Annotated in this window: 69 protein-coding genes, 1 tRNA gene and 11 pseudogenes (1 of these 81 running past the window's edge); 41 read left to right on the top strand and 40 right to left on the bottom strand. The window is 68.8% G+C overall.

Features of this window, described 5'->3' with window-relative positions:
- On the bottom strand, positions 1-186 hold a 186-nt coding region (locus tag ACFVT2_RS21140), incomplete at its 3' end, for a transposase (protein ID WP_390019954.1).
- A gap of 784 nt (positions 187-970) precedes the next feature.
- A complete protein-coding gene (locus ACFVT2_RS21135; RefSeq protein WP_390019952.1) occupies positions 971-1,249 on the bottom strand; it encodes a hypothetical protein in 279 nt (92 codons plus the stop codon).
- A 540-nt stretch (positions 1,250-1,789) separates the two neighbouring features.
- Here ACFVT2_RS21135 and ACFVT2_RS21130 point away from each other — a divergent pair.
- The 5 genes and pseudogenes from ACFVT2_RS21130 to ACFVT2_RS21110 all read left to right on the top strand — a co-directional run bounded on the left by ACFVT2_RS21130 (position 1,790) and on the right by ACFVT2_RS21110 (position 7,701).
- Entirely contained in the window at positions 1,790-3,472 is a 1,683-nt protein-coding gene (locus ACFVT2_RS21130) for a hypothetical protein (RefSeq protein ID WP_390019950.1), read from the top strand.
- Between the two features lie 116 nt (positions 3,473-3,588).
- Positions 3,589-3,999 (top strand): annotated as a pseudogene (locus ACFVT2_RS21125) (transposase); the annotation flags it as partial.
- Between the two features lie 219 nt (positions 4,000-4,218).
- Positions 4,219-5,067, top strand: a complete 849-nt coding sequence (locus ACFVT2_RS21120; RefSeq protein ID WP_390019968.1) for a hypothetical protein — start codon at positions 4,219-4,221, stop codon at positions 5,065-5,067.
- A 203-nt stretch (positions 5,068-5,270) separates the two neighbouring features.
- Positions 5,271-5,600, top strand: a complete 330-nt coding sequence (locus tag ACFVT2_RS21115) for a hypothetical protein (protein ID WP_390019948.1) — start codon at positions 5,271-5,273, stop codon at positions 5,598-5,600.
- Positions 5,601-6,231: 631 nt separating this feature from the next.
- Positions 6,232-7,701 carry a UDP-N-acetylmuramoyl-L-alanyl-D-glutamate--2,6-diaminopimelate ligase gene (locus ACFVT2_RS21110; protein WP_390019946.1) on the top strand — a complete coding sequence of 490 codons (1,470 nt, stop codon included), beginning with the start codon at positions 6,232-6,234 and terminating at the stop codon, positions 7,699-7,701.
- A 26-nt stretch (positions 7,702-7,727) separates the two neighbouring features.
- On the opposite strand, the pseudogene ACFVT2_RS21105 reads toward ACFVT2_RS21110, so the two are convergent.
- Positions 7,728-7,985, bottom strand: a pseudogene (locus ACFVT2_RS21105) (hypothetical protein); the annotation flags it as partial.
- An 863-nt stretch (positions 7,986-8,848) separates the two neighbouring features.
- Between ACFVT2_RS21105 and ACFVT2_RS21100 the strand changes: the two are divergent.
- Complete coding sequence (locus ACFVT2_RS21100; protein WP_390019944.1) at positions 8,849-9,343, top strand: DUF1269 domain-containing protein; 495 nt, start codon at positions 8,849-8,851, stop codon at positions 9,341-9,343.
- 164 nt (positions 9,344-9,507) lie between these two features.
- Entirely contained in the window at positions 9,508-10,086 is a 579-nt protein-coding gene (locus ACFVT2_RS21095; protein WP_390019941.1) for a Uma2 family endonuclease, read from the top strand.
- Between the two features lie 263 nt (positions 10,087-10,349).
- Here ACFVT2_RS21095 and ACFVT2_RS21090 read toward each other — a convergent pair whose 3' ends face one another.
- The 3 genes from ACFVT2_RS21090 to ACFVT2_RS21080 are packed head-to-tail and all read right to left on the bottom strand — an operon-like array spanning position 10,350 to position 13,191.
- On the bottom strand, positions 10,350-11,570 hold the full coding sequence (locus tag ACFVT2_RS21090) for a cytochrome P450 (RefSeq protein WP_390019939.1): 1,221 nt from the start codon (positions 11,568-11,570) through the stop codon (positions 10,350-10,352).
- A gap of 11 nt (positions 11,571-11,581) precedes the next feature.
- Positions 11,582-12,958: an NAD(P)/FAD-dependent oxidoreductase gene (locus ACFVT2_RS21085; protein WP_390019936.1), complete on the bottom strand. Its 1,377-nt coding sequence runs from the start codon at positions 12,956-12,958 to the stop codon at positions 11,582-11,584.
- A gap of 5 nt (positions 12,959-12,963) precedes the next feature.
- Positions 12,964-13,191, bottom strand: a complete 228-nt coding sequence (locus tag ACFVT2_RS21080) for a ferredoxin (RefSeq protein WP_159510169.1) — start codon at positions 13,189-13,191, stop codon at positions 12,964-12,966.
- A 192-nt stretch (positions 13,192-13,383) separates the two neighbouring features.
- Between ACFVT2_RS21080 and ACFVT2_RS21075 the strand changes: the two genes are divergently transcribed.
- Positions 13,384-14,046, top strand: a complete 663-nt coding sequence (locus ACFVT2_RS21075; RefSeq protein WP_390019933.1) for a TetR/AcrR family transcriptional regulator — start codon at positions 13,384-13,386, stop codon at positions 14,044-14,046.
- A gap of 77 nt (positions 14,047-14,123) precedes the next feature.
- A complete protein-coding gene (locus ACFVT2_RS21070; RefSeq protein WP_390019931.1) occupies positions 14,124-14,795 on the top strand; it encodes a hypothetical protein in 672 nt (223 codons plus the stop codon).
- Between the two features lie 475 nt (positions 14,796-15,270).
- Here the strand turns inward: ACFVT2_RS21070 and ACFVT2_RS21065 are convergent, their stop codons facing one another.
- Entirely contained in the window at positions 15,271-15,687 is a 417-nt protein-coding gene (locus tag ACFVT2_RS21065; protein ID WP_390019929.1) for an NUDIX domain-containing protein, read from the bottom strand.
- A gap of 48 nt (positions 15,688-15,735) precedes the next feature.
- Here ACFVT2_RS21065 and ACFVT2_RS21060 point away from each other — a divergent pair.
- Both ACFVT2_RS21060 and ACFVT2_RS21055 read left to right on the top strand, forming a co-directional pair.
- Positions 15,736-15,845: pseudogene (locus ACFVT2_RS21060) on the top strand (transcriptional regulator); the annotation flags it as partial.
- A gap of 91 nt (positions 15,846-15,936) precedes the next feature.
- On the top strand, positions 15,937-16,455 hold the full coding sequence (locus ACFVT2_RS21055; RefSeq protein ID WP_390019927.1) for a hypothetical protein: 519 nt from the start codon (positions 15,937-15,939) through the stop codon (positions 16,453-16,455).
- A 40-nt stretch (positions 16,456-16,495) separates the two neighbouring features.
- Here the strand turns inward: ACFVT2_RS21055 and ACFVT2_RS21050 are convergent.
- Positions 16,496-16,696 (bottom strand): annotated as a pseudogene (locus ACFVT2_RS21050) (2'-5' RNA ligase family protein); the annotation flags it as partial.
- 351 nt (positions 16,697-17,047) lie between these two features.
- Here ACFVT2_RS21050 and ACFVT2_RS21045 point away from each other — a divergent pair.
- The 4 genes from ACFVT2_RS21045 (at position 17,048) to ACFVT2_RS21030 (ending at position 19,856) form a co-directional block, all read left to right on the top strand.
- Entirely contained in the window at positions 17,048-17,290 is a 243-nt protein-coding gene (locus ACFVT2_RS21045) for a hypothetical protein (RefSeq protein ID WP_390019925.1), read from the top strand.
- Between the two features lie 414 nt (positions 17,291-17,704).
- Positions 17,705-18,298 (top strand): hypothetical protein, encoded by a 594-nt coding sequence (locus ACFVT2_RS21040; protein WP_390019922.1) that lies wholly within the window; start codon positions 17,705-17,707, stop codon positions 18,296-18,298.
- Positions 18,299-18,334: 36 nt separating this feature from the next.
- Positions 18,335-19,459: a pre-toxin TG domain-containing protein gene (locus ACFVT2_RS21035; protein ID WP_390019919.1), complete on the top strand. Its 1,125-nt coding sequence runs from the start codon at positions 18,335-18,337 to the stop codon at positions 19,457-19,459.
- 22 nt (positions 19,460-19,481) lie between these two features.
- Positions 19,482-19,856, top strand: coding sequence for a hypothetical protein (locus ACFVT2_RS21030; protein ID WP_390019917.1), 375 nt, complete (start codon positions 19,482-19,484; stop codon positions 19,854-19,856).
- Between the two features lie 173 nt (positions 19,857-20,029).
- On the opposite strand, the pseudogene ACFVT2_RS21025 reads toward ACFVT2_RS21030, so the two are convergent.
- The 5 genes and pseudogenes from ACFVT2_RS21025 to ACFVT2_RS21005 form a co-directional block, all read right to left on the bottom strand.
- A pseudogene (locus ACFVT2_RS21025) lies at positions 20,030-20,476 on the bottom strand (IS30 family transposase); the annotation flags it as partial.
- Positions 20,477-20,549: 73 nt separating this feature from the next.
- Positions 20,550-21,980 (bottom strand): reverse transcriptase domain-containing protein, encoded by a 1,431-nt coding sequence (locus ACFVT2_RS21020; protein ID WP_390019914.1) that lies wholly within the window; start codon positions 21,978-21,980, stop codon positions 20,550-20,552.
- Positions 21,926-22,351 carry a reverse transcriptase N-terminal domain-containing protein gene (locus tag ACFVT2_RS21015; protein WP_390019911.1) on the bottom strand — a complete coding sequence of 142 codons (426 nt, stop codon included), beginning with the start codon at positions 22,349-22,351 and terminating at the stop codon, positions 21,926-21,928. The genes ACFVT2_RS21020 and ACFVT2_RS21015 overlap by 55 nt, the downstream gene beginning before the upstream one ends.
- Before the next feature lie 287 nt (positions 22,352-22,638).
- Positions 22,639-22,833, bottom strand: coding sequence for a hypothetical protein (locus ACFVT2_RS21010; RefSeq protein ID WP_390019909.1), 195 nt, complete (start codon positions 22,831-22,833; stop codon positions 22,639-22,641).
- A gap of 318 nt (positions 22,834-23,151) precedes the next feature.
- Positions 23,152-23,682 (bottom strand): universal stress protein, encoded by a 531-nt coding sequence (locus tag ACFVT2_RS21005; RefSeq protein WP_390019907.1) that lies wholly within the window; start codon positions 23,680-23,682, stop codon positions 23,152-23,154.
- 547 nt (positions 23,683-24,229) lie between these two features.
- On the opposite strand from ACFVT2_RS21005, the gene ACFVT2_RS21000 reads away from it, so the two are divergent.
- Positions 24,230-24,667, top strand: coding sequence for a GNAT family N-acetyltransferase (locus tag ACFVT2_RS21000; protein WP_390019966.1), 438 nt, complete (start codon positions 24,230-24,232; stop codon positions 24,665-24,667).
- A 55-nt stretch (positions 24,668-24,722) separates the two neighbouring features.
- Here ACFVT2_RS21000 and ACFVT2_RS20995 read toward each other — a convergent pair whose 3' ends face one another.
- The 3 genes from ACFVT2_RS20995 to ACFVT2_RS20985 all read right to left on the bottom strand — a co-directional run bounded on the left by ACFVT2_RS20995 (position 24,723) and on the right by ACFVT2_RS20985 (position 28,412).
- Positions 24,723-25,139: an acyl-CoA thioesterase gene (locus ACFVT2_RS20995; protein ID WP_390019904.1), complete on the bottom strand. Its 417-nt coding sequence runs from the start codon at positions 25,137-25,139 to the stop codon at positions 24,723-24,725.
- Positions 25,140-25,272: 133 nt separating this feature from the next.
- Positions 25,273-26,841, bottom strand: coding sequence for a Na+/H+ antiporter (locus ACFVT2_RS20990; protein WP_390019901.1), 1,569 nt, complete (start codon positions 26,839-26,841; stop codon positions 25,273-25,275).
- Positions 26,842-27,827: 986 nt separating this feature from the next.
- On the bottom strand, positions 27,828-28,412 hold the full coding sequence (locus ACFVT2_RS20985; protein ID WP_390019898.1) for a helix-turn-helix domain-containing protein: 585 nt from the start codon (positions 28,410-28,412) through the stop codon (positions 27,828-27,830).
- A gap of 150 nt (positions 28,413-28,562) precedes the next feature.
- Here ACFVT2_RS20985 and ACFVT2_RS20980 point away from each other — a divergent pair, with 150 nt between their 5' ends.
- From ACFVT2_RS20980 to ACFVT2_RS20965, 4 genes are all read left to right on the top strand, one after another.
- On the top strand, positions 28,563-29,399 hold the full coding sequence (locus ACFVT2_RS20980) for an EamA family transporter (protein ID WP_390019895.1): 837 nt from the start codon (positions 28,563-28,565) through the stop codon (positions 29,397-29,399).
- 366 nt (positions 29,400-29,765) lie between these two features.
- Positions 29,766-30,473, top strand: a complete 708-nt coding sequence (locus ACFVT2_RS20975) for a B3/4 domain-containing protein (protein ID WP_390019892.1) — start codon at positions 29,766-29,768, stop codon at positions 30,471-30,473.
- 138 nt (positions 30,474-30,611) lie between these two features.
- Positions 30,612-31,325 carry an NADPH-dependent F420 reductase gene (locus tag ACFVT2_RS20970; RefSeq protein ID WP_390019890.1) on the top strand — a complete coding sequence of 238 codons (714 nt, stop codon included), beginning with the start codon at positions 30,612-30,614 and terminating at the stop codon, positions 31,323-31,325.
- 2 nt (positions 31,326-31,327) lie between these two features.
- A complete protein-coding gene (locus ACFVT2_RS20965) occupies positions 31,328-31,723 on the top strand; it encodes a VOC family protein (RefSeq protein ID WP_390019887.1) in 396 nt (131 codons plus the stop codon).
- A 7-nt stretch (positions 31,724-31,730) separates the two neighbouring features.
- Here the strand turns inward: ACFVT2_RS20965 and ACFVT2_RS20960 are convergent, their stop codons facing one another.
- The 4 genes from ACFVT2_RS20960 to ACFVT2_RS20945 all read right to left on the bottom strand — a co-directional run bounded on the left by ACFVT2_RS20960 (position 31,731) and on the right by ACFVT2_RS20945 (position 37,528).
- Entirely contained in the window at positions 31,731-33,692 is a 1,962-nt protein-coding gene (locus ACFVT2_RS20960) for a potassium transporter TrkA (RefSeq protein WP_390019884.1), read from the bottom strand.
- 220 nt (positions 33,693-33,912) lie between these two features.
- Positions 33,913-34,818 carry a polysaccharide deacetylase gene (locus ACFVT2_RS20955; protein WP_390019882.1) on the bottom strand — a complete coding sequence of 302 codons (906 nt, stop codon included), beginning with the start codon at positions 34,816-34,818 and terminating at the stop codon, positions 33,913-33,915.
- Between the two features lie 76 nt (positions 34,819-34,894).
- Positions 34,895-36,043: a GAF domain-containing protein gene (locus ACFVT2_RS20950; protein ID WP_390019879.1), complete on the bottom strand. Its 1,149-nt coding sequence runs from the start codon at positions 36,041-36,043 to the stop codon at positions 34,895-34,897.
- A 165-nt stretch (positions 36,044-36,208) separates the two neighbouring features.
- On the bottom strand, positions 36,209-37,528 hold the full coding sequence (locus tag ACFVT2_RS20945) for an MFS transporter (RefSeq protein ID WP_390019876.1): 1,320 nt from the start codon (positions 37,526-37,528) through the stop codon (positions 36,209-36,211).
- 165 nt (positions 37,529-37,693) lie between these two features.
- Between ACFVT2_RS20945 and ACFVT2_RS20940 the strand changes: the two genes are divergently transcribed.
- The 3 genes from ACFVT2_RS20940 (at position 37,694) to ACFVT2_RS20930 (ending at position 41,534) form a co-directional block, all read left to right on the top strand.
- Positions 37,694-38,401 (top strand): GntR family transcriptional regulator, encoded by a 708-nt coding sequence (locus ACFVT2_RS20940; RefSeq protein WP_390019873.1) that lies wholly within the window; start codon positions 37,694-37,696, stop codon positions 38,399-38,401.
- A gap of 191 nt (positions 38,402-38,592) precedes the next feature.
- Positions 38,593-39,150, top strand: coding sequence for a hypothetical protein (locus ACFVT2_RS20935; RefSeq protein ID WP_390019871.1), 558 nt, complete (start codon positions 38,593-38,595; stop codon positions 39,148-39,150).
- A gap of 56 nt (positions 39,151-39,206) precedes the next feature.
- Positions 39,207-41,534 (top strand): M48 family metalloprotease, encoded by a 2,328-nt coding sequence (locus tag ACFVT2_RS20930; protein ID WP_390019868.1) that lies wholly within the window; start codon positions 39,207-39,209, stop codon positions 41,532-41,534.
- A gap of 70 nt (positions 41,535-41,604) precedes the next feature.
- Here ACFVT2_RS20930 and ACFVT2_RS20925 read toward each other — a convergent pair whose 3' ends face one another.
- Positions 41,605-42,207, bottom strand: coding sequence for a nitroreductase family protein (locus ACFVT2_RS20925; protein WP_390019865.1), 603 nt, complete (start codon positions 42,205-42,207; stop codon positions 41,605-41,607).
- A 200-nt stretch (positions 42,208-42,407) separates the two neighbouring features.
- On the opposite strand from ACFVT2_RS20925, the gene ACFVT2_RS20920 reads away from it, so the two are divergent.
- On the top strand, positions 42,408-44,789 hold the full coding sequence (locus ACFVT2_RS20920; RefSeq protein WP_390019862.1) for a molybdopterin cofactor-binding domain-containing protein: 2,382 nt from the start codon (positions 42,408-42,410) through the stop codon (positions 44,787-44,789).
- A 45-nt stretch (positions 44,790-44,834) separates the two neighbouring features.
- A complete protein-coding gene (locus ACFVT2_RS20915; RefSeq protein ID WP_100601953.1) occupies positions 44,835-45,311 on the top strand; it encodes a (2Fe-2S)-binding protein in 477 nt (158 codons plus the stop codon).
- A 77-nt stretch (positions 45,312-45,388) separates the two neighbouring features.
- Here the strand turns inward: ACFVT2_RS20915 and ACFVT2_RS20910 are convergent.
- Positions 45,389-45,462: transfer RNA gene (locus tag ACFVT2_RS20910), tRNA-Met, on the bottom strand.
- A gap of 247 nt (positions 45,463-45,709) precedes the next feature.
- Between ACFVT2_RS20910 and ACFVT2_RS20905 the strand changes: the two genes are divergently transcribed.
- The gene (locus ACFVT2_RS20905) at positions 45,710-47,047 is read left to right on the top strand and encodes an FAD-dependent oxidoreductase (protein ID WP_390019859.1); all 1,338 of its coding nucleotides are present in this window, start codon (positions 45,710-45,712) and stop codon (positions 47,045-47,047) included.
- Between the two features lie 123 nt (positions 47,048-47,170).
- Here ACFVT2_RS20905 and ACFVT2_RS20900 read toward each other — a convergent pair whose 3' ends face one another.
- Positions 47,171-48,361, bottom strand: a complete 1,191-nt coding sequence (locus ACFVT2_RS20900) for a PucR family transcriptional regulator (RefSeq protein ID WP_390019856.1) — start codon at positions 48,359-48,361, stop codon at positions 47,171-47,173.
- 233 nt (positions 48,362-48,594) lie between these two features.
- Here ACFVT2_RS20900 and ACFVT2_RS20895 point away from each other — a divergent pair, with 233 nt between their 5' ends.
- A complete protein-coding gene (locus ACFVT2_RS20895) occupies positions 48,595-49,488 on the top strand; it encodes an SGNH/GDSL hydrolase family protein (protein WP_390019854.1) in 894 nt (297 codons plus the stop codon).
- A gap of 357 nt (positions 49,489-49,845) precedes the next feature.
- Here the strand turns inward: ACFVT2_RS20895 and ACFVT2_RS20890 are convergent, their stop codons facing one another.
- Positions 49,846-50,448, bottom strand: coding sequence for a hypothetical protein (locus ACFVT2_RS20890; RefSeq protein ID WP_390019851.1), 603 nt, complete (start codon positions 50,446-50,448; stop codon positions 49,846-49,848).
- A 253-nt stretch (positions 50,449-50,701) separates the two neighbouring features.
- On the opposite strand from ACFVT2_RS20890, the gene ACFVT2_RS20885 reads away from it, so the two are divergent.
- Entirely contained in the window at positions 50,702-52,159 is a 1,458-nt protein-coding gene (locus ACFVT2_RS20885; RefSeq protein WP_390019849.1) for a hypothetical protein, read from the top strand.
- A 257-nt stretch (positions 52,160-52,416) separates the two neighbouring features.
- Here the strand turns inward: ACFVT2_RS20885 and ACFVT2_RS20880 are convergent, their stop codons facing one another.
- Positions 52,417-52,956: an adenine phosphoribosyltransferase gene (locus ACFVT2_RS20880; RefSeq protein WP_390019846.1), complete on the bottom strand. Its 540-nt coding sequence runs from the start codon at positions 52,954-52,956 to the stop codon at positions 52,417-52,419.
- Between the two features lie 139 nt (positions 52,957-53,095).
- On the opposite strand from ACFVT2_RS20880, the gene ACFVT2_RS20875 reads away from it, so the two are divergent.
- Positions 53,096-53,302, top strand: coding sequence for a hypothetical protein (locus ACFVT2_RS20875; protein WP_390019843.1), 207 nt, complete (start codon positions 53,096-53,098; stop codon positions 53,300-53,302).
- 223 nt (positions 53,303-53,525) lie between these two features.
- Here ACFVT2_RS20875 and ACFVT2_RS20870 read toward each other — a convergent pair whose 3' ends face one another.
- The gene (locus tag ACFVT2_RS20870) at positions 53,526-54,200 is read right to left on the bottom strand and encodes an HdeD family acid-resistance protein (protein ID WP_390019841.1); all 675 of its coding nucleotides are present in this window, start codon (positions 54,198-54,200) and stop codon (positions 53,526-53,528) included.
- 1,023 nt (positions 54,201-55,223) lie between these two features.
- Here ACFVT2_RS20870 and ACFVT2_RS20865 point away from each other — a divergent pair.
- Positions 55,224-56,426 (top strand): hypothetical protein, encoded by a 1,203-nt coding sequence (locus ACFVT2_RS20865; RefSeq protein ID WP_390019839.1) that lies wholly within the window; start codon positions 55,224-55,226, stop codon positions 56,424-56,426.
- 108 nt (positions 56,427-56,534) lie between these two features.
- Here ACFVT2_RS20865 and ACFVT2_RS20860 read toward each other — a convergent pair whose 3' ends face one another.
- Positions 56,535-56,948 carry a DUF1330 domain-containing protein gene (locus ACFVT2_RS20860; protein ID WP_390019836.1) on the bottom strand — a complete coding sequence of 138 codons (414 nt, stop codon included), beginning with the start codon at positions 56,946-56,948 and terminating at the stop codon, positions 56,535-56,537.
- A gap of 92 nt (positions 56,949-57,040) precedes the next feature.
- A pseudogene (locus tag ACFVT2_RS20855) lies at positions 57,041-57,280 on the bottom strand (alcohol dehydrogenase catalytic domain-containing protein); the annotation flags it as partial.
- A 783-nt stretch (positions 57,281-58,063) separates the two neighbouring features.
- Between ACFVT2_RS20855 and ACFVT2_RS20850 the strand changes: the two are divergent.
- Complete coding sequence (locus ACFVT2_RS20850; protein WP_390019834.1) at positions 58,064-58,306, top strand: hypothetical protein; 243 nt, start codon at positions 58,064-58,066, stop codon at positions 58,304-58,306.
- Complete coding sequence (locus ACFVT2_RS20845; protein ID WP_390019832.1) at positions 58,299-59,396, top strand: response regulator; 1,098 nt, start codon at positions 58,299-58,301, stop codon at positions 59,394-59,396. The genes ACFVT2_RS20850 and ACFVT2_RS20845 overlap by 8 nt, the downstream gene beginning before the upstream one ends.
- A 327-nt stretch (positions 59,397-59,723) precedes the next feature.
- On the opposite strand, the gene ACFVT2_RS20840 is transcribed toward ACFVT2_RS20845, so the two are convergent.
- Positions 59,724-60,875: an ABC transporter substrate-binding protein gene (locus ACFVT2_RS20840; protein ID WP_390019829.1), complete on the bottom strand. Its 1,152-nt coding sequence runs from the start codon at positions 60,873-60,875 to the stop codon at positions 59,724-59,726.
- Between the two features lie 398 nt (positions 60,876-61,273).
- On the opposite strand from ACFVT2_RS20840, the gene ACFVT2_RS20835 reads away from it, so the two are divergent.
- Entirely contained in the window at positions 61,274-61,504 is a 231-nt protein-coding gene (locus ACFVT2_RS20835) for a hypothetical protein (RefSeq protein WP_390019827.1), read from the top strand.
- Here the strand turns inward: ACFVT2_RS20835 and ACFVT2_RS20830 are convergent.
- From ACFVT2_RS20830 to ACFVT2_RS20810, 5 genes and pseudogenes are all read right to left on the bottom strand, one after another.
- Positions 61,481-61,648, bottom strand: a pseudogene (locus tag ACFVT2_RS20830) (transcriptional regulator); the annotation flags it as partial. The gene ACFVT2_RS20835 and the pseudogene ACFVT2_RS20830 sit on opposite strands and share 24 nt — an antisense overlap.
- 16 nt (positions 61,649-61,664) lie before the next feature.
- Positions 61,665-62,471 carry an alpha/beta hydrolase family protein gene (locus tag ACFVT2_RS20825; protein WP_390019825.1) on the bottom strand — a complete coding sequence of 269 codons (807 nt, stop codon included), beginning with the start codon at positions 62,469-62,471 and terminating at the stop codon, positions 61,665-61,667.
- 124 nt (positions 62,472-62,595) lie between these two features.
- Positions 62,596-64,140, bottom strand: coding sequence for an FMN-binding glutamate synthase family protein (locus tag ACFVT2_RS20820; protein ID WP_390019822.1), 1,545 nt, complete (start codon positions 64,138-64,140; stop codon positions 62,596-62,598).
- Positions 64,141-64,295: 155 nt separating this feature from the next.
- Positions 64,296-64,430 (bottom strand): annotated as a pseudogene (locus ACFVT2_RS20815) (IS5/IS1182 family transposase); the annotation flags it as partial.
- Positions 64,431-64,573: 143 nt separating this feature from the next.
- A pseudogene (locus ACFVT2_RS20810) lies at positions 64,574-64,831 on the bottom strand (NUDIX hydrolase); the annotation flags it as partial.
- Positions 64,832-65,477: 646 nt separating this feature from the next.
- Between ACFVT2_RS20810 and ACFVT2_RS20805 the strand changes: the two are divergent.
- Together ACFVT2_RS20805 and ACFVT2_RS20800 are read left to right on the top strand one after the other, a co-directional pair.
- Entirely contained in the window at positions 65,478-65,780 is a 303-nt protein-coding gene (locus tag ACFVT2_RS20805) for a hypothetical protein (protein ID WP_390019820.1), read from the top strand.
- Positions 65,781-65,782: 2 nt separating this feature from the next.
- A complete protein-coding gene (locus ACFVT2_RS20800; protein ID WP_390019818.1) occupies positions 65,783-66,454 on the top strand; it encodes an SDR family NAD(P)-dependent oxidoreductase in 672 nt (223 codons plus the stop codon).
- A 160-nt stretch (positions 66,455-66,614) separates the two neighbouring features.
- On the opposite strand, the pseudogene ACFVT2_RS20795 reads toward ACFVT2_RS20800, so the two are convergent.
- From ACFVT2_RS20795 to ACFVT2_RS20775, 5 genes and pseudogenes are all read right to left on the bottom strand, one after another.
- Positions 66,615-67,357: pseudogene (locus ACFVT2_RS20795) on the bottom strand (IS5 family transposase); the annotation flags it as partial.
- 107 nt (positions 67,358-67,464) lie between these two features.
- Positions 67,465-68,085, bottom strand: a pseudogene (locus ACFVT2_RS20790) (ATP-binding protein); the annotation flags it as partial.
- Positions 68,086-68,741: 656 nt separating this feature from the next.
- Positions 68,742-69,551, bottom strand: a complete 810-nt coding sequence (gene xdhC / locus ACFVT2_RS20785; RefSeq protein ID WP_390019816.1) for a xanthine dehydrogenase accessory protein XdhC — start codon at positions 69,549-69,551, stop codon at positions 68,742-68,744.
- A 1-nt stretch (position 69,552) separates the two neighbouring features.
- A complete protein-coding gene (xdhB, locus tag ACFVT2_RS20780) occupies positions 69,553-71,994 on the bottom strand; it encodes a xanthine dehydrogenase molybdopterin binding subunit (RefSeq protein ID WP_390019813.1) in 2,442 nt (813 codons plus the stop codon).
- On the bottom strand, positions 71,991-73,484 hold the full coding sequence (locus ACFVT2_RS20775) for a xanthine dehydrogenase small subunit (RefSeq protein ID WP_390019811.1): 1,494 nt from the start codon (positions 73,482-73,484) through the stop codon (positions 71,991-71,993). The genes xdhB and ACFVT2_RS20775 overlap by 4 nt, the downstream gene beginning before the upstream one ends.
- A 1,171-nt stretch (positions 73,485-74,655) precedes the next feature.
- On the opposite strand from ACFVT2_RS20775, the gene ACFVT2_RS20770 reads away from it, so the two are divergent.
- The 5 genes from ACFVT2_RS20770 (at position 74,656) to ACFVT2_RS20750 (ending at position 78,433) form a co-directional block, all read left to right on the top strand.
- Complete coding sequence (locus ACFVT2_RS20770) at positions 74,656-75,243, top strand: carbonic anhydrase (RefSeq protein ID WP_390019809.1); 588 nt, start codon at positions 74,656-74,658, stop codon at positions 75,241-75,243.
- Positions 75,244-75,368: 125 nt separating this feature from the next.
- Entirely contained in the window at positions 75,369-75,839 is a 471-nt protein-coding gene (gene cynS / locus ACFVT2_RS20765; protein ID WP_390019806.1) for a cyanase, read from the top strand.
- Positions 75,840-75,977: 138 nt separating this feature from the next.
- Positions 75,978-76,475: a nucleoside deaminase gene (locus ACFVT2_RS20760; RefSeq protein ID WP_390019803.1), complete on the top strand. Its 498-nt coding sequence runs from the start codon at positions 75,978-75,980 to the stop codon at positions 76,473-76,475.
- A 6-nt stretch (positions 76,476-76,481) separates the two neighbouring features.
- The gene (locus ACFVT2_RS20755) at positions 76,482-76,889 is read left to right on the top strand and encodes an NUDIX domain-containing protein (protein ID WP_390019801.1); all 408 of its coding nucleotides are present in this window, start codon (positions 76,482-76,484) and stop codon (positions 76,887-76,889) included.
- Between the two features lie 107 nt (positions 76,890-76,996).
- Positions 76,997-78,433 (top strand): MFS transporter, encoded by a 1,437-nt coding sequence (locus tag ACFVT2_RS20750; RefSeq protein WP_390019799.1) that lies wholly within the window; start codon positions 76,997-76,999, stop codon positions 78,431-78,433.
- Between the two features lie 510 nt (positions 78,434-78,943).
- Here the strand turns inward: ACFVT2_RS20750 and ACFVT2_RS20745 are convergent.
- Complete coding sequence (locus tag ACFVT2_RS20745) at positions 78,944-79,924, bottom strand: AraC family transcriptional regulator (RefSeq protein ID WP_390019796.1); 981 nt, start codon at positions 79,922-79,924, stop codon at positions 78,944-78,946.
- 548 nt (positions 79,925-80,472) lie between these two features.
- Here ACFVT2_RS20745 and ACFVT2_RS20740 point away from each other — a divergent pair.
- Positions 80,473-80,935 carry the 5' end (the start) of a styrene monooxygenase/indole monooxygenase family protein gene (locus ACFVT2_RS20740; protein WP_390019794.1) on the top strand. 758 nt of this gene lie beyond the right edge of the window, so the window shows 463 of its 1,221 coding nt (coding positions 1-463); the start codon lies at positions 80,473-80,475; its stop codon lies off the right edge, out of view.

The raw sequence follows: 80,935 nt of genomic DNA, 5'->3' as shown, positions 1-80,935 counted from the left end.
GACGGTCTGCCAAGGGCCGTACCGTTCGGGCAAGTCCGGCCAAGGCACCCCGGTACGGGCCCGAAATAGCACCCCATTGATCACCTTGCGGTGATCGGCCCACTGCCCGCCGGGCCTGCCGTTGGCGGGCAGTAAAGGCTCGATCTTCTGCCACTGCGCGTCCGTGAGTTCATGTCGCCGCACCATACGACGCACCTGCCCAGCCCAAGCACTGATCCACCAACCCCAGCAAGAGCCATCAGAAACGGCCTAGGCGGATCTCCCCGCACTCACCGCCCTCGCCGGGACGTCCCACGCCGGCTACTGGCTGACGGCGTGGGAGCGGAAGGTGCCCCACGAACTCGCCGACACCTCCGTGGCGTCGCGCCGGGTTATGGGCGCCGTCGACTACGGCACGGTGGTCTGGGACCTCGATCGGGTACGGGCGGCGGCGACTGCCATTTCCGCACGCGGCGACATCCTCCACACCGAGGCGGTCATCGACCGGTCCGACGGCGCCATCGCCGGCTTCACCGAACTGGTCGTCCCCGGTAGTGGGACGGGCGAAGCCCAGCACCACGGTGCCATAGTGCTGCCCCAGCACCGTGGCCGCGGCCTCACCCGCTGGATGAAGGCCATCTCGATCCTCCATGCCCGCGAACGCCATCCCCACCTCGGCGGCCTGCCGACCGACACCGCCGACAACAACCCGCACGGCGCGTCAACGACGAGCTCGGCTACCTACCGACGCACACAGCCCACGAGTACCAGCTCTCCTTGTAGTCCAACCCTCCCGGCGGTGCTCGGCCCTCCGGCGGGAGGGAGAGTGACGAAAGCCCGGACTGTTGAACGGTCCGGGCCTTCTGCCGGCGGAGGATACGAGATTCGAACTCGTGCGGGGTTGCCCCCAACACGCCTTCCAAATGTTCGTCCCGGGGTTCGGGTCAGACAACAGTCTTGGCTGCTGTCAGTGCTATCCGGTGGGCTTGGCTCAGGTTTCGTCTTCCATCGCGCTGTCGCAGTTACCGCAGACCCGGTCGGCGTACGCCTGCGGGTACCACGGTGAACTCGGGTGTTCCGAGGGCCGCCAGGAGGATGTCTCCATGGCGAAGGTGTCCTTGCCGCAGAAGGTCCGTGGGCCGGGGGAGGAAGGCGCTCCTGGAGCGCCGGGCGCTGCGTGCACTCGTCGGACCCGGGCCCCGGCCTCGCCGGGTCTGGTGTCGGTCGTGCTCGCCGGTTGGTCGAGCTCGTACACGACGATGATCTCCATGCGCCGACCGTAGTCCGCCGGTAGCCGCGCAGGCGGTAGCCAATCGCCGTGATCCGGTATCTGATGAGGATCCGGGCTTCAGCGTGGTGGGACGCCGGTGGCAGCGTCAAGGCTCGATGGTCTCGCAACCGGTGCCGGCACTGCCTTCGGGAGGGGCCGTCGCCAGACGGGCGGGAAGGGCTACCGGGGGCGTGCGTTCCCAGGGAATGAATGATGCGGGCGGTTCCGGGGAATGGCGCCCGCGCTGGCCCAACGGTGCCTCGTCGATCTTCCAGGGCAAGGGGGCCGTCGGATTGGTAGTGATCGTCCGGCGGTGGGGTGGGGTGTTTCTGAGGGGCGGCCGGTGGCGGGCATGAGAGGCCGTCTGGCCCTTGCAGGCCGGGCGGTCGAGTGGGGAGCGCGCCTATCAAGGGCGCGTGGGCCCCGAGATGGCTTGTGGTCTACCGGCACCTGAGGAGTCTGCTGAAGCGTTCGATGCTGACGGTGAACCCCTATTGCGCCGCGGTGCCGACGAGCTGATGGAGCTCCTTGAAATCAAGAATGCTCATCACCGTCCCCTTCCTCGCACACGCCGCGCGGCATGTTCCGGGCAAGCGCGCCGAGTTGCTGATGTTGCTCGCCGTCCTCGCCGACCACGAGCCGGCAGACATCGACTCCCCGCACTGGCCGAGCAGTTCGGTCGCCGCAGTCTGCGTCGAGCTCTGCCAGGTGCTCCCTGAGCTGTTGTCCTGCCTCGTGGACACAGAGCGAGGGGTGCGCCGGGCGGCGCTGCGGGTGGTCGCGGCCGTGGCTGAGCTGCTCCCGTCGGAGCTGCGAGTCTCGGTGGTGGCCCAGCTCGAAGGGCTCTACGCGAGCGATCCCGTCCCGGCGGTGCAGGCGGACGCGTTGGTCGTCCTGGGCCGGTTCGGCTACGAGACGGAGGTACTCGAAAGCTCACCTGCCGAGGTTCGATTGGCGGCGGCCATGCTTGGTATGGAGCGGTCCGGCCCGCCGTACCCAGCAGACCTGGTGGACGCCGTTGCTGAATACGGTGCCGAACCCGACCCTGGGGACGACGGCTTTCCTTGGTCGGGCACCACCTCCCAGGACGAGCAGCTCAACCAGCTGCTCACCCAGGATCCGGACGCGTGCCTCACCGTAGCCGCCCGCTGGATCGAGGCCGGAGACCTGGGATCGCGCGGTTCCTGGCTGGCCCAGAAGATCGCTGAGACCTGGCGCGACCGGGAACCTGCCGTGCTGAACCTACTGGTGGCGGCCCTGCCTCACCAGAGGAACACCCGGGCCCTCGCCAGCCGACTTCGCACCATCGCGCACTGGATCGAGCACCTACCCGAACCAGGAGCCGACCTCCACAACACGCTGCACCAGTACGCCGATACCGACGACGAGACCGCAGAGCCAGCGCTCCTCGCCCTAGTACACGCCCGCGACATCCGCGCCCTGACACAGGTACTGCGCCGCCCCAGCGCCGGGCTGCTCGCCGCGGCAGCGCGGCACTTCCCCACGGCAGCCGACCAACTGATAACCGCGATCCGCTATCAGCTGGCAGCGGGCGCCACCGGGAACGAAGGCATCGCCCTCGTCGGGGCACTGGCGCGGTTCGGTGCCGCCGCCCGCCAGGCGCAGCCGGAGCTGGTCGACTGCCTTCGTACAGGTCGCGCGACCATCGTCGCCGCCCGCCAGCTCGGGCTCAACGGCATCGCGACGCGAGAGATCACCGACCTGCTGTTCAAGGCCATGCAGAGCACCGATCTCTCGCTGCGGGCTGCGGCGGCTGTGGCCCACTACCAGCTGACCAGCGACGCCACCCCGGCACTTCGCACGTTCGAGAGCCTGCTCACCAGCAAGGGCCAGACCCACTGGTACCTGAGCACCCTGCAACCGCTGGGCAGCACCGCTGCACCGCTGCTGCCGTTCATCGAGTCTCTGCTGGAGGCCGGGCAGTGGACCCGGATGGCCGCCGCCGAGGCCCACCACTGGATCACCGGTTACCCGGACCGCGCCGTTCCCATCCTCGTCGAGCTGGTGGAGCCCACCCCGGTCGGCCTCCGCGCCCTGAAGGCCCTCACTTGCACAGGCCAGCTCCCGGATGAACTCCGCCCGACCCTTCGCAGCTTCGTGTTCTCCCCGCTCCGCCTACTCGCTGACTCCCCCCTCTCAGGGCAGGGCCACCCAGATGAAGAACTCCGAACCCTGGCACGAGCGTTGCTCGCCGCTGGCTAGCTACTTGCCCCTGAAGAAGTCTGGATCGGCGCTGGGTTGACCTCTGGGGAGAGCTGGTGAGGGGTGCCGCTTGGCCGCGACAGCGGAGGGGGGTCGTTGTGGCCGGGGGTGGGACGATGTTGCGTGTCGCGGGAGTGCAGGATCCCTGGTGGGAGGTGCTGCCGGAACAAGCTCGGCAGCTGCCCGCCGAGCTGGCCAGGATCGATGCGCATCTGGACGACGAGCGATTCATCGCCCCGTGGCGCGCGGTGTTCGCCGAAGGGCTGGGGCGGCCGTCGATCCCGGTCGAGACGCTGCTGCGGCTGCTGTATCTCAAGCACCGCTACCAGCTCGGGTACGAGATCCTGTGCCGTGAGGTGGCGGACTCGTTGAGCTGGCGGCGGTTCTGCCGGATCCCGCTGACGTCCCGGGTGCCGCACCCGACCACGTTGATCAAGCTGGTGCGCCGGAGCGGAGTACAGACCGTGGAGCAGCTCAACGCCGCGCTGCTGGGCAAGTTGGCGGGGGACGATGCAGTGAGGCGGCGAGCCAGTCAGCGATGTGCCGGTGGCGTTCGTGCTGGCGCCGGGCGAGCGTGCTCAGCAGTGCGACCAGGGCCTCCGCGGCGGTGTCCACCGGAGTGTTTGGGCCGTCGTCGCGGGTGGGTGAGGCATCCGGTCGCCCCGGTCGCCTCCCGTAGGCTCCTGGCATGCCTTACGGGGTGGACGCGCGGGAACTGTACGAGGCTCTGGCGTGGTACGAGGGGGGTGGAGCCGTACGAGACGATCGTCGTGCCGTGGCTCGATCGGGCCCAGCGCGGCTACCGCGCCTGGCTGGCCACGGCGGCCGAAGACGGCTCATGGCGGGCCGAGAAGGGAAGGGAGCCCGACGGGCAGGAACTCGTGTGGGAGCTCTACGCCCTGCACCGGGTCAGCGACCAGCTGCTGCTCACCTTCCAGCCTCCCTCCGACGATCCCAACTCCCCGGACCCGCAGCCCCTGCTCTCGGAACGCGAGTACACCGGCGTATTCACCTCGCTCGGCATGACGCCGTTCGAGGACGGCGACGCATTCGACCCGTTCCTCCACGAGATCGTCGAGGTCGAACAGGCCGAGGACCCGCACGCGCCGATCGAGATCACCGAGGTCCTCTGGCCCGGCCTGATGCTGGGCCAGCTGCTGTTCAACCGGGCCGGCGTGCGGATCCGCGCCGGCGTCGAGCACGCGCAGCGCGGCGTCGCGGACCGTTCGCCGCTGTACTGGACCTTCCGGCGTCGCCACCGGCCGACGGTCGATCTGTCCCAGGGCTGGGGCAGCAATTCCCAGTGGCGCACCGACTTCCGCCTCGACTACCGGACTCCGGCCGGCGATCTGCTCAACGTGGCGGGGAACCGCCCGATCGACGGCAGCACCGACTTGCACCCCGACCACCCGGAGAATCTCAGCCGCGAGGAGAGGCTCCTGACGCCCGGCGACCGGCGCGAGCTGTTGCGCCACCGCTGTCTCCTGCGCACGCCCGAGGCCGCCGACGCACTGGCCGGATCGCCCGGCTGGGAGAGAAACCTGATGCCCTTCGACTGGCGGTTCCAGGACTGGAGGTCGTCCCCACGTGAGTGAGGTGTTCCGCCCGCGAGCATTCGCCGGTGCCGGAGAAACTCCTCTTCCCCACGTACGCGGGGGGGGGTGCCTCTATGTTTTTCGTCAAGCGAGGCGCGGGGTTCTGGCTTCGTAGAAGGTGCCGTCGCGGAGCATCGCGAACAGCACGCTGATGCGGTGACGGGCCAGGTGGAGAAGAGCCTGCGTGTCCCCAGGACGGGGCGGTGCTGGACGAGTCGGCACTGGCCGGCCAGGCTGCGCGAGAGCTCGCCGAGGAGTTGGGGATCGGCGCAGCCGCCGAGGATCTGAAGCTGTGGGTTGTCACCCGCGGCGAGAACGGCAGTGTCGGCCTCACCTACCTCGCCCCAGTCCTTCCCGAGGCAACGCTGCGCACAGGCCTCACCGTTGCTGCGGCAGCCGAGCGCGTCCAGGGCCGCGAACCAGAACTCGACGACATCGCCCTGGTGCGCTCACCGGACGAACTGACAGGTCTGGCCGGTCCGCACGCGGACTACCTCAAGCCGATCGTCTGCCGCTTCTTCGGGTGTCGCTGAGTCAGGCGCTGACGAGGAAGCGCCGACCGAGCGCGTTCACCAGGCCCTCCAGCGCACCCGGGCCGACGGGGAGGCCGACTGGGCAAGGTGGCGTCGGGAGAACCCGGGTCTCGCCGCAGACTCGGCTCAAGTTCGCGACATCGAGCCACCGATGACCGGGACTTCCCTCACATGACCAACGTGCCTGACGAACCATCGGAGGACATACACTGCAGCGGTGTCGGGCAGGTCCCTGCTCCGTCCGATCACCTGTATTCAACCCTCCGCGGCCGGGCCAGAAGGCTCTGCCCCCGGATTCCGGCCGGCCCGTGACACGGTTCGGAGCCGGACCCGGTCGCATGCCGCAGCCGGTTGCGCAGTGACAGGTAGCGGTCCTCGGCCGATCCGGCCCTCCGGCTCGCACGCAGATCTCCCCCTGTGGGGCCCACTCATATTCCCGCGTTACACCGCCGGTGCTCCGGCTCCCGCGCCGCATGTGCACCGCACAGCGCCGAAGCGGTCGGCACCGGCCGGTCAGCACGACCCCGGCGCCGCCGGGTCATGGTCACCAACGCGGTCTCCGGTTCGCCGTCACCCTGCCTTCAGGCCGGGCACGCGCAGTGCGCCACTGGCCGCCTTCGAGGGGATAGTTGTGAAGCTGAGTGCACTGCTCGACGGGCACGACCACCACGTTCTCCAGGGTGACCTGGGAACGCCGATCAGCGCGGGGATGACCTTTGACGTCCGCCAGGTGACGTCCGGCTCGCTGTACATCGCGGTCCCGGGCCACGAGCAGGGCGGTCCCGGGCGCATCGCAGAGGCACTGGAGCGCGGAGCAGTGGCCGTGCTGGCAGAAGACGGCGCCGCGCCGCCCGAGCCCCTGTCCGGGCGCGTGTGCGTGGTGGGGGTGGCCGATATCCGGGCAGTCGCCGCGGTCACCGCCTCCCGCTATTACGGGCACCCCGGCCGTGCGATGGACGTGGTGGCGATCACGGGTACGAACGGCAAGACCTCCGTCTCGTACATGGTCGAGTCAGCCCTGCGGATCGCCGAAGGCGCGAAGGTGGGCGTCATCGGCACTTCGGGCAGCCGGATCGGCAGCCGGAAGATTCCGATGCCGAGGTCGGTCCTGACGACACCGGAATCGCCGGACCTCCAATACCTGCTGGGTCACATGCGCGACCGGCATACGGGCAGCGTGGTGCTGGAGGCCACTTCCATGGGCCTGCTGCAGCGCCGACTGGACCATGTGTTCATCAACGTCGGCGTCTTCACCAACCTGACCCAGGATCACCTCGACGACCACGGAACCATGGAGAACTACAAGAACGCCAAACTGCGCCTCTTCGAGGGGCTGTGCGACCGCGCGGTGGTCAACGCCGACGACCCCGTCAGTGCACAGATCCTGGCCTTGATGCCCGGCGCGGTGACCACGTACGCCGTGGACGCGTCGGCCGACTACCGGGCGACCGACCTCGTCGTGGATGCCACGGGCAGCCGATTCATGCTCCACCACGACGGACACAAGTACCCCGCAGCGATCCCCGTACCGGGCCGCTTCTCGGTCGCGAACGCGCTGGCCACCCTGGCGGCATGCCACGTGCTCGGCCACGACCTCCAGGCGCTCGTCAGCGCCCTGGACCGGATGCCGCCCACCCCCGGCCGGTTCGAGCGCTACCCCACTCCGCAGGGCGCCTGCGTCATCGTGGACTACGCGCACTCCCCGGATTCGCTGGAGAAGGTCCTCGCCACGATCCGCAGTTTCGCGACCGGCCGGGTGATCACCGTCTTCGGCTGCGGCGGCGACCGGGACATCACCAAACGTGCCGCCATGGGAAAGATCGCCGGGGAGCATTCCGACCTGTGCGTCCTCACCTCGGACAACCCGCGCAACGAGGACCCGGAAACCATCCTGGACCAGATCACCCCCGGTCTCGCCGCCACCGGGACCCCCTTCCACCGGGAGGCCGACCGCCGTACGGCGATCCGCTACGCGCTGTCCGCCGCTAAACCGGACGACATCGTGCTGGTCGCCGGAAAGGGCAGCGAGCCGTACCAGATCATCGGTGAACAGCTGCTCCCCTTCAGCGACATGGCTGTGGTCCGCGAGCTCTGCGGGTAACACAGGAGAGGCCCGCCGGTCCCCCTCATGACGCGGCAGGCCACACAGTCGGTGCTGATCACGGTGACGTGCCAGCCTCGCTGGGACAGGCCCTGCTGGAGGGGGCGCCGGGCGATGTCAGCCATGGGTGCGGGGTTCTCGGTGGCGACGTCGAGGTCCTGGCTGAGGCGGTTGACCAGTCCGTGGACCTGGACGGCGTAGCCACCGGTGATGACCAGGGGGTAGGGGCTGCCGATGGCGAGGACGTCGGCTAGAAGCCGGCGGTGGAGTGCGCCGCGGTGCACTGGGTCGACAGCGGTTCGGCGACGCTGTTCCACGCGTCTGTGCTGCCTCCGTACTGGCTTGGCGGTGCGGACGGTCCAGGGGAGGCTGGAGAGGGGGCTCAGGAGGCCGATATGCGCGTCCAGGACATCCGGATCGGCGAGACCTACCAGGTGAAGGTCCCCCAACGACTGCCGCCGGCCCTGCGGGACCGGCGGCAGCGTACCCGTGCCGATGTCGCTGCTCCTGGAGCTCCCCGCCGGCCCCGAGTACGAGATCGACGGCTTCGTCACCGACACCGACGGCAACGAGGTCACCCTCCCCGCCACCGTCACCTACACCGGCCTGCCCGCAGTCTGGCTGCGCCCCCTCGAAGAGCCCGTCCGCATCGCCCCCAGCACCGCCCGGTTCTACCGCGCCCGGGTCCAGGCGCAAGCCACGGGGATGGCCGCCCAGGACGTCGCGCGCGCCGCCGAGGGCGCGAAGGAACACCGGCGCGACATCGCCGGACAGGCACTGGACAGCTACCGAGCCGAGCTATGGCTATGCATCGCCGAAGTGCAACACGAGGAATGGCGCCGGATCTCCACACTCATGACAGACACGGCGATGAAGACGTACGTGCCGCAGAGCGACCCGGAGGGCGTTGCACCAGACTTCGTGACCACAACATCGCCACCGGCGCCGCGCCCTGTACGGCACGCTGCTCCGACCTACCGTCGCGCGCTTGTGGCAAAAGCCCTGGTCGAGGCCATCCAGGGGTCACACATGAGGTCAGGGTCCGCGAGACCCGTATGCGTCACACCTGCGGGACGTGACATTCACCGAATGCTCGGTGGCGGCACGTGCCGTGCGGCGGGGGCGCGGAGCCCCAACAGTGGAAGTCATGGACGACAACATCCTCTTCCTGAACGTCACGGGCCCGCCGGCCGGCCACCACGCGCTCGACGCGCTGCGCCAGGCGCACGCCGACGGCAAGGTGAAGCTGCGCGAGGGAGCGGTCGTCGCGCGCGACGCCGACGGGGCCCTCGACTTCCCCGACGCCGTCGACAACACCGGCACCGCCCGGGCCTTCGCCGCCGGCGGCCTGATCGGCGGGCTGCTCGGCATCCTCGGAGGCCCACTCGGCGTCATGATCGGCTTCGGCGCGGGTGGGCTCCTCGGCGGTGCGCATGACGCGCGCGAGGCAACCGAGGTCAATGCGGCACTGGACATGCTGGCGGCGGAAGTGCCGCCTGGGAGCACGGTGCTGGTCGCCGAGATCGTCGAGGGCGATCCGGCGTATGCCGACGGTCTGCTCGCCTCCTACGGGACAGTCGCACGGTATCCCGCGCAGAAGGTCCGCAAGGAGGTAGAGGCGGCGATCGCCGAGAGGCGCTGACCAGGCCGGGTCGTGCGTCGCTTCCCGCGGAGATTGTTCGGGTGGGTGCTGGCCGTCGATCAAGCGCGCGGATGAGGTGGCATCGCAGGAATGGCGGAGATGGGCAGGGGAGACACTGGCCGTCGGGGCAGGCCAGACTGTCAGTACGTGATGGAGGTGAAGGGATGAGCGTTGCCAGCTTTACGCACCACGGGCCCTGGAGCGTCGACGACGTCCTGGGCCTGCCCGAAGACCGGACCGTCCGCTACGAGCTGCTGGGGGAGTCGCTCGTGATGTCCCCCGCCCCCGGCCTGCGTCACCAGCGTGCAAGCTTCCGGCTCCACGTCGCCCTGGACGCGGCGGCCCAGGCTGCCGGCGCCTCGGTCGAAGTGCTGGAGGCCATCAACGTGATCCTGCCGTCCGGGCTGGTCGTGCCGGACATCGTCGTCGCCGACGCGGGCGCGACCGCAGAGGACGGCGTCAGCCTCGACGCCGAGGCGGTGCAGCTGGTCGTCGAGCTCGTCTCGCCCGGCAACAAGACCATGGACCGCAAGCTCAAGCCGCTGCTGTACGCGGAAGCCGCGGTCCCGCACTACTGGCGTCTGGAGTTCGACCCAGCCCCGCGCCTGATCACCAGCGAGCTGGACGCCGGCCGGTACGTCGAAACGGCGACCGCCCTGCCGGGCACCGTGACCCGCATCGAGAAGCCGTTCCCCTTCGACATCGACCCGGCCGGACTGGCCCAGCCGCAGCATAGAAAGTGAGTCCTCCCTCAGGAGATCGGCAGACCACCTGCGAGGCTCACCGCGACGTCGAAGACGCCGTCCTTGCGATACGGCCCCGCAGCTGACCTGTTCGAGGCCGCCGCAAGTGCCGGGCGGCGGCGCGGCACCCCGGAGTGCCAGGTGCCGCGCCAGCCGTTCACGCGGCGGCGGGGTCGGCCAGTGCGGGTGCCGGCCGGCGTGGCCGGTGATGAACTCCCAGATGTCGCGGTGGGTGCCTTGGGGGAACCGTTCGCTGAGGGAGCTCAGGCGGCCCGCTCGTCGGGGCCCAGTCGCTCGAAGGAGACCGGGAGTTGGTCCGGTCCGCGCAGGATGGCGTTCTCCCGGTACGGCGGCGGATCGGCGATCAGGCGCGGTGACTCCAGCCGGCGGGCCAGCGCGGTGAGCGCGATCTGCGCCTCCGCGCGGGCGAGGGTGGCGCCGATGCAGTAGTGCAGGCCGCCGCCGAAACCGAGGTGGGTGTTGTCCCGGCGGTCCGGGACGAACCGGTCGGGGTCCGGGAAGCGTCGCGCGTCGCGGTTGCCCGCGGCGAGCATCAGCCGGACCCTGGCGCCCCGCCGGATGGTGGTTCCCGCGAGGTCGATGTCGGCCAGCGTGCTGCGCCCGGACATCTGTACCGGCGGGTCGTAGCGGAGCACCTCCTCCACGAGCGGGGTGGCGAGGTCGGGGTCGGTGCGCAGCCGGGCCAGGGCGTCGGGGTGGCGCAGCAGGGCGAGGGTGCCGTTGGCGATCAGGTTGACGGTGGTCTCGTGGCCGGCGATCAGCAGCAGGCCGAGCGTGACCCGCAGGTCCACCGGCCCCATCCCGCCCGCCGGATCGGTATCGGACATCAGCCCGGACAGCAGATCGTCACCCGGGGTGGCCCGGCGCCGCGCGATGAGTCCCTCGAGATACTGCGCCAACTCCTCACGGGCCTGTTGGAGTTCGCGGAGTTCCTCCTCGGTCTGGGTGTCGATGGGGTCCAGTCCGCGGGTGAGCCGGCGGGCGAGACCGCCGAAGACGGCCTCGTCCTCGCGGGGTACGCCGAGCAGTTCGCAGATCACCGTGACCGGCAGGGGGTAGGCGAGGTCGGCCACCACGTCGAGCTGGCCCGGCTGGTCGCCGCGGTGCGCGTCGAGCAGCCGGGCGACGAGGGTTTCGAGGTGGTCGCGCATGCCCATGATGCGCGGGATGAACTGCTGGGTGACCAGGCGGCGCAGCTGGTCGTGCCGGGGTGGGTCCAGGACGAGCAGGCTCCTGAACGCGGGCTCGGGCGCGTCGGGGTTGAGGCGGTCGGCGCTGATCCGCGGATCGTGCAGCAGCTGCGAGATCTCCTGGTGGCCGCTGACGAGCCAGGTCCCGTCGTCCATGCGGGTCACCGGCTGCCGCAGCATCCGCGTGTAGTGCGGGTAGGGGTCGGCGCGGTTCTCGTACCGCAGGACGTGGGCGAACAGGCCGGTGGCCGTGTCGGGCGAGGCGGTGGTCATGGGCATGCTCCCTACGGGTGGGCGATCGGCGCCGGGGCGTCGGCTGCCGGGGCGGGGGTGTCGTGGCCGCGGAGGTCGCCGGGCTCGTCCCCGGCGGGATGCGCGAACTCCGCGTCGACGGGGTTGAGTTGAGACGGACCGTCGGGCGCGTTGAGCACCGGCGGGAACGGCGCCCCGGCCTCGATGAGCGCGGCATAGCCGTCCAGGACGCGGGGCGAGTCCACCGCGACGGCCGCGACCAGCCGGCCGCGCAGCCCGTAGGCGGCCACGAACCGGCGCTGGTCGAGGGCTCCTTGGGTGACGGCCACCTGGTCGGCGAGGTGCGGCAGCCCCACGGACTTGAGGTTGACCCCGAACTGGTTCGACCAGAAGGCGGGCAGCGGCCGGTGAACCCGGTGGTCCGGCCGGGCGTGCGTCATGTTGTAGGCGGCGGTCCGCGCCTGCGCCATGGCGTTGTCCCAGTGGTCCAGGCGCAGCAACTGCCCCGGGAAGAGCGGGTGCGGCCAGCGGGCGATGTCACCGGCGACGAACACGTCCTCGACGGCCGCCCCGTCGGTGCCCAGCGCCCGGCAGCCGCCGTCGCACACCACCCCGCGGTGGTCGGCGGCCAGCCCGGAACCCGCCAGCCACTCGGCGTTGGCCGGCGCGCCGGTGGCGACCACGGCCACCTCGGCGTCCACCACGGTGCCGTCGGACAGCTGCGCGCGGCGCAGCCTGCCGTGGGCATCGCCTTCCAGCGCAAGGACCGTGGTGTGCAGCCGCAGGTCCACCCCGGCGGCGCGGTGCCAGCCCGCGGCGACACCGCCGATCACACCGCCCAGCGCGCTCGCCAACGGGGCCGCGCCGCGCTGCACCACGGTCACCTCCAGCCCCAAGTCCCGGCATCCCGAGGCGACTTCGCCACCGGTGAAGCCGCCCCCGACGACCAGCACCCGGCGCGGGCCGGCGGCCAGTGCCGCCCGCAGCCGGTCGGCGTCGTCCCGGCCGCGCAGCGTGTGCACACCATCCAGGCCGCCGCCGGCCGTGTCGGGCCACGGCCGGGCGCGGGTGCCGGTGGCGATCAGCAGCCGGTCGAAGTCCACCCGCCGCCCGTCGGCCAGCACCACCCGGCGGCCGGGTATGTCCAGCCCGGTCGCGGCGGTGCCCAGCAGCCACCGCGCGTCGATGTTCCGCACCCGGGGCAGCGTGATGCGGTCGGTGGTCAGCCGGCCGGACAGTACCGCCTTCGACAGCGGCGGCCGGTCGTAGGGCTCATGGGGCTCGTCGCCGATGAGGGTGAGTTCCCCGCTGAACCCCTCGTCCCGCAGCGCCTCGGCGGCGCGCAGCCCGGCCAGCGAGGCGCCCACCACGACGATGCGGCCGTCGCCGACCCGTAGGGACGTGTTCATGGCGGTCACCGGTCCCGTTCCGAGGACAGCGGCGACGGCTCGGTGGCGCCGCTCAGCGTGATCGCCTGCACGGGGCAGGCCGCCGCGGCGCGTGCCACCTCGCGGTGCGCGCCGGCGTCGGGTGCGTAGTCGTACTCCAGCGACTCCTCGCCGTGGAAGCGGAAGACCGCCGGCGCGGCGTAGACGCACTGTCCGTAGCTCTGGCACCGGTTGAGATCCACCACCAGCCGCAGTGTCCCCGGTGGGGCTTGCGTGGTCATCTTTCTGCCTTTCCTCGCAGTTCGGCGCGGTCCCACCCGCCATCCACGGGCCGACGGCGCAGGGATCCGTCATCGCCATCGCAATTCAGATAGTGATCGCTATGGGAACTGTACTCGCTATCCGAACATTGACATAGTGATTGCTATCCGAATAGCCTGGCTGATATGAACGGCGAGCACGATGCACCCCGACGGCAGCGCCTGACCCGCGCCGAGGCCAAGGCCCGTACCCGGACGCTGCTGCTGGACGCGGCGGCGCGGATCTTCGCCCGCAAGGGCTTCACCGGCGCCTCGGTGGAGGAGATCGCCGAGGCCGCCGGCTTCTCCACGGGCGCGCTGTACTCCAACTTCGACAGCAAGGAAGCGCTGTTCCTGGAGCTGCTCTCCGACCGCCAGAACGATCGCATCGCGGAGGCCGCCCGAGCCCTGGACAGTCATGAGGCGGGCACCGGGGAAGCCGCCGCCGAGCTGGGTCGCCTGCTGATCGACGTCGCCGACAAGGACATCGACTTCGCCCCGCTCCAGGCCGAGTTCTGGCTGTACGCGGTCCGTAATCCGCAGGCGCTGGAGACGATGGCGGCCAAGCTGCGCGAACCCCGCCAGGCGCTGGAGCAGGTGATCAGCACGTCCATGGCCGAGCGCGGCGCGCCCGAGGAGGTTTCCGCCGAAGCCGTGGCCACCGTGGTCGCGGCGCTTTTCCAGGGCCTGGTGCGGCTGCGGCGCATCGACCCGTCAAGCGTGTCGGAAGAACTCTTCGCCCAGGCCCTGACCTGGCTGTTCGCCGGCATCAACGCCGCCGGCGCGCCCGCCGGCACCGAGGGCGACTGACCGCCGCGACCACCCCGCCCCGCCGCCTCCCCTCTCCTCCCGCCTCCTCCCGTCCTCCTGCGAAGGAGCAGCACCTCATGGATCCGGCCCCCCACGTCTCCCGCGCGGCCGTCCCGCGATCGCCCGGCGAGGCCCGGAAACTGCGGATTCGCTATGCCGTAGCCGGTGTCGTCATGGCGCTCACCTGGATGGGAGAGGGCGGCGAGCCGGCCTGGGCGCACGCCCTGCGCACCGCCGTGATCCTGCTGATCCTCCCGCCTCTGCTGCTGCGGTCCCACCGCCGTCTCACTCGGCAGGTTTACGAGGCCACCGACCCCCGTTGGGCCATCGCCCGGCTGATCACCGTCCGGACGGCCATCGTCGCGGGCGCCCTGGCGGCCGCCTACTCGCTCGGCTGCCTGCTGGACCCGCACGGGGCACAGCCCGCCGCCGCCCTGGGCGTGCGGCTGCTGGTGGTCCTGCTGACGATCCCGCTCCAGATCCGCCTGGCGCACCGTACCCGCGCGAGCGAGGCGCATCCGTCCACCGGACCGGTCCTCTCGGCACCCCGGCTGATCGCCGCGAAACTCACCCTCATCGTCGTCGCGCTCCTCGCCCAGGTGCTGCTCGACGGTGTCACGCACCACGCCGACGCCATCGTCGCGGTGGCGATCGCCGTCGCGGCGGCCGGTCTGGGCCCCAGGATCCATGCCCGTCTGCTGGTCCCCCTGCCGGCCACCCGCAACGCCCCCGTGGACGCCACGGTCTGACCTGGGGCGCCGCCGCCCGGCCGCCCCCCGCTCCTCCCGTCCGCCCAGCCCCCCCCGGGCGTGCTGTAAGGCGTGTCGCCGGCCCAGATCGGCCTCGTGGAGGAGCAAGTGGGTCGCGACGGCCGTGTGCCGATGTCCGTCCGGGCGGGAACCTTCAGATAGGCCCTCGGTTCCTCGGTCAGAGGCGGGATGGCGATGGCGGAGATGCCGAGCGACACCTCCGCCATCGGCGCGACCAGGGCTCAGGCCGCAAGAGCGCTCTTGCATGCCTTCGGACAGCACTGCTCCGCTGGCGCCTGGTACGCGGAATCTTCTACCCCACGTCCGCCCACACCGAAGAGCACCTGCACCTGACCATCGACGCCGTACGGCATGCCGCGGCAGTCTGCGCCCGCGCCGTGAAGAAAGGTGCCGCGGCCATCGCCCTGCTCATGGCGGCACGCCGCCCGCTGTGATGGGACGCCCCGACGCTGTTCTACTGGCGGCTGGCGCTGTAATCGGCCCCGGCCGCCACCAGCAGCGCGGCCACGCCGCCTGGGTACCACGGCATCAGCGCGCTGGCTCCCTCCACGGTCACCCAGGCCGCCTCCGACACGTCTTCGTCGTGCTCGTCGGCCATCGGCTCCCCGGAGAGGAACTCGGCGCGGAAGACGGTGAAGACGTCGTGCACGGCGGCATCGATGCGCTCGCTGACATGCACCACCGAACCGGCCTCGACGACCACCCCGGCCTCCTCCTTGGTCTCCCGGACAGCAGCCTCGGCGAGCGTCTCGCCGCCCTCACGCCGCCCGCCGGGCAGGCTCCAGCTGTCCTCGTTCCGCACCAGCAGCACCCGGCCCCCGGTCGCATCGCTCACCAGGGTGTACGCGACATCGACCCGCTCCGCAGACATCAACTGCATCCTCTCCGTACAAGAAGTACACCGTCTGACCTCGAGCTGATGACTGCCTCTCCTTCTTCCAGCGCCCAGGGGCCCGTGAAGCTCTCGCGGTTCGCCTGCAGCACTTGCGCAAGGATGCCGGCCTCACCGGGAAGGAACGGCTGTGCAGGCGGTTGCGTGGCGTCGTCGGTCAGTCCGACCGGTCCTGGTGGCGCCTGCGGTGTTGGGGAAGGATGGCGGCAGCGATCCGGGAGGGGCGGCGTGCGGCTGACGATCGACACCAAGACCGACACCTACGAGCAGGCGATTGCCGCGGTCCAAGCCGCCTACGGGCTGCGCCCCGTCACCCCGGCCGGCTGGCCGGAGGCCCCAGCCGCGGAGCCCCGGCCCGGTCCCCAGGACCTGAACAGCGACGGCCTCGGGTACGGCTGGAGTGACCAACTGCTGTTCCAGGTCCTCGCCGCGCTCATGCCCGGCGCCCGGACGGTGCTGCGCCGGATCACCGACCTGGGCGGCGCAGCCTCGTACGACGACGTCCAGCAGTACTTCGCCGATCACCCGACGAACCCGATCCCCACGTCCCGGATCGGCGGGACACTGACCAGCATCAAGGCGGTGCAGCGCCGCATCGCCCCGGACAACGCGGGCCCCCTGCTCCAGCGGGACGAGCGAGAACGGCGCTACCGCATCGACGCCGCCCTCGTGGCCGGGCTCACGAGGGCCTTCGCCATGGCCGATGCCCGCCCCGAACTGCTACGCGGCAGCGCTCCCTCCCCGTAATGCTGTGCCACCGGCGCGCCGTGCGCACCGGTGGCTCCCGCTACCCGCCGAGGGGGAGTCGCGTGTGGGCTTCCCACTCGTACATCTTCCGGTCCCGGTGGAGGACGATCAGTTCGACCTGGTCCACGCGGACGGTGGCCGGCTCGGCCTTCACGGTATCGAGGGCGGCGCGCACGGGTGCTGCGGGTCCGTCAGCGTTGCTGTAGGCGATGGTGATGTGCGGGCGGAATCCGTCGGCGGGCTCCGGGACGGTGTCCCACGCGGTGTCGGTTTGAGGTCACGGAACATACTCAGTGGCCGGTTGGTCCTCTACAGGGCGATGGCCGTGGCGATGTTGGCGGCTGGACACCTTTCAGGTGCTGAACGTGGCTGATCGAATTCCGAATCGACCACAGCCCTCCTTCGAGCGAGGCGCACGGGTGCAGTGTCACGTCGTTTGAGCGCAGCAGCCAGCCTCGGACACAGGGCGACTCGCCTCTGTGCGCCCCGTGTTGGCTCCTTCGCGCCCTGCCGTCTGCTGGCAGGCTGCCGTTCTTCTGGCTTGAGGGGGCGTATGGCGTTGGCGGGTCCGCGTTGCAAGGAGAGCAACCAGGTGTTGCATCTGCCGGAGTTTGTGGCGGCGTTGCCGGCGGAGTCGCCGTTGCGGGAGAAGTACGGGGAGCCGCCGGGGTATGCGTTGCAGTGGCTGTTCCCCGTGGCGGCTGGCGTGTTGGGTGTGGTGGCTCTGGTGTCGGGTTCGGTGGTGGCGGGGATTGTGCTGGTGCTCGGCGCCGTCGGCTTGGGCTATTGGTTGTCGCGGCGGGCGTCAGCGGCAGAGGAGGCGCGGGCCAGGTAGGCGCGGTCGTGGATTTGCCAGCAGTGTCCGGCGGTGTTTCCGCGGGAGGACGCGGTCGTGGTGTGAGTTCCGGGTGTGCGTCAGCCTCGTCCTCGTGGGCGGGGTTTTGTCGTGCCGGGTGTTGGCTGGTGGCTGTTGGGGGGCTGTCACCGTCGGATGTGGATTGAGCTGGCCCCAGTTGCCCGAAAAATGATTACATGATGTGAGCGCGCCTATGATGGTGTGTCAGGTACGGTTCGGGAGTTTCTGATGCTATCGGGAGTGCACTGAGGGTTCCTCCCTGTTTGCGGATGGCCGGGTCGACGGCTCGGCGCACGGATCTTCTGGGTGTCCCTTGAGCCGTGTCTTCCTGCTGTCTAGATCGATCAAGGAACCATGCAACATCGATGGGGGGCCAGAGCTGCAACGCTCTTCATGGCCCTGAGTGTTCTGTTCACGGGTGTCGCGTCGTCCGCGGTGGCGGCAACGTCGCAGTCTTCGAAAGAAGATTTTTTGGCGGTCAAGCTTTTCGACAAGTGTCGGGGGCTGCTGCCGTCCAAGAAGATTGAGTGCATCAAGATCGAAACCAAGAAGATCATTGGTGATTCGGTTGATGAATGCCTAAAGAAGCCACTGGGTGAGAAGCTTCCTTGCTTGCATGGCAACCTCAAGGGCGAGGTAGACAACATCGCCGGGGTGCTGAATTTCCTTTACTACTGGTACAGGACGGCCAATGGCGAGAGCGGAGAATCCGTCGTTGGTGACATTGGCAAAATAGAGGCAATCCGAGCGGATCCGATGATCCTCCTTGAGGACAAGGACTTGCTGCCAGAGCTGATGAGTAGAGTTGCGGCGGAAGTGGAGAAGCTTCAGAAGGCCGGCCGCAATGCCAAGTGCGGCGAGGATTCCTCTCTTCTGGCCGAGCTGGATTGCCTCAAGGCCCAAGTCCTGCCGAATGCGTCGGCGAGGCAGGCCCTGCTGATCTTTGGGATCCTTCAGATCTACTTGATGAAGGAAGCGGATCAGTAGAAGGTAGGCGAGGAAGTTTCCAAACTTCAGGCCACGTTGAAGCGAGCCAGTGATGACCCGAAGCTGCTAGCAGATAAGAGCTTCCGGGAGGGGATGAAGGCTCAGGTTGCGGAGATCAAGAAGCGCAATGCTGCGAACCTTGATTTCTGGGCTATCCAGAGCAAGGAAGCCCTCCGTTCCCTGCATGGAATCGTCAGTGACGCCAAGGATCTTAAGCTCTGCATGGGCCCGTTGGACCTTGGTCCTGATTGGGATAAGACCTTCGGTCCCAAGTGGGACAAGAGTTTCGGCCCCGGTGGTGACATGGAGCGGACCGATCGTGAGCTCCACGAGGCGACTCGGGAACTGGAGGGGGGCAATCGGGAGCTGGAGGACGCGAATCACGAGATTGCGCAGGCGAACCGTGAGTTGAAGGAGGCGAACCGCACTTTCAGTCAGGTGAAGATCAGCATCGATCAGATGAAGATCAGTATCGATGCTGGGATGGAGGAAATCGATCGTGACATGGCTGGCCTCCGTAAGGACGTTGAAGCCATGTATGAGATCCAGAATCGCAAGCATCCCGAGATCTGGGATGGCGTTTTCAAGGATCTGGATCTCAAGAGCGTCGGCGAATACGTTCGAGACGGGCACATGCCGCCGGAGGAGAACAAGCTCTTCCAGGCAATTGTGTCGGGAAGTCTCGACCTCACCCCTCTGGCCGGGGACGCCAAGGGTGTCATGGAGGCCATTTCCGGCAAGGACGCTGTCACCGGCCAGCAGCTCTCCGGCGGCGAGCGCATCCTTGGCTCCATCATCCTCTTCCGCTGGCTCAAGGTAGGAAAGAAGGTAATTACCACAGAGGAGCTAGCGAAGGCTACCAAGGCCGAAAAGGCCACTGGTAAGATCGATGGCTGGATGAGTCGAGCAGCCTACGACAAGGTGCCGGATTCTCTTAGGAAGTACGAGTCTTTCACCAACAAGGGGGTAGGGTACCGCTGGAATGACGCCAAGGGGAACGGCATCCGGATTGACAAGGGGAACCTGAACAACTCTCAGCCGTACCAGCAGGTGGACCACGTGGTCATCAACTCCGGTGGCAAAGTCCTCGGCCGTGACGGGAAACCGCTCGCCGCAAGCAAAACGCGTATGAGGCGCACATCCCGGTCACTGAGTGGCTGAAGTGGAAGGAGTGGAATCGGCCGTGAGTGAAGAGCAGATCCGACTTCCCAAAATGAGGGAGGAAGTCTTCTCAGCAGTTCGCGCCCTCGCGGATCCTGAGTACCAGAAGCGGGTATGGATTGAGAGGAAGTATCCGAACCCGGATTACTTCGACGACTTCACTCTCAATGTCAACATTCTCGATGACGCCACCATCCTCGACAACCCACATGCCGTCATCGGTTACACGCTAGCCTCGGAGGAGGAAGCTCAGGCTATGAAGAGCCTGGCCAACCGGCTTCTCCAAATCATCGAAGAGGTTGGTTCTGAAAGCCCTGACAGCGCCTTCCTGGCATCTCCGCTGTGGGATGGGGTTGTCGAAGCGGCCAATAATGCTCTCGAAGTCATGACGCAGTAGTCGTCAACACGGATCAAGACCGGCTGCCTGCACTGCCAGGCAGCCAGTTGTTCTTTGTTGACATGGTGACAACGATCCGGCCGGCCGATGCTGGCCGGCGGACTGGTGTCTGGCCTCAACGACGAAGCCCCCAACCGAAGGGCGAATTCAAGGGGTCGTGGCAACACTGCTGGTCATGCGGCTGTTGTGAGGAGCTTAGTGAGGCGCTCGGCTGGGGTTTCCCGGGCGAGCGTTTTGCGTGGGCGGCCGTTGAGTTCGGTGGCGATGGCGTCGAGGTGTTCGCGGCTGTGTCGGGACAGATCGGTGCCCTTGGGGAAGTACTGCCGTAGGAGCCCCTTCGTGTTCTCGTTGGATCCGCGTTGCCAGGGGCTGGATGGGTCGCAGAAGTAGACGGGCATGCCCGTGGCCATGGAGAACTGGTGGTGCAGGCCCATCTCGGCGCCCTGGTCCCAGGTCGGGGAGCGTCGCAGGTGGGTCGGGAGGGTGCTGATGGTGTCGATGAGCGCGTCGCGGACGGTGAGGGTGTCGCGGGTGCTGGGCAGGTGGACCAGCATCACGTAGCGGGTGGTCCGCTCGACCAGGGTGCCGATTGCGGAGCCGTTGTTCTTGCCGATGATGAGTCGGGTAGCGGGGACGCATTGCTGCGTCCCCGCCCCCTCAGAACCGTGCAAGCAGCTGTTCACCGCACACGGCTCAAGCAAGCCCCGAGGGCTCGCGGTCAGGAGAAGGTGCGAGGTTTGTCGGATCGGCGGCTCCATTCCGCCGTTGACAGTGGGTGTGGAGGAGACGGATGCGCTGATCGTCCGGCGAGCCCCCGCCCGGGAATGCGACGTACTGCTTGGAGATCGCCTTCCTGAGGACGGCCCGCCACGCTTCCCATTCCTGTGGGCTTCGCGGCGGGTGATCAGCGTGCAGCAAGAGTCCTTCGCAGATCGGGCAGCGACCTTGTTGTGCCTGGAGCAGGCGTACGGCCATGCCGTCGACCGGCGGGGGTGGTCCTTTGCGACGCCGCTCGGCCCAGTACGACTCCAGCGCCGGGTCGTCCGGGGACGCCCTGCCCTTGACCAACTGGTGCCGGACGATCTTCGTCCAGGAGAACTTGAGGAGATAGGCGCCGCTGATGCGGTCGCCGAACACCCACCGGTCCTTCCTGGCCTTGTTGAACCGGCCGAAGTACTTGTTGGATATCCAGTGCTTCGGCTTGTTCGGGTGGCTGTGTTTGGCCCACTTGTAAGCGAGCTTCCACATGTGATTGTCCAGCGCGGTGAAGACCTCGCTGGACACCACCGTCCGGTAGTAGGCCGACCAGCCCCGCACGATTGGGTTGATCTTCTTGAGTACCGCACCCGCATTGGCCCCTCGCAGGGCCAGCATCTCGGTGCTCAGCCGTTCCCGGATCCGTCGTTGGGCCGCTGTGCTCGGCTTGATCAGCAGCTTGCCGTGATAGCGGCGGACGTTGAACCCCAGGAAGTCGAACCCGCTTTCCGCGTGGACGATGCGTGTCTTGTCCTCGTGGAAGGCGAGCCCCCTGGGCGTCAGCCATGCGGTGAGCCGTTCCTTGACCTGTTCGGCCTGCTCACGGCTGGTGCACATCGCGACAAAATCATCTGCGTATCTCACCAGCACTGGGCTTCCGCTCTGCGCACTTCCAGCGTCTCGGCCGGTCGTGTAGTAGCGGACTCCTGCGGCTTCCTCCATCCCGTGCAGAGCCACGTTGAAGAGCAGCGGGCTGATCACTCCGCCCTGCGGAGTTCCTGCCTCGGTCGGGGCGAACCGGCCTCGGTCCACGGCCCCGGCCTTCAGCCACTGCCGGACCAGTGCCCGGGCGGGGAAAGTGCCGAGCGCAGCCATGAGCCGGTCGTGGTCGATACGGTCGAACGCCGCCGTCAGGTCCGCGTCGAGTACCCACACACGTTGCGGGTTCTTCCCGTTGAGCGTGGAGTAGATGGCTCCGATCGCGTCGTGACAGCCGCGGCCGGGCCGGAAGCCGTATGACTTCGGCTCGAACCGCGCTTCCCACTCGGGTTCCAGCGCGCTCAGTGCCGAGGCTTGCAGGCACCGGTCGACGATCACGGGAATCCCGAGGCCGCGCTTCTTCGTTGTCCCCGGTTTGGGGATGAACACCCGCTTGACGGGCTTGGGGATCCACGGTCGGGCGCGGTGCTGATGTCCCAGTCGGCCAGCATGGCCTTGGACCGGGACATCAGCACCACCTTCCCGTCGACTCCCGCCGTCCCGCGTCCCGCGTTGATCTCCGTGACCCGCCGCACGCTCAGGAGCGTGTTAGAGCGGGACCGGAGCATCAGCTTCTGCAAGTTGCGGACCGTCTTCAGGTCCCCTGCCTGCGACGCCGTGAAGATCCTCTGCCGCAGACGCCGTACGTCCTCCTCGCCCCGGCGCCAGTCGACCGACGCCCAGTCCAGGTCTTCGTCCTCGGGTCCGTTCACCGTCACGGCGGACGGAACGGGCACATCCGCTCCGTCCGTGTCCGTCATGGCGTCCAACTTGTCCCTCGGTTCCGTCGTCTTTGTCCAGTGAGTCCGCACAGGCTCACCTGGCCCACGTCAGCACCCTTTCGGGTCCGGGCAGACACCCGTATCCGGACGGTTATGCGGGGCGACCGGCGGAGAGGCCGGTCGTTCTGCCCCGGATTCCCGTTTCCTTTCGGCTTCCGGCATTGGGTTGGGTAGGCCGCCGACGAGGTGCCCATTACTGGGTCCTTTTCCGACGGCCCCCCGCCGAACGGTGCGTGCCCGTTTCCGGGCACACCGCTCTCCAGTGTCTATATCCGTGAGGGCTGTCGTGTTGGCCGTCCAGCGTGGATGGCCTCATGGCAGCTGCGGCAGGCAACCAAGGTTTTGCAGCGGCGGGCTGCCATCCGCTGAACCCATGCGGGTACCTCTACCCGCCCCTTGGTTCGGAGGTCCTTGAGGTGTCGGAAGAAGAGCGCCGGCGGTGGGCGGAGCGGCGCGGACACAACTACCAGCCTGGCGGTCTGGGGGCGACGTAGAGGGCCTCGGGGTGCGCGAATGCAGACGCCACACGGCCGTAGATGGGGTGCCGACGATCCCCTCTGCGGGGGAGCGGCTGGGGAGAATTCGAGGGATGGGGAGCGTCTGGGGAGGGTGAGGCACCCCAACAAGGTAGTAAGACAGGAACGCAAGGGAACAGAGAAGAACGCAGGTGAGGGGCCTGCTGTGCGACCTGGGACGCTCCCACCCGGGGTGGAAGATGAGTGTCACCAGTACTCGGCAAACAGCATGCGTCGTCGCCCTCCGGCGCGTCCGATCCAGTGTCAGCGCCTCTCGGTCAACTCCTCGATTCTGATGGGGAGTTGCCAGGTATTCCGGCGGTGCACGGTATGGAAGGTGCGGTGGAGGGGAGAGGGCGGCACGGCCAGCACCGGGCAGCAGGCGCGTGCGAGGCAGTACCGGGATACGGAGGGCCACATCGCCCGGCGCAGCGGGCCGCGGGCTCCGGCCCCGACCACCAGCAGGTCCTCGGGCTGATCGGCGACCTCCAGCAGGACCGTGCCCGGTTTGCCGTAGACGACGAGCCGCTCCAGCGGTACCCCGGGCCCGGCGCTCCCGAAAGCGGTATCGAGAGCGTCGGTGAGACGGTCGACGGCCAAGCTGCGCCAGGCGGTCCTGGGCGCCGGGCAGACCCCGCCGCGATGGGGGACGTCGCCGCCCGGCGGTTCCCAGGCCAGCACGGCCCACAGCGCGGCGCCGGTGACGCGTGCCACGGAAGCGGCCCGATGCAGAGCGGTCAGACTTCCCAGCGAACCACTCACCCCCGCCACGACGCGGTTGCCAGGTCTGTTCATGGGGTCAACTCCTCGCCCTGTGCCATGTCGCCTCGCTCCATCGAAGCGCCTCCGACGAAGCGATCGCGAGGCATTGGCACTTCCCTTGCGCAGGGAGGGATGACCCTGACGATTCCATGACACCGACAGACCGGCCACCGACTCCATGACACCGACAGACCGGCCAACGACGCGGGACAGCCCGCCGCGACACAGGGACAGGCAACGACAGCGACACAATCACACGGGTACGGGCACAGGCACAGGCACAGGCAGGGCGCTTGCCGGTGTGCCAGGGGCGGGCGCTGCGATGCCACGTACCTGCGATGCCCACGTTCCGAACGAGTCGTTACGCCGACTTCGGGGACATCTCGCCGCGGAGGCCAGCGCGACCAACGGCAGGGATGGAGAGCGCCAGTTGCGGCTGCACGGCCCAGATTGCCCAGGGGTGCGCGACGAGGTGGATTGAGATACTCCGGCCATGGATGCTGAGACGATGAGTAGCGGGACGCGACCTGACGGGGCGGTGTCTGAGCGGGTCACGTCGGCGCAGGCCGCAGGTTGGGTGTTGCGTTCTGCGGTGGTGGCGGACGTCGAGCCGATCGCGGAGTTGCGGGCCACAGTCATGCGTGCGGACCTGGAACGCCTTGGGCGCTACGACGAGCACCGCGTACGGCAGCGGCTGCGGGACTCCTTCTCCCCGCGGTACACGTCGATCATCATGATCGACCGCGAACTCGTCGGGTGCGTCACGATCCGGCCCGCCGACGGGAGACAGTGGCTGGAGCACTTCTACCTTGCTCCGCACCGCCAGGGCCAAGGGCTGGGATCCGCCGTCTTGCGCACGGTACTGGAGCGGACCGACGCGCAGGGCATGACCGTGGGCCTGAACGTCCTGCAGGGCAGCGCTGCCCGTCGACTCTACGAGCGCCACGGGTTCGTCGTGGAAGCCCAGGACCCGATCGATGTCTTCATGATGCGTCCGCCGGGGACGGTGTGCGCGTAATCGATGGCCGGTGACGGTGACGGTGCCGTTGCCGGCGCCCGTGCCGATGCAGGCGCTATTCCCCTGTTGAGGTGTAGGGCTGGAAGGCCGCTCGGACCGTGCTGGGCATCTCCTTCTTGCCACCGGCTGCAGAGTCGGTGAACACGTGCCGCACTTCACCCTCTGCGATGAGCCGTTCGCCGACCCTGAATCTCGGGCGCACGATCAGACTCGTCGTTCCGAGACGGGTGATGGGCATGTCGATGTCGATCAACTCATCGAAGCGTGCCGCCTGGCGGTAGACGATCCGTGCTTCCGCCACGACCAGGTCGGTTCCCCCCTCGACCATGGCTGCGTAGTCCACCGTGGCTTCCCGTAGCAGCTCCGTCACGGCAACGTCGTAATAGAAGAGGTAGTGGCCGTTGAACACGACGTTCTGCTGGTCGCATTCGCTGTAGCGCACCCGCAGTTGGTGCGTGAAGAGCTTGGTCATGGATGAGATCGTAGTTGCCGGTCGGTGACGGCGATCTGGTCCTCGGGGCTCCAGGCGGCGACCGTCCCGTTCGCCAGGCGGGGTGACCTTGAGCCGCGGTCTCGATGTGCGCCGATTCCCCGGACGGAACGGATCACTCCTCGCCGAGCCCGGCCTCCTCCAGATCCAGACTGCGTTGCAGACGGCGCCGGGTGGTGTCGCTGATGTGGTTCTCGGCGTACAGCCGCTGCAACTGGGCGGATTCGGCGGCTATCACGGTGCGGCGCAGGGCCCGGTAGGCGGTCGCCGATGCCCAGGGGGAGGAGGCGGTGTCGTCGTCCTGGTCGGCGTCGGCCTGGTCCAGTCGGGCCAGCAGCCCCCGGCGCAGTTGGTCGATGAGGGGGGTGGGTGCGGCCTCGGCCGCTGCGAGTTCGTCCAGGCAGGCCAGGCCCGCCGTGGCGAGACCGGCGCGGGCACGGGCCTCTTCGCGGGCGGTGTGCTCCGGTTCCAGGGCGATCTTCGACCAGCGGACGACCGGGGCGAGGGTGAAGCCCTGGAGGACGAGGGTGAAGACGACCACGCCGGTGGTGAGGACGAGGATCAGCGAACGGTGCGGCAGCGGACTGCCGTCGTGCGCGGCCAGGGGGATGGACAGCGCGGCGGCCAGCGGCATCACTCCGCGGGTACCGGCCCATGAGACCACCGCGGGGATGCGCCAGGTGACCGCCCTGTTGCCGCGGCGGCGCTGCATGACGGCGGAGAGCGGAAGGACCCCGAGCAGCCGAACGGCGATCACAGTGCCGGCCACCGCCAGCACACCGAACGGCCAGGTGCACTCATCAGCAGTCAACTGGCTGACGAGCACGGGTAGTTCCAGGCCGATGAGGGCGAAGACGACGCTCTCCAGGAGGAAGACCACCGTGCCGTAGACGGCATGCACCTGGAGGCGGATGGTGGCGTTGGTGAGCCTGTGCCCAGTGCTGCCCAGCACCACCCCCGCGACCACCACCGCAGTGACGCCCGAGGTGTGCAGATCCTCGGCGAGGACGTACGACGCGTACGGGGTGACCAGGGCGATCACCGTTTCCAGGATCGGGTCCTCGGTCCGCCGCCGGATCAGCGCCACCACGGCCGCGACGCCACCGCCGACCAGCGCCCCGCCGCCGCCCAGAAGCAGGAACTGACTGCCGGCCGCGGGCAGGCTGACCGCATGGGCGGCTATGGCGGTGCCCACCGCGACCTTGAACAGCACCAGGCTGGTGGCGTCGTTGAAGAGGCTCTCGGACTGGACCAGCACCTGGATGCGCGGCGGCAGCGCGATCTTGCGGCCGAGGGCGGTCACCGCGACCGGGTCGGTACTGGCCAGCACCGCCCCCAGGACGAACGCCATGGTGGGGGAGAGCGGCGTCACCGCGGAGGCCACGGCACCCACGGCGGCCGCGGTGGCCAGTACCAGGCCGAAAGCCAGGACCGTCACCGGCCGCCACACCACCCGCAGTTCACGCCACGGGATCTCCTCGGCGGAGGCGTACAGCAGCGGCGGCAACACGAGCACGCTGATCGTTTCGGGCGCGATCCGGACGGCCGGTATCCCGGGCAGTACGCCGATGAGGAGGCCACCGACGACGAGCAACGACGGGGCGGGGATGCGCCAGTGGCGAGCGCCGGTGGCCACCAACGTGGCGAACACGACGAGAAGGAGGAGGGCAGTAAGGTCGGTCACGGGCTCGTCTCCGGTGGCTTCGGTGTTGCTGAACCGCCGCCGACCAGACTTCCCGGCACTCCACCGGGAAACCTACCGTGTGTTGTCGCGTCACTGCCACGGTCTTAACGCACCGCGTTGAATGCGGCCCGGACGACCGCTGCCCCGCCGGGGGCTCTGCCGCGTCGCATTCTCCCGTCCCCCGTCCCCCGTCCTCCGTTTCCCGTCTCTCTGGCCTCCGCTCCGTCAGAACCCACACTTCCCCACACCGAAGAAGTCGCAACGCCCGCGCGGCAGTCGTGGTCCGTGGTTGGGAGACATGGCGCACCGCAGCCGATCGGTGGCCCGATACTGCGACGGGCAGCCGAGAGGCGGGCTCGCGTGGCACATGCGAGCCCGCCTCGGGCCGGGCATCAGCCCCTTGAACGTGAAAGACCTGTCAGAAAGACCTGCCAGCGGTCGTCAGCCGTCGCTCGGTTGCGATGCGATGTGATGCAACTCAATGCGAGGCAACTCAACGCAATGCGATGCGACGTGATGTCAGGGGATCAGGTCCTCATCAGAAGATGATGACGACGCGGTCGCCACGGCCTCGCCAGCGGTAGCCGTATCCATCGTCTCCGCATCCGCGTCCGTAGTCATCCCAGTCTCCGCAGTCGCGGCCGTAACGGCCCCGATCATTCTTACGGTGACGGGGGAAGAATGCCTTGAAGGTCATCTTCGCCTCCTGTGCAGCGTCGAACGTCGTCGCGGCTTCCCCGGATCGATGACGATTCGGGTGCGCCCGTCGAGGCGGTCCCGTGAGGTTGGTTCCGGCGGAACGCTCCGGCCGCGACGCTATAGACCCTACGGCGGCCTCACGACACTAACAAGGATTTTATGTGAAATTTCAGACAAAAAGGGCTAATGATGGTGCGGTGCGGTGCGGCCCGGGGTGGGGGCTGGCGCCAGCCGGTGCTGTCGCCGGATGAGCCGACGACGGTCGTGTCAGGTGATTGCCGTGCGAGTCAGCTTGTGGAAGCGGGGTTGGGCGGCAGGTGGACCGTCATGATCAGGTTGCAGGTTTCGGTGCCTGAGCCGCGGTAGGCGTGCGGGGCGTCGCCGTCGAACGTGGCGGTCTGGCCGGCTTCGACGGTGTGCTCGGCGCCGTCGACGACCAAGGTCATCCGGCCGGAGGTCACGCTGACGGTTTCCACGACTCCGGCCTGGTGGGGGTGACTGGGATACTCCTCGTCCGGCTCCAGTCGCCAGCGCCAGACCTCGACGGGGGCCGGGCCTGAGGTCGTCAGCATGAGCCGGGCCTCGCTGCCCCGCGCTCCGGTCCACAGTGGTGCCACGGTGTCGGCGGCTGTGACGCGGACGCGCCCTTCGGGCGGCCCCTGCATCAGGGTGGATACCGAAATGCCGAGGGTGTCGGCCAACCGCACCAGGGTGGCCAGGTTGGGATTGCCCTGCGCTTTCTCCAGCGCCACCAGTGCGCCCTTGCTGACTTGGGCGCGTCGGCCGAGCTCGTCCAGGGACAGGCCCGCGCGGAGGCGGGCCGCCTTGACGTTGTGCGCGACCGCCCGCAGGGCTGCGGCTGTCTCGGCCACCTGATCACCATCCTCGCAGCTGAACTGTCTGAACTAGCTGAAGTATCTGAAGCCGAACTATTTGAATGCACCGCTCGGTCGTTTGGTTGACACCGCCCGGTCGGTCCATTGTACGGTTCGGTCGTTCCAATGAATAGTAAGGGATGTGCTGTGATCGCTCTGCTGCTCGCCCTCGGCAGCTCACTCGCTTACGGGTGCGCCGACTTCCTCGGCGGCCTTGGCGCCCGTCAGGCTCATGTGCTGCGTACCGTGATGATCGCGGCGCCGGCCAGTCTCGCGGTCGAGCTGCTGCTGTGGCCGGTGCTCGGCGCGTCGTTCAGCCCCGGGGCCCTCGGTTGGGGCGCCGCCTCGGGGGTCGCCTCGGCCGCCGCGTTCGCCCTGCTCTACCGCACCCTGGCGATCGGTCCGATGAACGTGCTGTCGCCCGTGACCGCGCTGTTTTCCGCCGCGCTGCCAGTCGGCGTGGGGCTGCTACAGGGTGAGCGCCTGGCCGCCGCCGGACTGGTGGGCCTGCCGCTCGCACTGGTGGCGGTGGTGCTGGTCAGCGCCGGACACGGCGCGGGTTCGGCGCGCCCTTCCCGTACTGCGCTGCTGCTGGCATTCGGTGCGGGCGCGGCCATCGCCCTTCAACTGGTCTGCCTGCACCAGGCGCCGTCCGACAGCGGGGTGGCTCCGCTGATCGTGGGCCGGGCGGTCTCCTCGGCCGTCACCCTGGCCGCGGCGGGGCTCATGCGCCGCAAGCTGGGCTCCGAGCGGCCCGCGTACGGAGTCTCGGCGGCCGCCGGTGTGTTGGACTCCGTGGCCAACCTGCTCTTCCTGCTCGCCGCCCGCAGCGGAGACCTCACCGTTGTCGCCGTGGTCACCGCCCTCTACCCGGCCGGTACGGTCCTGCTCGCCCGCGGCGTACTCGCCGAACGCATCCACCGCGGCCAACTCGTCGGCCTGGGCACCGCGGCCATCGCCGTCAGCCTCCTCGCCCTGACCTGAAGAAGCCCCCTGGCCTGAGGAAGCTCCCTGACCTGACCAAGCCGCCTGGCCCGAGCAAGTCCGCAGCCCACCCCATCACCGAACGAGGGAGAACAGCATGCTGGTTCACCCGGGGGACGCCAGCCGGGACGAAGCCGAACGGTAGACCCAGATCGCCGAAGGTCACGACGTCGGATGGCTGACGTCGGACGGCTGAGCGGCAACGGCCCGCCCAGTCACCGCCCCTCACCGTCCCCACTCACTCCACCTCCCAAGGACCCCACCTCCTGGCCTGCGACGGACCCCATCCCCTTGCCGGCGACAGACATCATCTCGGCCCCCGAAAGCCGTGCCACCCGCCCATACACAGAAAACGGAACCCCGCCCATGCCTGCCTTCCGCCTCACGTCCGCCGTCGCAGACGCCTTCCCCGACACCCTCATTGCCCTGGTCACCGCCACCGGCCTGCGCGGCCGCGAATCCTGGCCCCACACCGCCGTCGCCATGGAGGAACTGGAGCAACAGCTCGCCGACGGAACCTGGCGTCCCGCCGACGAGACCGACCCCCGCATCGATGCCTGGCACACCGCCTACCGTTCCTTCGGTACCAACCCCCGCCGCATCCGCCCCAGCGTCGACGCGCTCGGTCGCCGCCTCGCCAAGAAGGGCACCCTGCCGCGCATCACCCCGGCCGTCGACGCCTACAACGCCGTCTCCGTCCGTCACGGCCTGCCTGCCGGCGCCTTCGACCTGGACCACGTCACCGGCGACGTCGTCATCCGCCACGCGGACGGCACCGAGTCCTTCACCCCGCTCGGCGAACCCGACACCGTCGAGCACCCCAAGCCGGGCGAGATCATCTACGCGGACACCACCGACGTTCTGACGCGCCACTGGAACCACCGCGACGCCCACCGCACCCGCGTCACCGAGGACTCCACCCACGTCACCTTCGTCCTGGAAACCCTCCACGCCGCCCGCGACGGTCATCTCCTCACGACCGCGGCGGAGGAACTCCAGACCCTCCTCACCCCGCACGCCGAACGGACCGTCGTGCACCACCTCAGCCCGGCAGCCCCCCAGGCCACCGTCTGAGCCGCGGCATGCGGGCGGTCATATCGCCGGCCGCGCATTCCAAGACGCCGCCTTCCAACGACTCACAAAGGACAGGACCTGTCCTGAAATGCCCTTACGGTGGAAATCATCCGCACGGGGCAAATCAGGAGGTTCTGCATGAAAATCGCTGTTCTCGGGACTGGCGGCGGTGCCCGCGCCCACATCGCCAAGCTCGCCGAACTCGGCCACGAGGTCGCCGTCGGCACTCGTGACCCCCAGGCCACGCTGGCCCGCACCGAGCCCGACATGATGGGCAACCCGCCCTTCAAGCAGTTCCTCGCCGACCACCCCGGCATCGAGCTGCGCACCTTCGGCGACGCCGCGGCCACCTCCGACGGCCTGGTGATCAACGGCATCGACGGCCACAACGCCGTGACCGCCCTGTCCGCCATCGCCGACCAACTCGCCGGCAAGACCCTGATCGACTACGCCGTTCCCTACCTCTACAACCCGGACATCGAGCGCCCCTGGCCCACCCCGTGGGGCGTGAACCCGATCCTCGACCCCTGCGACAGCGACAGCCTGGGCGAGCAGATCCAGCGGGCCCTGCCGCGGACGGACGTCGTCAAGGCGTTCGTCACCCAGGAGCAGGCCACCGTCGTCGACCCGAGGGCCATCGGCGACGGCGACCACACCATGTTCATCGCGGGCGCGGACGCCGAGGCCAAGCAGCAGGTCACCGACCTGCTGCGGGCCTACGGCTGGACCGACGTCCTCGACCTCGGCCCGCTGATCACCGCCCGCGCCATGGAGATGTACGCCCACATGCACGGCGCCATCGGCAACGCCCTCGGCTTCGGCACCCACTTCGGCATCAAGGTCGTGCGCTGACCATGACCACGAAGACCGACGGCCCCCTGAACGGCACGATCATGTGCCACGCGATGTGGGCCCGCGACGGCCGCGCCCTGGCCGACTTCTACGCCACCGCCCTGGGCACCACGGTGTCCCAGACCTACCCCGACGGGCAGGGCAACGAGGCAGCCTGCGCCTTCTACGTGAACGGCGCGATGTACCTCTTCTATACGTCCGCGTCCTTCACGGCCCCCACCTGGCCCGAGGAAGAACTGCCCTTCCACATGGACTTCACCTTCCCCGACGTCGCGGCGGCGGAGCAGCGGCTGTTGGAGCGGGGCGCCACCAAGCCCGCCCACCAGCCGGGCGGAAAGCACTGGACCGTCCTGCTGGACCCGTCCGGCCAGCCCTTCTGCATCCACGGCGCCCACTGACCCTGCCCTACGAGGGTGTCGCCGCGTCAGGTCCTGCGTTCTCCACGACGGGGGCATGCCTGGCTTCCGGGAGGCCGATGTGCACGCGGCCGTCCTCGGCGAGCACCACGACGGAGTCGCCGTCGCCCAGTGACAGGGGTGCGGTCTTGGACGGATTGAGGACGACTCCGTACCTCGGCGGTACGTCGCTCTGCCCGGCGAGCCGGTATCCGAGGGCGGTCTCGCCGCGCTGCCGAGCGGCCTCGACGACCGTCGCGAAATTCACCGTCTCGCCGGGAACGACATAACTGACGGCCGGCTTGAGGTAGATCTCCGAACCTGCCGGGTCGAAGAGGTCGCTGAAGACGGCGTGCAGTTCCCGGTCCTCGGTCAGCTGTGTCAGCAGGAGACTGATTATCTTGGTGCTGACGATGAAGTCGTCGGCCTTGGTCACCTGGGCGATCTCACGGTTGGCGTCACTGTTCATCTCGGTGACGATCGAGTACGGGCAGTCGGACCGGGTGGCGATGTCCCGTAGGTGAAGCAGCGTCACCAAGGTACGGTCATCCGACCGTTCGGGGTCGATGTCGTCATCGGTCAGGACGATGATGTGCCGGTAATGGCCCAGGTCCAATGACTCCAGTGACGGGCGGAGCGTCGGCTCGCAGGGTTTGAAACCCACCGTGAGGTTCTCCACGCCGGCTTCCTGGAAGTCTTCGGTGGGGCGGCGCGGGGCGGCGATGTCGATCAACGAGCCCGGCTCCACCAGGCGGTCCAACAGCGTGATGATCTTTGCCCCGCGGGAGTTCCAGCCGATCACCAGGGTCCGGTCCGATTCCGGTGACCGGGCCGGAGCCGAGGTGATCGCCGACTCGATCGGGGTGGGCCGGGCGTTCGCCAACCGGATGACGAGGTCGTCCTCGGCGAGTACCAGCACCTTGTCGCCGGGCCCGATGACCGTGTCCATCGGAGGGTTGACCAGGGTGTCGCCGGCGGCCGTGCGCAACCCCACCGGAGCGCCGAGGTCGAACTCGTTGAGCGCCTCCCCATAGGTGGTGCCGTGCAGCGCCTTCGCAGCGAAGGGGTAGATCTCGTTGCCGGTGAAGCTGAGGATCTCGTCGAAGACCGTGGACAGGCCGGACTGGCGGTGCGACTGCACGATGAGCCGTACGGCGATGTCGTCCGCGTCGATCACCAGCGCGGTGTCGCCCGCCGCCAGCCGGGCCGCGGCGAGGTTGGGGGAGTTCTGCACTGCGGCGACGACATGCGGCCGCCGAGTGCCCTTCCAGGGACGGCTGTTGAGGAGCAGCAGCACCTTGATGACGTCGGTGTCGCTGTCGTCCCCGACCGGCGGCAGCACCATGACCGACTTCGCCGAATCCAGGCTCGTCAACTCCAGATCCGCCCGCTGAAGGGGGCTCCCGGACCGGCAGATCACCCGGGTGCGGCCGGTGTCCGGCACCCGGCGGCGGATCTCGTCGTCCATCTGGACCTTGTCACGGTCGGCGAGGATGACCACGCACGACCGCCGTTCGCTCTGGTTGGCCTCGACGAGCTCCGCGATCACCGTGAACACCTGCTCGGACCAGCCCAGCACGATGGTGTGCCCGCGCTCGATCAGTCGTGATCTGCCCTTGCGCAGCTCCTGGATCCGGGCCTCCAGTCCCGTCGTCAGCACACCGATGAGCGCGCTGACGATGAAGATCCCGCCGATGGTCACCAGGAGCATGAGCGCCAGGAACACCGGCCCGCCCGAGTCCCCGCCCATCGTGCCGGGATCGAGCGTCCGCAGCAGACTCATCCAGGCGACGCCCGGCCAGCCGCCGTTCTCCCCGGCGTCCTTGCGGGCGAACAGGGTCACCAGTGCGGTCACCGCGACGATCAACGCCACCGAGGCCAGGCCCAGCCAGCCGATGAGGGCCGGCGTCCCCCGGTCCATCGTGGCGTCGAACCAGTACCGTAACCGGTCCCGCAGCCTCGTACGTGCCACCAGAATCCTCACCCTCTGCCGTCGTCGGCGTGCTGCCTACCCGCACGCGTTCCTCGTCATCCACCAAGTGCAGAGCATTCAACCGTGGTGTGTGACGCCGTCGGCGCGTGGGTACTGCCTGTCGCCCAGTCGGCCCGCATGCGGGTGCGGTGCCGACCGGTGCCTGCGGAGGGCACTTGGGCCCGGCGCATCATCGGCGCCGGGCCGGGTGGATCGGTGCTCAGCGCATGTCGGCCGGGCGTTCCGTTCCGGTGAACGGGAACCGGCGGCGGAAATCGTCGGCGGCGTCCTCAAGGGTGCAGAAGGTGACGCCTTCGTGGCCGCCGACGTACTCGATGAAGCGCTCCAGCATCAGCAGGACCTGGGGACGCCCACTGACGTCGGGGTGGAGGGTGACGGGGAGGACGGCGTAGTCGAGTTCGCGGTGCACCCAGTCGAACTGGTCGCGCCAGGTCTGCTCCAGTTCGCGCGGGCTGACGAAGCCGTGACTGTTGTGGGCGTGCTTGTTGAACATCATCGGAGGGAGGTCGTCGACGTACCAGTTGCCGCAGAATTCCACCAGGTCGACCTCGCTGCCGTGGATGAGCGGCTTCATCCAGTCCTTGGCGTCGCGCGAGTAGTCGATCTTCGTCCAACTGTCGCCGACACGGGCGTAGAAGGGCGTGAAGTCACGGTAGTTCTGACTGTGGTCGTAGGAGAAGCCGTACTTGTGCAGCAGTTCCGCGGTGTGGGGGGACATCTCCCACCACGGTGCTACGTAGCCGCGGGGGCGGCGGCCGGTGTACTCCTCGATCAGCTCGACGCACTTGGCCAGGACGTCCTCCTCCTGACGCGGCGTCATCGCGATGGGGTTCTCGTGTGAGTAGCCGTGCGCGCCGACCTCATGGCCGGCCTCGACGATCATCCGGGTCTGCTCGGGGAACGTCTCTATCGAGTGGCCCGGGATGAACCAACTGGTGCGGATCCCGTAGCGCTCGAAGAGTGTGAGCATGCGGGGGATGCCGATCTCGCCGGCGAAGACGCCGCGCTGGATGTCGTTCGGGGAGTCCTCACCGCCGTACGAGCCGAGCCAGCCGGCCACGGCATCGACGTCGACGCCGAGGCAGATCTTGATGTCCTTGGTCATGGGAGGGCCTTTCGGTAGCGCTGTGTGGAGCCGCTGCGAAGCGGGGAGCGTGCAGAAAGAGCAGGCGGGAGGCGGGTCAGGAGTAGGTGCCCAGGGCGCTTCGGACCCGGGCGGTGGCTGCGGCGAGTGCGGTCCGGTCGCCGTCGGTCCACTCGCGCTCGTCGCGGCTGTGGACCGACAACCAGCCGGTCATGGCCCCTCCCCGGACGATCGGGCCGAGCAGCTGGGCGTGCACGCCGTACACGTCGACGAGTGCCTGTGGGGGGTGGGGGGCCGTATGGAAGTGCGGCTGGACGAGCGGGGTCCGGTGCTCTTCCAGCCACTCGACGGTGTTGAGTCGGCGTTGGTCGAGGGAGGCGTCGCGGCGGATGGACCGTATGCCGGGGCGCAGTGCCTCGGCCGCCGTGAGGTCGACGTGCAGGCCGTGTTCCGGTACGTCGAGACGTAGTGTGGTGCGGTCCGCACCGGTCGCGGAGAGCAACTCGCGCACGGCCTCTTGCAGTTGGGCCCGCAGGCTGCCGGTGCGCAGCAGGGTGCCCCAGCCGGGCAGGGCGGGAGCGGCACCGACCAGGTCCAGGGTCTTCCACAGGGTCGCTGTGACGCTGTCGAGGACCGGGAGGTGGAGGGCGTCTTCGAGGGGCGCGGCGAGGTGGGCGCCGTGGACGTTGGTGCACACGACGGCCACCGCGTGGGTGTCCTGGGCGGCCGCCTTGATCTGCTGTGCGACCCGGTCCGACGGGACACGGGCGAAGGAGGCGTTGTCGTCGATGCCGAGTGGCTCGGCGACCAGGCATTCCACGCCTTCGGCCGTGTAGGTGGCGGCGATGCGGTCGGCCACGTCCTTCGTGTAGGGCAGGGCCAGGCCGAGGCGGGTTACCCCGTACGCGGCGCAGGCGTCGAGCAGCGCGAGGGTGGAGGTCGTCGCGGGGATGCCGGTCTCGGCGGTGATGGCCGCGCACAGCGCCCGGTCGCGCTCGGCGCCGAGCCAGGAACCCGAAGTGCCGTTCCAGGCGATCACGTCGACCTCGGCGTCGCCGAGCAGCCGCGCCGCGGCGAGCATCGGCTCGATGTCGAACTGGGCGTTGGAACCGTTGTCCAGGGCGATCCGGGTGACCGGGACCCTGGCGAAGTGGGCGCTCGCCAGTCCGCTGCCGTGCAGCAGCGCGGCGGTGACGGGTTCGAGGCAGGTGTTGGAGGACGGGGTGAGCATTCCGATGCGATACATGTCTGGGGGTCTTCTCCGTGTCTCCGGCGCTTTTCTGCGTCGGTGTGGCTGCGCAGGTGTCGCTGTGTCGGTGCCTTTGTGCCGGTGCCTTGGTGTTGGTGTCGCTGTGTTGGTGTCTTTGTGTCGGGATTTCTGCGTCTGTTTCCCGGCGGCTGTTTCTCGGCGTCAGACGGCAAGCCGCTTGCTGTAGTCGAGGAACAGGGACGCGGCCGTGAACAGCACGCCGGCGCCGACGAAGTAGAGCAGCGCCCAGGTGTAGGAGCCGGTGCCGCCGACGATGAAGCCGACCACGATGGGCGTGACGATCCCGGCGATGTTCCCGGCGAGGTTCATCGCGCCGCCGACCACACCGGCGTTGGCCCGTCCGGCGAGGATCGAGGGCAGCGACCAGTAGAGGCCGGCCCAGCGCAGGAAGAACAGCACCACGGAGAGCAGCGCGACCGCGGTCATCGCGTCCGGGACCAGGACGACACCGAGTATCCCGGCGACGACGGCGCATCCGGCGATGCCCATCAGGGTGCGCATCACGGTGTTGACCCGTCCGCCGCGTGCCTGCCAGCGGTCCGAGAGCCAGCCACCGCAGAGTTCCCCGACGAAGCCCGCCCCGAAGATCACCAGCGTGGACCAACCAATGGTCTGGATCTTGAAGCCCTTGGCCTCCGAGAGGTACAGCGGGCCCCAGGTGAGCAGTCCGTAGAAGACGCCGTTGAAGCCCATCCAGCCCAGGCACATGGCCCAGAACGAGCGGTGGCGCAGGTACGGCAGCAGTCCCGTGCGCCGGTCGGTGGGGGCGGTCGCGTCCTCCTCGGCGTGCGCCTGCTCGACGTAGTCGGCCTCGGCGCGGTTGACGCGTGGATGGTCGGCGGGGCGGTTGCGGATGAAGTGGGCGGCGAACAGGCCGGCCGCGACGGTGGCGGCGCCCACGGCGAGGAAGCTGATCCGCCAACTGCCGGTCCAGGCAATCAGTGTGGAGATCGTGATGCCGCCGATGGCGGCGCCGAGCGGGGCACCGCCGTCGAGCAGGACCGCGCCCCGGCCGCGCTCCCGGGCAGGCAGCCACTGCGCGTTGAGCTTGCCGCCGGCCGGCATCACCGGGGACTCGGCCGCGCCCAGCAACAGCCGGAAGCCGAGCAACGAACCCATGCCGGAGGCGGCCGCCGTCAGTGCCTGGGCCGCTCCCCAGCCGATGCAGGAGGCGGAGACCATGGCGCGTGAGCCGAACCGGTCGACCAGCCAACCACCGGGGATCTGCATCAGCGCGTACGTCCAGAAGAACGCGCTGAGGACGAGGCCGGTGGTCTGCTTGGACAGCCCGAGGTCCTTGGTGATCAGTGGGAGTGCGACCGAGACCGAGCCGCGGTCGATGTAGTTGAGGGCCACGATGCCGAGCAGGAGGAGGAACATCGCCCAGCGGGTCCGTGTGGGGCGGGAGTCATCGTGTCCGGTGGTTTTGGCGGCGGCCTTTCTCGCCGTGAACATACTCATGCCAAGCCCTCGATTCGCCTGGTCAGAAGGGGTGAGTAGGACACGCGGAGGCAACGGCTCCGCAGTTTGGTATACCAAAGGATGCGGATGCCTCGGGGGTGCGTCAAGGGTTTGGTATACCGTGACACTTCCGAAACATGGCGGCACCCCAGACCTGGAGGGAACGTGGACCGGACCGAATCGGGGGCACGGAGGGCGGACGCCGCCCCCACCAGCCCGATGTGGTTGCGAGATCAGGTCCTGGAAGAGCTACGCAACAAGATCGCCACCGGGCGGCTGAAGCCGGGCGACCGGTTGGTGGAGCGGGATCTGGCCGACGGCTTCGGGGTCTCCCGCGTCCCGGTCCGTGAGGCGATCCGCATTCTGCTCAACGAGGGCGTACTGGAGGCCCTCTCGCCGCGCCGCATCGTCGTCAAGGAGATGTCCCGACGCGACGTCGAGAACCTCTTCGACATGCGCGAGGCCCTGGAGGTGCTCGCCACCCGGCGCGCGACCGAACGCACCACGCCGGAAGGGCTCAACGAACTCGCCCGGCTGCTGGAGACCGCCCGCAAGGCCACCGTGACCGGCCGGGCCGACCACATCAACCGGGCCAACCTCGCCTACCACCATCGGATCGTGGAACTCGCGGGCAATGAGTTGCTCGCCGCCACGCTGGAGTCCCTTGAGGGCCGGCTGCGTTGGCTCTTCCAACAGATCGACGACCCGGGCGCCTTGTACGAGGAGCACCGTGCCCTCACCGAGGCGATCGCCTCGCGTGACATCGAGGCGGCGGCCGACGCGTCACTGCGCCACGTTCGCCACTACCGCGCGGTGGCCCTGCGCATGCTGTTCGACGAGGGCCAGGACGAGACCACGGGCGGGGACGGCTGAGACCCGGGCCGGTTGAGCCCGATTCCACCGGGCGACAATCGCGTTGTTCCGCCGCTACGGCGCGCGGCACTCCGGGGGCGACGGACGGTGCCGTGCGTGCGGCAAGAACGGCCAAAAGGCTTGACCACGCGGTGAGTTGGGGGTCGATACTCGTACGGCGGGGCTGGCGAACAGAAGACGGGGGGCTGCCGGTGGGCGCGTGGGGGGACGGCGAGACACGACGGGCCCGGGAGTTGGCCCGGGAGGCCGTGCGGCGCTTGGCGCCGGAGGAGTTGGCGCTCTTCGAGGAGACGGCCCAGGCATACTTCGACGATCCGAGGCGGGAGCACCGGAAGGCCCGGCAGGAGCCGCTGGGGATCGGCATCGATGCCGTCGTCATCGGGACGCTGACGCAGTTCGCGCTGCCGGTCGCAGCGGCCGTCGCGGGGAACATCGCCACCGACGTCATGCGCCAGGAGCGGCAGCGGGGTTGGTGGCGGCGCCGGGCGCGGCGTGACGCCGGCGAGGACGGCGGTGCGGGCAACCCGTTCGCCGCGCCCGGCGCCGCACGCGCCGTGGAACGGAACGGGGAGCGGAACGGTCGGGAGGCCCCCCGCGTCGAGGATCCGGAGCGGCTGCGGCGGATCGCCTACGACCGGGCCACCGCCCTGGGACTGCCGCCCGCACAGGCGAGGCTGCTGGCGGACGCCATCGTCGGCGGGGTACAGGCACCGCCACCGGCCGCGGACGGGGAGGAGAACACCTCATGAGCGGCGCGCCGGCTCCCGGGGTCGGCGCTCCCGTGGGCATGCCGCATCCCTTTCGGATGCCGTCGGGGACTTCGTTGCGGTTCGCGCTGCTCATCCTGAGCACGACCACAGCCATGGCGGCGGCCTTGGGCGGGGCGGCCGGCACAGCGGCCTACTTCGGGCTGGGCGGCGATCTGGGCAGCATGACCGAAGCCCTCACCTGCGCAGCCGAGAACTTCCACGACACGGCCACCCACCCAGGCGACCTCATCCGCAAGTGCCTGACGCCGAACTTCGGCAACGAAACCGCCATGGAACTGGCGGCCCTGGGGGCACTGTGGCTGGCCGTCGGCGTCGTGTACTGGCTGCTGCCGGCCTACCGGCTCCGCCGGCGCCGACTGCGGCCCTTGCCGACCACGGAATGCGCCGACATCCTGCGAACGCTCAACGAGTTGATGGCACTGGCCGAGCTGCGGTGCCGGGTGTGCTTCGTCGTCGACTGGCGCAACCCGGCCCCCAGCGGGCTCGCCTTCGGCCGGGTCGGTCGTCGCTACGTGATGCTCAGTGCCGGACTGCTGCAACTGCACCGGCGGGATCCCGGGGCCTTCCGCGCGATAGTCCTCCACGAACTGGCGCACCTGCGCAACCGGGACGTGGACATCGCCTTCCTCACGCTCATCTGCTACCGGCCGTTCGTCGCCGCCGTCGCGGTTCCCCTTGCCGTCACCGCGCCCTTCGCGTTACTGGTCGGGTGGCTGTTGCTGCCCACGAGCCTGCTCTACCAACTGCTGCATGTCCTCACCCAGTGCGCACTCGCGGCCACCGTCGTCCTCACCAGCACCGCGGTGCTGCGCAGCCGCGAACTGTACGCGGACGCCCGGGTCGCCGTATGGACCCGCGGAGCCGACTCGCTACGACGCGTACTCGCTGCTCAGCACGGCCTCGAACGGCCTGGCCGCCGCCTCCCCGCCTTCCTGCGCCCGCATCCCACCGCCGCAAAGCGGTTGGCGGCCCTGAGCGACCCGCGGCTGCTGTTCGGCTTCGGTCCCCGGGAAGCGTTCGGACTGGCCCTGACCTGCTCTCTCGTCTACCAGCAGGTGGTGGAGTGGACCGAGGAGGCCACCCGCCTCGCCGACCGCGGCGGCCCACTGACCGCCGTCGTCCCCTCCGTCTTGCTGGGCGGCGGCGTGGCGATGGGCATCTGGCGCGCGACGCTGGCCGCACGCCTGAACCACGGTCGGTGGAAAGACGCCCATCGCACCGGGCTCGCCATGTCGGCCGGGCTCATCGTGGGCACCTTCGGGGACAAAATCCACAACACGGCGCTGGCCCTCGGCGTCGCCGACTCGCTGCCGATCCAGCTGGCGTGGTGGCTGATCCTCGGGGTCGCCGGCTACGGATTCGTTCGGTGGAACGCGGCGACGGCACGGGTGTGGGCACCCGTGGTACTGGCCGGCCGGTGTCCCAGGCTGGTGGCCGTCGGCGGGTGCGCGGCCGGCGTCGCGTTGCTGAGTGTCTGGCTGGGACAGGCATACGCCGCCGGTACTCCAGGCTTCGAGCTGCTGTCGCTGCCGCGCCCGCTGAACCTCCTTCCAACGCCGTTGAATTTCCTGGGTTTCGTGTTCTCCACGACCGCCGTGCTCACACCGCCGCTGTGGGTCATCGCGCTGGTCGTGGCCACGGTCGGGCTCCCGCTTGCCGCACGGTTCGGCGTACGGCTCTTCGCGCGCACTCGCGCCGAGGCGTCCACCGCAGGGCCCGAACGGTTCCTGCTCCAGGCCGTCTCGGCCGAGACCTCGGCGACACTCCTCGCTCCGCCGCGGCTGCGCCCCCTGCGAGCCCTGGCACAGGGCGCCGTATTCGGCGCCGCTGCCGGGATCGGGCTGTGGCTGTGGCATCTGTGCTGTGCCGTGGTCTTCCCCTGGCCTATCGAATGGGTCGGCGCGGTCTTCGCGCTCTATCCGGTGGCGCTCGCGACGCTGCTGCAACTCGCCGTCGGATTCGTCGTCGCGTGGCGACACGCGTGCGGCGAACTGCGTGCTCTGCACGGAATCCTCGGCACCCTCGGCGCGGGGCTGCTGCTGCCGCTGGCCGCCTTCACCGCACGCGATCATTTCGCCTGCGCGCGGTGGGGCACCGACCACGTGGCCTGCCGAGTGCCGCCCGATCTGGCGTTGACGGTGGCTGCGGCGCCACGCATCACGGCCTGGACCCTGGCCCTGGCCTTGCTGCTCATCCCGGCCTGGGTCGCCCTGCGCGACCGCGGACGCCATGCCGACCGCCTCACGGGCACGGGCATGTGCACCGGCACCGGCACCGGAACAGGCGCGGGCACCGGCACAGACACCGGCACAGACACCGGCATGGGTGCCGGCATGGGTGCCGGCCTGACCAAGGACGACTGACCAAGATCACTCAAGCACGGCCACGATCCGGCGATCCGAAGGCGGTTCTGTTCTGTTCTGTCAGTTTCCGTCAGATGTGTCGGCCCCAGTGCCCGCGGTGGACGACTTCGTCCGCAGCAGGTCGGCGTTCGGCGACCCGGGCGCTCTGCGCCGGGAGGTCGTCGGCGCGGTAGCCGATCGTGATCCCGCCGATGGGGTCGTACTCGCCGGGGACCCCGAACTCGGCGCGGAAGGGCTGTAGTTGTTCGGGCATGATGCCGAAGAAGCAGGCACCGAGTCCTTCGTCGACGGCGGTCAGCAGCATGAGGAGTGCGGCCATCCCCGTGTCGATGTGCCAGTACGGAGCGGGCCAGCGGGCCTCGGCGCGGTCCTCCCATCCCTTGTCGGGCTCGGCGTAGCGTTCGAGATAGGCCGCCTTGTGGGCCAGGGGCACCACGACCAGCGGGGCGTTCTGCATGGTCGGTGTCTTTTCGACCCGAGTGGGAACGAACGGCCAGAAGCGGGCGCGGTCGGCGTGATCGGTCAGGGCGAGGAACGCCCAGCCTTGGGAGAAGCCGGCCGAAGGCGCTCGCAGTGCGGCGTTGAGGATCCGCTCGACCACCTCTGGGGCCAGCGGTTTGCCGGAGTAGTGCCGGATCATGCGTCGACGGCGGACCACCTCGGAGAATTCCATACCGACAGATGCTGCCACCAACCCGGCTCCGCCAACCAGAGTTGGGGCACGCTGACAGCCCGTCACCCCGCGATCGTGCCGGCGGCGGAGGTGCGCCTGGGCGAACCGATGCCAACGACTTGTCGCCCCCGCAGTTTTGTCGTGCGCATGCTTTCGCTACCATCCGGTAGGCCGGTCAATGATGCTCCGCGAGAGGACAGATGATGGACGTTCACGATCGTCTGGCACAGGAGCACACCGAGGCCGCTGCCCCAGGCACCCAGGACACCTCGGGCGAGCAGAGCACCCAGGCCGCCATCGGCCGCCGGAGGTTCCTCGGCTACGTCCTGGCGGCGCCGACCCTCGCGGTCGCCGCTCAACTGGGCGAAGCGGCGGTCGGGACCACTCCGGCGCACGCCGCGGTCGGCTCGCTCCCCGAACTGACCGAGCTGTTCGACCTCAACGACATGCTCACCGCTGCGGCGCTGCCGACGGCCGCCCTCATCACCATCCACGTACACGACGACGGCACGGCCTCGTTCGCCCTGCCGCGCGCCGAGGTGGGCCAGGGCATCACCACCTCCACCGCCATGCTGATCGCCGAGGAACTGGACCTGCCGCTGGAGAAGATCCGCGTCACCCTCGCGGACGCGCGCCCGGAACTGCTCTTCAACCAGCTCACCGGCGGTTCCAACACCACCATCTCCACGTACACACCGATCCGCGTCGCCGCCGCGATCGCCAGGAAGCGCCTCCTGGAGGCCGCGGCCGACCTGCTCGGCGCCGAGATATCCACGTTGACCAGCAAGGCCGGTGTGATCAGCGCCCCGAACGGCCGGAGCGCGACCTACGGTTCGCTCGCGGAGAAGGCCGCGAGCTGGAAGACCGTACGGGTCGCCACCGACCTCAAACCACGCTCCGACTTCTCGGTCATCGGCACCGCGCGCAACCGGGTCGACGCGCGGGAGAGCGTGACCGGTCGCAAGCAGTTCGCCATGGACCTGCACGTGCCGGGCGCATCGCCGGCCATGGTGTGCCGGCCGCCCACGATCAACGGCACGGTGCGTTCCGTGCAGAACCTCGCGGCGGTACGGGCGATGCCTGGCGTCACCGACGTCGCGACCATGTCGACGGGCGTGGCGGTACGCGCCCGGACCTTCGGGCAGTGCATCGACGCGGTGCGCGCGCTCAAGGTGGACTGGGGCCCGGGGACGGCGGAGCGGGCGTCCGACGACACGGTCCTGCGTGAGCTGAAGGCGGCAGAAGTCCCCCTCGCCGTACCGAGGTTGGACCCGCTGGCCAAGACCGTCGAGGGTTCCTTCACCTTCCACTTCGCCAGCAACAGTGCGCTGGAGCCCAACTGCGCGGTGGCCGACGTGCGGTCGGACCGGGCCGAGATCTGGGCGGCCCTGAAGTCGCCGATCGTCGCCCAGGAGACCATCGCGGCGAAGCTGGGCCTGTTGCCGCATGCGGTCACGGTGCATGTCACCGAAGGCGGCGGCTCGTTCGGCCGCAAGCTGTTCTCCGATGCCGCACTCGAAGCCGCCGAGACCTCCAAGGCGATGGGCAAGCCGGTCAAGCTCATGTGGCACCGCACCGATGAGTTCCGGCAGGGGCGCACGCATCCGATGGCCACCTCGCGCGTACGGGCGACGTACGCGCTGGGCAAGGTGCTCACGTACGAACAGCGGCACACCTCCGTGTCCACCGACTTCGGCCACGGACTGGGAGAGATCATCACCGCGTCGGCCGCCAAGCTGCCGGTGGGCGACCTCACCTTCTCCGAGACCATCTTCACGCTCACTCAGCAGTCGCCCTACAACCTCGGACTCACCACCCAGCTCCTCAACGAGGTGGACAAGGGCTTCAACACCGGCAGCATGCGCAACATCTACTCGCCCAACGTCCGGTGCGCGCAGGAACTCATCATCGACCGGCTCGCGGACGAGATGGGCAAGGACCGCCTCCACTTCCGCCGGCGGCTCGTCAAGGACGACCGGGCCAGGGCCGTACTGGACAAGGTCGCGGAACTCGGTGACTGGGGACGGCAGCTGCCGACAGGTATGGCGCAGGGCATCGCCGTCCACCCCGAATACCACGGAGTGGTCGCCGTACTCGCCGAAATCGACTGCCGCCCGGAGACCACCGGACGGCACATCCCCGACGCCTACACCGGTCCACGCGTCACCAAGGTCGTCTGCGCCGTCGACGTCGGCCTCGCCGTCAATCCGAAGGGCCTCCAGGCCCAGATGATGGGCGGAATCATGGACGGCATCGCCATCACCCTCACCTCGGGTCTGCACCTCAAGGACGGGAAGTTCCTGGAGGGCAGCTGGGACAACTACTTCTACACCCGGCAGTGGAACACCCCGCCCGAGCTGGAGATCGTGGTCATGCCGTCGACCAGCGGCAAGCCCGGCGGCGCGGGGGAGTTGGCGGTCGGCGCCGCCTCGGCCGCGGTCGCCTGCGCGTACGGCGCGGCCACCGGCACCATGCCGACGACGTTTCCCCTCAACCACTCCGGCCCGCTCGGCTTCGAGCCGCTGCCGACCGTCCCCCCGATCCCGCAATCGCCGACCGACGGCCTGGACCGCGCCTACTAGAAGCGGCCCGTTGGAAGCGGCCTACTAGGAGCGCAAGGAGCGACCGTGCCCGAACACACCTTCATCCTCAACGGCAAGCCCGTCACGGCGGACGTCGAGGACGATGTGCGGCTGCTGTGGGTGCTGCGCGACGTCCTGGGCGTCACCGGACCGAAGTACGGCTGCGGCCTCGGCGTCTGCCAGGCATGCACCAGTCACATCAACGGCAAGGCGTTCAACCCCTGTTCCGTACCGGTCAAGAACGTCCGACCGGACGACGAGATCACCACCATCGAGGGGCTGCCCGCCACCGTCGGCAAGGACCTGCACCCCATGCAGGAGGCATGGCTGGAGTACGACGTCGCCCAGTGCGGATACTGCCAGCCCGGCCAGATCATGGCCGCGGTCGCCAAGGTCAAGCAGGCCCGTGCCGCCGGCCACGAGATCACCGAGGCCGACCTGGACGAGATCCGCAACGTCTGCCGCTGCGGCACCTACCACCGCATCCGCGAGGCCATCGCGGAGGGGGCCAAACACTTCTAGCCCAGTCGCCTCGCGGCCGGTCGCGGCGGTCCGACAACAGTGAAGGCCCGGTGGAAAACCGGGCCTTCACTTTCGAGTAGCGGGGACAGGATTTGAACCTGCGACCTCTGGGTTATGAGCCCAGCGAGCTACCGAGCTGCTCCACCCCGCGTCGGTAGGTTGAACTGTACGGCATCGACGCGGCAATGCCGAATCGACCGTTGCCTGGAGCCAGTGCCGCTTCCGTGAGCACTGTCTGCGGCTCGCGCGCACCGTCCCAGTCTCGCCCCGGACCAGCAGACGCCGTACGTGGACCCCGCAGGGGTGACGTCCAAGGGCGGCGCTGACGGTTGCGCCCTGTTGCTCACTCCTGGTGTGCGGGATGATGCGGAACGCAATCAACAGAGGAGGGGTGCGCGTTGACGGCCGATGCGATGGGGAATGCGGTGGTGGTGGGAGCCGGGGTGTCCGGTCTGCTCGCCGCTGAGGTGCTGGCGAGGCGGTTCGAGCACGTAACGGTGGTCGAGCGGGACGAATTCACCGACGGGGCGGCCGCATTCCGGGCCGGGGTACCGCAGTCGAGGCATGTGCACGTGCTGTGGTCGCGCGGACTGGAGGCGTTGAATGCGCTTCTGCCGGGTGTCGTCACGGACCTCGAAGCAGCCGGAGCCGTCGTCATCGAGGCCCCGGAACAGATGCGCTGGCTCTCGGCTGCGCAGTGGTTCACCGGCGTGCCGGGATCGCACTACCTCTCCGCCTCGCGCGAACTGTTGGAGTCGACTCTGCGACGCAGGATCGCCGAACGGTCCACGATCACCATGCTGGCCCGTCATGAGATGACCGGACTCGTTCCGGGGCGGGGCGAGGGGGCGGTGGGGGGCGTACGGCTGCGGGAGCGGGGCAAGGACGGCCCCGAGTTCACGATGGACGCGGGGCTGGTGGTGGTCGCCACCGGCCGCAGTTCCCGCACCGCGGACTGGCTGCACCAGCTCGGCTACCCCACGCCGGCCACGGACCGGTTCGATGCGCATCTCGGCTACTCCTCCCGGTACTACCGACGCCCGGCTGCCGAGGGTGGTTGGAAGGCGATGTACGTACAGGGCAATCCGGACCTGCCGCGCGGCGGGGTGATCGTTCCGATCGAGGGCGGGCGATGGTTGGTCACGCTCATTGGGCAAGGTGAGCATCAGCCGCCGATCGAGGAGAAGGACTGGCTCGCCTTCGCCTCATCGTTGCGTTCCGAAGAGCTGTCGGAGGCGCTCACGGATGCCGAGCCGTTGTCGGACGCGGTGGCGTTCCGGGCGACGGCGAACGAGTGGACGCACTTCGAGCGCGCGAAGCGCTGGCCGCGTGGGTTCCTCGTGATCGGGGACGCACTGTGCCGGTTCAACCCGGTCTATGGGCATGGGATGACGGTTGCGGCGCTGCAGGCCCAGGTGATCGCCGACCAGGTCTCGGCGCGTGAGCCGGTGGAGATCGCCGCCCGGGCGCGGGAGATGCAGAAGGCCGTGGCGAAGTGCCCACAGGCCGCCTGGGCGATCGCTACGGGAGAGGATTCCCGGTATCCAGGCACGGACGGGCCGAAGCCGGGCCGGTTCGGCAGGATGCAGCAGGACTACATGGCTCGGGTGGTGGCTGCGGCCAATACGGACCCGGTGGTGTCCGAAGCGTTCTTCGCGGTGCTCTCGCTCAACCGCCGCCCGGAGACGCTGTTGGCACCGCGGATCGCGCTGCGCGCCAGCCGCCGCCGGACATAACCCCTCCCGAATCCGTACGCACCGTCATCTGCGGTAAGCCGACTGCTGATCGGAGGAGGCACCCGCGATGGGGAGCCCGGCCGGGTGGTCGGTAGCGGTCTGGGGGGCTGGGGCGGTGACGAGCTACTCGCCGGGGGTCAGCCGCAGCGCATGCAGGGCGACAGCGAGGTCGGCCACCGCCCGGGGATCGCGCAGCGAGCGCCCCGTCAGCTCCTCCAGTCTGTGCAGCCGGTAGCGGACGGTGTTGCGGTGGCAATACAGGAGCTGCGCCGCCGCGGCCGCCGAGCCGGCCGCGGCGAACCAGCACTCCAGGGTCTCCAGCAGGCGGTCCCGCTCGCCGGCCGGTAGCCGCAGTACGCCGTCGAGGACGGCGCGGGCGATCCGCCCCGCCTCGTCCGGAGCCGCTGCCACCAGTAGCGCGGCCGGGCTGTTGTCGAAGCGCGCGATGCCCGTGGGGCGACCGCGTGCACCGGTGAGCGCCAACCGCGCGAGCCGGAGGGCCCTGGGGGTCTCCCGTAGGTCACGGTACGAGGGGCTGACGCCTACGCGGACGGCGAGCGACCGCTCCAGGACGTGCAGCACCGTCTCATCGGCTCCCGGGTGCTGGACGGCGACCACGCCGACGTGCAGGTCCGGCAGTAGGCGCCAGGCCGACCGCAGCCGTTCGGTACGGAGGCGTGCCTCGATTCCGGGCAGCGCCTCCCGGCCGGGGCCGGGAACCTCGGCGGCGACCACGACATAGGGTCCGCCGGTCGGCAGGCCCAGTACATCGCCGGCTTCCCAGAGCGTCGTACGGTCGGTGAGCAGGCCGGTGAACAGGGCCTCGACCATGGCCGACCGTTCCCGCTCGCGTTGCAGCACCAGCTCGGAGACCTCCTCGCGGTACGCGTCGCTGGCCGACGCCGCGAGACCTCCGTTCACCCACCATGCGGCCAGGGACATGATCGTTTCGGTGGTGAGACCTTCGGTGGAACGGGCTTCGGCGGCGATCGCGGACCACAGGACCTCGGACCCGACGCGATAGGCGTGCAGCAGCTCGGCCAACGGGGTTCCCTGGCGCGCTCGTTCGCGGCCGGTCTCCTGTGCCGGCGCCATGTCCCCGCCGCGGCCGTCGACGAGCTGCTGGAGCACCTGCTCACAGTTGCGTCGGCACGATGCCGTCAACTCCTCGAAGGAGACGTGCTCGTCACCTCGGTAGTACGTCACCTGGGAGCGGATGCGGCGGGCCATTCTGGCGCCCAGTTCCTCGGTGCGGGTCAGCAACGAAGCCGCTATGGGGGCGATTTCGGCAGGTGCGTCGGGCGTGCGGCTCATGCCCGCAGGTTACAAAGGGCCGGGTGGGGGAGGGGGCGAATTGTGCCCTGGGACAACAGAGGCAGGTGAGGTGCTGTGCGTCGGCACATGGCCCGCGAGGTGTCCGGCCGCCACGATACGAGGACGTTACCGGCCGGTATCGGACCGTGTTCCCTCGTGTTGCCTCCCCAGGAGGAACTGTGCCCAGAGCCGCAACAACCCGCACCACAAGCACTGCCGGTACCGCCGACGCCGTGCGCATCACAGGCACCGGGAGGTGCGCGTCCGTACTGACCGGCGCCGCGCTCCTCGCTTCCGCCCTCACGATGGCCACCACTCCCGCCTCCGCTCATGCCGCGGCCCCGGCCGGGACAGGAAAATACGTGGCCCTCGGGGATTCCTACGCCGCCGGGGCCGGCGTCCCCGCCCAGTCCGCAGGACTGTGCCTGCGATCCGACCACAACTACGGTCACCTCGTCGCCGCGGCCCTGTCCCCGTCCTCGTACGTGGACAAGACCTGCGCCGGCGCCAAAGTGAGCGCCCTCACCACGCCCCAGACCGACGCCGGGATCGTCGTCAACGGCCCCCAGCTCGACGCCGTCACGCCCGACACGTCCCTGGTCACCCTCACTCTCGGCGGCAACGACCTCGGTACCTCCGACGTCGGCTTCGTCGACGTCGTGGTCGCCTGCACGGCCCTGGCCGTGACCGATCCCTTCGGAGCTCCCTGTCGGAACTTCTACGGCGACACGCTCAGTAAGCGGCTCGACTCGGGGGCAGCGCGGCTGGCTGACGGCCTCCACAAGCTGTCCGCCAAGGCTCCCAAGGCCAAGGTGGTGATCGTCGGCTACCCGGCGGTGCTCCCCGACGACCCGATGAAGTGCTTCGGCAAGATGCCCGTCACGACCGGCGATCTCCGCTTCCTGCGCTCCCTCATCGGCGAGCTCAACGACAAGGTGGCCAAGACCGCCACCGCGGCGGGCGCCACGTACGTCGACACCCTCGGGCCGACCAAGGGCCACGACAGCTGTTCCTCGTCCCCCTGGATCGAGGGTCTCGTACCAACCTCACCGGCCGCGCCGCTGCACCCCAATGCCACCGGTGAACGCGCCATGGCGGAAGCGGTGTTGAGGGCGCTGGGCCGCTGAGCCGCCCGACCGTCCTCTGCGCCATCCGCCACCGCACGGTGGCACCGCCCAACTTCGTCCCCCACGACGCGCAGTGACCTGGCGTAGTACCGGGCGTTGCTGGCGTACTCCGCCCCGCTGGATCTCATCCGGCGGGGCGGAGTGCTGTGCGCACCATCCGGCCTGCCCGGCTGGTCTGCGTGGGCCTCGACGACCGCACCCTGTGCTCGCCGGTAGCAACTACGGCGCTGGGCAGGAAGGCCGCCGCCACGGTGACCACGCCGTGCAGCGGCTACACGGTCGAGGGCCGAACGTGGGGGCCGGTGATCACGCCGTCGTCGGCCCGGTACGGCCGGTACGGCTCGGGGCGGGTCGGTGTCAGGCGCCCGGGATGGCGGCGCGGAACTTCTTCGTCAGATCGGTGCCGCGGATCACCCCGCCCTTGTGGTACTTCAGCCCCCAGGCGTCGATCACCGAGCCGTCGGCGAACATGCAGGCGGAGGTCGCCTTCGACGGGTCGGTCTCGTTCTTGGGGCCCCAGCCGCCGCCGTCCGTGGGCTTGTTGCCGAACATGGCGGTGCCGTTGATGCCCTGGCAGTAGGCGATGGACGGGTTGCCGGGGCTGCTCGGGCCGTCGGGCTTGCGGACATAGGCGAGCGCGGCCAGGGTCGGCTTGTCCGCAGCCAGCGTGTCCGCGGCGATCATGATCTTGCTGCCGTCGCCGGCGGCGAAGACGCACATCTCGCGCGCACCGCCAAGCGGGGTGATCTTGTTGCCGGTGCCGGTGTAATAGGGGACGCGGGTCTCCGCCTTGCCGCCCTGTTGCTCGCACCAGGCCGCATCCGCGGACAGGGAATGCCGCGTGGGAGCGGCGGCCGGGCCACCATGGGCCGTACCGGCCGCGTTGGCGGCGTTGGCCGCCACGGCCGTGCCGGAGACCAGGGCGAGAACGGACACGGCAAGGGCATGGGAGCGCTTCACGCTTCCTCCTCAAGGACGGTTGGTGGGGGTGACGTTGCCGGCCGGGCGCTGTGCACGCGCCCATCCTCAGCAACCCCTCGTCGCATCGTCAACGCACGTCACCCAACCTCTCGGCAGGCCCGCCGATGTTGGCGCGTTCCCGAGGGTGCGCCCTGGGCGACGTGCCTCCACCAGCGATCGGATCCGGCCAGTAACGCTGGCGTAACTCCCTTGCCCACCACTCTGGTTCGGAACGAGTTAGAGTGTCCGGCTCATGAATCCCCCACTGCTGCGTATTCGCCTGCTCGGCGGGTTCGGGCTGGTACGGGAGGCCGGGGCGCCGCTCGTGGCGCACTGGTCCCGGCCCGGCGCCCGGACTCTGGTCAAGCTGCTGGCCCTCGCCCCGGATCATGCGCTGCACCGCGAGCAGATCATGGCCGTGTGCTGGCCGCACGCCGAACTCCGCGCCGCCCTGGGCAGTCTGCGCGTGGCGCTGCACACCGCCCGGCACGCGCTGGAGCCCGAACTGCCACCGCGCGGCCCCTCCGCGTATCTGACCGGCGACGGCGACCTGCTGCGACTGGTGCCCGACACGGTACGCGTGGACACCGACGAGGCCGAAGCCCTCGGCCGGCGGGCTCTTAACAGCGGCGGACGCCGCGAACTGGCCCATGCCCTGGAGGCGTTGACCGGTGAACTTCTGCCCGAGGACCGCTACGCCCCCTGGACCGAACCGGCCCGCGAGCGGCTGGCGCGACGACGAGCCGACCTACGGCGCGCACTGGCCGAATACCGCTGGTCCCACGGGGGCGGGACGCTGCGGCCCGAGGCGGACGCGGCACGGGTACGGCTGGACTGGGCGCTGCACCTGGACCGGTCGGGGCGGTACGAAGAGGCCGTCACCGTGGTGCGCGAGGCACTGCACTCCTACGAACGCCAAGGGCTGCGCGATGCCTGTACCCTCGCCGCCGCCCGGCTGGCAGAGGTGCTCGGCCGCGGCCACGGCGCCGACGAGGCGCTGGGGGTCCTGGAAGCCCATCCGCCTGGCCCAGGCGCCCCCGACGACATCCGGGCCGCGCATCACATGGCGCGCTCGGCGGTACTGTCCTACTGCGGCCGTTACGACGAGGGCCTGGCGGCCGCGCGGTCGGCGGAACGCTGTGCGGAAGCCGCGCAGGGGGCCGACCATGCGGTACTGCTGGCCCGATCGCTCGCGCAGCAGACCGTCTGCCTGGGGCTGTCCGGTCTCGCCGACGAGGCGGTCGGCCCCGCCGAATCGGCGCTGGCACCGGCCGAGGAGTCCGGTGACCGGGCGCTGCTGGCCACCGTACTGTCCGTACTGCGTGAGACCGAGCGCCGTGCGGGGCGGCACGGGGATGCGCTGGTATACGGGCGCCGCGCGCTGGCCCTGGCCGAACAGGCGGGTCGTCCCACGGCTACCGCCTTCGAGCGCGCCAACCTCGCGGAACTCCATCTGCTACTCGGCGAACGGGCGGACGCCGAGCGGCTGGCGCTGGCCTCGGTCGAACTGGCCGAGCCGTTCGGTGGTACGGCGCTGGCGTTCGCACTGACTGCGCTGGCCCGTGTACGGGGCGGGGTGGCGCGGAATGAGGCTCAACGGTTGCTGGAGCGGGCCGGACGCTGCGCGCAGGAGGGCGGGCACCTTCAGGCCATCGACGAAGTGCGGTTGGCCTGGGGGGAGATGGTGGAGGCGCGCCAGGTGCTGCCGTGACTTCGCGAGCTGGGTGACTTCGCGGGCCGGGTGACCTGGCGGACCTGGCCGTTCGGCGTTGGTGTGAGTCCGGGCTCGTCGGGGTGTGACGGGGACGTTCGCGGCGGCAGCGAGGACTTGCCCGGACGGCCGCCAGTTGGGGTCGGCTGCCGTGCACCACAGCAGCGGGCGCTTTTCCGTTCCGGCGGGCAGAGTGAGGTGCGGCAGCGATGACGGCCGGCTGCCCCGTGGAGTGCGGGGCGGCCGGCCGCCGTCGTTCAGGCTTGTTCGGGTATGACGGAGAAGACCCGTGCGGGGGCGAGGCGGGCCGCACCCCCGAGCCCGTCGATGGTCGTGACAACGCCGAATCCTGCGACCTGGGCCCGGCTTTCGGCGATGAGCGCAGCTGCCGCGGCGAGGGTGCCGCCGCTGGCGAGAACGTCGTCGACCACCAGGACGCGTTCGCCGGGCGTCAGGGTGTCCTGCTGGAGTTCGAGGGTGGCGGTGCCGTAAGCCAGGCGGTATTCGGTACGGAAAACGGGTCCGGGCAGCTTGCCTTTCTTCCTGGCGAGGGCCAGTGGGCGGTCTGCGACGGCTGCCAGGGTGGTGCCGAGGATGAATCCGCGGGCTTCGACGGCGAGTACGCGGTCGAACTGTCCGCCGAAGGCTGCGCTGATGTGCTCGGCTATGCGGTGCACCAGCTGGGGCTGCGCAAAGACGGGGGTGAAGTCCTTGAATTGGATGCCTGGTTGAGGGAAGTCGGGGAAGATCCGGATGGCGTTGCGGAGGTCGTCGGCGAGCGTTGTGGGCTGCTGCATTCGGATGTCCTCTGCTGAGTTCGGCGACCTGCTGTGCGGGGGCACCACGGAGCCGGGTGGTGTCCGCTTTCGAGGTGCTTGTGTGTAGTGGTGAGGTCACTGTGCCAGATGTCCGCCGTTGACCGGCAGGATGGTGTCAGTGAGGAACGTTCCGGGCGTGTTGCGGCTACTGCCGTACGGGGAGGGTCAGTTCGGTGCCTGCGCGGTCAAGGCGGTCTGCGCGGCCTTCGCGGTCAACGTAGCCGTCGGAGCCATCGGGGGCATCCGCCCGAGTGGTCGGCGAGTGCGAAGGATCAAGGCCCGGCAGGAACAGCGGCTCGCTTTCCGGATCCAGCTCCACGATTGAGGGCGGAAGGCGGGATGGTAAGGCGGGATGGAAAAGCGGGCCGGCGATCGAGATCGAGTCAGCGATCGGAGGCCCGCCGTTCAACTCTCAGGATCCGTGCACTCCTTGCGTGCGGGGTGCGGGGTGCGGGGTGCGGGGCGCGACTGGCGCGGCTCTCCCTGGAGGACGATCAGGCCGCGAGTGGTTGGCATGGACAGCTGGTGCAGACAGCTGGTGCGGACGGTCAGTGCTGCGGGTGGGGATGCGCATGGAAGAGGGACCGCCGCTGCTTGGGGGCGGTGCCCTGGGTGAGCCGGCCGGCCTGAATGCGCAGTTGGATGGCGTGGAAAACCTCCACAGCACCCAGGACGATGGCCATGATGCCCACTACCAGGGTGAGTACGGCGATCGAGCCGAACGGCGAGACGATCAGCACGATGCCGGCGAGGAGGGTGATGATTCCGAGGAACAGTTGCCAACCACGTGTGGGCATGGCGGGGGACGAACCCGCGGCCGCCGTGATCATGATCCCGCGCATCAACCAACCGAAGCCGATCCAGAGGGCGAGCAGCAGGATCGATTGCAGGGTGCCCCGGAAACATACGAGCCCGAGCAGCACGGAGACCGCACCCGCGACGAAGTGCAGCGCCCGCAGATGTCCAGGTACGTGCGCGCCGAAGGCCGCGGCCAGCTGGAAGACACCGCTGACCAACAAGTAGATGCCGAAGGCCACGCCGACGACGTGTAGCGTCTTGCCCGGCCAGGCCAGGACGACCACGCCCAAGGCGATCGATGCCAGGCCGATGGTGATCAGTGCCTGCCAGCCGAGGTTCGCCATGGCGCCCAAGGCTTCGCCTCCCGGAGAGGTGTCCCGGGGGTGTGACGGGCTGTTGCCCGCGGCATCGGAGGGGGATGACATGCCGCCCACCTCTCTCATGGAACAACACGATCAAGTGAGGACACCTTCATCGTCACCCATTCGGCCCCGTTTCGCTCGGGGAAGGGCATGGCCGTACGGTGCCAGAAGCGGTTCGTACCCTCCCGCACCCTCCCGCAGGCCACTCCGCTGTGCACCGCGCTGCCAGCCACGGGCCCGTGCGACCCATCGGGCGTGGCCTCGCGCTGCAACGGTTGTTAGTGAGGCGTTATCGGTGCGCTAGTGATCTCCGTCAGAGTCATGAGTGTCCAAGGGCCCAAGGGCGTTGGTTGAGGGCCGCTGCGGCCCTCAACTTCCTGTCTGACCATCGATCGGGGGAGTACGACATGCAGAAGACGGACAACGATGGTTGCGCCGGGAGGGCCGGGAAGGCCGCGAAGAACCAAGAGCCAAGCACGAAGAAGGGCAGGGGCCGCGGGGGCCGCTCCTTACCGTAGCGGTGCCGCTCGCAGTCTGCGGGGCGCTGGTCACAGGAATGCTGACTGTCCGCGGCCCGAGCAGTTCCCGGGCCAACCGGAGGACGGTATGGCGTCGGTGTTGTCCTGGTAGCCGCCACCGGTAGGACGGACGTATGCCGTAACCGACTTCCACTTCGACTTCGACATCGGTTTCGGCTTCGGCTTCGATTTCGACCTTGACCTTGACTTCGGCGTTGCGCTTGCGCAAAGGCATGGCGGACCACGCCGCCGATGCTCTCGACCTCCGCGCTTTTGGGTACGCGGTGGCTTCGGTGAAGGACAGGCTCAGCCGCGCTGGGGAGGCGCGACGGGCCACCAAGGGCTCCCAGGGACCATTCGGCCCCGGGGCATTCCACGGGGGTATTCGGGGGCATTGGGGGCACCCCAAAGGGCTTCGGAGCGTAGCCCGCCGCCCACTCTCCGTTGAGAATTCCCTTGTCGGGGCCGAAGCGGAACGTCAAGTATCCGACTCCCCATCTGTCCGGGCGTCCCACATCTCGGGGTGTCCCACATGCCAGAACTACGAACGAATGCGATGGGGACCGTTATGCGTGAATTCAGCCGCCGGCACATATTCGGACTCGGTGCGGGGGCGGCGGCCGCGCTTTCCGTGGCCGGCTGCTCATTCCCCGGGTTGGGGTCCTCCGACAAGGTCGGAACCCAGTCCGGAAAGGGGGTGCAGGGCAAGCCGATAGGAGACGGCTCGACCGCGTACACCGGAAAGCAGCCCAACCAGCCGCCCGCACCGCAGAAGCTGGAGCCGGGCCAGAAGCCACCGCAGTTCGTCGTCTTCTCCTGGGACGGCGCCGGCGAGGTGGGCAATGGCCTCTTCCCGCGGTTCCGCAAGCTTGCCAAGGACCATAACGCCTCGATGACCTTCTTCCTGTCCGGGCTGTATCTGCTGCCCGAATCGAAGAAGCGCATGTACCGCCCGCCGAACAACCGCGTAGGCGCCTCCGATATCGGCTACCTCAACGACGACCACATCAGGGCGACACTTACGAACGTGCGCGCGGCGTGGTTGGAGGGCCACGAGATAGGCACCCACTTCAACGGCCATTTCTGCGGCACCAGTTCGGGCTCGGTCGCGCACTGGACCCCGGCCCAGTGGGACGACGAGATCGAGCAGGCCATGTCCTTCGTCACCAAGTGGCGGACCAATACCGGCTTCACCGACCTCGACCCCCTGCCGTTCGACTACAGCAAGGAACTGGTCGGCGGCCGCACGCCGTGCCTGCTCGGCCAGGACAACTTGCTTCCCACGGCGCGTAAGCGTGGCTGGCGGTACGACGCCAGCTCGCCCGGCGGCCTTCAGGTCTGGCCCGACAAGAAGCAGGGCGTGTGGAACTTCCCGCTCCAGCAGATGCCGTTCCCCGGCCATTCCTTCGAGGTGCTCTCGATGGACTACAACATCCTGGCCAACCAGTCCAAGAACTCCACCAAGGCGCCGCCGGCCAACTATCCGGGCTGGCGCAAGCAGGCCACGGAGGCGTATATCTCCGGATTCCGCCGGGCCTACGAGACCAACCGGGCGCCGTTCTTCATCGGCAACCACTTCGAGCGGTGGAACGGCGGCATCTACATGGACGCCGTCGAAGAGGCGCTCAAGCACATAGCCGATGACAGGCTCAAGGATGTCCGACTGGTTTCCTTCCGGCAGCTCTGCGACTGGCTGGACGCCCAGGACCCGCAGGTCCTCGCAGGTCTGCGCCGACTCGGGGTGGGGCAGCAGTTCACCGGACGCGGCTGACGGCCCCGATCAGGCCAGGGCGAAGGCGGCGTCGTCGAGAGCGGCGTACCCGTCGGTCCACTGGATGTGGGCAGCTGGGTGCGCCAGGCGATTTCGTTCGATCACGCCTCAGGGCCTTCGCCCGGCCGCCCCTGTCTCCGACTCCGCTTCCACTTCCGGTTCCGACTTCGCCTCTTCCTCTTCCTCTGCCTCTACCTGGAGCTTCTCCGACCGCTCACGCGGGTCATACTCCGGTCCAACGCCCTCCATCAGCAGCACGTCCCCCTGGACGTGGTTGGTCCGCAGCCGCAGTATCTGCTGGTACGCGGGGGACGCATACCAGGCACGGGCCTCAGCCACATCGGGGAACTCGATCAGCACCATGCTGCCCGACCAGGCTCCTTCCAGCACCTCGGCCGGCGGACCATGGATGACGAAGCGCCCGTGGAAGGGGTCGAGGGTGGCCTGGATGCGCTCCAAGTACTCCAAGACATCGGGGTGATGGCGACGGCTGCGTAGATGTGCGAAGCCATAAGCGGACACGTTAGGTGCCTCCACCGGTTCGTCCGCGTCCCCGTGTGGGACGACGAACCGAACGTAGAGGTGGGAGTCCGTGCAGGCGATTCGCCACCGTTCAGACAGGACGGGGGCAGCCCGTCACGACAGAACTCGCAGGTCCCGTCGGACCACTTGAAGGGCGCAAGGACGAGATCACCGCGCCGTACGGATGCGACCTCGGAGCCGACCTCCTCGACCACGCCGATGAACTCGTGCCCGATCCGCACACCGCCCGGGGACGCCGGCACCTTCCGGTAACGCCACAGGCCGCTACCGCAGATCGCGGCGTGGGTGATCCGTACCAACGGCCCGCTCACCTACCGCGCCCCACAGTATTTGCCTCCCATCAACACCCCTACCAGGAACGCCACTTCACCACCGAGGTCGCCGCCTTACGGTCGTACGGAACCGCTACCGCAGAGTGGCGTCGACAGACAGGCACCCCGCTCCTAGGGTGTGCTCAAGAAGTCGCCCGCCTGGCCGGGTCTGGTGCCGCATCGCCCCTGTTGCCCATCTCGCCCTGCTGTCCGTCGTCACGCGTCGGTGTGCCGGTGAGCGTCCGTTGGCGGCATCTCCGGTAGGTGGATTGACGATCAAGATTAACGTCACCTGGCCTGAAGTTAGTTGGCGAGCCTAATGATTGGTACATGGTGGTGAGCTGACGGACCGACAGCAGCAGTCTGTGAAACCGCTGTCGTCACGAGGAATCGGCACGATCGGCCGCCGAAGCGAGCACGTAGTCGGTTGATCGATGGCATCTCACGTGTCACCCGATGACGTTGCTCAGTCGCTCAGTGGCTCCGCCGCGGTGTGCCCCGCCTCCGTCCCCGCCGTCGGTCCGCGGTTCAAGCGTCAATGCCACGTCCGCGGCCACGCGGGTGTTGCCGCAACACCTCCACCGGCAATCCGGCCCTGAGCTGCGCATCTGGAGCGTTGCGGGGACGTCGGACGACACCGCAACGGGTACCGGGTGTTGCCGGTTTCTCGGTTGCCTGGCGCAACGGGTTCGCCTGGCGCCATTGTGTGGCGCATGGCAAGGCGGGCCCACCCGGGGCGCGCCGTTCCGACCGCTCTGTGGCGGGTGAAGGAGGGCAGGTGCGATGGATCGTTCGCTTGTGTCGGTGCGGGCGGCGCTGGTGCTGCTGCTTGCGGCGCTGACCGGAGTGGGGGCCGGCATGCTGTCGGTGCTGGCCGGCAACGGAGTGGTGGGTGGCGTCCTTTCCGGGCTTGCCGCTGCGGGCGGGGCCGTGCCGGTGTTCAACCAGATCATCGCCCCGGATGTCGCCGCCGGAAGGCCGGTTGTGCGCAAGGAGCGGGCGAAGGGCGGGAGCATCCGTGGGTGAACTGCGCCCCCTGGGGCAGAGTTTGACGCCGGAGTCCCGTGCGTTGGCGAGGGCCCTGCGGGAGTTGTTCGAGGGCCTGGAAGTCTCGGTACGCCGCTACGCGGCCAGGCGGGTACGAGACGCCGGCACCTTCTCCCGCTACCTCAGCGGTACCCGTGTTCCGCCGTGGGAAGTAGTGATGGACCTCTTCACCGACGTCGCTGAGCACCGCGGTATGGCCGCCACCCCGGACGCCATCGAACTGGTGCGGCGCCTGCACCGGGAGGCGGTCGAAACCAGCACCTCACCCCGTCACGCGGTCGAAGTCCTTGAGCAGCAACTCGCCGAAGCCGACCGCGTCTCACGCCGTTCGACCGCCCACGGTGACGCACTGGGGGATGCCCTGCTGGACCGCAAGCACCGCATCGCCGACCTGGAAGTGCGCCTGAACCATTTGGAAGCCGAGTGGAGCGCGGAGCGGGAACGGGCCGAGCGCCTGGCCGCAGCCAACCTCGATGTCACAGAACTGCTGCACGAACGCGACCAGTTACAGGACGAAGTAACCCGCTTGTTGGCCCAGTTGCACGAAGTGCAACAGCGGCGCGAGGAGGCCGAGCAACGCTGTGCCCTGTTGGAACGCCAGTTGGAGGCGGTCGAGCAGGTGCAGAAGAACGCCGTTGCCGTGACACCCGCGGTGCCTCGGGCCATGCCCAAGGTCCTCATCGTCGACGATCAGCCTGACAACCTGCTGGCCATGACCGCCGTACTGTCCACTCTCGATCAGGAACTGGTCGCGGTCCCTTCCGGCCGCGAAGCCCTCAAAGCCCTTCTCGATCACGACGACTTCGCGGTGATCATCATGGACGTCCAGATGCCAGACATGGACGGATACGAAACCGCCGCCCACATCAAACGACGCCCCCGCACCCACGACGTGCCCATCATCTTCCTCACCGCCATGGGCACCGACCCCGAGCACTCCGCCCGCGGCTATGCCGCCGGTGCGGTCGACTACATCGGCAAGCCCTTCGACCCTTGGGTCCTGCGGGCCAAAGTCGCCGTCTTCACCGGCATCTACCTCGAACAACGACGCCTCGCCGGAGACCAGTAACGGCCAACCGAGCGCCGCCGGAAATCCGCACCGACGACGCCCGCAAGGCTCTCGCCGCCAGCGGCCACCCAGGCTGCGAACTCGACGAAGGCACCAGCCACCAACTGCATGGCCGTGTAAACGACGTCGACGACCTGCTGAGCGCTGCGGCCCAGTGCCTGCACGTCGTGGAGTTCAGCCGCCTTGGGCGCTGTCCGCGGAGATCAGCGGCTGTCGCGGTACGGGCGGTTGAAGTCGTGCATGGTGTCGGGGCGACCGGGCCGGCCGCGTGATGCCGCCGCTGAGAGGAAGCGGCGGGCATCACGACGGGCCTGATGCGAGTCGCGGTCATCCAGCGACTGCTTCGCCCCAGCTCTGGGAGATGACGAACTTGGCACTGCTCTGCTGGGACTCGGTCGGGAAGCTCGGCGTGCCGGAGACCTTCGGCAGCTTCGCCGCGGCGGCCTGGTCGAGCGTGCCTGCCTTGTTCATAGCGGTCATCAGAGCCGGGCGGGCGTATCCCTTGAGCCTGAGGTTCTGGCCCTCGGCGCTGTAGAGGTACTCCTGCCACAGGCGCGCGGCCGCGGGGTGCGGCGCATACTTGTTGATGGCCTGCGAGTAGTACTGGGAGAACTGGCCGTCCGAGGGGACCGTGACCGTCCAGTCGAGGCCCTTGGACTTGAGCTCGTCGGTGTACCCGGCGTTGAGGTAGTCCCAGTCGATGCTGATCGGCGTCTCGCCCTTTTTGATGGTGGCCGGGGTGGATGCGACGGGCGTGTAGTTGCCGTTCTTCTTCAGCTTGGCGAAGAAGTCTATGCCGGGCTGGATGTCGTCGAAGGATCCGCCGTTGGCGAGGGCAGCCGCGTACACGGCGCCGAAGGCCGAACCCGACTTGCTGGGGTCGCCGTTGAGCGCGACCTGTCCCTTGTACTGCGGCTTGAGCAGATCCTTGAAACTGGTCGGGCAGGTTTGCACACGCTTGGCATTGCAGCCGAAGGAGATGTAGCCGCCGTAGTCGTTCGACCAACGGCCGATCGCGTCCTTCTGGTCATCGGGTATGTCAGTGAAACCGGCGACCATGTAAGGCGCGAGCAGCCCCTGCTGGGCGGCGCTCTGCGCGAAGGAACTGCCGAGGTCGACGACGTCGGGCGCGCTGTTCTGGCCCTTGCGCGAGGCGACCGCGCTGATCTCGTCCTGGCTGGTGCCGCTCGAGTTCTCGACCTCGACCGTGATGCCGTACTTCTTTTCGAAGCCGTCGATCAGGCCGCCGTAGTTGGCCCAGTCGCGGGGCAGCGCGATCGCGTGCAGTGTGCCCTCCTTCTTGGCCTCCTTGGCCAGGGCGTCGATGCCACCGAACGCGGTGGCCGTGGTCGCGGCGGCCGCGCTCTTGCCGCCGGCGGTCGACGCGTCGGAGTCCGCGCCACAGCCGCTGAGGGCGAGTGCGGCGGCGGTGGTGAGGACGCCGGTGAGGACGGCGGTTCTCGGTAGGGGCACGGTCACGGTCTCTCCAGGGTACGCACAGAGGTTTGAGGGGTTTCCTGTGGGGCCACACAGGGGACGCACGTGGGGGGTGAGCACCTGTCCGACGTTTTAGCTGAACAAGCTGGCGCCTTAGTAGGCCCAACTATGCTGTCCGTCAGGTAAAAATTGGGGAAACAGGTAACTCTGTTTCCCTCGCAATCGCAGCTCAGCATCTGCACGGTGGAGCCACCCCGCCGGAGTCCGACGGCTGCCCCACCGACCTGCTGCTGCCCGCCGGCCGCTGCTCACCCGGCCAGGCACACGAGACGCACAACGGCATCGCGGCTGGCCACGGCGGTCGGATTGCCTTCGGCTACCGCAGCTACGCGTACCCGCTGCCGCAGGGGGCCGCGCCCCTCTGGCACCACGACCACCGCATGGATTGCAGCGCCCCGCAGGTCTGGCGCGGCCTGGCTGGCCTCTTCCTCATCAGTGACGAGGAAGAGGACCGTCTCCCCTTGCCGGGCGGTGACCATGACATACCACCCATTCTGGGTGACCGGTCCTTCGAGGAAGCGGGCTCCTTCCGCTACTCCACCCACAGCCACGACGACTTCCCCGACGGGGCGCTCGCCGACAAAGCCCTACGCGATGAAGCCCCCCTTTGAGCGTGCACTGGAGACCCGGATCTCGATACAGGGCCGGCGGCGGATGTCTTGGGCCACACAGCCTTCGGCGATGCGGAGGGCTTGGTGGCCGTCGCCGAGGCGGCCTTGCTGGCGGTACGCGCGGGCGACTTCGATCCACAGGGCGACCCCGCCCCCACACCTATCCGAGCGAGCTCTTCATCACCTGGGATGTCTTGCCTCCGGGCTGTGACCCGTGGATGTACTGGTCGGCCCAGGCGCTGATGATGTGGGCGGCTCGCTGCGCTTGTCCTCGTGCGGTCAGGAGATGGTCTGCTCCTTCGAGCGAGACGAAGCTTCGCGGGTGTCGTGCCTCGCGGAAGATCTCCCCGGCGTTGGCGATGTCGACGGTGTGGTCGGTTGGCGAATGCAGGACGAGTAGCGGCAGGTTCAACTCGCGTATCCGATCGCGCAGTTGAGCACGCCGGACGTCTTCGACGAAGGCGCGCTTGAGGACCAGGGTCCTCCCGCCGACGAACCACTCGTGCGAACCCTCACTGAGAACACGATCCATGACCGCGTCGTACTGTCGCTCGACGTGGCTGGGCTCGACAGGCGCCCCGATCGTGGCGAGCGCGCGGACGCCGGTTGCCTCTGCCGCCGCGGCGAGGACGGCGGCGCCTCCCCATGAGTGCCCCACCAGCAGGTCTGCCGGAGTTCCTCGCTCCGCCATCAGGGCCGCTGCGCGGACCGTGTCCTGGACCTTGACGGTGAAGGAACCGTCCCCCCAGTCGCCGTCGGAGTCCCCGATCCCGAGGTTGTCGTAGCGCAGCATTCCGATCCCCTCGCGTGCCAGCTGCTTGCTGACGCGCGAGGCGGCCGGTGAGTCCTTGCCGAGTGTGAATCCGTGCACGAAGATTCCCCAGCCTCGGATCTCGCCGTCTGGCAGGTCGATCGCTCCGGCCAGTTCGGGGCCGACGACGCTACGGAATCGCACTTTTTCGGTCATGTTGTGATCACCTAGGCAGGGACTGTTCGTGGGCAGGGGGGACGAGGGTGACACCGGCCGGTGCCACGCGCGTGCTCCTGGCGGGAGAGCGGTGCGCGCGGCGCCTGCCACTGTCGGCGGAGGCTCAGACGGTCGGCTTCTGCACGGACGTCGGCTTGGTGGCGAGCAGTGCAGTGATCTCCTCGGCGAGGTGCGGGCCGAGCTCGCCCCAGCCGTCCTTGTAGCCGTAGACACCGGCCAGGGTCCGGGCCTCGTAGTCGCCGTTCATGATCTCGATGTCGTTGGCCGTGATGAGCGCCGGGTGGGCGACGCCGACGGCCGACGAGACCTTGATCAGCTCCTTGCGCAGGGTGCGCAGGTAGACGGCGGCCCGGGTGGCCTTCGAGGTCGGGTCGAGGCCGCGGGCCAGCCGCGGGTTCTGGGTGGCGATGCCGGTGGGGCACTTGTCGGTGTGGCACTTCTGTGCCTGGATGCAGCCGATCGAGAGCATCGCCTCACGCGCCACGTTGATCATGTCGGCACCCAGGGCGAAGGCGACCGCGGCGTTCTCGGGCAGGCCGAGCTTGCCGGAGGCGATGAAGGTCAGGTCGTCGGTCAGCCCCAGCTCGGCGAAGGTGCCGTAGACCCGGGAGAAGCCCATCCGGAAGGGCAGCGACACCGAGTCGCTGAAGATCAGCGGTGCCGCTCCGGTGCCGCCCTCGCCGCCGTCGATGGTCACGAAGTCGACACCGCGGTCGCCACGCGCCATCAGCGTGGCCAGCTCCTGCCAGAACTCCATCTCTCCCACCGCGCTCTTGATCCCGACCGGCAGACCGGTCTCGGTGGCGAGCAGTTCGACGAAGTCGAGCATCGAGTCGACGTCACTGAACGCGGTGTGCCGCGACGGGGAGGCGCAGTCCTTACCGAGCGGGATGCCGCGGATCTCGGCGATTTCCGGGGTCACCTTCGCGCCCGGCAGCATCCCGCCGAGCCCTGGCTTGGCGCCCTGGGAGAGCTTGATCTCTATCGCCTTGACCGGGGCGCCGGCGACCACGTCCTTGAGCTTGTCGATGTTGAAGCGGCCGTCCTCGTCGCGGCAGCCGAAGTACGCCGTACCGATTTGAAGGACAAGATCGCCGCCGTTGCGGTGGTACGGGGAGAGGCCGCCCTCTCCCGTGTTCTGCATCGTGCCCGCCAGCGCCGCCCCTTTGTTGAGCGCCGTGATCGCCGCGCCGGAGAGCGATCCGAAGCTCATCGCCGAGATGTTCACCACGCTCGCCGGTCGGAACGCCTTGGCGCGCCCGCGCGGCCCGCCCAGCACCTTGGCCGAGGGCAGTGGGGCCTGCGGGTCGTGCGCGTCGGGCAGCGTGCCGGCGAACGTGCGCTGCTTCAGGTACGCGTGCCCCTGCATGTGCTCAATGTCGTTGTCGGTTCCGAAGCCGAAGTAGTTGTTCTCCCCCTTCGACGACGCGTAGATCCAGGTGCGCTGGTCACGACTGAACGGGCGCTCCTCGTCGTTGGAGGTCACTATGTACTGCCGCAGTTCCGGCCCGATCGTCTCCAACAGGTACCGGGCGTGCCCGATCACCGGGAAGTTCCGGAGCAATGCGTGCTTCTTCTGGACAAGGTCACGAGCGGCCACCAGTGCCAATGCTGTTGCGGTGGCTGCGGCGATGCTCCGGGCGCGCATGAACGTTCCTCTCCTCGATGCTCGACTCCATCGCCATGCGGTGGAGTCGTCGTGTCGTATCGGGCGTTGGGCGGCGGGCGCGACCAAGCGGGCGTCAGCGTCCGTCGGAGAACGCGAAATGATATTAGGGGCTCGCCCGGATAGGTGTGGGGGCAGGGTCGTCGGGTGGGGCGGTCGTCCCGGCGGTGGGTGGTCCAGGCACGTCGGAACAGGCTACGCACGGTGATGACGGCTTCCGCGAGGTTGTAGAAGGCGTTGGCGACTCTGGTGCGGTGTTCGTAGCGGCGTGCGGCCGCGAACGTGACGTCCGAGCGTGGGAAGGAGCACCTCCGGGAGCTCTTCATGCGGCTCTTCATCCAGCTCGCTTCGCGTCGCAGGGAGCGGTCGGTGAGCGATGTCGAGCCCTGACTGCGGGAGACCTTCCCTGAGCCAGTCAGCGGATGGCTTGGTCCATGAGGACGTAGAGCAGGCCAACCAGCGAGCCATTGCTGACGACCTCGCGGCGGTCGATCATGGCACGGGCCTCGCTGAGCGGGATCCATTCGATCCTGTCGGACTCGTGCTTTTCCGTCGGCGGTCCCATGTACGTCTCGCCGTCGGTATGGAAGACGTAGTGCTGCGAGTCCGTGATTCCGTTCGCCGGCTCAACGTAGATCAACGGTTTCATCCTGTCCGGGCGCCAGCCGGTTTCCAGTTGTTCGTGTACACCTGCCGCACCCCGAAGACCTTCCGCTGCATGAACGCCGCCCGTCACCCGTCACGTCGCAATGCGCCCGGCATGTCAGAGGAAGCGGACCCCGGCCCGCCGTGCGCACAGTGACCCGGGTGACGACCGTCGACGTCGACGGCACCAGGCAGCTCTCCGCGGACCGGGGCGGCGGGGCAATCGCGGCGGCAGCGGTGCTTACGGCAACGGTAACGGCAAGGGCGGTTCTGCCAACCACCCCGGACAGAGCGCTGAAAGCAAGTGACTTGGCACCAAGGTCCGCCTTCTGAACGGCATCAAGGCCGACAACGGCAAGGACGCCAATGAGGGGCGTGGCGGGGCCGGGGGCGTTGGCGGCCCCAGCCTGGCAAAGAAAGACCCGGTGCCCCTTCGCGGCCGGCACCGGCGGCGAGGGCGGCACGGCTTCTTATTCGGGCGACGGCCGCAACGGGACGAAGGGGGATGCCGGCTGCATCGCGTGGACCTACACCACCGGCCGCTCCTGACGCGTGCTGGCCGAGACTGACCGTCGTAGCCGGGGCTGAGTCGCCACCGTCGTCCAGCTCGACCGCGTCCGGGTCACGCAGGGGCCGTAGATCCTCGCGGGGCCGGAATCCACGCCCATGTCGGCGTGGAACGGACCGACCACGCGCACATCGAGACCGTGCCGCCGAACCGGGAACGCTACCCCTACGGCTTCGGCTGCGGCAGCGATCTGACAGCCGACGTCGCCTCCGACACCGTCCGGCGCTCGCACGCCGTCCACGACCCCGACGACCCGAGGCACTACGTGCGCTGGCCGATGCTCTACCACGGTGAGATGGCCGTCGAGCTGTGGAAGCCCGGACTACCCGCCGAACCACTGAGCGGACTGCTCGACGTCTTCGCCACAGCCGTCGGCTTCCGCACCGACCACATCGAACAACCGGTGTGACCATGCCCACCGCACTGATCACCGGCGCGTCCTCCGGCATCGGCCGGGCCTTCACCGAACAACTGGCCCGACGCGGCTACGACCTCGTCCTCGTGGCCCGCACCCGCAGCGCCCTCGACGACCTCGCCCGGACCCTTCGAACCTCGGCGGGAGTACACGTCGAGACCATGCCCGTCGACCTCGCCACCGCCAACGGATGTGCGACTGTGGAGCATCGGCTCTCTGCCGGGGAGGCCGTCGACCTCCTCGTCGACAACGCCGGGACAGTACTGAGCCGCCCCTTCCCGGCCAACGACGTATCCGCCGAAGCCACTCTGCTCGACCTCAACATCCGCGCCGTCATGCGGTTGACCCACGCCGCTCTACCCCGCATGATCGAGCGCCGATCCGGCCAGGTGGTGAACGTCTCCTCCTTCACCGCACTGGGCATCGGCGGTCTGGCCACCACCTATCCCGCCAGCAAGGCATGGGTACTCGCCTTCACCGAGGCCGTCGCCCGCTCCAGGGAGGTCGTCACCAGCGGCGTCCGCATGATGACGCTCCTGCCCGGCTTCGTCACCACCGACTTCTTCGACCGCAACCAACTCGGCATCCCCAATCTTCCTTCCTGGGCTTGGCTCAGCCCCGGACACGTGGTTGCCACCGCCCTGCGCGACCTTGCCCGTGGCCGCTAAGTCAGCATCCCCAGTCGCCGCTACAAATGCGCAAGCTGGGCCCTGCGCCACCTGCCCCACCCCCTCATCCGGCCATTCACCTGGGACTTCACCAACCCGAGCATGCTCTGGCGCGATCCTCGTCACCACCGACATGGCACACGCACCTTAAGACCGTGCCCTATGTGGTGAGGCGGATCAGGCGCTTGTAGCAGCAGAGGGCTGCGGCGAGTCCGAGAAAGGCCAGGTAGTTGTGGGGATCGCGCTCGTAGCGGGGGCTGAGTCTGCATTAGCCAGTCAACCGGTCAACCAGTCAGCCAGGACATCGTGCGCTCGATCACCCGACGGTGGCATCCCAACCGTTCGCTGGACACGATGCCCTTGCGGGCGATCCGCACGCCAATGCGCTTACCGCGGACCCATTTTCGCGGTTCAGGCTGGTCGTACGCCTTGTCGGCGTGGAGCTCGCGGGGTTTGTATGGCGGCCGCATTCGACGTCGTGTCTCGATTGGAGACCGGCGACCATGGGCTTCACCCCTGGCTGTCGGTGGGTGTTACCACCTGAGACACCGACCACGAGAGGCATTCCTGAGCGGTCGGACAAGACATGCATCTTGGAACCTGGCTTACCCCGGTCCACGGGGCTCCGACCTGCAAGTTCGTCCCCTCCCTTTCGCCCGCACGTGCGCGGTGTCGCGGACTACGCGGGAAAGGCCGAGCAGCTTCTTGGCAGCCGGTTTGTCAAGCACGGCTTGGTGCCACCTGCCCCACACGCCGGCCCGCGACCAGATCAGGAACCGGCGATGGGCCGTGGACTTCGAGATCCCGAAGCACGGCGGCAGAGCCTTCCAGGCACCCCCGGACAAGTGCGTACACGATCGCCGCGAACACCACCTCATCAGGAGTGTCCTGCGTCCCGCCTCCCTACGGACGCACCCCCGTATCAACGTCCACCTCACCACATAGGACACAGTCTTGTGCCGTGACGGATGATCCAGCGCGGAGCGCCCTTCGGGGCCGGGGGTGGCGACTTCGAGGGTGCCGTGGTGGCGGGTGGCGATGTCCCGGGCGATGGCCAGGCCCAGGCCCGAGCCGCCTGCATCGCGGTCGCGGGCTTCGTCGAGGCGGGTGAAGCGTTCGAAGATGCGCTCGCGAGCCTCGGGTGGGATGGGGGAGCCGTCGTTGAAGAGCCACAGGCGGGTGGTTTCGCAGCGCTGGTCGAGGGTGACGGTCACCGTGGAGCGGGCGTGGCGGGCTGCGTTGTCAGCATCAACTGGTGGGTGCTGAGCGTGGGTAGGGCGAAATAGGCGTGCAGTCCCTGCCGGCGTGACATCACACTTCCTGACGGTGGGCAACCCGGCGCGGCGGGGCCCTGAAAGCCGGCGGGCCGGGACGGGGACCGTGGGGCCGAGGTCGGAGGCGCTTCCCTCTGATCGGCTTGCCCGCCGTTGGAGCCGCTGCCGGCGCGTACTCGGTTCATATGCGCAAAATACTGCACATAAGTACGGCGCGCCCGTCCAGCAGTGCAACGTCGTGCCGGGAACCGCGCAATCAGGATTCACGCGCCCTGCTACGACGTAGGCAAGGCCGTCGGCCCTCAAGCCACTAGTAGAGATCGCCGAACTCCGGAGGTCCCGAGTCCCTCCTGGCATCGCCCTTGGCCCACCCGAACAGTTCGGTGTGGTTGCGAGCGCGGGTGACGGGTGACGATCTCGGAGCAGTATCGCGCCCCCAGGAGGACTGTGGTGGAGCAACAGTCCGGCCCGCTCCGCTGCATGGCCGCAGCGCTGGCCGCGGCCGTCCTGATGACGGCGGCGGCATGCTCGGGTGGTGACCCGTCGGGTTCGGCGACGAGGTCCGCATCGCCACCCGCGCAACTCGCCGGGAGTCAGGCCAGAGGGGCCTTGATCAGTGCCTCCGTGCTGGGCGCCAGTGGAACCCGGCCACCGACGGCATCGACAAGCGGGACACGCTGCTGCGGAACAAGGGGGACCAGGCACCGATCCCGGCCCGGCTGAGCGCGCTCACCGAGACCGCAGTCCGCTCCGCAGGCGTACCCATCCCACACCAATGAGGGGAGCCTCGCGACATATTGGCCCCGCGTCCGAATTCTCGGACATCGACGGCCTGCCGGCGCGCGATCCGGGCTGCGGGCAGGGGATGACGTTCGGGGCGTCGAAGGGCGCGAGCCGGTCCTGCCCTGGTGAAGCCGATGCTTGTCGAAGTGACGGGCACCTTCGTGCCGAAAGGGCGCCCCGCACGTGTGCGTTCGCACGAGTGCGGGGCGCCTGTCGATCCAGTTGACGAGTCAATTCCCTCCGAGTTCAAAGCTGCGGAGCACATCGGCAGCAACGCTCACGGCAATGGTCGCGGGTTCCTTGCCGGTGATGTCGGCCAGCCCGATCGGGGTCTTGATCCGATCGATGGTGGCCTCGTCGTGACCGCCCTCGGTGGCGAGGCGCTTGCGGAACCGCACCCACTTGGCCGCCGACCCGATCAGCCCGATGAAGCCGAGATGGGTGGTGCGCAGGGCGGCGTCGCACAGCGCGGCGTCCTCGGCGTGATCATGGGTCATGATCAGGATGTGGGTGCCGCGCGGCAACTCCGCCAGCACCTCCTCCGGCAGCAGCGGCGTGTGATGCACGTGCACCTGCGCCACCGCGTCCGCCAGCACGCGGAGCCGCTTCTCGGCGAGGATGTCGGAGCGGGTGTCGATCAGATGGAGATCGAGGTCCTGACGTGCCAGGATGCGCGCCAGTTCCAGCCCGATGTGCCCGACGCCGAAGATCGCCACCGCCCGTAGCACCGGCAGCGGTTCGAGCAGCACCGAAACCGTGCCGCCGCAGCACTGCACGCCATGCTGGTTGGTCACCTTGTCGTTGAGGGCGAAGTCGATCATCTCCGGCTCCGGCTTGGACGCGGCGATCATCTCCCGGGCCCGATCGATCGCGACGGCCTCGACATTGCCGCCACCGATCGAACCCCACGTCTCGGTCTGCCCCACAACGAGTTTCGCACCGGCGTCGCGCGGGGCATGGCCGCGAACGGTCGCGACGGTCACCAGCACGCCGGACTCCCGGCGTGCTCGCAACCGTGCCACCGCGGTGAGCCACGTCATGTCAGGCACCACTCAACGCTTCCGCGTCGGTTCGGATCGTGCCGCCCGCGGCATTCCCGTTTCCGGGGTGGTCGTTGGTGGCGAACCCGTTGCGGGCGTAACCGTTCCGCGGGGCATCGCCCTGTCGAGCCGCCTGGATCGCCCAGTACACCGCCTCCGGCGTGGCGGGCGAGGCCAACTCGACGCTGACCCCGCTCGGCCCGAACGCCGCGGCGGCCTGCCGCAACGCCTCGCGCACTGAGAACGCCAACATCAGCGGAGGTTCACCCACCGCCTTGGACCCGTATACCGCGCCCTCCTCGGTGGCGTTCTCCAGCAGCGTGACGTTGAACTCCTCGGGCATCTCCGAAAAGCTCGGCAGCTTGTAGGTGCTCGCGGCCTGGGTCAGCAGCCGGCCGCGGTTCGGCCCGTCACCGGCGTCCCAGCGCAGGTCCTCAAGTGTCAGCCAGCCCGCGCCCTGCACGAAACCACCCTCGACCTGACCGATGTCGATCATCGGGGACAGGCTGTCGCCGACATCGTGCACGATGTCCACCCGCCGGATGCGGTACGCGCCGGTGAAACCGTCCACCTCCACCTCGGCCGCGGCGGCGCCATGGGCGAAGTACTTGAACGGCGAGCCCCGAAACGTCTTGGCGTCCCAGTGGAGACCCTCGGTCCGGTAGAAGCCGGCTGCCGACAGCTGCACCCGCTGGAAGTACGCGGTGCGCACCAGGTCGTCCCAGGCCAACTCCTTGTCGCTGCCCAGCGCACGCGCGACGCCCTCGACGATGCGCACATCCGAGGCATGCGAACCCAGCTGGGTGGCGGCCACCTGTAGCAGCCGTTCGCGCAACTGCTCGCAGGCGTTCTTCACCGCCGCACCGTTGAGATCCGCCCCGGCACTGGCGGCGGTGGCGCTGGTGTTGGGGACCTTGTCGGTTCGCGTCGGGGCCAGCCGCACCTTGTGCAGGGGGATACCCAGCGTGGTCGCGGCCACCTGCAGCATCTTGGTGTGCAAGCCCTGGCCCATCTCGGTGCCGCCGTGGTTGATCAGGACCGAGCCGTCCTTGTAGATCAGCACCAGCGCGCCGCCCTGGTTGAAGGCGGTGAGGTTGAACGAGATTCCGAACTTGAGGCCGGTGACCGCAAGTGCCCGCTTGGTGTGCGGGTGCGCGGCATTGAAGGCAGCGATCTCGCGCCTGCGGTCGGCGATGCCGGCGTTGTCCTTGACCTGCTGCCAGACGGCGGAGATCCGTTCGGGCCGAACGACCGGCTGTCCGTACGGCGTCGACTGGCCCTTTCGGTAGAAGTTGCGCTCCCGCAACTCGATCGGATCCAGGCCGAGCAGCGGCGCGCACCGGCCCATGATGTCCTCGATCACCAGCATGCCCTGCGGTCCGCCGAAGCCGCGGAAGGCGGTGTTGGAGACCTTGTTGGTCTTGGCGATGCGACCGGCGATGCGCGCGTGGGGAATCCAGTAGGTGTTGTCGATGTGGCACAGGGCACGGGCCACCACCGGCTCGGAGAGGTCCAGGCTCCAGCCGCCGTCCGCGGTCAAGGTGGCGTCCAGGGCCTGGATGTGGCCGTCGGCATCGAAGCCGATCTTCCACTCGGCGTGGAACCCGTGTCGCTTACCGGACATGGTCAGATCCTGAGTCCGGTTGAGCCGCAGCCGGACCGGCCGGCCGGTCAGCTTGGCGCCGAGCGCGGCGATGGCCGCGAACCCGTGCGGCTGCATCTCCTTGCCGCCGAAGCCGCCACCCATCCGCAGACACTGCACGGTCACCTCGTGGCTGTGCAGACCGAGCACGTGCGCGACGATTTCCTGCGTCTCCGAAGGATGCTGGGTGCTGCTCTGGACGAACACCTGCTCGGCCTCGTCGATGTAGGCAAGCGCCGCGTGCGTCTCAAGGTAGAAGTGTTCCTGATCGGAGAACTGGAACTCGCCGGTGAACACGTGCGCGGAGTCGGCGAAGCCGGCGTCGACGTCGCCGGTCAGCATCACGGGCTGAGCGCCGTGAAAACTGTTGGCCGCGATCGCGTCCCGCAGCGTGATCAGGGAGGGATGTTCGTCGAGTTCCACCTCGACGGCTGCCGCACCGAGCCGGGCCGCCTCCAGGGTCTCGGCGAGCACCCAGGCGACCGCGTGGCCGTAGAACATGACCGAGTCGGGGAACAGCGGTTCGTCGTGCTTCATCCCGGCATCGTTGACGCCGGGCACGTCCGCACCGGTCAGCACGCGGACCACACCGGGCACGGCGAGCGCGGGCTCGGTGCGCAGCGCGGTGATCCTGCCGTGGGCCTTCATGACCTGGACCGGGTGGGCGTGCAGCACGTCCTTGGTGCGGTGTACCAGGTCGTCGGTGTAGAGCGCGGTACCGGTGACGTGCAGGTTGGCGCTCTCATGCGGCATCGAGACGCCGACGACGGGCTTCTCGGGACGCTCGGACAATTGGCTCATGACGACACCGCCTCAGTGGTTTGCGCGTACAGCTTCGGCAGGCTCTGGCCGAGCATCGCGGAACGGTAGTCGGCGCTGGCGCGGTGATCGTTCATCGGCGTGCCCTCGGCCTGTAGCACCCCGGCCGCGGCCTCGATGGTCTCCGTCGCCCACGGTTTGCCCTCCAGGGCCGCCTCGGTGGCCAGGGCGCGGATCGGGGTGGCGGCCACGCCGCCCAGTCCGATGCGTGCCTTGCGGACGATCCCGCCCTCGATGTCGAGCGCGAAGGCGACCGCCACGCTGGAGATGTCGTCGAAGCGCCGCTTGGCGATCTTGTGGAAGGCCACAGTCGGCGACAGCGGCAGCGGAATGCGCACCGCGCGGATCAGTTCGCCGGGACGGCGCACGCTCTGCCGGTAGCCGGTGAAGTAGTCCGCCAGCGGGACTTCCCGCTCACCGTCGGCGTCGGCGAGTACCACCGACGCCTCCAGCGCGAGCAGCGCCGGCGGGCTGTCACCGATGGGGGAGCCGGTACCGAGGTTGCCGCCGAGGGTCGCACCGTTGCGGATCAGCCGGGACGCGAACTGCGGGAATAGTTCCGCCAGCAGCGGGACGTCGCCGTCGAGGCGGCGTTCGATCTCGGTGAGCGTCAGCGCCGCCCCGATCTCGATGTAGTCGGATTCGACGCGTAGCTCCCGCAGTTCGGACAGCCGGTCGACGGCGACCACGCAATCCGCCCGGCGGGAACGGATGTTCACCTCAACGCCCCAGTCGGTGGAGCCGGCGACCACCACTGCGTCGGGCCGTTCGCGCAGCACCTGCAGCGTTTCGGCCAGGGTGCTCTTCCGTAGGAACGCGCTGTCGTCCCGGGTGTACTCAGTAGCGACCGGAGCGGGCGGGGAGTGCTCGCGACGCTGTGCCAGCGGGTCCTCGTCGGTGGGCGAACCGACGGCGAACGCGGCATCGCGAATCGGGCGATAGCCGGTACAGCGGCACAGGTTTCCGCTCAGCGCGTGCAGATCGAAACCGTTCGGACCGTGCTCGGAGTCGGTGCTGCCGGCCGATTCCGATTCCGATTCCGATTCCGATTCCGATTCCGCGTGCGCGCAGCGGTCGGGCCGGTAGTACTCGGCGGCCATGCTGCAGACGAATCCCGGCGTGCAGTAACCACACTGGGAGCCGCCGCGGACCGCCATTTCCTCCTGCACCGGGTGCAGAGTGGGCGGCTTTCCGGGGCCTCTGTCGGTGGCCAGACCCTCGGAGGTGATGATCTCTTGACCGTCGAGCGCCGCGACCGGGACCAGGCAGGCGTTGACCGCCACCCAGTCGGTGGGCTTGTTCACTCCGGGACGCGCCACCAGGACCGAACAGGCGCCGCATTCACCCTCGGCACAGCCCTCCTTGGTGCCGGTGAGGCCACGTTCGCGCAGGAAATCCAGCACAGTGGTGTGGGGCGCAGCCGGTGAAATCGGTGTTTCTTTCCCATTGACCGTGATCCGCGTTTCTACCATGACTGGCCTTCATTTCGGTACGCGATCGGTCGATTCATCATGTTCGCCAATTTCAGGCAGCTTTCTGTGTTCAGACGCGCCACATGAGAGGAGCGGGCGCACAACGGCACGCGACAGCGACGTGCCGCGAGGCGGTGAGGAGAAACCCGGAATGTGCCACGGACGGGCACATCAGAACGGCGTGCTCAGCAGCCGTGCGCGATCCGACCCGGAACCCAGGCCGTGCACTGGGCGAGGCGACCAAGATCAGAGCTGGTGTACATCCGCTGGTCGCCTCCTTTCGGTAGTCATGGGTCGACGCTTACGGCAAATTAATGGTTGCGGCCACAGAGAGCAAGGGGTTGGCCTTGAACAGATCACGGGCCCGAGCGGGCCCCGGCCACCACCGGAGGGCTGCCGGGCCCCGTTTGTGCCTGGGACCGTGCGCAACCACGAGGCGGGCGCGGGGCGGGGAGGCGGACGGTCCGAAGGCGCGCCACACATGGTCGTCGAGGGAGCCGAGGGAGCCGAGGGAGGTCATGACCAGGACGTCCATCACGGCGGCGGTTTCGGCGAACAGGACGATGTCGCGGCGGAGGAGGGCGGACTTGGTGGTTGTGGTGAAGGGACGCGGTAGTCGATGAGGGCGCGCAGGACGTGGGCATCAACTGGTAGCGGCCTTCGGCGCGTTGGTCGCAGTCGGTGGAGGCGCCGACCATCACCCACTGGTCGCCGGTTTTGCCGATGCGCAGTGCGCGGCGCAGGACGGTGGCGGCGTTGGACTTGATGTGGAGGTGGGCCTGGAAGTTCTGTTCGGTGTCCGGTGTTCGGCGTTGTGGCCGAGGTGGTGGTGGCCGTCGCGGGCGAACCAGGAGATGCAGGCGTGGGCGTGTTTCAGGCGGTCGAGGGTGGCGTTGGTGGTGAGGGCTGTCCGGGAGATTTGGTCCCGGGAACGGGGGCCGGTACGCGAGCGGGGTGTCTGGGGAGGAGGGGTAGTCCCGGTACGTCTTGGCGGTGGCGGTGGCGGTTGTGCGAGGACCCCTGCGTAGTTGCCTGCGCCGCCGCCGGCAGACACCTATAGATGTGACCAATAGCTTCCATGGTCAACCACTCTTGGACGCTATAGGTACAGGTCATGCATGGTGGATCTCACCAGCCCGCAGGGGCCGATCACCACCCGAAGGGAGTGACCATGCAGGATCTCGCCCAGGGCGTCGCCCGTTTCCAGAGGGACGTCTTCCCGGCCAAGGCGGAGCTCTTCGCCCATCTGGCCACGCATCACACGCCGCACACGCTGTTCATCAGCTGCTCCGACGCTCGCGTCGTCCCCGAGCTGATCACCGGCACCGAGCCGGGTGACCTGTTCGTCATCCGCACTGCCGGCAACCTGGTGCCCGCCTACACCCCCGGGGCCGACGGCGTGGCGGCGAGCATCGAGTACGCCGTCGCCACACTGGACGTGAAGGACATCGTTGTCTGCGGACACTCCGCGTGCGGCGCGATGACCGCCCTCGTCGAGGGCCACGACCTCAGCGGTGCCCCGGCGGTCGCCGCCTGGCTGCGGCACGCGGAAGCCTCCCGGGCCCGAACCACCGCCGACGGTGACGTTCCCGCCCTGGTGCGGCAGAACGTGCTCGCCCAGCTGGCGAACCTGGCCACCCACCCCTCGGTCGCCCGCGCCCTGGCGGAGGGGAAGGTCGCCCTGCACGGCTGGGTCTACGACATTCCCACCGGCCGCGTCGAGGCCCTGACCGCCGCCGGCTCCGCGCTCGCCGCCTGACCTTCCCGGCGTGGGGCTCCCGCCCGCGACAGCCTGCCGGGAACCCCGCATCCATCCCCACCCATGGGCCATTCCACCCCACCCCTGTTCGTGAAGTGGCCCCCTGAGAAAAGGACGTATTGATCATGGTGCACGCCCAGTTCGACCCGACCGCTCGCGAGGCCCTGGCCGCAGCCGCCGTGGAGGCCAAGACCCGTAAGGACCTCTCCTGGCAGCAGATCGCCGACGCCTCCGGCCTGTCGGTGGCCTTCACCACCGCCGCCATCCTCGGTCAGCACCCGCTGCCGGAGAAGTCCGCGCAGGCTGTCGCCGAGCTGCTGGGTCTGGATGAGGACGCGGCGATGCTGCTGCAGACCATCCCGGTCCGCGGCTCGATGCCGAACCGGATCCCGACCGACCCGACCATGTACCGCTTCTACGAGATGCTCCAGGTCTACGGCACGACCCTCAAGGCCCTGGTCCACGAGCAGTTCGGTGACGGCATCATCTCCGCGATCAACTTCAAGCTGGACGTGAAGAAGGTCGCCGACCCCGAGGGCGGCGAGCGCGCCGTCATCACCCTGGACGGCAAGTACCTGCCGACCAAGCCCTTCTGACCGGCGCCGACACGGCGTCACACGGACGGCAACGGGGCGGGCCGAGAACAGTCTTCCGGCCCGCCCCGCCCTGTTTCCCGAACCCCGCGGAGCCGCCTGCCGGGGTCTCGCATCCCCTTCCATCTTTGGAGGACCTCCATGGACTTCGTCCAGCGCACCATCGACATCGCCCGTCAGAACGTCGCCGAGGGCGGCCGCCCGTTCGCGACCGTCATCGTCAAGGACGGCGAGATCCTCGCCGAGTCCCCGAACCTGGTCGCCCAGACCTCCGACCCCACCGCGCACGCCGAGATCCTCGCCATCCGCGACGCCTGCACCAAGCTGGGCACCGAGCACCTGACTGGCACCACCATCTACGTGCTCGCCCACCCCTGCCCGATGTGTCTGGGCTCGCTCTACTACTGCTCGCCGGACGAGGTCGTCTTCCTCACCACCCGCGACGCCTACGAGCCGCACTACGTCGACGACCGCAAGTACTTCGAACTCGACTCCTTCTACGGTGAGTTCGCCAAGGACCACACCGAGCGCCGCCTGCCGATGCGCTATGAGGAGCGCGACGCCGCGGTGGACGTGTACAAGCGGTGGCAGGAGCGCAACGGCGGCGAGCGCCGCGTGGCCGGCGCCCCCACCTCCTGACCGCCCGTGTCCGATGTGATCGAGAAAGTGGCGTGGATCCGGCTGGACGAGGGCCGGCTGCTGGCCACCCGCACCCGCGGCCGTGAGGTGTTCTACCTGCCCGGCGGCAAGCCGGAACCCGACGAAACCCACGAACAGGCCGTTGCCCGGGAGATCGCCGAGGAACTCGGCGTCACCCTGGACGCGGTCACCCTCATGTCCGTACTGATCGTGGAGGCCCCTGCCGACGGCAAACCGGCGGGCACGGTGGTGCGCACCTTCTGCTTCACCGCCCACGGTGCGGGGGAGCCGGCCCCATGCGCGGAGATCGCCGAGGTCGCCTACCTCACCCACGGCGACCACCCCCGCGCCAGCGCCACCACCCGCGAAGTCCTCGACCGCCTCGCAGCCACCGGCCAACTCCTGCGCCGGTGAACCCCGACGGCGCACGGGCCCCGCACCTTCCGTCCCGGGGCCGGTGCGCCGCCCCCCCCCGTTCGCTCCCACACCTGTCCCGAACCGTTCTCCCCGAAGGTGGTGCCGTGTCCGAGCTCTCCCCGAGGCAGCGGCTGCTGGTCCTTGCCGTGTGCTGCTCGGCGCTGTTCCTCGTCAGCCTCGACAACACCGCCCTGAACACCGCGCTGCCGGCCATCCGACACGACTTCGGCGCCTCCACCGCCGGACTCCAGTGGACCGTCGACGCCTATCTCGTCGTCCTCTCCTCCCTGCTGCTGCTCGCCGGTTCGGCCGGTGACCGGATAGGCCGCCGCCGCGTCTTCCGCGCCGGGCTCGCCCTGTTCACCACCGCCTCCCTGTTGTGCTCCCTCGCACCCACCCTCAGCTGGCTGATCGCCTTCCGCGCCCTCCAGGCCGTCGGCGGCTGCATGCTCACCCCCGTCGCCATGGCCCTCATCACCAACGTCTTCACCGACCGCCGCGAACGTGCCCGCGCCATCGGAGTGTGGAGCGCGGTCCAGGGCATCACCATGGCCGTCGGCCCCCTGCTCGGCGGGCTACTGGTCGACACCGTCGGCTGGCGCTGGATCTTCCTGATCAACCTGCCCGTCGGCCTCCTCGCACTGGCTCTGACCGGCCGGGTGCCCGAGTCCCGCGCCCAGCAGCCCCGCCGCCTGGACGCGGTCGGCCAGCTGCTGGTCGTCTTGCTGCTCGCCACCACCGTCTACGCGATCATCCAGGGCCCGGCGACGGGCTGGACCTCCGCCCAGGTACTGGTCTGCGCCGTCACCGCCGCCGTGGCACTGCCCGCACTGGTCATTGCCGAGCTCGCCCAGCGCGAGCCGCTGATCGAACTGCGCTTCTTCCGCCAGCCCCCGTTCACCGCCTCCGCCCTCAGCGCGGTGTGCGCCTTCGCCGCCCTGAGCGGCTTCCTCTTCCTCGCCGCCCTCGACCTCCAGGACGCCCGCGGCCTGGACGCCTGGCAGGCCGGCCTCTACCTGCTGCCCATGGCCGCCATGACCATCGCCTGCCCGCCCCTGGCCGGACACCTCACCGCCACCCGTGGCCCCCACCTGCCCCTGATGCTCTCCGGCACCGCCACCACCCTCGCCGGACTCCTGGCCCTCCTCGGCGCCCAGCGGCACACTCCGCTCCTGCTGTCCTGCCACCTCCTCTTCGGCATCGGCTTCGGGCTCGTCAACGCCCCCATCACCCACACCGCCGTCTCCGGCATGCCCCGCGCCCAGGCCGGTGTGGCCTCCGCCATCACCACCACCAGCCGCCAGATCGGCAGCGCCCTCGGCGTCGCTGTCATCGGCGCCACCGTCCCCGCCGCCGGTTACACCGCCGCCACGTTCGACCACGCAAGCCGCCCCGCCTGGTGGATCATCACCGGCTGCGGCATCGCCATCGCAGCCCTGGCCACTCTCACCAGATTCCACGCTCACCGGAGCACCCCACCCGGCACGCCACCGCGGAGCAGCGCCCGGCACCGACGGCAGGCTTCGCGGGCAGGTGTGTGACCGGCACGGGCTCCGGGGGCCGAGCCCCGCACAGAGCCGTGCCCCCGCCGGCCCGGATGGGCGGCAAAGGCACGGTGGGGCGGGAGTCGGACTGCTTCCGGGCGGACAACGCCGCGGCCGGGCTGACCGTTTACGGCACTGGCGCGGTGCAGGTCCCCGGTTGGCCCGGCCAGTTGTCCCAGTTCGGCTTCGGCCCGACCGAACTTCCCGGCCAACTCCTCGATGCCACGACCCTCCTGCCCAGTGGCATCCCCGCCTTCGTCCTCCACAATGAAACTCGGCAGCCCCTGTTCACCGCACGAGGGCCGGCCCCGCAAGATGCCGGCTTGCGAGTCGCGGCAACCCCCACTGCGGGGGCTTCCCTTCCGGTATCCGCCGAGCGCAGGAGAAGGGACCTGCGTCAGTCAGGCAACAGTGGCTTCAGTCAGGAAACAGTGGCTGCAGGCTGAGCCAGAGGTTGGACCGGGAATGGCCGGATGCTGACATCGGCGACCTCGGGCCGAATTTCTCCTACGCCCGCAACGTCTCCGAAGGCGACTCCCCGAACTGTTGGCGGTACGCGAGTGAGAAACGGCCCGGGTGCAGGAAGCCCCAGCGGGAGGCGACGGCGGTGACGGTCGTGGCACCCGGGTCGGCGGCCAGGAGTTCCTTGCGTACGCGGTCCAGGCGGACCTCGCGCAGGTACGCGAGCGGTGTCGTGTCGAGGTGTCGGCGGAAGCCTTCCTGAAGGGCCCGTACGCCGACGCCGACGCATTCCGCGATCTCCGCGACCGTGAGCGGCTCGGCGGCGTGTCCCTCGATGACCTCCATGGCGCGGCGGACCGCGGGCGGTGCGACGCGCGGCTGCTCGCCGAGCAGCGCCGTCGTGTAGTTGCTGGGCTGGGCCATCAACAGCTGGGTCATGAGGAGCGATTCAAGCTGTTTTGTCACGAGAGGCTGGCTTGTCATGCCGCCAGGCCCCTCCGCCTCCCGGCGCATGAGGTCGACGATGTTGAGCCAGGATCGGGAGCCCGGTGTGGTGAGGTTCATGCCGAGCGAGAAGAAGATCGGGCGGCGCACGGTGCGGCCGAGCAGACTGCCTAGGTGCGATTCCAGCGACGATCGGTCGAACCACACGATCAGCTGCGGATTGCCGTCGCCCCAGCGCATATCCAACTTTCCGGTCGGAGAGGGGACAGAAGCGAGTTCGGGGGAGGAGATGATCTCCTCGCGGCCGCAGGTGATTTCGGCGTAACCGGCGAGCGGGATCTGGACAAGGAAAAAGCTCTCCAGATCGCCCGGTGTGATCCGGACTTCCGTTCCGTAATCGAGGTAATACAGACCTGTCCGATCGAAGGGTGCGGCGTGCAGCCGGGCGTCGAGCGTCGCCGAGCGCTGCATGATGCGCAGCTCATGCGGGCAGAAGGCGCGGCCGACCTCGGCCCGCGCCTCCCAGATGTCCGCTGTGTGGAACCGCTGGTGATTTGCGAGGGGGGACTCTTCAGCGGGCATGTAAACCTCCACCGCCGAGATGCGCGATCGGGACAGCGACCCGCGTGATCCGGATAGCGGAGATGATCTTGCCATACCAACATTGATCCCTGACCGCCGCGGAACCCGAGAGAATCCAGGGAATCAACAATGCAGGGAGTGCCGGGCCGGACTGCGCTCGTCAGAGGCGGAGTCACGCTCAGCGGACAGCCCGTCGCATGCGCGCTGCGCGTCTTGCGCGCGACCGGCGCGGCGAGGGCCGCCGAGGCCGCACCCCCGCACGTTGCGGCCCCCTTGCCTCTGCCGCCCCGGCTCGCCGTTTCGGCCGGGCCCCGTTAGCCGGCCGGGTTACCCGGGGCCACCCCCCCGGTCCTACGGGTGACCCGGCCTCCCGCGGCTGCCCGCCAGCCCCCCTCTGGCGGGCAGCCGCATTCCATACAACCGCCCCCCACTCGTTGACGCCGCCATGTGCCGAAACGCTGCACAGCGCACTGCACTGCACTGCACGGCACCGCACTGCACCGCACCGCTCACAAAACCGCACACCCCAACCCCCGGAGTTCCCCCTCATGCGCAAGATCACCATCGTCGGAGCCGGGCAGGCCGGTCTCCAGCTCGGCATCGGCCTGGTCGACCACGGTTATGACGTCACCATCGTGTCCAACCGCACCGGAGACCAGATCCGCGAGGGCCGGGTGATGTCCAGCCAGGCCATGTTCGGCACCGCGCTGGCCCACGAGCGCAACCTCGGCCTCGACTTCTGGGGCGACGCCTGCCCGTCGATTGCCGGTCTCGGCGTGAGCATCGCCGACGGCCAGGGCGGCCGGGCGCTCTCCTTCGACGCCCGCCTTGAGGCCGCCGCCCGCTCCATCGACCAGCGCGTCAAAATGCCACTCTGGATGGGCGAGTTCGCGCGCCGCGGCGGCCGTCTGGACCTCTGCGAGGCCGGCATCGAGGACCTGGAGCGGTACGCCGCCGAGTCCGACCTGGTGATCGTCGCGGCCGGCAAGGGCGAGATCGCCGGGCTGTTCG

This window comes from Streptomyces sp. NPDC058000 (assembly GCF_042886435.1).
GTDB lineage: Bacteria > Actinomycetota > Actinomycetes > Streptomycetales > Streptomycetaceae > Streptomyces.
Note: the sequence above shows the minus strand (reverse complement) of the source record. Positions and strands in the feature narration are given on the sequence as shown.

Excerpts from the sequence above, each read along its gene's own strand:
- ACFVT2_RS21015 (WP_390019911.1), bottom strand. The coding sequence starts at position 22,351 with ATGACGGACACGGACGGAGCGGATGTGCCCGTTCCGTCCGCCGTGACG.
- ACFVT2_RS21070 (WP_390019931.1), top strand. The coding sequence starts at position 14,124 with ATGGATCCGGCCCCCCACGTCTCCCGCGCGGCCGTCCCGCGATCGCCC.
- ACFVT2_RS20825 (WP_390019825.1), bottom strand. The coding sequence starts at position 62,471 with ATGACCGAAAAAGTGCGATTCCGTAGCGTCGTCGGCCCCGAACTGGCC.
- ACFVT2_RS20800 (WP_390019818.1), top strand. The coding sequence starts at position 65,783 with ATGCCCACCGCACTGATCACCGGCGCGTCCTCCGGCATCGGCCGGGCC.
- cynS (WP_390019806.1), top strand. The coding sequence starts at position 75,369 with ATGGTGCACGCCCAGTTCGACCCGACCGCTCGCGAGGCCCTGGCCGCA.
- ACFVT2_RS20865 (WP_390019839.1), top strand. The coding sequence starts at position 55,224 with ATGCGTGAATTCAGCCGCCGGCACATATTCGGACTCGGTGCGGGGGCG.
- ACFVT2_RS20965 (WP_390019887.1), top strand. The coding sequence starts at position 31,328 with ATGACCACGAAGACCGACGGCCCCCTGAACGGCACGATCATGTGCCAC.
- ACFVT2_RS21100 (WP_390019944.1), top strand. The coding sequence starts at position 8,849 with ATGGACGACAACATCCTCTTCCTGAACGTCACGGGCCCGCCGGCCGGC.
- ACFVT2_RS20945 (WP_390019876.1), bottom strand. The coding sequence starts at position 37,528 with ATGAGTATGTTCACGGCGAGAAAGGCCGCCGCCAAAACCACCGGACAC.
- ACFVT2_RS20760 (WP_390019803.1), top strand. The coding sequence starts at position 75,978 with ATGGACTTCGTCCAGCGCACCATCGACATCGCCCGTCAGAACGTCGCC.
- ACFVT2_RS20850 (WP_390019834.1), top strand. The coding sequence starts at position 58,064 with ATGGATCGTTCGCTTGTGTCGGTGCGGGCGGCGCTGGTGCTGCTGCTT.
- ACFVT2_RS21075 (WP_390019933.1), top strand. The coding sequence starts at position 13,384 with ATGAACGGCGAGCACGATGCACCCCGACGGCAGCGCCTGACCCGCGCC.
- ACFVT2_RS20775 (WP_390019811.1), bottom strand. The coding sequence starts at position 73,484 with ATGGTAGAAACGCGGATCACGGTCAATGGGAAAGAAACACCGATTTCA.
- ACFVT2_RS20950 (WP_390019879.1), bottom strand. The coding sequence starts at position 36,043 with ATGTATCGCATCGGAATGCTCACCCCGTCCTCCAACACCTGCCTCGAA.
- ACFVT2_RS20835 (WP_390019827.1), top strand. The coding sequence starts at position 61,274 with ATGGATTGCAGCGCCCCGCAGGTCTGGCGCGGCCTGGCTGGCCTCTTC.
- ACFVT2_RS20995 (WP_390019904.1), bottom strand. The coding sequence starts at position 25,139 with ATGACCAAGCTCTTCACGCACCAACTGCGGGTGCGCTACAGCGAATGC.
- ACFVT2_RS20745 (WP_390019796.1), bottom strand. The coding sequence starts at position 79,924 with ATGCCCGCTGAAGAGTCCCCCCTCGCAAATCACCAGCGGTTCCACACA.
- ACFVT2_RS20920 (WP_390019862.1), top strand. The coding sequence starts at position 42,408 with ATGATGGACGTTCACGATCGTCTGGCACAGGAGCACACCGAGGCCGCT.
- ACFVT2_RS20900 (WP_390019856.1), bottom strand. The coding sequence starts at position 48,361 with ATGAGCCGCACGCCCGACGCACCTGCCGAAATCGCCCCCATAGCGGCT.
- ACFVT2_RS21095 (WP_390019941.1), top strand. The coding sequence starts at position 9,508 with ATGAGCGTTGCCAGCTTTACGCACCACGGGCCCTGGAGCGTCGACGAC.
- ACFVT2_RS20820 (WP_390019822.1), bottom strand. The coding sequence starts at position 64,140 with ATGCGCGCCCGGAGCATCGCCGCAGCCACCGCAACAGCATTGGCACTG.
- ACFVT2_RS21065 (WP_390019929.1), bottom strand. The coding sequence starts at position 15,687 with ATGTCTGCGGAGCGGGTCGATGTCGCGTACACCCTGGTGAGCGATGCG.
- ACFVT2_RS20770 (WP_390019809.1), top strand. The coding sequence starts at position 74,656 with ATGCAGGATCTCGCCCAGGGCGTCGCCCGTTTCCAGAGGGACGTCTTC.
- ACFVT2_RS21040 (WP_390019922.1), top strand. The coding sequence starts at position 17,705 with ATGGCCCTGAGTGTTCTGTTCACGGGTGTCGCGTCGTCCGCGGTGGCG.
- ACFVT2_RS21090 (WP_390019939.1), bottom strand. The coding sequence starts at position 11,570 with ATGACCACCGCCTCGCCCGACACGGCCACCGGCCTGTTCGCCCACGTC.
- ACFVT2_RS20930 (WP_390019868.1), top strand. The coding sequence starts at position 39,207 with ATGCCGTCGGGGACTTCGTTGCGGTTCGCGCTGCTCATCCTGAGCACG.
- ACFVT2_RS21085 (WP_390019936.1), bottom strand. The coding sequence starts at position 12,958 with ATGAACACGTCCCTACGGGTCGGCGACGGCCGCATCGTCGTGGTGGGC.
- ACFVT2_RS20925 (WP_390019865.1), bottom strand. The coding sequence starts at position 42,207 with ATGGAATTCTCCGAGGTGGTCCGCCGTCGACGCATGATCCGGCACTAC.
- ACFVT2_RS21135 (WP_390019952.1), bottom strand. The coding sequence starts at position 1,249 with ATGGAGATCATCGTCGTGTACGAGCTCGACCAACCGGCGAGCACGACC.
- ACFVT2_RS21130 (WP_390019950.1), top strand. The coding sequence starts at position 1,790 with ATGCTCATCACCGTCCCCTTCCTCGCACACGCCGCGCGGCATGTTCCG.
- xdhB (WP_390019813.1), bottom strand. The coding sequence starts at position 71,994 with ATGAGCCAATTGTCCGAGCGTCCCGAGAAGCCCGTCGTCGGCGTCTCG.
- ACFVT2_RS20870 (WP_390019841.1), bottom strand. The coding sequence starts at position 54,200 with ATGTCATCCCCCTCCGATGCCGCGGGCAACAGCCCGTCACACCCCCGG.
- xdhC (WP_390019816.1), bottom strand. The coding sequence starts at position 69,551 with ATGACGTGGCTCACCGCGGTGGCACGGTTGCGAGCACGCCGGGAGTCC.
- ACFVT2_RS20885 (WP_390019849.1), top strand. The coding sequence starts at position 50,702 with ATGAATCCCCCACTGCTGCGTATTCGCCTGCTCGGCGGGTTCGGGCTG.
- ACFVT2_RS20975 (WP_390019892.1), top strand. The coding sequence starts at position 29,766 with ATGCCTGCCTTCCGCCTCACGTCCGCCGTCGCAGACGCCTTCCCCGAC.
- ACFVT2_RS20955 (WP_390019882.1), bottom strand. The coding sequence starts at position 34,818 with ATGACCAAGGACATCAAGATCTGCCTCGGCGTCGACGTCGATGCCGTG.
- ACFVT2_RS20880 (WP_390019846.1), bottom strand. The coding sequence starts at position 52,956 with ATGCAGCAGCCCACAACGCTCGCCGACGACCTCCGCAACGCCATCCGG.
- ACFVT2_RS21005 (WP_390019907.1), bottom strand. The coding sequence starts at position 23,682 with ATGAACAGACCTGGCAACCGCGTCGTGGCGGGGGTGAGTGGTTCGCTG.
- ACFVT2_RS20970 (WP_390019890.1), top strand. The coding sequence starts at position 30,612 with ATGAAAATCGCTGTTCTCGGGACTGGCGGCGGTGCCCGCGCCCACATC.